The organism is Clostridium sp. BSD9I1 (genome assembly GCF_900185645.1).
GTDB lineage: Bacteria > Bacillota > Clostridia > Clostridiales > Clostridiaceae > Clostridium_AK.
In genome coordinates this window covers 1-115,343 of the sequence record NZ_FYAM01000011.1, presented here as the reverse complement: position 1 = coordinate 115,343, position 115,343 = coordinate 1, and the positions used below count along the sequence as shown (strand labels likewise).

Genomic DNA, 115,343 nt, shown 5'->3' with positions numbered 1-115,343 from the left:
GTGCGCATAAAAACGAAACGGGGCAAATAATTATCGAGGGAAAAGAATCAAACATCAAGGGACCAAGAGATGCCATGAATTATGGAATAACAGCTATTTATCAAGAACTTAATATAGTTAAACAGCTTTCTGTAGCAGAAAATGTATTTCTAGGCAGGGAAATTAAGAAAAACGGAAATAAAGGACTTTTAGATATAGGTGTTATGAGACAAAAGGCGGAAGAGCTTTTAGAAGAACTGGGTCAGAAAATTGATACAAAAATTAATGTTGCAAAGCTTGGTATCGGGCAGCAGCAGATGGTGGAAATTGCTAAGGCACTAAGTGTTAAAACTAAGCTTTTAATTATGGATGAACCTACTTCAAGCCTCGCAGAAAGAGAAGTTAAGGAATTATTAAAAACAGTTAAAGAATTAAAAAATAAGGGAATAGCAGTTATTTATATATCTCACAGACTGGACGAGGTAATGGAAATATGCGATAGAGTTACAGTAATGAGAGATGGACGAAAGATAGATACTTTAGATATAGATAAGGTAGATATAAATGGACTTATAAGACTTATGGTTGGACGTAATTTAGAACAGCAGTATCCAAAAGTAGAATCTAATGCCAATGAAGAGGCATTAAGAGTTGAAAGCTTAAATAGAAGAGGTGTATTTAAAAACATATCTTTTAACGTTAAAAGAGGAGAAATTGTTGGCTTTTCAGGCCTTGTAGGTGCAGGAAGAACAGAGGTTATGAGAGCCATATTTGGAGCAGATGAGTATGACTCGGGAGAGATATATATAAATGGTAAGAAAGTTAAGATAACCTGCCCAAAGGATGCAATGAAAAATGGGATTGCATTTTTGACTGAGGATAGAAAAGGACAAGGGTTGGTACTTGATAACACGATAGATTTTAATACTAATATAGCTTCTTATGACAAAAGTTCATCTGGAATGCTTTTAAATATTAAAAAGCTTAAAGAATTAACTAAAGAAAATATAAAGAAGCTAAACATAAATCCTCCTTCAGAAGATTTTATTGTAAGACAGTTAAGTGGAGGAAATCAGCAGAAAGTTGTTATAGCTAAGTGGCTTAATACCAAAGCTAATATCTTTATATTTGATGAACCTACAAGAGGAATTGATGTTGGAGCAAAGGTTGAGGTTTATAATGTTTTAAATTCACTTATAAAGCAAAACTGTGCAGTAATCATTGTCTCTTCAGAGCTTCCTGAGATACTTGGAATGAGTGATAGAGTTTATGTTATGCATGAGGGGGAAATAACAGCTGAAATAAGTAGAAAAGATGCAAATCAGGAAAATATAATGCGTGCAGCATCGGGGGAGGTATAGGTGTATGAATAATACTGGATTAGAAAATGAAAAAAGAGAAAGATTTCAAAGTTCTGATAAAAAGTCAGTAAAAGATACAATTAGTAAGTTTGGGTCCCTTCTTGGATTAATTCTTTTATGTATTGGTCTTGCAATTGCATCAGAGCAATTCTTTACACTGACAAATGTTATGAATATTGCCAGGCAATCAGCTATTAATAGTTTGATATCAGTAGGTATGCTTTTAGTAATATTAACGGCTGGTATAGACAACTCAGTTGGATCAAATGTTGCACTGTCAACTTGCCTTATGGGAGTTGCAATAATTAAGTGGCATATGAACCCATATCTAGCTATGGTATTATGTCTTGCAGCTGGGACAGGACTTGGTTATTTAAATGGAATTTTACTTACTAAACTTAGACTTCCACATCCATTTATATCAACCCTTGGAACAAAAAACGTGGCAAGAGGACTTGCACTTATTTTAACAGGAGCATCACCGCTATCAGGATTTCCAAAGTCAGTTCAATTTTTGGGAAATGGTTTCATTGGACCAATACCAATAAGCTTTATTTTAGTAATAATTGTGTTTGTAGGATTTTCAATTTTCCTAAACAAAACTGCACAAGGAAGATATATATATGCAGTTGGAGGAAATCTTGATGCTGCAAAACTTTCAGGTATAAATGTAGATAAAACTTTGGTTCGTGCTTATGTGCTTTGTGGAGCTATGTCAGCTATAGCTGGAATAGTGCTTACAGGTAGAGTTAATGCAACGTTCCCACTAGCAGGTCTGGATTATGAGTTAGATGCAATAGCAGCATGTATCATAGGTGGAGCATCCTTTATGGGAGGTTCAGGTACAGTATGGGGAACTCTTATTGGAGCTATGATAATGGCAGTATTAAGAAATGGACTTAACCTTCTTGGAGTATCTGCCGATGTTCAGGCTATAGCAATTGGTGTAGTTATCATTGGAGCTGTTTATGTAGACGTATTAAGAAGACAAGCTGAAAAGAAAGCAAAAACTCAAGCAGCATAGTATTAGTTAAAATGGAGCTGTTAGAAAAACAGATATTACACCTGAATAGGTGGTTGTAAATAAATATAAATTTTAGGAGGTTATGTAATATGATTAAAGTTGGAGTTGCAGGATATGGAGTTATTGGACAAAGACTAGCAGATGGGGTTGCTATGCAAAAGGACATGGAGCTTGTAGGAGTTGCAGATGTTGCACCTACATTATCTGTAAGAGCATTAAAGGAAAAAGGAATGCCATATGATTTATATAATTCGCTTCCAGATAATCAAAAATTATTTGATGAGGCTGGAATAAAGATAAGTGGAACACTTGAGGATTTAGTTCAAAAAGTAGATATAATGCTTGATGCAACCAGTGCAGGAATTGGAGCAAAGAATAAAGAGATTTATACAAAATACAACAAAAAGGCAATATTTCAGGGGGGAGAAAAAAACAGCGTTGCTGATGTATTCTTCCATGGTTATGCAAACTATGAAAAGGGTGTTGGGAAACAATTTTTAAAATTAACATCCTGTAATACAACTGGACTTATAAGAGCAGTTGATTGCTTAGACAAACTAGTTGGTGTTGAAAAAGTTGCAATTACAATTATAAGACGTGTGGCTGACCCAGGTGATTATCACAGAGGACTTACAAATGCGCTTCAAGTAGACAAAGCACCAAGTCATCAAGCACTAGATCTTATGACAATAATGCCCCATGTTGAAGCTACTGGAATATTAGTTCATACACCAGTAACACATGGACACATAATTACTGTAGTTGCTACCCCTAAGAAGGATATATCAAAGGAAGAGCTATTAGAAGCTTTTAGCAAACATCCAAGAATAAGAGTGGTAAGACTTGCCGATGGATTCCAAGGAAATGCTTCCCTATTTAGATATGCAAGAGATTTAGGCAATCCAAGAGGAGATATGTATGAAATAGCACTATTTGAAGAATCAGTAGTTAAATCAGGTAAAGATATAATGTTTGCAATAAACATTCCACAGGAAGCTGTAGTTATACCAGAAAATATGGATGCTATAAGAGCGGCTATGGAAATGCAAACTGACGGAGCAGAAGGGGTTTATGAGACAAATAAATATTTGGAGTTGGGAAAATGGATGGAAAAGTAGGAACTAAAATAAGATCAATGAGAGAATTTAATTATAAAGATAAAACTGTGCTTTTAAGACTTGATATAAATTCCCCAATTGACCCTGATACCAAGAAGATAGTAAGTGAAAACAGGATAAAGAAAAGTATTCCTACATTAAATTATCTTATAGAGCAGGAAGCTAAAATAGCCATAATAGCTCATCAAGGAGACACCTTAGACTATCACAATTTAATGTCTATGAAAGAACATGCACAAAAGCTGGCAGAAAGACTGGGAAGAGAAGTTAGATATATCGATGACGTTTGTGGCCCAGCAGCACAGGAGGCAGTAAAAAGTTTAAAACCTGGAGAGCTCATTTTACTAGGAAATCTAAGATACTTGTCAGAAGAAATATCAACCTTTGAAGATGCTGTAAAGCTGGAGCCAAAGGAAATGCTAAATACTTATTTAGTTAGAAGTCTAGCACCTATTGTAGATTGTTATATTAATGATGCCTTTGCAGCAGCTCATAGAAATGCTCCTTCCATGGTAGCTTTTCAGGAAATACTTCCTAGTGCAGCAGGGGACTTGATGTTCAATGAGATAAGTGCACTTACAAAGGTTATGGAGACTCCAGAGAAGCCTTCAGTATTTGTTCTTGGAGGACTTAAAATATCTGATGCCTTTGGAATGATGAAACAGGTTTTAGAAAATGGCAGTGCTGATAAGATACTATGTTCTGGAATAACAGGACATATCATGCTTATGGCAAAAGGATATGATTTAGGAAAGACCAATGAAAAATTCATTAAGGATAGAAAGCTGGATGTATTTATAAAGCCAGCTAAAGAGTATTTAGAAAACTATGAAGAAAAGATAGTATATCCTGTGGATTTGGCTTATGAAGAAAATGGTTCAAGAAAAGAAATAAGTATACAAGGTTTACCAAGGGATAAATCCTTTATGGATATAGGCCACAGAACTATAGAAATATTTGAAGAAGAATTATCTAAAGCAGGTACAATTTTCGTCAATGGACCTGCAGGAGTGTATGAAAATAAGATGTTTGAAGATGGAACTAAGGCTATATGGAATGCTATAGCAGAAGCAAAAGGTTACTCCGTTATAGGAGGAGGAGACACTGTAAGCGCAGCACAACGCTTCATTGATACCAGCAAAATAAATTATGTATGTACTGCTGGAGGCGCCATGGTTAGATTCCTTTCAGGAGTAAAGCTTCCTTTAATAGAGGCAATGAAAAATGCTAAATAAGTAGCAGGAGGTGCAGCATGATAAGTGAAGAAAAGATAAAAGAATTAAAGGCCTTTGCCTTAAATATAAGAATAGAAACATTAAAAGCCATTGGCACATTAGGATTTGGACATCTTGGAGGTGCCATGTCCGTAGCAGATGCCATAGCAGTACTTTACGGTGGAACTATGAACATAGACCCTAAAAAGCCAAGATGGGAAGATAGAGACTGGCTGGTATGCTCAAAGGGGCATGCTGGTCCAGCTATATATTCAGCACTAGCACTAAGGGGATATTTTAATAAAGAAGAATTATTAACACTGAATAAACCAGGAACTCATTTTCCAAGCCATTGTGATAGAAATTTAACCATAGGTATTGATATGACCACAGGTTCTCTAGCACAAGGGGCCTCTACAGCACTAGGAGTAGCCCTTGGAAATCGCTTAAAAGGAAAAGATAATTATACCTACTTAATACTTGGAGATGGAGAAATACAGGAAGGTCAGGTGTGGGAAGCTGTAATGTGTGCTGCACATCAAAAGATAGATAACCTTATAACCTTTGTTGATTGTAATAAGCAGCAGCTTGATGGCTACACAAAAAATATAAATGACTTGGGTGATATAGGCAGTAAATTTGAAAGCTTTGGGTGGCATGAGCAAACTATTGATGGTCATAGTGTGGAGGAAATTTACAGTGCTATTAAAGAAGCTAAAGAAAATAAGGGAAAGCCATCAGTAATAGTATTAGACACAATAAAGGGAAAAGGCTGCGGCTTTGCTGAGGGAGTACTAAATAACCACCATATGAACGTAAGCAAAGAGCAGATGGAAGAATCTTTAAAGGTACTGGAAAAAGAAATTGAAGAGGTGATGAAATAATGGGCGTAAAGTTAGCTGAAAAAAGAATAATTGAAGAAGTAGCAATGAGAGATATGTATTGTAAAACTCTTATGGAGCTTGCTTCTAAAAATGAAAATATAGTTGCACTTGACGCTGATTTAATGAATTCCATGGGAATGATGCCTTTTCAAAAGGCTTATCCAGAAAGAACTTTTGATGTAGGGATTCAAGAAGCAAATATGGTTGGAGTGGCAGCGGGAATGTCTGCTGTGGGGATAATACCTTTTGCACACAGCTTTGCGCCCTTTGCAACAAGAAGATGTTTTGATCAAATTTTTATATCCTGTGCTTATGCAAAGCTTAATGTAAAAATAACTGGCAGCGACCCTGGGGTCACTGCAGCCTATAATGGAGGAACCCATATGCCCTTTGAAGATATGGGGATACTTAGAAACATTCCTAATATAACAATAATAGAACCTGTAGACAATGCTATGCTTAAGGATGTTTTAGAACAAATTGCAGATAAGTATGGAGTTTTTTATACAAGGCTCTTAAGAAAAAATCCTGTAAAGATATACGAAAAAGGCTCAACCTTTGAAATAGGAAAGGCAGTACCTTTAAGAGACGGAAAAGATGTAACAATATTTGCTACAGGAATAATGGTAGAAGAAGCATTAAAGGCAGCTGAAGAATTAGAGAAAGAAGGAATTTCCGTAAGAGTTTTAAATATGTTCACAATAAAACCAATAGATAAGGAAGCTGTAGTTAGGTGTGCAGAAGAAACAGGAGCAATAGTAACTTGTGAAAACCACAGTATTATAAATGGTCTTGGCTCTGCAGTTGCAGAAGTTATAACAGAAAATATGCCAGTACCTTTAGAAAGGGTTGGAGTCCAGGACAGATTTGGTCAAGTGGGACCTGTGGATTATTTAAAAGAGGAATATAACCTTACCTATAGTGATATTATGGCAAAGGTTAAAAAGGCAGTAGAGAGAAAAAGCAAGTGAATAAATATAAATAAGAGGTGAAAAGTCATGCTTAGAATTAGACAGAATGAGGGTTTTAAATTTGGATACAATCCAATAACTACTATGGATGAAACAGAACATAATACCATGATGGACTTTGGAATATTAAGGCTTGGGAAAGAACAGGTCTATATAGATAAAGATGAAAAGGAAAGAGTGTTTCTTTTAATTACAGGAGAAGTAATTTTTGAGTTCGAGGATAAAAAAGAAACAGCACTTAGAAATTCATGTTTTGATGAAGATCCTTGGGTGCTTCATGTACCTAAAGGTGTAGAAGTGAAAATCACTGGAGTTTCAGAGGATACAGAAATATGTGTTACTAAAACCACCAATGATACTATATTTGAATCAAAATTTTACACAAACAAAGAATGCAGAAGTGAAAATCGCGGCGCTGGCACAATGAAGGAAGCTTGTACAAGAATAGTGAGAACAGTTTTTGATCATTCAAATGCTCCTTATTCAAACTTAGTTATAGGAGAGGATATAGATTATCCAGGTAAGTGGTCAAGTTACCCACCACATCACCATCCGCAGCCAGAAATATACTTCTATAAATTTAATCCCGAAAATGGATATGGATTTTCAGAGCTTGGTGAAGACGTGGTTAAATTAAAACACAATGATGCAGTAAAGATATTAGATGATGTAACTCATCCACAGGTAAGTGCACCAGGATATGCAATGTACTATATATGGGTAATAAGACACATAGATGGAAATCCATATATAACTCCAGTATTTGTTCCAGAGCATTTATGGCTTACAGATAAGGATGCCAAAATTTGGCCAGATAAATAAAAATGAGGTGAAAATATGAAGACTATAAGGCTTACAATGGCACAAGCTCTTATTAAGTTTTTAGACAATCAGTATGTAGAGTTTGATGGAATAGAGAGCAAATTTGTAAAAGGTATATTTACGGTATTTGGACATGGAAATGTATTAGGACTTGGGCAGGCATTAGAACAGGATCCGGAGGACCTGATAGTTCATCAAGGAAGAAATGAGCAGGGAATGGCTCATGCAGCTATGGGGTTTGCAAAACAAAAGCATAGAAAACAAATTTACGCTTGTACTTCATCTGTTGGTCCAGGTGCAGCAAATATGGTAACTGCAGCGGCAACTGCAACTGCAAATAGAATTCCTGTATTATTTTTGCCAGGAGACGTGTATGCAACAAGACAGCCTGATCCAGTTCTTCAACAGGTAGAACAATTTTACAACTTAAACATCAGTACAAATGATGCCTTTAAGGCAGTAAGTAAGTACTGGGATAGAATATCAAGACCGGAGCAGCTTATGTCAGCATGTATAAACGCTATGAGAGTACTTACAAGTCCTGCAGATACTGGTGCTGTTACATTAGCCCTTCCTCAAGATGTGCAGGGTGAAGCTTATGATTATCCTGAATACTTCTTTCAAAAGAGAGTTCATAGAATAGAAAGAACACCTGCCACAAATGAAATGATCGCGGATGCAGTAAGTCTTATCACAAAGAAAAGGAAACCAATGCTTATATGCGGCGGCGGAGTTAGATACTCGGAAGCGGCAGAAGCACTTAAAACCTTTGCTGAAAAATTCAACATACCCTTTGGGGAAACTCAAGCAGGAAAAAGCGCAATAGTATGGGATCACGAATTAAACATGGGCGGTATAGGAGAAACAGGAAGCCTAGCTGCCAACACTATTGCTAAGGAAGCAGACCTTATCATTGGTGTGGGTACTAGATATACGGATTTTACTACATCATCAAAATGGATATTCCAAAACCCTCATGTAAGCTTCTTAAACATCAATATAGCAGCCTTTGATGCTTATAAATTAGACGGTGTAAGGGTTACAGCTGATGCTAAAGCTGCTTTAGAAGACTTGAGAGTAGAACTTGAGAAAGCAGAATATAAATCAGCCTATACAACTGAGATAAGAACTGCTAAAGATGCATTAAATGCAGAAGTGGATAGAGTGTACAGCGTAGAATACAGTGGTGAAGACTTTGTCCCTGAAGTAAATGATGACCTTGACCAAAAGGCTGTATTTGAAGAGTTTAAAAAGATAACTGGTTCCAGCCTCACTCAGTCAAGAGTATTAGGTGTATTAAATGAAATGCTTACTGATAAGGATATAGTTGTTGGAGCATCAGGAAGCCTTCCAGGAGATTTGCAGAGGGTTTGGAGGGCAAAGGGAGCTAACACATATCATATGGAATATGGCTATTCCTGCATGGGATATGAAGTAAATGCAAGTTTAGGCGTAAAAATAGCTGAACCTGATAAGGAAGTATATACACTTCTTGGAGATGGGTCCTACATGATGCTTCATTCAGAGCTAATAACTTCTATTCAAGAAAGAAAAAAGATAAATGTAATTGTATTTGATAATATGACATTTGGCTGTATAAATAATCTTCAAATAGGAAATGGAATGGGAAGCTTTGGAACAGAATTTAGATTTAGAAATGAAGAAACAGGAAAGCTTGATGGAGGATTTGTTCCGATAGATTTTGCTATGAATGCAGCGGCTTATGGATGCAAGACCTATACTGTTAAAACTATAGAAGAATTAAAGGAAGCTATAATTGATTCTAAGAAGCAGAAAGTTTCTACATTAATAGATATAAAAGTACTTCCTAAGACCATGGTTCATGGATATGGATCTTGGTGGAGAGTAGGAGTGGCAGAGGTATCCCATAAGGAAAAGATACAAGAGACATATAAAAAATTAAGAGAAAACATTGATAAGGCTAGACAATATTAATAGGCAAGGTGGCATAACTTAGGCTGTGCCACTAAGTCTTATATAAGATGGAGGGGAAACATTATGTTTGACAATAAAAAAGTAAAGCTTGGTATTGCACCAATAGCTTGGACCAATGATGATATGCCAGAATTAGGTGGAGAAAATACCTTTGAGCAGTGTGTAAGTGAAATGGCTCTAGCAGGATTTACTGGCAGCGAAGTTGGAAATAAATATCCTAGAGATACAAATGTACTTAAAAAGGCTCTTGAGCTTAGAGGAATAAACATAGCAAGTGCTTGGTTCAGCTCCTTTCTAACAACTAAGCCCTTAGAAGAAACCGTTGAAGCTTTCATAAAACATAGAGATTTTCTTCATGAAATGGGAGCTAAGGTCATAGTTGTAGCTGAGCAGGGACACAGTGTTCAGGGGGAAATGGAAACATCAGTATTTGACGGAAAGCCTAAGTTCACTGAAGAAGAGTGGGAAAAGCTTGCTAGAGGTCTTGAAGAACTTGGAGAACTAGCAAAAGAAAAGGATATGAAAATAGTATATCACCATCATATGGGTACTGGAGTTCAAACCACTGAAGAAGTTGATAAGCTTATGAGTATGACTGACGAAAACTTGGTTTACTTATTATTTGATACAGGACATTTCACATTTTCAGGAGAAGATCCAGAAAAAATTCTTAAGAAATATGTAAATAGAATTAAACATGTTCATCTTAAGGATATAAGAAAAGAAGTTCTAGATAGGGTTAAAGAAGAAAAGCTAAGCTTCTTAAAGGGTGTTAAGTCTGGAGTGTTTACAGTTCCAGGAGATGGAATGATTAATTTTGATCCATTATTTAAAGTACTTGAGGAAAATAATTATGAAGGTTGGTTTATTGTAGAAGCAGAACAAGATCCTGCACTTGCAAACCCACTGGAGTATGCAATAAAAGCTAGAAAATTTATAAACGAAAAAACTGGATTATAGGATAGGGGGACGTAATAATGAGTGAAAAAATAAGAGTAGGTGTCATTGGAGCAGGAAGAATAGGAAAAATTCATGCTGAAAATATAGCAAAGAGATTTGGAACCCAGGCAGAGCTTGTAGCCATAGCTGATGTGTTTTTAAATGACAGCGTGATACAGTGGGCTAATGGCTTAGGAGTAGAAAATGTGTATGATGATTATAAGAAAATAATAGATGATCCATCTATAGATGCAGTAATAATTTGCTCATCCACCAATACTCACTCAAAAATAACCGTTGAAGCAGCAAATGCAGGGAAGCATATATTTTGCGAAAAGCCAATTGATTATGATTTAGAAAAGATTGCTGGAGCACTAGAGGCAGTTAAAAAAGCAGGAGTTAAATTTCAAGTTGGGTTTAACAGACGTTTTGACCATAACTTTAAGAAGATTAGAGAACTAGTTTCTGAGGGTAAGATTGGAGACGTTCATATAGTAAAGGTTACTGCAAGAGACCCAGAACCTCCTTCAGCAGAGTATGCAAAGGTATCTGGAGGAATGTTCCTTGATATGACTATCCATGATTTTGATATGGCTAGATATTTAAGCGGAAGTGAAGTAGAAGAAGTTTACACAAATGCAGCTGTTCTTGTGGACCCAGCCATAGGAGAAGCAGGAGATGTGGACACGGCATTAATATCATTAAAGTTTAAAAATGGAGCAATAGGAATTATAGATAACAGCAGAAAAGCAGTTTATGGCTATGATCAAAGAGTTGAAGTTTTTGGTTCAAAGGGATCTGCGGAAGCATCCAACGATACTCCTTCAACTGTTGTGTTAAGTACAAAGGATGGAGTTCAATCCGAAAAACCATTATACTTCTTCCTTGAAAGATATATGGAATCCTTTGCTGAAGAAATGAAGGAATTCTTTAGTGCAATAATAAATGATACAGATACTGTAGTATCAGGCATAGATGGCTTAAAGCCAGTGTTATTAGGCATGGCTGCAAAGAAGTCCTACTTAGAAGGAAGACCAGTTAAGATGGATGAATTTGAAATATAAAGATTTCAGTTTAAAAAATACATTTTAGATAGATAAGGTTAAAATATAAAAATGTAGTTTTAGAAAATCCATTGTAGGGAGATAGAAAAATGGAAAAACTGTTACAAGGAAAGGTGTGTATTGTTACAGGAGCAGCAAGAGGCATGGGAAAAGCTTTAGCTCTTAAATATGCTGAACACGGGGCAGATGTAGTTTTAATGGATATAAATAAAGATGGACTTGAAAAAGCAGCCATTGAAGTAGAACACCTAGGCGCTCATGCACTGCCCCTTGTAGTTAATATCGCTTCATCAAAAGAAATTAATGAAGCTATGGATAAGGTTGAAGCTGAATTTGAAAAGATAGATATTTTAGCAAACTGTGCTGGAATTTCAACATCAAGATTAATTCTTGATGTAGAAGAAGAAGAGTGGGATAGAGTATTTAATATTAACTTAAAGTCCATTTATTTGATGTGCAGACGTACAGCTAAAAATATGATAAAGAACAAAGTTAAAAATGGAAAAATAGTCTCAATATCTTCTCAAGCGTCAAAGATTGGGGAGCTGGGAAATGGAGCTTATTGTGCTTCTAAAGCAGGAGTAAACTTGCTTACCCAGGTCCTTGGCCTAGAACTAGCTGAGTATGGTATTACAGTTAATGCAGTTTGTCCTGGCTATGTTAATACTGAGATGATGCAGTCAGTTTTTGAGAAGAGAGGGCCAATTGAAGGAATGACTCCAAAGGAATATGAAGAGCTTTTAACAAGCTATGTGCCAATGAAGAGAATGGCCGAGCCTGAAGAAATAGCAGAGTTTATGCTTTTCTTAAGCAGTGAAAAGGCAAATTATATTACTGGAATATCTCATACTATTGCTGGCGGAAAAACGCTTATTTAGAGAGGGGATTTACTATGAGGCTTTGCATTATGACAGATGCTTTAGGATATATGCCCTTTGAGGAGATGCTTGACGCTGCATCAAAATTAGGCTTTGAGTCCCTTGAGTTTGCCACTGGCAATTGGTCAAAAGCACCTCATTTAAATTTAGATGAATTACTTGGGGACGCTCAAAAACGTGAAGCTTTTATAAATGCTATAGAGAGCAGAGGACTTAAAATAGAAGCCTTAAATTGTTCCGGTAATCAGCTGGCTCCAAATGAGGAAGGGAAAGCACATGAGCTGGTAGTTCAAAAAACCTTCAAGCTAGCAGAATTGTTAGGCGTTAAAACCATAATAATGATGTCAGGACTTCCAGGGGGAGCACCACAAGATACAACGCCAAACTGGATAACTACAAGCTGGCCGCCAAGAAATAATGAAATTCTTGACTGGCAGTGGAATGAGGTGGCACTGCCTTATTGGCAAAGCACTGTAAAGCTTGCTAAGAACCATGGGATTGAAAAAATTGCTTTAGAGAACCATGGATGCCAGCTGGTTTACAATACTGAAACCTTGTTTAAGTTGAGAAACCATGTTGGAGATATGATAGGAATGAATCTTGATCCAAGTCATTTGTTTTGGATGGGAGGAGATCCTATTTTAGCAGCAAGAGCATTAGGAGATTCCATTTATCATGTCCATGCAAAGGATGTGAGAATTGAGAGAGGAATGGCAGGCGTCAGTGGGGTGCTTGATACAAAACCTATAAGTTCATTTTATACTCGTTCATGGAATTATGTAGCAGTAGGACATGGCCACAGCATAGGATGGTGGAAGGAATTCTTTTCTGTTGTAAGCATGACTGGTTATGACGGTGCAGTTAGTCTTGAGATGGAGGATATGACTATGGATCAGCTAGCTGGAGTCAAGAAATCTGTGAAGGTACTGAAGGAAGCACTTCCTAGAGAATTTTAATAAAAATAATTTTTCAAAGTAGGGCTTAACTCCAGTTATGCCCTGCTTTGTTATATAGGGGGATATAAATGAAGTATAGTGTAGAAATTGCTAAAACAACTATGGAAGTTGAAATCCATGATAAGAATCTTTTAGGAATACTGCATGCAAATGAGGTAGAAGTAGGCTTAACTGGAGGGGAAGAAGTAAAAAGAGCCCTTGATAATCCAATAAGTTCAAGAGTACTACACGAAATAGTTAAACCAGGGGAAAAGGTTGCAATAGTAACAAGTGATATAACAAGACCTATGCCCAGTAAGCTTGTATTGCCATACATTATTGAAGAGCTAAAAAAGGCAGGCTCAAAGGATGAGGATATAACAATTGTTTTTGCATTAGGCAGTCATAGAAAACATACTGAAGAAGAAAAGAAGTATTTAGTAGGTGAAGAAATTTACAATAGGATAAAATGTATTGACAGCGATTCAAAGGACTTTGTTCACTTTGGATACACTAAAAATAATACTCCTATAGATATTTTTAGACCTGTGGCAGAAGCTGATAGGAGAATATGTCTAGGAAATATTGAGTTTCATTATTTTGCAGGCTACAGCGGAGGGGCTAAAGCTATTATGCCAGGGGTTTCTACTAGAGCAGCTATACAAGCAAATCACAGTAGAATGGTAGATGAAAAGGCACATGCAGGTAATTTAAAAACAAACCCTGTAAGAATAGATATAGAAGATACAATAAAGTTTGTTCCTATAGATTTTATATTAAATGTAGTGCTAAATGAGAACAAAGAAATAATCAAGGCTGTGGCAGGAGATTATATAGATGCTCATAGAGAAGGATGTAAATTCCTTGATAATTTATATAAAACACCTTTAAGAGAAAAAGCTGATGTGGTAATATCGTCTATAGGTGGATTTCCTAAGGATATAAATTTGTATCAGGCACAAAAGGCTCTTGATAATGCTAAGCATGCTGTAAAAGATGGTGGAATAATAATACTTGTTGCGTCCTGCAGGGAAGGCCTTGGAGAAAAGGTCTTTGAGGATTGGATTATGGAAGCTGAAAAGCCGCAAGATCTTATAGATAGAGTTAAGACAAAGTTCGAGCTTGGGGGGCATAAGGCAGCAGCTATAGCTATGGTACTTCAAAAGGCAAGGGTTTTCTTGGTATCAGAACTTGAAGGTGATTTTGTGAAAAATATATTCCTAGAACCCTATCAGGATGTACAAAGTGCTTATGACAATGCCCTAAAAATCATGGGTGAAGATGCAAAGGTTATTTTAATTCCTCATGGAGGTTCCATATTACCATATATAAAGTAGGTGAAATAGATGAAGATAGGAATTTTAACAAGTGGAGGAGATGCTCCAGGAATGAATGCTGCAATAAGAGCAGTAGTAAAGTCGGCAATCCATAATGGTATAGAAGTTATGGGAATAAAACATGGGTATAAAGGGTTAATTAATGAGGAATTAGTATCATTAGTCAGCTCTGATGTGGATGGAATTTCAGAAAAGGGTGGAACTATATTAAAAACAGCTAGATGTCCAGAGTTTATGGAGGAACAAGGAAGAAAAAAGGCCATAGAAACATTGAAAAAGTTTGAAATAGATGGACTAGTTGTAATTGGAGGAGATGGGTCATTTCAAGGAGCAGAAAAGCTTGGAAAGCTTGGAGTAAAGGTTATAGGGCTACCGGGAACTATAGATAATGATTTAGCCTACACTGATTACTGCATAGGATTTGATACAACTTTAAACACAGTGCTAGAGTGTATTGCTAAAATAAAAGATACGGATTCCTCCCATGAAAAAACAACTATTGTAGAGGTAATGGGAAGATACTGCGGTGATTTAGCTCTATATTCTGCCTTGGCTGGTGGAGGGGAAATAATATCTACCCCTGAAATGAAACTAGATTTTGATACCATATGTACAAAACTAAGTGAAAACATAGGTAAAGGGAAAAATGATAATATAATTATAATAACTGAAAGAATGTATGATATAGAAGAGCTTCAAAAATACTTAGAGGAAAAGCTGAATATTAGCATAAGAAGCACAGTGCTGGGATTTGTTCAAAGAGGAGGAAACCCGTCTGCTTTTGATAGAGTTTTAGCAGGTAAAATGGGCATTAAAGCTGTAGAATTATTAATGAAGGACTCTACTGGAAGATTTGTAGGAATTAGAGATAATAAAATCATAGATGTAGACTTCAGCAGCATAAACAATATAAATATCAATAAACAAAAGGAATATGATTTGCTAAAGGAGCTTTTGTAAAAGTGCCACCCACGTGGCAAGTGGCAAGTTTGATGTAAAATAGAATATATATAAATGCAAAAACATAGGGAAGTCGGAATTTATTTCCGACTTCCCTATGTTATATAATTAATTATTTTTTATTTAGTGATAGCAATTTCTCTTCCTTCTTTACGCCACTCAGCAAATTCAGCTGCTGCAGTGAAAAGTACGTCTGTAGATGAGTTAAGTGCTGTCTCGCAAGAATCCTGTATAACTCCTACGATAAAGCCTACACCAACTACCTGCATAGCAACGTCATTTGGAATTCCAAAAAGACTACATGCTAGAGGAATAAGTAATAATGAACCACCAGCTACTCCTGAAGCACCGCAGGCACTTACAGCTGATAATATGCTGAGAATTAATGCAGTAGCTATATCTACTTCAATGCCTAGAGTGTGGACTGCTGCAAGGGCTAAAACAGCAATAGTAACAGCTGCACCAGCCATATTAATAGTAGCACCTAATGGTATAGATACTGAATAAGTATCCTTATCTAAACCAAGTTTTTTACATAAGCTCATATTTACAGGGATGTTTGCAGCAGAGCTACGTGTAAAGAATGCTGTAAGACCACTTTCTCTTAAACATTTAAGTACAAGTGGAAATGGATTTTGACGAATACAAAAGTACACTATGATTGGATTTACAACAATAGCTACAAATATCATACAACCAACTAAAAGTATAATTAATTTTCCATAGCTAAGTAATGATTCGAATCCACTTGTAACAATACTATCAAATACAAGTCCCATGATTCCTAGTGGAGCAAAGTTTATAACCCATATAACCATTTGGGATAGTGCATCTGAAAAATTAGAAATCATTGTCTTTGTAGTATCAGGTGCATTTTTTAAAGCTAAGCCAAGAAGTACCGCCCATGCTAATATGCCAATATAGTTAGCATTGAAAAGTGCTTTTACTGGATTATCAACAAGGTTCATAAGTAATGCTTTAAGAACCTCTGTTACACCCCCAGGAGGAGTTACGTTCTCAGCGCCACCTGCAAGTATTAAATTTACTGGGAAAAGGAAGCTTGCCACAACTGCCACAAGTCCAGCTAAAAATGTTCCTGCAAGATAAAGTACTATAATAGATTTCATGTTTGTTTGATGACCAGCCTTGTGCTGAGAGATGGCTGACATTACCAAGAAGAGCACTAATATAGGTGCAATGGCTTTTAAAGCACCTACAAATAAAGAACCAAAAATAACGATCGGTTTTGCTGTTTCTGGAATAAATCTAGCTAAAATAATACCAATAACTAAACCTATAATTATTCGTTTTACAAGGCTTAAATTATTCCACTTTTTTATTAGGTCTTTCATAATTTTTCCCCCTTAATATTTAATGTATAAAGAATATTTTTTCATATGCAATTTTGTTAGTGTTTTTATCAAATACACACTTGTACACTCTCTGAATACGATAAATATTAACATTTTCCGACTAGCTTGTCAATAATAAGGTTTGTGGATATTTCAACCAATTTTTCTAAAATAATTTTAATGATTTTTTTAAGGCTTTATAGCAGATGAATCAACCAATTTATAGTGCTCAAAAGGGAGCTTCATTAAACTCTTACATAAATTCAGATAAAAACAAAATAATATATACATATACTATAAAAAGGAGAGATACATATGGAAATAATGGATAATTGGAATGATTGGAAGAAAACTCTTGGCAAGGCTGTTGACCTTGGTGAAACAGTAGGAATGTCTAATAAAACCATAACTAATATAGCTGAGAAAGTTGGAACCTACCTTTCAAATAATGTAGATCCACATAATGATCAGGAGAGGCTTCTTAAGGAGATGTGGGATGCAGCAAGTGAAAACGAGAGACAGGTTTTAGCTAAACTTGTTGTAAAAATTAGTGATAAATAAATATCTATATGGAATTCTTCTACTAATATATAAATTAATCCAGTGGTTTCATTTTGAACTGCTGGATCTTTTTATATAAAAGAGCTAAAAACATTTGTCTAAACTAGTTGGATAAATCACTTTTAGGGAATATTAAAACTGAAATTGGTCTAGAATTTAGATAATCTTTCAGATAATCTTTCAGATAATCTTTCAGATAATCGAATAAACATCATTACAATTGAGGATTATTATAATCTGAGATTACTGTAGACAAATATCGTCAAAACAACTTATAATATAACATAGTAATAGGAGTTTCATAAGAAAAGAGGATGAATAATGAAGGATATTGAAAATACGTTATTTAATGGAGAATTAGGAATAATTGCATTGCAAAGCTGTAAAGAACTTGGAGAGAAAATAAATTATCATATTAAAGAAAAAAGAAATGAAGAAAGATCCTATCTAATAGAAACTGAGGATATAAGGTTTTCTAATGGAGAAGGAAAAGTAAAACTAGGAGATTCTATAAGAGGAAAAGATGTTTACATACTTTGTGATGTTGGTAATTACAGCATCCAATATAAAATGTTTGGTTTTATGAATCATATGGGACCAGATGAGCATTTTCAAGATATTAAGAGAACGATTTCTGCAATCAGGGGAAAAGCATCTAGAATTACTGTAATAATGCCCTTATTATATGCATCAAGACAACATAGAAGAAAAGGAAGAGAATCCCTTGACTGTGCAATGGCATTGCAGGAATTGGAAAGATTAGGAGTGCATGAGATAATAACTTTTGATGCCCATGACCCTAATGTTCAAAATGCTATTACATTAACTTCTTTTGAAAATTTATATCCTACTTTTGATATAGTGAAATCATTTATTACAAATGAGGAAGAATTAGAAATAAATAAAGATAAGTTAATAGTTATAAGTCCAGATACAGGTGCTATGGATAGGGCAATTTACTATTCTAGTGTATTAGGCGTTGATGTGGGATTATTTTATAAGAGAAGAGATCACTCAAGAATTGTAAATGGTAAAAATCCTATTGTAGAGCATGAATACATGGGAAGAGATGTATCAGGTTGTGATGTTTTAATTGTTGATGATATGATAGCTTCAGGAGAATCTGTATTTGATATTGCAATAGAGCTTAAAAAACGTAATGTAAAAAATGTTTATGTAGCAGCTACCTTTGCATTTTTTACTGAAGGAATAGAAAAATTTCAGAAATTCTATGATGAAGGTATTATAAAGAGAGTTTATTCAACAAACCTAACTTATATTCCGCAGCATGTAAGAGAAGCAGAATGGTTTAGGGAAGTGGATATGTCATTCTTTATTTCAACGATTTTAAATAAATTAAATTATGATCAATCCATAGCTTCATATTTAGATGCAACTAATGTTATTAAGGAATTATTAAATAAAGAGTAACAGCAACCTCATAATATTCAATAAGATTATTAATTACATGTATAAATCTTAAAAGTCAATGTTTAATGTTATAAGCATTGGCTTTTAATTTTTTTGTATTAGGCTCAGAAACGAAGTATATTTCTAGTTGTACACCTCTTTATCCAGAACCTAATTATTATTAACATCATATGTATTAATAACAGGAAAAAAGTATAAAATTTAAATAGTAAGCAGAAGGAAATTTTTTTCAAAATAATCTTTAAGGGAGGTTATAAATGTGAAGTTTTTTAGGAGAGTTGCCTCATTTATAATAATGTTGGCACTGTCAGTGCTTATTGGCTGTGAATCACAGAAGCAGCCAGTTATGGAAGCTAAGATATCTGCTCCTCCAGCTTTGGAGACTATGAATATGGCTGTATACTACTTGAAGGACAATAATAATGAAATGTATCTTGTACGAGAGATACACAAGGTTCCTAAAAGCAGCGGCGTTGCTAGGGCATCTCTGAATGAATTGATTCTAGGCAAGCCAATTACCCCAGGAGCTTTCAAGGTACTACCGAAGGATACGAAGATTTTAGGAATTAAAATTGAAAATGGACTGGCAACAGTGGATTTTTCTAAAGAAGTGCTTAAGGCTAATGTTGGCTCTAGTGGCGAAATGCTGGGTATTGCTAGCATAGTAAATACGCTTACAGAGTTTCCAACTATCCAAAAAGTAAAGTTTACAGTTGAGGGAAAAGATAGTAACGCTATGGATTGGTGGGGGCATATGGGCCTTTATCAGCAGCCTTTTAAGCGAAATCTCAGTTTTGTTCATGAGCCTGCTATCTGGGTTACTTCACCTATAGCAAATCAAACAGTAAAAAATACTTTTAAAATCAAAGGAAATGCCAGGGTATTTGAAGCTTTTGTAAGTTTTTCCCTAAAAGATGCTCATGGCAATATTTTAGCAAAAGGCTCAACTAGGGCTGCGGCAGGTGCTCCAGAACGTGGAGATTTTGAAATAGAACTTAACTTCATACCATCTTCTGCGGGAAAGGGACAATTGGAGGTCTTCGAGGAAAGTATGAAGGATGGCAGCCCAATAAATATGGTGGTTATTCCAGTTAAGTGGTAGTAAAATTAATAAATAGCTATCTTAAAACTAGGAAATAGAATAAATATAGAAATTACAGAGATTTTTCATCAGCACAAATTTCTGTAGTTTTTTTATTTGGGAAGCTATTTAGACATAGAGAAAAATACAATTAATAAAAGAAATTAGTTACAATCCAAATGAGGTTCTTAATATATTTGTTGTAGAATTATGTCATATAATTTGTTTTGACATATAATTTGCAGGATATTAAACTAAATGTAATAAATAGAAAAAATAAACAAATTAATGTCTGATATATTAACAAACTGCAAGATGTTATACAATAATTTCGATAGTACAGAAGGTGTTAGAAAGTTATGGCGGATATGAATAATGCTACTGCAGATTCTTTTTATGAACAGCTATTTGAAAATAGTAATGACATACAAGTCATAGTAGATGGTGAGAATGGACAAATTGTAAATGCTAATAAAAGAGCGTGTGAATTTTATGGATATCCTAAGGAAAAAATAAAAAAATTTAAAATATACAATATAAGTAAGGCTAAGAATTTAGAAGAAATAGGACATGTATTTAACCAGCCTTTAAATAGTAAAAGTGCTGAAATATATTTAACACATAAATTAGAAAATGGCTCGGAAGAAGATGCTAAGGTAATATTTTCGAAAATGTGCATAAATGAAAAGATATATTTTAACATGACAATATTAGATGTCTTAGAAGATAAAAATATTGAAGTTCAAAAAAACAACACAGAAAAAGAACTAGATGACTATGAAAAAGAACTTACAAGAGCTGAAGTGGATTATCGCAAAATGCTGGAACACTTACCGGTGGCAGTAATAGTTTCTTTAGGAATAGGGCAAAGCATGCTGTATCAAAATCAATTATTCATAGAGTTCTTTGGTCATGCTTTTCAGGAATCTTGTGATATAACAGAGTGGTGGAGTATGGCGTATCCAGATCCAGGGTATCGTGAATCGGTATTTAAAGAATGGAATGCTAGATTATCTGAAGCAATCAAAAATCAGTCTAAAATTGAACCTATGGAAGTTAATATAACTATCAAAGATGGTTCTATAAAACAAGTTTGTGTACATGCTACTGTAGTTGGTGATATGAATTTTATTACCTTTATAGATATGACCGAGAGAAAACAGGCTGAAGATGCAATACGATTGATAAATTCCTATAACAGAAGTTTGATAGAAACTAGCCTGGATGTTCTTATGACAGTTGATTCACAGGGCAGTATTAGAGATGTAAATTCAACAACAGAAAAAGCCACTGGATATTCACGTGAAGAACTTATTGGGACACATATTTTCAGCTATTTTACTAATCATGAAAAGTTGAGGAATGCACACAATCAAGTTTTTAGGGATGGTATTATTGAGGACTGTGAGCTTGAACTTAAACATAAGGATGGATACACTACTACAGTCATATGTAATGCTTCAGTTTACAAAGATGAATGTGGACAAGTAGAAGGAGTCTTTGTGTCTGCTAGAGATATCAATGAACGTAAGATAAGAGAAGCAGAATTAGAAAGACAAAAGTCAGCAGCAGAAGAAGCAAATGTTTTGAAAAGTGAATTCTTAGCTAATATGTCTCATGAATTAAGAACTCCAGTAAATGTTATTTTTAGTGCAATTCAACTTTTTGAGTTATATTTTAAGAAAAGTTCAGATATTAATTCACTAAATTGCGATAAACATTTGAAAGCAATGAAACAAAATTGCCATAGATTATTAAGACTTATAAACAATCTTATTGATATAACAAAGATAGGTGCAGGCTTTATGGAGTTGCAGCTTAAAAATGTAAACGTAGTAAGCATAGTAGAAGATATAACCCTTTCGGTTGGGGAATATGCAAAAATGAAGGATATATATGTGCAGTTTGATACTGAAATCGAAGAAAAAATAATAGCTTTAGATCCGGATAAAATGGAAAGGATATTTCTAAATTTACTTTCTAATGCTATTAAGTTTACAAGTAGAAATGGAATGATTTTTGTAAATATCTACGATAGAGGAACAAGTGTGGTGATTTCAGTAAAAGATACCGGTATTGGTATACCACAAGATAAAATAAATGAGATATTTGAGAGGTTTATTCAAGTAGAGAATACAATGGTAAGAAATAATGAAGGAAGTGGCATTGGGCTTTCTATTGTTAAGTCTTTTGTTGAAATACAAGGTGGTACAATTAATGTATTAAGTGAGGTAGGTCTGGGGAGCGAATTTATAATAAAATTTCCAGTAAATATTCTATCGGAAGAATATAGCGAAGATTATAATATTATAGACAATGAACAAAATTATGCGGAAGTACTAGATATTGAATTTTCTGACATATACAAATAATCTATATAAAATTGAATTTCAGTTAATAATATAAGGGGCATCTGTAGTCTATAAGTTACAGATGCCTTTTATATTGTTACTAATTTACATGGATAAGTTATGTTGAGTTTCCCATGTTAGCACGAATTGCCTTTATTTTCTCGAAATTATTCGTTATAATTATCTCATAATCTTTTGTAAAAAATATGCTTTTAAAGGGAATTATAATCAGTGATTAGAAAATCACTTTATAGAAACAATATAGAAATGGAGTATATTCAAAATGATGGTTTTATTACAAGTCCAAATAAATATTGTTTTATCTATTTTGTTAGTTATTTTATTTGGACACGCTTATTTTAATATAAATAGAAAAAAAGTAACTAATAGGTTATTTATGTGGATAATGGGATTGACAGGAGTTACTTTAATATTAGAGATATTTAGTATTGCATTAAACAATCCGGATTTAAAGCAATTTATGATATTGCATAAGCTAGTTAATATAATTGGATTTATAGTGACTCCAATTATTCCACTCCTTGGATATGTATTTATTAAAGAATGGGTTAATAGATATCAGAAAGAAAAAATAAGACTAAATACTATTCTACTATTGCCATTGTTTATTAATGTTATAGCAACTTTGATAAGTTATAATGGAAATGGGTGTTTTTACATTACTAGTGAGAATATATATGAAAGAGGATCCTTGTTTTTTATTTTACCCTGCGTAAGTTATATATACTTTTTATATAATTTATATTTTATTTATAAGCATCGTAAAAAGTTTACTCGGTCAGAACTTATTATATTTAGTTTATTTTATATTGTACCTGCCATATTTACAGCTATTCAACTAAAACATTCTATTTATTTAACCACTTGGAATAGTGCAGCAATAATTATAGTTATTACTTATATTTTTTTACTTAATGATCAGGCATATCGGGATAGTTTGACAGGGCTAGAAAATCGTTTAGCCTATGAACATTATGCTCAAAATATAGATCATAAAAAGCATAATAAACTTTATATAGTGTATATAGATATAGATGATTTTAAGAGCATTAACGACCAATATGGACATTGTGAGGGAGATGAAGCAATTAAGGCATTTGCTAATTTACTTATTGAAAGTTTTCTAAAAGGACAAAATAAACTAATACGTTTAGGAGGAGATGAGTTTTTAGTTTTACTGAAAGTGAAACAGGAAGAGAAGGTTTTAGCTTATATTCGGAACTTAATTGAAAATGTTGAGGCGTATAATAGAGGGGGAAAACCATATAAGCTTAGATTTAGTTATGGCATGGCGTGCTATACAAATGATTATGAGAATATTTGTGAACTTCTAGAATATACAGATAAATTGATGTATGAGCAAAAGCAAACTAGAAAGAATAAGTTATAAGTTAAAGTATGTAGTACATTTAGAAAGGAGAACTTATGAAAAAGTTCATTATATTAACAGAAAGTGGAGCAGATGTACCTTTAGACCTAGTAAACTTACACCAAATTTGCGTGCTTCCAATGCATGTAATCATGGATAATATAGATTATTTGGATGGTTCTATACCTGTAACAAAAGTATACGATTATTATAAGAGGACTAAAAAGATACCAACTACATCAGCCATAAATCCTAATGAATATCAACATATGTTTGAAAAAATAACTGAAGAAAATCCTGGGTGCAGTATTATTCACATTAGCTATTCATCTAAGGCCTCCTGCACCTATCAAAATGCATTGATCGCTTCTGATGGCATAAAAAATGTTTATCATGTTGATTCTTTAAGTGTTTCAGGGGGAGAAGCGACAATTGTGCTTAAAGCAGCTGAGCTTGCCCAAAAGTATCCAGAGATTTCGCCAGAAGACTTAGTTAAGAAAATTAAATCTTTTGTGGATAGGGCAAGGGTATCATTTATTCCTGGAAACCTTGAATATCTTAAGGCTGGAGGGCGTTTGTCCAATGCCGCATATTTAGGTGCGTCTATACTTCAGCTAAAGCCGTTAATTGAAATTGTAGACGGAAAATTGGTTGCAACAAAAAAGTATCGCGGTATAATGAGCCGTGTTGCTCAGAAATATTTAAATGAATGTTTTGACAGATACAATTTTGACAAAGAGCAAATCTGCTTTTTATATTCATTAGGACTTGAGGAACACATAAAACATAATATGGAACAAATCGCAAAAGAAAGAGGCTTTAAAAAAATCATATGGACTCAAACAGGGTGCGTAATTTCAACCCATAGCGGGCCTGGAGCTATTGGGATAGCAGGGTTTGAAGTTTAATGCTAAATTAGTTTGAAAAAAATATAAAAATGCAAAATAAGAGGTGAGCTTGTGCTTACCTCTTATAATTTATAAAGATAGGTAAAATTATAGAAAATTGTTATCTACATATTGGATAAAACCTGTATAACCTCGTTTATATCAGGTAGTTCTTGAGAGTAATATACCTTCGCCCATTTAACTTTACCGCTTTCATCTATTATAATGTTTGCTCGTTCGGATACTCCATGTTCCTCATTAAATATTCCATAGTCTTTTGCAACTTTTCCATGAGGCCAAAAGTCTGAAGGAAGACTTACATTATTAATTAAGATTGCTGCTGCCCATGCCTTTTTACAAGGTGTAGGGTCAACACTGAATCCAAGAGGAACTGTATTGAGTTTTTGAAAGGTTTGCCAGTTATTTTCTAGTGCTCTCATTTGATCAGTACATACTGGTGTCCAAGCAATGGGATGCCAAGAGAGCAGTACCTTTTTTCCTCGATAGTCTGATAAATTTATGGTTTGGTCTTTATTATCTTTTACGCTGAAGTCTGGTGCAACATTACCCACCTCAATAAGTTTCATTATAATAGTCTCCTTTCAATGATACATGTATTAATATTAGGATGCTCTGAGCAAGTGAAATTTATGCAGGGTATGGAACTTTATGGATGGCTTGGAGTGAGATTTGTCAATATGAGAAAAATATGATACTATATGATGGCATATAAGGAACCACTTATATATTTTTTGTAAATTTCAGGTTTATACTTAATATTTATATTAAGTAGTAATGGGAAAATAATTCTTATATATTAAAACTAACAACAAGCGGAGGAAACGAAATTATGCTTAATTTACCAAATTGTCCAAAATGTAATTCAGAATATACTTATGAAAATGGAAATATTTTAGTTTGTCCAGAATGTGCTCATGAATGGACTTCAGAATCAGGAAATGAAAATAGTGAAGATAAAAAGATTGTTAAAGATTCAAATGGAAATATCTTAAATGATGGTGATTCCGTAACAGTAATCAAAGACCTAAAGGTAAAAGGAAGCTCATCATCCATAAAGATGGGTACAAAAGTAAAAAACATAAGATTAGTTGATGGAGATCATGATATAGATTGTAAAATTGATGGATTTGGAGCTATGAAATTAAAATCTGAATTTGTTAAAAAGATATAAAAAGTTATATACTAAGTAATGATAATCCATTTTTATAAATTTTAACTAATCTAGCGATAAGAAGAGTAAAAGCTTGAAAATCAAATGTAAATATAATGAAGAACATGCAAACATTGTTGACAACCATATGTTTTTGTTTTACAATGTAAACGATGTATAAAGTGAATAATTTACTAGTTGAAGGATATAAGAGACGACTTTAAAGGTGGCCGAAGGGACAAACTTTATTTTATCCCAATGAAATAAAGTGAAATTCTCAGGCAAAAGGATTATATCTGGATAGACTCTGGACTTAAACAGAGAGAGCAAACTTGGGGTTTGTTCTCTCTTTATTTTTTTATTTTTTTACGAGAATAGCTATTCCAATATATAAAAGTAAATATACACTATACTAGGTGAAGGGTATAAGAGAGAGCTTAAAGTTTAAGCCGCCGAAGGGACAAACTTTATTTTATCCCAATGAAAGAAAGTGAAATTCTCAGGCAAAGGGATTATATCTGGATAGACTCTGGACTAAACAGAGAGAGCAAACTTGGGGTTTGTTCTCTCTTTATTTTTTTCTAAAATTGCGTGAAAGACTTACAGAGAGGAGATATCTTATGGGTGATTCTAATAATATTAAAAAAGGTTATTTTTATGCATTACTTGCAGGAGCTTCTTGGGGGACTATGGGGATTTTTGTAAAGAATTTAGCTGATCTTGGGTTTGATTCTATGACTATATCGTCTTTTAGACCCACTGTTGCGGTAATTGCTTATATTATTATCAACTTAATAAAAGATCCAAAGTGTTTTAAAACAGATTTAAAAGGACTATTGCTATTTGCTATTTACGGTGTATTTGCCTTAGATGGAATGTTTATAGCTTCTACTTATGCAGTTAAGTATACAGGGGTTGCTACTGCCTCAGTTTTATTGTTTATTAACCCTATTATTGTAGTAGTTTTATCCTACTTTATATTCAAGGAAAAATTCACAGTTAAAAAATTTATAGCTTTAATATTAGCTATAGTAGGGTGCTGCTTAGTAGTAAAAGCATATGATAGTAGTGCTTTTAAAGTAAATTTAATAGGTATTATATGGGGAGTAACTTCTGGCTTTGCAGTTGCACTTCAAAATATTTTAGGTAAAATAGGTATAAAAAAATATTCATATAAAACGCATTTAATATATTCATTTCTATTTGGAGCAATATTTTTATGGTTCTTTGCACCACCATGGACATTAGTAACATCGGTTAAGGATACATCTTCATTAGTTAACATTATTGGACTTGGAGTTGTGGCTACTCTTGTACCAAATTGTTCAATTGTAAAATCACTTCAATATATTGAATCAGGTAAAGCAAGTATTGTAGCAAGTGTAGAACCTGTAATAGCCTCAATATTAGCATTTATAATATTTGGTGAATTGTTTGAAATTCCTCAGTTAATAGGTATAGTCTTGATTATGTCTTCAATAATTCTAATTCAGCTAAAGGAGAAAGTACAAAATATTGAAGAAGAAAAGATGCCTTCTGATATAAGTAATACTATAGGTGATGGGCTGATTGAGGATATGAATAATGAAATAAAAGATAATTCTAATAATAAGGTAAAATTAAAAAGACCAAGTGAAAAATTTAAAGGTCAAATAGTATTTACTAGAGAATGAGAGAGTTAGCACTCCCTCATTCTTTTTTCTTTTTATATGGATTTGGTGTATGTTTTTAATTGACAAAATAGTTAAAATGTGTTATATTATAGTGTGGTGAATAAAGAGATGTATAACAATAGTAGATGACTATCAGTAAATATTAAAAAGTCAAATATTAGGATGCTACCGGTATATTTGTTTTGAGAATAAGATGCTAATCCCATAACTCCCAATGTATATATAGGAAGGATGCGTTGAGAAAATGAAGGAAATGATAGATGTATTTAGAAAGGAAAAGAAATATATTATATCACAAATAACATCTAGTAAATTGTATCACTTACTTTCGCAGGTTTTACATGAAGACGTACATAATTCTTCCAATGGAGGGTATATGGTAAGGTCATTATATTTTGATACAATAGATGATACTGATTATATAGAAAAAGAGGAAGGATACGAATATCGAAAAAAGGTTCGGCTGCGTATCTATTCCCCAAGTCAAAATAGTGCTAAGCTAGAATTAAAGGAGAAAATAGGAGATAGCCAGCGGAAACGGTCGCTTATAATTTCAAAAGAACATGCATTGAATTTAATAGCAGGAAGGTATGAATGCTTATTATCTTACAAAAATCCTTTTTCAGAAGAAATGTATTTTCTTATGGCCCAGCAGCTATATATGCCAAAATGCATTGTGCAATATAATAGAACTGCATTTCACGTGCCGGAAAATGATATCCGTATTACCCTTGACGCTCGTATTGAAGCAACTGAAAATAATTTTAACCTATTTAATACAAATATAAATTTGTATCCAGTTAGTCATTTCGATGATGTAACATTAGAAGTAAAATATAATGGATTTTTATTAAGTTATGTGAGAGATCTATTGTCAACATGTAATAAAATATCCACTTCAAACAGCAAATATTGCCTAGCTAGAAGTGTTAGCCAATGTAACGGTGGATTATTTACGTAAAAATGGTTCTTAAGTTAATAATATAATAATTTATGAATTTAAGTATGGAGGAAACTATGAAAGAACAATTATTTGATTACTTAGTTACAAATACCGGGGCATTAACATTAGAAGGCGTTTTGTTTAATTTTTTAATGGCAGTTGTGCTAAGTGCTGTTATATACATATCTTACCGTTTTTCACATTCCGGTGCATTATATAGTGCGCGTTTTAATGTGTCTTTAGTTATGCTTGCGCTAATCACAACTTTGGTTATGAACGTAATTGGAAATAATATAGCCCTATCATTAGGCATGGTTGGTGCTCTATCTATTGTACGTTTTCGTACAGCTATCAAGGATCCAAGAGATACAGCCTATATATTTTGGTGCATTGCTGTTGGAATATGCTGTGGTGTTTCAGAATTTATGATTGCTGGAGTTGGATCAGCAGTAATATTTTTATTTCTGTTAGCGTTTGGAATGGTTAAAACTAATGACCGCTATTTACTTGTTATTCGTGGACAACGTAAGTGCGAAGAATATATCGAAAAAATTGTGAATGCTCAATATAAAGGCAAAGCACGTTTAAGAGTAAAGAACACTTCACCTGAAACGGTAGAATATATATATGAGCTGTCTCAAGTAATAATTAATGCTGCAAATAAAAATGAAGAATCTATTACGGACAAGTTATATAAAGATGAAGGTATTGCTAATGTGAATGTTGTATGCCAAAATGATGAGATAAATCGATAAAGGATGGTTCAAAATGACAAATAAACGCATTATCAGTTTAATAATAATTATTGCAAGTCTTATTATCGTTTTTAGTGTGACTATTTATAATAATAAAAAAGCAGAGGTAAAAAGTACTAATTCCTATAATCAATCATTAATTAGTGCTGAACAGGAAGATAATGCACTTGCATCTTTGAATAAGGATTTTACATTGAAAAGAGATTTCTCTTCTCATTTACCAATAGTTATTGTTGATACTAACGGCATAGAACCACCAATAAATACAAGATTTAATCCCAAAACACTCCTTTTCGAACCAATTAAAGGCATTGAGCCCTATGTAAATGGTACTATACAAGTGATAGATAATGGGAAAAGGAACCATTTAACCGATAAGGCATCAGTTAGAAGTAAAATAAAAATAAAACGACGTGGCAATACATCAATGCAATATGCTAAGCCTCAATATTTAGTAAAGTTAATAACAGAAACAGGACAAGATAATGAACTATCATTGCTAGATATGGGTAAAGATAATGAGTGGATTATCAACGGGACTATGACTGATAAAAGCATGATGCGTAATTATTTGTCTTATCGTATTGCATCGCAGTTTATGCCGTACACACAAGATAGCAAGTATTGCGAAGTGGTGACAAAAGAAAAGGATACCTATACCTATCAAGGAGTTTATCTTTTGGAAGAAAGCGTTAAACAAGGTCCAGACAGAGTAAATATTTCTAAATATAAGCCTACAGAACATTATAATAGTTATATGGTTCGCAGAGACAGATATGATGAGGAATCTATTATGCTTAACACATATGCTACTGAAAAGAAGCTCAGTAAAGGTTATCTCGGATTACGTTATCCTAGTAAACACAGTGTAACTCCAGAAATGATAGATTACATTGAAAAGGATATAAGCAAAATAGAGAGAATACTATATTCAAATAGTTTTTCCGAATTTTCTACTTATCCTAAATATATTAACGTTGATTCTTTTATTGATTATTTTCTGGTCAATGAGTTTTTTGGAAACTATGATGCAGGTAATAATTCTACTTATATGTACAAGGAATTAGGAGGAAAGCTTTGTATTGGGCCTGTATGGGACTATGATGGTGCTGTAGACAATTATACCGAACAACCTATGCATATCGAAGTGATGGCTTTTCAAACATCACCATGGTTTGATAGACTTATAACAGACAAAGCATTTGTATTAAAACTTGAAAAACGCTATTCAGAACTTAGAAGAAAATATCTTTCTGAAGAAAATATTATGAGCGCTATTGAACAAATTCAAGCATATATTGGCCCAGCTAAGGAACGTGAGTGGTTTCGTTGGAATGATATTAGGGAAAAGCAAAATAGTTATGAATTAAAATCCTATCTAGATTCAGACAATGACGAGATTTATCGTAAAACTTCTAATTATGATCAAGAGATATATAAGCTAAAAACAATTTTGAGAAAACATGGGAATGCAATTCTCGAAAGGTTAGAAATTTTAGAAGGGAGTACAATATGGGAAACAAATTGGAGCAGTCGAAAGAATGTAATGTTGTTATTGGTTATTGCATTGTTCTGTGTTCCAATAATTTATGTATCTAGGAGCTAATATCGTAGTATGAACCTATTAATAAATAGGACAAGGAGGAGGTTTATAACTATGAATAAATTTATAATTATCAATATAGTATTCTTTTTTTCATTAATTATTTCCTTTCATACCCACAGTGTTTTTGCAGCAGATATACCCAAAAAGCTTGAGAAAGTTAAATACTTCTTGCAAGTGGTAGATACACCTTTTTGGATATGGTTCTTTAGAATATCCTTTTGTGTTTGTTTATTAAGTATAATAATAAGTTTTTTTTATTATGAAAATAAAAAAAACTGAAAAGTATTTGTTGTGTAGGAGAAGGTAAATGTTATTTTCAAGTATAATATTTTTATTTTATTTTTTACCAGTTGTAATACTGGTTTACTATTCGTTAAGCATTTCAAGATTAGCACAGAATATTTGGCTTTTTATTTCTAGTATTTTCTTTTATGCATGGGGTGAGCCCATTTATGTGCTGATTATGTTATTTTCAATTTTATTAAACTCATTATTTGGAATTTTTATTGAAAAAAGTTGTGAAAATGAGAAAAGAGCCAAAATATTAGTTGTTGCGGCTTGTTGTATAAATATCGGTATATTATTTGTATTCAAGTACTTGAATTTTATGATAGAAAATATTAATGACATATCTGGGCGTCAGTTGCTGCCGACTACAACAATAGCGTTGCCTATAGGGATTTCATTTTTTACTTTCCAAGCATTATCATATGTTATTGATGTTTATACAGGAAAAACAAAAGTAGAAAAAAATCCATTTTATGTTGGGTTATATATAGCATTCTTCCCACAGTTAATTGCAGGGCCTATTATTCAATATAATGATATTGCCGATCAAATTAGAAATCGTACTTCTACTTGGAGAAAGTTTTCAGTGGGATCATGCCGGTTTGTGACCGGATTAGGAAAAAAAATGTTGCTAGCCAATAATTTTGCTGCAATGGCAGATAACATTTTTAACTGGTCAACAATTGGTCAACAATCATATGAAGTTCCGGTGATGCTTGCTTGGCTGGGGGCAATTGCCTATACATTGCAAATATTTTTTGACTTCTCTGCATATTCTGATATGGCAATTGGATTAGGCTTAATGTTTGGATTTAAGTTTGAGGAAAACTTTAATTATCCTTATATTTCAAGGTCTATCACAGAATTTTGGCGAAGATGGCATATTTCATTGTCAACTTGGTTCAGAGAATATGTATATTTCCCACTGGGTGGTTCAAGAGTTAAAAGTAAAGATAAAATGATACGTAATCTATTTGTTGTATGGCTATTAACAGGTATTTGGCATGGAGCAAATTGGACATTTGTATTTTGGGGAATGTGGAATTTTATCTTCATATTAGCAGAACGTTTTTTACAATATCATGAGAATAATCAACATCCAATTTTAATGAGCGTATATACAATGATTATAGTAACATTTGGTTGGGTTGCTTTTAAAGCAAATGATTTATACCAGGCTGGGAGATACTATCTTAACATGTTTGGGCTTAATAATAATGGATTTCATAGTGATTTAGCACTTGTATTTATCAAGGAAAATGCTTTATGGCTGACTTTAGGAGTTTTGTTATCTACACCAATTGCAAGAAAGATGAATTTGCTACTAGCAGAACGAAAGATGTCTGTGATTGGGACTGTATATACTATTGCTTATCCAATTGTAATGATTGGTCTATTTATTATATGCGTTGTTTACTTAGCAAGAGGTACATATAATCCGTTTATCTACTTTAATTTTTAAGTTGCAAAGGAGGCATAGAAATGAAACAGTTTTTTATGAAAAAGTATATATTTGCAGGAATACTTATTTTTATATTATTTGCCTTCGGCATTGCTAATTTTATATATCAGTTTGATGAGATGAATGAAACTTTTAAAAAGTATGGCAAAGTAGCTAATCAAAGGGATGTAAAAAAGTTAATTAGTAAAGTAGAAGAAACGGCCAATGAGGAATTGTTATGTAAAATCAATTTTATTGAAACTTACGGTTATATTCAAAAGTTGTTGGGCAAAAGTGAAATGGATAATTTTACCTATGGAAAAGATAAGAAAGGTTATTTAAATTATGCAAGCTTTTATAGAGAAGATGATCCTAATTTAAAAGAATATGCAAAACGAATTCGAAGATTAAAACAAAGTGTTGAAAGCAAAGGTGCTAAAGTTTTATTTATTAATCCACCAGAAAAGTATGTACCAAATATCTCAGCATTTGATAAAGGGTTTCCAATTAATGATACAAATAAAATTCAAGATGAATTTTTGCTTTATCTTCATAATAATGGTGTGGAAACATTAGATTTACGCAAAACAATATTAGAATCAGGACTACCTTATGAAAAACTTTTCTATAAAACAGACCACCATTGGACGGTGGAAGCAGCTTTTCTTGCGTTTCGGGCCTTAGTAGCTGACATGGAAAGTAGATATGATGTAAAACTTGATCCAAAGGGATTTTATCGTAATTTAAATAATTATAATAAATACTTTTATAATCAAAGCATGCTTGGTTCTATGGGACGAAATTCAGGAATTAATTATAGTGGCTTAGATGATTTTACACTTATTACACCTAAATTTAAAACAAATTTACTTTGGGAAGCTGAAGATGTTGATGGGGATAAAAAGCATAAAGAAGGTAGTTTTGAAGAGTCTATATTACAATTAGATCTTTTATCTTCATCTGAAATTTATTCTGTTTCTAAGTACGATACATACATTGAAGCTATTAATCCATGGGATAAAATTACAAATAATAATAATCCACATGGTCTAAAAATATTGTGTATACGAGATTCTTATTTTTCACCAACTCTTTCTTTCTTGGCACCATTATGTAGCCAAATACATATGATTTGGCCATTGGCAACTTCAAATAGGGTAGATGTTGAAAAGTATATAGAGAAATATAAATTTGACTATGTATTTATAGAATTATACCCGCATAATATTAAAGAGGAAGCCTTTCCTTATTTTAAAAGTGAATAGAAAGAATAAAAATAATACTAAGAAGTGGAAGGTTTAGGGATGTACAAAAAAATAATAAATATTTTTGGCTGGATTATTCTTTTATCAATTATTTTTTATGGATATTGGAATGTTCATCTGAAAAATGTAGAGAAAATTGCACAAGGCACACCAGTTGAAGTTTCATTTTTAAAGCTTAAAGAAGATGCAGACTGTATCCTCATACAACAAGGGGAAGGCAATGTGTTGATTGATACAGGAGAAAAAGAAGATGCACAGAAGATTGTGAATTACTTACAAAAGAAAAATGTATCTTGTATTGAGTACTTAATTTTAACACATCCAGACTTAGATCATATTGGCGGTGCAATGGATGTTATAGATAACTTTAAAGTGAAAAATATTATTCAATCTTATTATCCAAAAGGCAATAAACAACTAGAAAAGCTTAATGAAAAAATTAAAATACAGGGCATCCCTATAATATATCCAACATTAACTCGCAGGTTTTCAATTGGAGGGATGAATGTACTTGTATATCCGCCGTTAGAAAAATATTATACAAAGGATAATAACTATTCACTAGTTACTTTGATTAAACATGGTAAAGTAAATATGCTGTTTGCAGGAGATGCGGAGAAAAAAAGGCTTGAAGAAATGATGCTTATTAATTGGCAAAATATTGGACTTTATAAAATACCGCATCACGGTCGAGCCAATATTAATTCAGAACGATTTATTAGAATTCTGAAACCAGCTTATGCGGTAGTTACTTCAGAAAATGCCGATGAAATAATAAAGGAAACTTGTAAAGATATTGACACTCAAGTATTTTATACAGGATCAGGGGACAAGGTATTCTATAGTAATGGAGATGTTTTAACTTTTGGCCATATCTCAAACAAGTGAATAAGATATAAAGAAGAACTTGGTATAACTTAGCATGGTCTATAAAACTGAATAATCACTATATCCTCAGTGTTTTTTCATGTCTATAATATAAGTATCAAGGAGTGGAGAAGTTGAGTTTAGGAAAATATAAGAACAGAGTATGGATGGTGCTTAACAGTGTGCTTACGTGTGTTTATCTTTTTTGGAGAATTTTCTACACTATACCCACTGAATATGGATTAGTATCATTAATTGCTGGCATAGCTTTAATTACTGTAGAAGTGCTGGGTGCATTAGAAGCAGCTGTACATTATTTTAATATGCATAAGGTTGAAAACATCCCATTACCAAGTGTCTTGTTGGATATGTATCCTGATGTAGATATATTTATAGCAACGTACAGTGAACCAAATGATATATTGATGAAAACTGTAAATGGATGCTTGTATATGGACTATCCTGATAAGAGTAAAGTTCATATATATCTATGTGACGATAGCAGAAGACCTGAAGTACGTAAACTTGCAGAGGAGATGGGCGTCAATTATATAGATAGGGAAAATAATAAAGGTGCTAAGGCTGGAAATTTAAATCATGCTATGTTGGTTACATCATCACCGTTGATTGTAACTTTAGATGCTGATATGATTCCAAAACATGATTTTTTAATGAAGACAGTACCTTATTTTGTTGATGCAGAAGTTAATAATAACAATCGTAAAGAAGAAGATAAAATTAAAATTGGATTTGTACAAACACCTCAAAGCTTTTACAATCCAGATTTGTTTCAATTTAACTTGTTCTCAGAAAATAGAATTCCAAATGAGCAAGATTACTTTTATAAGGACATACAGGTTTCAAGAAATAAAAGCAATAGTGTTATATATGGAGGATCTAATACAGTATTATCAAGGGCTGCATTGAATGATATTGGTGGATTCTATACTGAATCTATTACAGAAGATTTTGCAACAGGTATTTTATTGCAGAAAAAAGGATATATTTGCTATGCAGTTAATGAAGTTTTGGCTTCAGGACTATCAGCAACAGATCTTAACAGTTTAATTCAGCAACGTGTACGTTGGGCAAGGGGTGTAATAGCAACAGGTAAAAAAATGCACATTATATTTACTCCTAATTTGACCTTAGGTCAAAAAATTAATTATATGGCTTCAATTTGGTATTGGTATGCACCAATAAAACGATTAATATATATCATGTCACCAATTCTTTTTGCCACATTTGGTTATGTTGTATTAAAGTGTACTTTATTAGAAGTTTTAATATTTTGGCTGCCGATGTATATAACTAGTAATATCTCACTAAAAATGCTTAGTGGAAACATTAGAAGCACAAAGTGGACTAGTATATATGAAACACTTATGTTTCCTTATATGTTATTTCCAGTTCTCCTCGAGAGTTTTGGTATAACTTTAAAGAAATTTCAAGTTACTAAAAAAGGTCAAGTCCAAAGTGAGAAAGGGAAGAACATAGGATATATGATTCCTTTCCTAGTTCTAATTGTATTGTCAGTCATAGGTATTATCAATTGCATTTGTACAATTTTTGACAGTGGATCATTAAATCCAATCGTTGTTTTGTTCTGGTTAGCTACAAATTTATTCTGTTTAGTTATGTCTCTTTTCTTTGTACAAGGAAGAGAGTATATGCGTAAGAGTGAAAGAGTTAATGCAAGAATAGATTGTGAAATACAGGATAGATTTATAAGACGTACATGTAAAACAAAAGATTTTTCTGAAACAGGTATTTCAATTATATTAAATGACCCTGTAAATATTGACGATGAACATGATGTTAGCATTCAATTAAAAACAGATAGATACAATGCAAAGATGAAAGCAAGAATAGTTCATGTTGAAGAAATCAAAGATGGCTGGAAATACGCATTTTATATAACTGATATGTGTAATTCCTATAGGGAATATCTTCAAATAATATACGATAGGGTTCCAACATTGCCTTTAAATTTATCTGAGTCTCTTAGCAGCTTTGATGATTTGAGATTAAATGTTTCTAAAAGAACAAAGGAAACTTTTTACGAGAATAGACGACTTCCTAGAATCAATATGAATGTAGATGTTAAAACCGAAAAAGGTGACTTTGTGCATGTTATAAATTATAACTATAAATATATTGCATTAAATATAAAAGATAAACCTGAAAATCTGTTACTGATACCAGTAGATGGTTTAGAATTAAATTGTGAATATGAACGAACAGTAAGAGAAAATATCGAACTATATGCAATAAAAAATTACAACGAAATTCACACAAATAATGAAAAACAAAAATTATTAGAGAAATGGATTGAAGAGACTAGGGCTACTAAATTAGAGAAAATGGAGGCAAGAAATGATACAAAAGTATCGAAGACAAATGAACTCAAAGAAATGGATTTTCTCTAAAACACATTGCATAATTTCCACTAGTGTAATTCTTATATTATCTACAATTTGTTTTAGTATATATACTTACAATAATCCAGCAGGCATTCGATTTATTAGAAATATGAAAGTTGGTTGGAATCTTGGAAATTCTTTAGATACCTATGGTGTGGGTATCATAAATGGTGATCCGGAAATCTATGAAACTTTTTGGGGGAATCCAGTTACTACTAAAGCTATCATTGATGAAATTAAAATTGGTGGGTTTAATACAATTAGAATTCCTGTTACATGGTATGAACATATGGATGAGAAAGGTGCAATTGATGAAAAGTGGATGAATAGAGTGCAGGAAGTTGTTGATTACGTTATTGAAAATGATATGTATGCAATCATAGATATTCATCATGACAAATGGTTTGTGCCAACTTATGAAAATCAAGATAATGCAAAAAAAAATTTATGTTCAACGTGGGCTCAAATTGCACAAAGATTTGCAAATTATGATGAACATTTAATATTTGAAGCGATGAATGAACCAAGGATAATTGGTACTGAATTTGAGTGGAGTGCCGGGAATAAAGAATCGAGGGAAGTGTTAAACAATTTAAATGCTGCCTTCGTAAAAACCATACGCAAAGCTGGAAATGAAAATAAAAAACGTTACCTAATGATAGCCCCATACTGCAATTCAGCTGATGACGAAGCTTTAGGAGACTTTATATTACCAAAGGATGACCGCATAATTGTTTCAATTCATCAATATGTTCCCTATGAATTTGCAATGCAGGAAGACGGCACCAATAGATGGAATAAAAAAAATAGAAAAGATACAAAAGACATAGATGAAGTTATGAATAATCTTTATTATAATTTTATTCGCAAAGGGATACCAGTAATTATTAGCGAGTTTGGTGCAGCAAATAAAAACAATCTTGAAGATCGCATCGAGTGGGCCAATTATTATTTGCATGCTGCAGCAGAAAAAAATATTATGTGTATTTGGTGGGATAATGGAAGTAGTGAAGATAAAACAGGCAAGTATGAGTTGTTTGATAGATATAATTTAAGATGGAAATACCCGGAGATTATTGATGTGCTTAAACAAGTTAAGTGAATAGACTGCAGTATTTATTTTCTGTTATATTAAATGGACCGAGTTTTGGAAATATAAATCCTAAAGCTCGGTCCATTGAATTATATGGTGAGTATACTATTCAATTTAACATCTAGATATAAATAAAGGTTCACTTAATGCTATTTATTTAAAAAATCTTGAGCAAACTGTACATAAAGGGATGTACCAATTTCAAGGGCATCCTCATCTACAGTATAATGGGGATGGTGTTGGGGATAGTATGCCCCTTTACGTTCATTTCTTACACCAACCAATGCAAGTACACCAGGTACTTTACTTTGATATTCTGAAAAATCCTCTCCGCCCATAATCTTTTCAATAACTACGGATTTTGCACTGATTTTTTCTAAAGAAGTTTCTGCTAGCTTTGAGTACTCTTCGTCATTAATCACTATAGAAGTTCCGGGAGAATATTCTAGCTCTGCTTGTGCTCTAAATGTAGAAGCAGTATCTTCAGCTACTCTTTTTATAATTTCAGGGAAATTATCTCTTATTTCGGGATTAAAGCATCTTGTAGTTCCAATTAAAGTGCCTTCGCTAGCAATAACGTTAAATCTTGAGCCAGCGCTAACAGAACCAACACTTACGACGGCAGGCTCCAATGGATCTAATTCTCTGCTAACAATAGTTTGTAAATTCATAACTATAGCTGAGGAAGCTACAACTGTATCTACTCCTTGATGAGGGGCAGAACCATGTCCTCCTTTACCCTTTACATTAATAGTAAACAAATCTGCAGAAGCCATTAGTGGACCAGGCTGAACACAGACAGAACCGCATTCTATATCGCTCCACACATGCATACCAAATACTCCAGATGCTCCATCTAGTGCTCCAGATTCAATCATCATCTTAGCACCTTTAGCAACTTCTTCGGCAGGTTGGAATAGTAGTCTTACTGTGCCATTAAGCTCTTCTTTTATATCATTTAACACCATAGCAGCACCTAAAAGCATAGATACATGACAATCATGACCACAGGCATGCATAAGACCTTCATTTTTGGATCTAAACTCACAATTATTTAATTCGCTGACAGATAAGCCATCTATATCAGCCCTTAGAGCTACAATTTTATTAGAGCTTTTGCCTTTAATTTCAGCAATAACTCCTGTACCAGCCGCACTTTTATATTCAATGCCTAGTTTATCTAATTCTTCCTTAATCATTTTACTTGTATTAAATTCATTTAAGCTAGCTTCAGGATATTCATGAAACTTTCTTCTTAAATAAATAATGTTTTCAGCATACTTCTTAGTCAATTCTCTTATAGTCATATTATTTTGTCCCCCTATACAGATAAATTAAGTTAAATTCACATTTAATTTCAAAAGTTGAAAAATATCATTAAATAAAGATTATAATAATTTTACAAAGAAACCAGCCAAAACTACTGATGCTATTGTAACTGTGGTAAAACCAGCGACAAGCATTTTTGGAAGCATTTCTTCAATTACATATTCTCTTTCTTCTTTTGTTTCACATACAGATTTTATGGCCTCATGAGTTAAAATATAATCTGCAGGGAAGCCATATAGTGCAGTAAGTGTACAAGCAAAAGCCATTTGCTTTGAGAAACCTAGTGCTTTTCCTAGTATTAAGGATATAACATACATACCAAGTACCCCTAAAATGATTATTCCAAATAGTGGGCCAGATATTTGTTTAAGCATAGCTGGCGTAGCTTGGGAAAGGTTGGCAAATATAAATGCCATAAGTACTGTCATAAGGAATCCAAAGGAATTAGCTTTATTTAGTGCTTGCTCTTCTAAAAAGCCTATCTCACAAGCAATAACACCTAATATCAAACAAAGAACAAAGTTATTAACGTGTACAATAGGACCAAGTTTAGAAGCAATCCATCCAACAAATCCAAGTTTTAATAAAAGCATATAAGGAGTTTGAAATTCTTCTGGTAGAGCAGGAATAAGTTTTTTCCTAGGTTGAGATATTTCTTCACATGCAGTTTCTACTTTAGCAAGCCTTGATTCCTTTCCACCATTTTTATAAATTTCGGATACTCGTCTAGCTTCTTTTTTAAGACAGAAAGCTGAAATTGGATAGCCAATAAAACCTTGCATTATATACATGCAAGTTGCAAGAACAGCTACAGATTGAAGCCCCTTATCAGCTGCAGCCTTAGACATTAATATTGAAGCCACGACACCACCAGTAAGGGGAGGAGTAGCAGCTACAACTGTTTGCCATCCAAATAGCACTTTACCAATAGTCAATGTCATTAAACATATTCCTATAATGCCTCCAAGAGATATCACAACTGTTCTCCATTGAGATAATAATTCTTTAAAGTTCATTAACGTCCCCATATGCACCAATAATAAATACATAGATACATTTACTATTGGTGCTGCAAATGAGCCTTTATCAATAATGTCTTTTGGGAAAATAGTCCAAAAGCCAATTAAAAATAATACCGCAGATACAAAAACTGAAGGAACGAAGGCCTTTGTTTTTGTTGAAACAATTTCACCAGCGGTTAAAACAACTAAGATGATAGTAAATGCAGCAATTACGCTGAAATTCATAATAAATGCCCCCTTTAATTTAAAAGTGTTTGTTAATTGTGCTAAATTATACCAATACCAAATTAGTGTGTCAACGTGGCGAAATATACATTATATTGATGGTATTCAATATAATTCCACAATAGCTAAGTGTGTAAAAATAAATTATTCATAAAACTAATATTTTGAATATAATAATTCTTATATATAAATAATTAAAAAAGAGATAACATTTACATGAGGAAAAAAATTAAGAGGTGCCGCATATTATAGATAAGCTTTACTCAAATTTGAATTTTGAGAGCAGATTCAGTATTTAGTATTATAAGGGAAATTGCCATTTTAAAGAACAAATGAATAAAAAGTTGCAAAAAAAGTTATGAACAAATTGTTAATTTTTATTAAAAACTCATTTTAAATAAAAAATATAAGCAATATTAGTAGAAGTTTTTATATAGTTAAAGCCCTGGATGTAGATACTTACATCTGAGGGCTTTTAAATGTACAAACATATTTAGCATATAGGTTACTCAATATTATACTCTGAAAAAGTACCCCAGTTTTCTACTTTACTAAACTGAGGATTAGATGACATAAAGTGGACTATTATTGGAGAATTGTCTAATTCAGAATGCTTATTAAAGAATGCCCTATCACCATATCTGATAGCTTCTAAGGCAAGGGGTAACTCACGTCTGAACACGGAATCTCTTACAGCAGTAACCATTGGGCAAAATTCTCCATCTACATATAAATACACATGAAAAAAGTAGCGTTCTGCTTTTTTAATCCATTCACCAAGTACTTCATCCCTCATAGCATTAATTTTGTCATAAGCATATCTTAATCCAATAGTTAAAAAAAGTTCTGCGGTTATATCGGAGTGAGTAAGGGTATAGCGCCTAGGTATAATGGGTGTTGTAGCAGTAATTCCATCTCTAAATTCCACTGAAAGCTTTTCAGGGTTTAATCTACTCATATAATACCTTCCTGTATATATTTATCATAAGAGTATTATATGATGATTACAGTTATTATGTTAGTAATTTACGGATTCTAAAGGGTTGGCTATGGTTATGGTAAGGGGAATAAAACAAGCTTAGGTATAGTATAAATTATATAATGAGTATTAAAATTTAGACGTAATAGGAGTAATAACAATGGAGATTTTTGTATTTTTTGTATTGATGTATATTTCTGTATTTTTACATGAGCTTGGGCACTTCATATCAAGTAAAATCTTTAATATTAAAGTATATGAGTTTAGCGTTGGACTAGGATCTATCTTTTGCAAGTTTAATCTCAAGGAAACCAATTTTTATCTTAAGAATTTGCCACTAGGTGGATATATAAGCTATTCTGACGATGATGTATTCAAGCTAAGCATCGTTAAGGAATGGATTATTATATTATCAGGAGTTTTAATAAATTTTTTAACGTTTATTATCGCTTTAACACTTGCTTATAATAAGAATATTTTTCACATGATGAAAATGTTTTTTGTGAAAATTCTCCTTCCGTTTTCTTCTGCAATGTTTAATTTTTCAGATTATGCTGTATTAGATAATAATTTAAATAACGCTTTAAGTTCAATAGCTAAGCTATCGTCATTTAATGACTTATACTTTATATTAGCTTGCATTAATTTATCTTTAGTCATTTCGAATTTATTACCAATTCCTATTTTAGACGGTGGTCAGATAATAATGAGTATAATTAGAAGACTAAGCTATAAATTAGGAACATCAAAGCAATATATAGATCTATTAGCGAATATTATCTACTTGATATGTTGGATACTTCTTTTACTACCTTTGCTCATTAATAAATTTTTATCGTCTGAAAATAAAGTTATATTTATTCTTTATATAATAATGGGGATTTTATTTTTAGGGGTTATATTAGTATTTAAGCAAACAGATATTTATAGGAAAGTTTTGAGAAGAACGTATTAGTAGTAACCTAAATAAAACCTCTGAATAACATTAATTCAGAGGTTTTCACAAAATAATATATGACTTTCTATTTATTTAATTTTTACCAGCCATTTCCCCATAATAGGTAATCTGGAACTTCTGAACCTGGTCCATAGGGCTCGCTGTATATCATAGTAAGTATGGAGTCCTTTGCACCCTCTACCATTTTACTCTGTTCTGGGGGAGCAACTCCCACCATTTGAGCTTTTGAAGTATTCCTAAACCATACATCCTTAACTCCATTCCATTCACCCTTGTATATCCATTGATCTGCTGGTAATTCATTTTCCCATGTGCATTGTTCATCAATTGTACCATTTGGATTTGATTTTCCGCCAGCATAGACTTCGATGGTGTAGGAGTGGATGCCAAGCCTTCCATATGTCCAATCTATCATTTCTGCAGAAGTAGGGTAATCATCATAGGATTGTTTTGCATAAAATTTTCTGCCAGTAGTTTTTTCAAGTGCGTTTTTCATATCAAGGGACACTTTTTCCATAAACTTAGCATCCTTTGGTTTTTCCGAAGTATTACACCATGGTGTCAATACACATTGTATACCTGTGTGAAGAGTTGCTAAAGCATGAATTTTCTTTGTCATTAAGAAATTTTGAACAGCCTTCACTTCAGGTTCTGTAGCAGGGTTAGATCCTGCTCTTGTATATGCATTCCCACCTAGTACTGGGTTTGCATCCACATCTAAGTAATTCCATAAATAATCAAATGTCCTATTTAGGTCGATATTACTTTGTTTTGGATCGTCGCCAAATACCCCATTTTTGTCCCAGTCAGGGCTCTCCATGCCAATTTTTTTTCTGTCTTTTATAGCTGAATTTTTAGCGCCTACGTATATGTCAGCTATTATGCCGTCTCCATCTGTATCTTTGTAAGGATCGCTAAATACTATATTATTTCCATTACGATCTGTAGGTCTTAAGTTTTCTCTGATTGGATATATAAGTGATTGGGCATATCCATCAGGATTCATAACAGGCACAATATATATTATATAATTATCTAAGATATTTTTTACTTTTTTATCAGCATCATAATTAGTAGCTAGCCACCAAGCTGTGTAAGATGCACTTTCAGCAGATTCCTGCTCATTTCCATGAATATTTCCAATTACAGCAATACCGGTTTTATCTTTCTCATTTTTTGCATTGCTGGTTAGCTCAATAGCATTTATCTTTCGTTCTCTCCAGGTATGGCCTATAGGATAAGTTTTTGCTATTTTAGGATATTGATCAGATAAGTTTTTTAATAGACTTTCGTGAAACTCCATAGTATGTCTTTGATTCCAATTAATGCTTTTTAAATTAGTCTCTGCATCTTTATTAGTTTGGGCAGATACATGGCCGCAAGGCGCAATTAATAATAGAGCAGTTAAAAATAATGAAGTCAATTTTTTCATAATTATCCCCCTTAAAATTGTAAGTTATATATTATTTTGTGATAGTATGAGCCATTTCTAATGCATAGGACTTTATTAATTGAATTAACTTTTATTTAGATTATATTCAACATAACTGTAAAATATTTACATAAAGATATAATATAAATTAAAAATATATTATAGTTTATAGACTTGTTTTAAGTTTCGAGGTCCGTATGGTATTTTCATTACTAGTAGAGAAATTTTAATCTTCTAAGTTAGAAAAAATTTATATTATATACATAAAATTAAAAATATATTTATATATATTAATGTAATTAATAATTAAGCACCTTAATAATTAACCTCAAAGTTACTGATTAAAGGGGGAAATGGATATCATGGACATTATAAAGTTAATTTTGATTTTTACCTGTATTATTGGAGTCATCAAATTTAATAAACCCTTGTATGCATCAATATTAGCAGGTATTGCAGCTACTATTATTCTTTATAAAATAAATCCATTACAATCTATTAAACTTATGGCAGTGGGGGCTTTTAGTAAACAAACAATTTATCTTGTGTTAGCCTTTTATTCAATTACGTTTGTGCAAAGAATGTTGGAAAAAAGGGGACATTTAATGTTAGCTGAAAGATCTTTAAGTAATTTATTTAATAATAGAAGAGTAAATGCAATGGTTGCACCTTTTGTAATTGGATTATTGCCATCTGCAGGTGCGGTACTAATTGCTGCTCCTATTGTTGATAATGCTTGTGAAAATTATGTGACTAAAGAAGAAAGGACATTTATAAGCAGCTATTTTAGGCACATTTCAGAATCATTCCTACCAACCTATTCATCTATATTACTAGCATTAAACCTCACTGGTGTTGACATGACTGCATTTGTTTTAGGAATGCTTCCTATGGTAACAGTATTGTTTTTATTAGGGTATTTTTTCTATGTTAGAAAAATTCCTAAAGATACTGGACTTATGAAATCAAATGATAAGCTTCAAGATATTAAGAATTTAGTAATTAGTCTTTGGACTATAGCACTAACTATAGCAATTATTTTAATACTAAAGATATCTGTTCATATAGCTGTGATTCCAGTTATTATATTGTCCATTATCTTAAATAAATTTAGCTTTAAAGAAATAAAGCCAATGTTTATATCAGCAATAGAAACTAAGTTAATCTTTAACACTATGGTAGTTATGATATTTAAAGAGGTTTTAACTTTTACGGGAGTAATTGAAAGACTACCAGATTATTTCTCTGTATTACCAATACCATCAGTAGTTATTTTCGCATTAATAGTTTTCTTTGGAACATTGGTAGCAGGATCTCAAGCTATGATAGCTTTAGCACTGCCTCTAGCATATGCAACTATACCAAATGGGGGAGTAGCATTAATGTTATGTCTTATGTGTATGAATTATATAGCTATGCAAATTTCTCCATCTCATGTATGTTTGGCAATAGTTACAGAGCATTATGGTACTTCATTTATAGATTTAGTAAAAAAAACTATGCCTATAGTACTTTCTTTTGTTGTAATTAGTTCTTTATATAGCTACTTAGTATATCGTATATTTTAAACATTGAGAGAGTAAGTGTTTCTTCCTATAAAAGTTAATATTATATCTTTATTTATAGATATTAATATATAAATTAATTTGATCAGGAGGGTAAAGGGGAAATGAGTGAAAAATTATCAATTGGTATGAAAGCACCGGATTTTAACTTTATGACGGCATGGAATTTAGAAAATAATTTTTATGATAGTACAAGTGGAAAGAGAAATATATTGTTTTTTTTAAGATATTATGGCTGCACGGTATGTCAACTGCAAATTTTAAAGTTTATTAAAAACTATGAAAGGTTCAAAGAGAAGGATACACAATTATTTGTGGTATTACAAAGTGAGCCTGAAACTATAAGAGAGCAAGATAGTAAAGGAGACATACCATTTGCAATTATTTGTGATCCTTCACAAGAATTATATAAGTTGTATAATACTTCAGCAGCAAAGAATATGTTAGGACTAGGCTCTTTTAATTTATTTAAAAAAGTAGAAGAAGCTAAAAAACTAGGACTAACTCATGGTAAATATGAAGGGAATGAACTTCAGCTTCCAGCTACTTTTGTAATAGATGAAGAAGGTATAATCAAATTTGTGCATTATGGGCAGGATGCTGGAGATGTACCAGATATAGATGAGTTACTTAAATTGATATAATACTAAAAATAATAGATTTTTCTATAATAAAACGCAGCCTCTATATTTGTATAATATATAATCTTAGAAGTTGCGTTTTAATTCTATTTATGTTTATTTTCTTTTAATAATTTCGTGTATTCGTCCATAATATCATGAAAAATACACAAATCCTGGACGGTGAATTTTTTTAATAAATGTTTGTTAGTTTCAACTATGTTTATATTATCATACTTCTTATGTGCAATACTAAAAGCTTTTGCTTTTTCAGATGGATAAAGAAGAAAAATTTTAGCGTCTTCTTTGGAATTTACTCTATAAATCAAATCCTTTTTTATTAATTTTCGAACTGTTTGCGATATAGCACTAGTTGTTCTATCCCAAGTTCTTGATAACTCTGTTACTGTAATTCCAGGATTATCGGCAATGTCAGTGAGCACATGGGCCTCCATCATTGAAAGTTTTTCGTTAGTACCATAATCTCGTTTGGTATTAATATAATCCGTGTAAGCTAAAACAAAATTGTATAATACATTAGCATTTTTGCTAAGATTTTCAAAAAGTTCATTAACTTCTGTAACATCTTCAGTACTTATTGGATTATCTTTTATACTTAAAGTTTCTTTAGATATAGTAGCTTCTTTCATTACAGTACCTCCAAATATATGTAAACTCATTATACCATAATATGTAAGTATTCACAAATTACAACCAAAACTATAAAAAACATTTTAAATATATTGCAAAATAATTTTCTGATTATTCATAAAATTGCCACATGTACTATATATATATAATATAAAGTACTTAATAATTAAGTAGCTTAATAACTAAAATATTTTAAAAGTAAAATAGCACTAGCATATAATATCTTAAATTTAAGATATTAATGTATAAATTTTAATCCTTAAGGGAGGAAAAAGAATGAAGTATGATTTTAAAACATTAGTATCAAGAAAGGGTACTGGAGCTGCAAAGTGGGAACAAATGTATGGCTGGAATCCTAATGCTAAAGATGGGGTAGTACCATTATCAGTAGCAGATATGGAACTTAAAAATCCACCAGAAGTAATTGAGGGCTTGAGAGAATTTTTAAATCATGCTGTTTTAGGTTATGCAATGGCATATGACGAATTTTACGATGCAGTCATAGCTTGGCAAAAGACAAGGCATAACTGGGATATTAAAAAAGAATGGATTGTAAATACACCTGGAGTTGTAAGCGCGTTTTTCGCAGCAGTTAGAGCCTTTACAAACCCTGGAGACGGTGTAATCATCTTCAAACCAGTATATTATCCATTTGCTATGGCAATTGAGAAAAATGAAAGAGAATTAATTAACTGTCCATTAATTAATACAGATGGATATTACACAATTGACTACGATAAATTTGATGAATTGGCAAGGGAGTCAAAAAATAAGTTGCTTATTTTCTGCAGTCCACATAACCCAGTAGGAAGGGTATGGAAAAGAGAAGAATTAGAAAAGGTAGCTGAAATAGCAATTAAAAATGACTTGATTGTTGTATCAGATGAAATTTGGAATGACCTTATTATGCCAGGATATGAGCACACTGTAATGGCTGCAGTAAATGAAGAATTAAATGACAGGCTTATAACTTGTACAGCTCCATCCAAGAGTTTTAACCTTGCAGGAATGGGAACTTCAAATATTATCATTTCAAATGAAAAATTAAGAGAAACATTTAAAAAAGCAGTTGATGTTGTACATGGAGGAACAATTAATATACTAGGATATAAATGCTGTGAGTTAGCTTATACAAAATGTGGTGAATGGTTAGAAGAAGTAATAGAGTTGATTGATACAAACCAAAAGATTGTTAAAAAGTTCTTTGAAGACAATTTTCCTAAAATAAAGGCCCCATTGGTAGAAGGAACTTATCTACAATGGATGGACTTTAGAGCATTAGGTATGACAAATAAAGAATTAGAAGAATTTATGCATATGGAAGCTGAATTTTTCCTAGATGAAGGATATATATTTGGGGAAGAGGGAAATGGATATGAAAGAATAAACTTAGCAGCACCAACTGACGTAATTGAAAGAGCCCTAGGGAGACTTGGACAAGCGTTGAAAAAGGTCTATAAATAACAAACCAACTTAAATCCTATTGTATAAAAGTTACCAATTTATATTAATAAAATAAATATTGGGGGGAAATAAAGATGTCGAAACAAACATCGACTAAAGATCTTAACCGTACTTTAGGCTTTTGGGATTTAATGGGTGCATCTATAGGACAAATCATTGGGGCAGGTATTATGTCATTAACAGGAGTAGCCATAGGCATGACAGGAAGAGCTGTTCCTATAGCATTTGTACTTTCAGCAATAATGGTGCTAATTTCGTATTATCCATTAACATTGATAAATACTGTTGCTAGATTTAGAGGTGGAGCATATTCAGTGATAGGATCCTTATTAGGGGAAAAATGGACCGGAGCTTATACAATAATATATATACTTACCAATGTATCCCTATCTATGTATTGTTTATCCTTTGCAGATTATGCAATGCCTTTCTTGCCAATGTTACCTAGAAAATTATTAGCAGTGGGAATACTTGTATTACTGTATGTGCTAAATATGAAGGGAATAGATAAGTTTTCTAAATTTCAAAATGTTATAGTTGTTACATTAGTTTTGGCATTAACTACTTTCTCTGTATTTGGAATAACTAAGTTAGAACCTAATTATTTAAATGAAGCAACTTTTATGACAGGTGGAATGCTTGGACTACTCAGAGCATCTGCACTTCTAACCTTTGCAACAGGCGGCGCATCAATTATTGCTAATTTGTCTGGAGAGGCTAAAAATCCAACAAAAGATATTCCAAGAGTTATGATTGCCTCCACAATAGGAGTTGCAGTTCTGTATGCATTCATGGCTACAATTGCAGCAGGAGTACTACCAGTAGAGCAAGTAGCTAACAAGCCTTTAACAATGGTTGCAGGTAAAACTTTGCCTAAGTCATTTTATGTATTTTTTATAATAGGTGGAGCCTGGTTTGCTCTAATATCAACTCTTAACTCACAATTAGCATCAGCAACAAAACCAATTATGCAGGCGTGTAATGATGGTTGGTTCCCAAATAAGTTAGCAACATTACATCCAAAATATAAAACCCCAATAATTTTATTAACATTCTTTTTTATGATAGGATTTTTACCGATTGTGTTTAACTTAGATATAAGTATTTTATCTAAAATTACAACTACCGTAGGAAGTGTACTTAACTCAATGGTAGCATTATGTTTATTAAACGTTAGTAAAGTAATGCCACAAGCATGGGAAAAGTCACCTCTAAAAGTATCTAGAGCTGTGACTAAAGCGTTAGTTACAGTTGCAGTTTTAATTTATGCACTTCAAGCTGTTTTACTAGGTTCAAGTCTTTCTTTACCATTACTTCTTGGAAATATTGCAGTTGTAGTTTTTGCATTTATATTTGCTCAAGTTAGATATGCTAGTGGTAAAGTTAAGTGCGAAAAAAGTTATGAAATAGAATAAGCTTTTCAGTAAGTACTAAAAAAGAAGCATCAGATTATTCTGTTACTTCTTTTTTACTTACAAATAATATATTTACATGTTATAATTATCATTATTTTATTATGATGAAAAAGTTTAATGCAGACTACGAATTTTATTAAAGTTTTTATTTGAAATTACATTAAAAAATCTTTTAATTAAACTTTCATAGACATGATTTTACAACAACAATAGTTTTTGAGGTGATAATATGGCATATAATATTATTGATTTGCTTAATAAAGCTATAAGCATTTCAATTAGAAAAAGAGAAATTTATGAAAATATAAAGCAAGGAAAACATAATATCCCATCAATGGAGATAATACCAAAGATTTTAATAAAGAAAATCAACAGCACCATTGAGTATTATGAAGCCTTAAAAAAGGAAATAGGTGATGAGAGTTTTGAGGAAATTGATATAAGAATTTATGATAGAATTTCCTTTTTAATAAATGAATTTAGTAAAAAAATATATGAACCAGAAATTAATAATATTAGAGATTTTTTAGAGTTTTCACTTGTTTTAGAAAAAAATACATATTCTTTGATTATTGATATACAAGGGAGATTTACAGAAAATACTAGTGATGTACATACAAAAACATATAAAATTTTATCGGATATGATTAGCAATAAAGCTGACTTTGTAATAACACTTGAAAAGATTCTAAAATAAAATTTGATAATTCTTTGAAATAGTACTTTCATTAGTGGATGAAAATTTATTAATGAATACTAAATTAAGAATTATCTAGCTCTACATGTAATTATTTTGAATTTATGGATAATATATATAAACGTAAGTTAATATATGGTAAAATGATTTTGTGATTATTTTCAAAGCTTACATACATTGGTAAAGTGCTTAACAACTAAAATGTTTTTAAAACAAATATCATTAGTATAAAATATCTTATTTAAGATGCTAATATATAAATTAAAATCTTTAAGGGGGAAAGAGATGAAGTATGATTTTAAAACATTGGTACCAAGAAAAGGCACTGGTTCTGAAAAGTGGGAACAAATGTATGCTTGGAATCCGCATATTACAGATGATATAGTTCCGTTTTCAGTGGCAGATATGGAGCTTAAAAGCCCACCAGAGATAATTAATGGGCTAAAGAAATTTTTAGACAATGCTATTCTTGGGTATACAATGCCGTATGATGGATTTTATAATGCGGTTATAGCTTGGCAAAAGACTAAACATAATTGGGATATAAAGAAAGAATGGATTATAAATACTCCTGGAGTTGTAGATGCATTTTATGCGGCAGTGAGAGCTTTTACTAACCCTGGTGATGGTGTTATTATATTCAAGCCGGTATATTACCCATTTTCAATGGCTATTGCTGACAATGAAAGGGAACTTGTTAATTGTCCGCTTATTAACACCAATGGCTATTACACAATTGATTATAATAAACTTGATGAGCTAGCTAAAGATCCCAAAAATAGGCTGCTTATTTTTTGTAGTCCTCACAACCCAGTTGGAAGAGTATGGGGTAAAGAAGAATTAGAAAAAGTAGCTGAAATAGCTATTAAGAATGATTTGATTGTAGTATCTGATGAAATCTGGGATGATTTAATCATGCCTGGATATGATCATACTGTATTTGCAACAATAAGCGAAGAACTAAATGATAGACTTATCACTTGCACATCACCATCTAAGACATTTAATTTAGCAGGTCTTGCAATTTCAAATATTATTATATCAAATGAAAAGTTAAGAAAAGAGTTTAAAAAAGCAATTACTGTTGTTCGTGGAGGGACCGTGAACATATTAGGCTATAAAGCTTGTGAAATAGGTTATACAAAATGTGAAGGCTGGCTTGAAGAACTAATTGAGTTAATCGATACAAATCAAAAGGTTGTTACAAAGTTTTTTGAGGATAATTTCCCCAAAATAAAAGCCCCATTGATAGAAGGAACTTACTTGCAATGGATTGACTTTAAGACACTTAAAATGACAAATAAGCTATTAGAAGAGTTTATGCATATGGAAGCTGAATTCTTCCTAGATGAAGGCTATATCTTTGGAGAAGAGGGAAGTGGATATGAAAGAATAAATTTAGCAGCCCCAACCCATGTAATTGAAAAGGCACTTGAAAGGCTTGAAAAAGCATTAAAAAAGGTTTATAGATAAAAAAGAAACGTAAAGGAAGTGTTTTTTAGCTTAAGTATGTTAGTGATAAAATCAAATTAAAATAAACTGCTAAATAAATTGCCATGGAGTTAAACTTCATGGCGAAAATTGTTTTAAAGCATTCAGATCATTTCGTTTGACGAGCTGAAATTATAAACATTAGATAATTACGGTAAATAAATTTTATTTATTTTCAACTTCCCATATAATATCTTGAATAAAGTCACTAGCCCCTATTAACTCAACTTGATTATCGGATATGTTTATTATAATCTTTTTGCATAAAAGAGCACTTAATAAATTTGGCTTTATTTCAAAAGTGCCATTTTTTTCTTTGACTATTCTCCAATTAAGCTTAGCTAATATTTCTTTTAAGTTTTCTGTAAAATCGATTTTGCTGTTTATCGATTTTACTATTGTTTTAGGCCTGTATCGAAATATATCTGATATTATACGCAATATGGCAAAAGGAAGTAAAAAAATGCAGTTTTGTCGTGTGATTTTTAAATAAGGAAATACTGTACTAGCTAATATAGCTAAAATTAATATAAGACTTATAGACAACAAATTAAATATAAATGATCTAAAAAACAATTCTTTATATGAAAACATTTCTACCTCCTTAGAATATTCTATATTTATTAAAATAAAAATAATTACAGATTCATATGTTTTTTCAGTATTTCATCAATAAAGCTGTTTTCGTGTTCTTTCACCCTAAGGTACCTGTCAATAACTTTCTCGCCTGTAATTTGAATTTTAAATTGAACTTCATTTGAGGACACCCATTCATAGCTTAAAATTTCATTCCATTTATAAAAGCTAGTAAGATTTCTTCCAATTTCTAAAGATACCCGGTTTGTCCTATTCCTATAGATTGTTTTTGAACACAAATCCTGTATATACCTGTCACTATAAAAAATATACCTGTATATACATTTAAAACATCTATTTGATTTCCTTTTAAATAATCTATAATTTGTTCAATCAATATAATACATACAATTGTTATACATATTGTTATTATAATAGTTGATGCAGTATGCTTTTTTCTTTGCATTTTTATAATAAGTTTATCAGCATGGCCTATTTCATATAACTGTTTTATTATATAGCTAAACGATATTAAACTAGAAATTATAATTATCCATTTCATATCTATCTCCTGTTAATCTAAAAAGATGATTTATACTTTATTTTTATTATTTTCTATATTATACCATAATATTTTATTTGCAAGTATTTGTTTTCATAAATAACCCTATTATCCAACTTAACTATTAAATAATACTGAATTAATATAAAGTTTGTATTGCTTAATTGAGGATGAAATTATTATATGGTAAAGAAGAAGTGTATGGATAAGATAAATATATGTATTGATACTGATGATGTTATTACTAAGCTTTACCAATGAAATAAGCTTGTATAGTAAAACAAGCATAATAAACATTAAATATAACATGCAAAGTGCATACCGAGCATCTCACTATAGTTCTGCTTAATGGTTACAAATGGTATTTAGAAATTTCTGAAAATAAAGGATAAAAAGCTTTTATGTAGAAGTTATATGGTGAGGGGATGTGAAATTTATGGACAAGTACAAAATACCATTAGGAACTTTAGTTGAGGTAGAACATATTGACTTAGAAGCGGATAAAAAGAATCATGGAGTAAGGCTTTATGTTGTAGCACATCATAAAGATGCAAGAGGAATACCAGTATATTCTCTAGGGTTAAAAGGAGAAACCAATGCTTTAAAAATGTATAATGGATATTACGAGGAAAATTTAAGAGTTATTGATAAAATATCTGTTGAGTTAACTAAGGATGAAATAACTGACATAGTTCAGTGGGGAGATACCTGTGAAGAAGAAGGATGGCTCATTGAAAAGGAAGTAAATTTAAAAAATAGATTAAGTAAGATTATTTAATAGATATAGAACTTCAAATCTAGCAGATTACAATACTGCTAGATTTTTTTATTTACTACTTGACGCGTACTACGCATAGCGATATAATGAGTTTATACTACGTAAGACGTAATAGGAAGAGAATTAGTATGAAGAAGCAATAAATCTATGTATGATAGGGTTATTTTTATAAGAAATTCCTTAAATATCAAGTCACTTTAGGAGGTGTAAGAATTGAAAGATAAAATACAAGACTCTCCATTGACGGAGACAGCGTTACTGGTTTTATTATCTATGTACCAACCCAATCATGGCTATGGTGTGATGCAATTTGTAGAGGAAAAGACGAAGGGACGGGTTGTTTTTGGACCAGGGACATTATATGGTGCTATTAATAACCTAGTAAAGAAAAAATGGATTACTCCTTGCCCTGAGATAAAAGGAGAACGAAAGAAAGAGTATATTATTACTGATTTAGGCAAAGCACAAGTAAACATGGAATTAGAGAGGTTGAAGGAAATTTACAATATAGGAATGGAAATTACAAGTGTGGGGGGGTTGAATAGTGATAAACAAGTTTAAGATTTTTATAAATCCAATTGAAGGACAAGAAAAATGGCTAAATGAAAAAGCGAAAGAAGGATTTAGATTATCAAAGGCAGGTAGGTTTATTTATAAATTCGAAAAAAGCGAGCCAATGGAATACCAGTACGCAGTGGATTACGTTGGAAATAAAACCATTTCAGAGTGTAAAGAATATGAGAACTTTTTAGGCGAAGTGGAAATTAAATATTTTGAAAAAACGCTGAACCTTGGACAATTTTCGGTGGGGAGAGTTAAGTATCGGCCATACGCAAATCCGGGTGGAAAGATGGCAACATCTCAAGGAATGATTAATAGAGAACTTCTCATTTTAGAAAAAAGAAATAACGGGAAGCCTTTTGGCATATATAGCAATGTACGCGATAAAATTATGTCTTTAAGGGAAAGAAGGAAGCCGTATATTTATCTATTTATTTTTATGCTTCTTATGGAGTTGTATATCAGTTATATTGGTAGACCACTGATTAATATCTCTTACTGGAGTAATAGAAATATCACTGTTTTAGATAATGCAGCTTTATCAATTTTAGCAGGGGTAATAGGGATCATCTCTGTCATAAGGATAATACAATTATCTCTATCCATGAAGTCACTAAAGGTAAGAGAGAATATTCATGAATAAAAAAGACTTTGATTAGTGCCACCCACATGGCAAGTGGCAAGTGAAAACTCCAGAAATTTATAAAAAGTAGGTTTCTGGAGTTTTTGTTCCATAGTTAATACTATTTTATTCCAAGGGTCTGGTCACATAATTCACAAACCAATCTATAAGCCTTCTAGCAATACTGCCTCCTAAAGGAAGATTAGGAAATTCGTCTACACTATAAAAAGAAGCATCATCAATTTCAATACCATCAACTTTTACCTCACCGCTATCATATTCACAAGTGAAGGCTACCATTAAGGAGTCAGGGAAAGGCCAAGGCTGGCTGCCAAAATACTTTATATTTTTAACGTTTATGCCTATTTCCTCAAAAACTTCCCGCTGAACACAATCCTCAAAGGTTTCACCAGGTTCTATAAAACCTGCTATTACGCTGTACATGTCTTTAGGAAAATTAGTATTATGTGCAAGAAGTAGCTTACTATCTTTAGTGACAGCTGTTATTATAGCAGGAGATATTCTAGGATAATTAATAAAGCCGCATTTAGGACAAATTTTTGCTATTTCATCTTCTTTATCCTTTACTAAGGTTCCGCATTTGCTGCAGTACTTATATGTACTACTCCATTTTAAAAGATGAAAGGCTTTTGCTGCTAAATTAAAAAAGGCGTTATCCATTAGGCTTATAAGTATACGTAATTTATAAAATTTAAATTCACAAGTATTACTCAAGGATGTATGCACTTCTCCAAAAAGAAAATCTTTATTATCCTTTGATGTTAGAAAACATAAATTATCTAAAGTTATATCTAAGGTTTTCAAATCATTACCAGTAGGCATTAATACATGTCCATCTTCTATCTTAGCTAGTAATTGATCATTATTAAAAACAAAATATAATTTATTATTCATAAGTAAATACCTTTTCTTATCCTAAATTTATTCGATATTATAATACTAGTATAAATATTACAACAAATATTATCAATTCCTTATGAAAAAATAATGATATAAAAGATATAATAAATTAAGTTTAATAACAAAACTACAGAAGTTTACTTAGGATAAATTTCTGTAGTTTTTATAGTAAGATATAAAGTAGAAGTTGTATCCTATTATTGCTGAGGAAGTAGTTTCTACAGCAATATTAAATCTCTAAAAACTCTGTTTTTATATCATCCTTGATTTGAGATATTGGAATTTTAAATTCAGGAATTCCCTCATCATAAGTACCGATTTCACATAATGGGAAATATACTACAATATTGCCAGGAGTAATATAAAATGACTGTGTATCTGAAATACTTTTAAAGTTTTTATGATTAGCATATTCCTCTTTGTATATACCTCCATTTTGTTCTATATCTTTTTTCATTTGCTGCTCAGCATCTTGGATTTGTTTTTTTATTTCTTTATTTATCACATCTTTGTATTTTGATTCATCTTTAAATAAATCCTTTAAAGTTATTTCTTCTCCAGTATTAATATTTATATTCTTAGTTATCTTTTCATAATTTTCGTGAGCGCCACCTGTATACTCATGATAATTAATTGAAATACTTAGTAAATCATTATCGTTATAATTTGCATTGAAATGTGTATAGGCATATATTCCATTATCATTTTTCTTTGATTCCTTTTCGCGTTCCCTAGCGATTTTCTCTATCTTGTCACTAAATTTCATTATATCTTTTTCAAAGCTGCTATTTAATTTATTTTGCAAGTTTGTATCCCTGAGGCCGTGTACTATTGGAATCCTTAAATCAGATGTAGTATTTCTTATTATTTTTTCTTTAACTTTTACTTGAGGATATTTCACATCAATATCTTTTTTTACACCTTTTTCGAAAGAAGAGAAAGGAATTTTGAACTCTTGAATGCCTGCTGCATAGGGCGCAATTTCATAATGTCCATAGCAGATAACAATATTGTTATCTTTAACGTAGAAGGATTGAGTATTTGAAATTGAACTTACTACGCTAAGAGCATCTTCAAAATAGCCAGCTTCTTTTGATTCCATCTGCTTTTTTATTTCACTACTTATTATTTTCTTATAATTTTCTCCTTCATAGAAAAAATCCTTTAATGTAGCTTCATTTCCAGTATCTAAATCTATATTAAAATTATTTTGTAATGTAGAGCCATGTGCACCGCCTGTATATTGATAATAAATAACTGAAATACTTAATAAGTTATTTTCAGTAGTATGAACTTTATAATCTACAAAGGCAGCATAGGGGAGCATTGCCCATTCATATTCTTTAGAATCTTTTAACGCAAGTTTTGATGTTTCTTCTAAATCCAGTTTAAATGCTATTATTTCCTCTTCTAACATATCATTTATTTTCTTTTGTATAGATTTGTCCTGAATTCCATCCACTACTGGAATTTTTATATTTACATCTATTGCGTCATTTTTATATTTAATTTCTTTAGTTTTAACAGTTATATTAGTTTCAACATCTGTAGGTGTATTCTTATCATTAAATTGAATTGCTGTAGGATTTTCCTCAGCTAATGCATAGGATCCATTCCCAAGTTCTAAAATACAAATAAGCCCTAAACACAGTATTTTTTTCATTTTATTATATTCCTTTCTTTTAATGTTTTAATATATTTTATACTTATAAGTATATACTTATTTATCCAGTAATTGGTTACAATAAAAATACAAAAATACTATAAGTTAGAACATAGTTGGCAGAAGTGTGGAAAAAATAATTAGGAAGAATGAATAATTAATGATTATAATAGAAATAAGATAAAACAAAATGAAGGACTCAAATTGTTATTAAGTAAACTATTGAAAAATTTAAAGAAAGTTGGTGAGATTAATTGCTTAATAATAGAATTGGATATGCATGCACTCCAATTTCTCTGCCCTATAAAACTTCAAGAAGCTTTATGTTAAAAAATTATAATGAGGATATCTTTAATGAATGCGTTAGAGAAAATATAAAGGATTTACTAAATATATTAAGATGGAATAAAGAAAATGAAATTTATATGTTTAGAATAAGTTCTGATATTATACCCTTTGGTAGTCATTCTATTAACGAAATAAAATGGTGGAATACTCATAGGGAAGCACTCAGAGAATGTGGGCAGTTTATAAAGGAAAATAATATTAGAGTTTCAATGCATCCAGGACAATATACGGTTTTAAATTCTCCAAATGAAGAGGTGGTGAAAAAAAGTATTGCAGATTTGGAGTATCATTGCAGATTTTTAGATAGTATGGAAGCTGATTATTCCAATAAGATTGTACTTCATGTTGGAGGAGTATATGGAGATAAGCATTCTGCAATAGAAAGGTTTAAGTATAATTTCTATAGATTGTCAGATTCCATGAAAAAAAGACTCATAGTTGAAAATGATGATAAAAGTTATAACATAGAGGATGTATTAGATATTTGTAATGAACTCAGTATTCCAGCGGTTTTTGATAATCTTCATCATAAACTTAACTGCTGCTCATTAGAAATAGAAGATATTTTAAATGCTGTGAAAAGCACATGGAAAGCTGAGGATGGACGGGTAAAACTTCATTATTCAGATCAGGATATGGATAAGAAAGGTGGAGCTCACTCTAAATTTGTTATTACTAAAAACTTTTTAAGCTACATAGAAAGTATTAAAAATTTGGATGCAGATGTGATGCTTGAAGTTAAGGATAAGGAAGTATCAGCTATAAAATGTACATATGCCCTTAAGGAGGATTTGGCCATATCAGAGAGAACAAAGCAGTGGGCAAAATATAAATATTCCTTAATGGAAAAGAATTATTCTTACTATAAAAAGTGCAGCAGCTTAGTAAATTCTAAGGTGCATATGAAAGAGGTTTACATGTATATTGACCAGTGTTTACAAGAGTCTTTTGATGAAGGAAATTTTGTAAATACAGCAGAGCATGTATATGGATATATAAAGGACAAAGTAACAATAAAAGAAAGAGAGAATTACAATGACCTTTTAAAAAGTCCTGCTGAAAATAAGGATAAGATAAAGAGTTTATTGAAAAAACTGTGTAAAAAATATAAAGCAGAGTATATAAATAATTCCTATTACTTTATTTATTAGCTTAAGTAAATATATTATAAAGAATTGTATATCAGAAGCAGGTTAATAAAATGAGGGAATAAAATTTAACAAAAGTACAAAAGTATGTTAAGATACAAATGAAAAAGAGTTAGTTAATGGAAGGAAATATTATGTATAAGATATTAGAAATTATAATGAAAATGACATTGGGATTTGTATTATGCGCATGTGGAACCGTAATGGCAATTAATTCCAATTTAGGATTAAGTCCATGGGATGTATTTCATCAAGGATTAACAAACTTAACTAGTTTAACTATGGGGCAGGCCAGTATTATAGTCGGAGTAGCCATAGTGATAATCACAAGTATACTAGGACTTAAGGTAGGACTTGGAACTATAGCTAATATATTAGTGATTGGATATTTTATAGATTTTATAATATATAGAAATATTATTCCTGTTTGCAATAATATATATTCAGGTATATTTATGATGATAGTAGGAATGTTTTTAATAGCAATAGGTAGTTACTTATATGTAGCATGTGGAATGGGATGCGGTCCTAGAGATGGACTTATGATTGTACTAGCAAAGATTACAGGTAAGCCAGTAGGAATTATAAGAGCAGCTATAGAAATTGCAGCATTAACTGTTGGATGGTTTTTAGGTGGATTTGTTGGAATTGGAACATTAATAAATGCACTTGGAATAGGCTATTTTGTTCAAATAGTTTTTAAGATATTTAGGTTTGATGCAAAGTCATTAAAACATAAAAATATGAAGCAAGGTTTTATATTTATGAAAGAGTGCATAACTCACTAAGATCATAAGCGAAAGTAAAGATTAGCTATAGTCATTCTTTGTATTTGAATTCAGTTTATTGTATAGTAGAATTATAATAGAAAGATGATTTGAAATAGTACTAGTGACTAGGGGTGAAGGTTTATGATTAGAGAATTAGAAGCAAATGATATAAATAAAGTTATGGAAATATGGAAACATGCTACTATAGAGGCACATAGTTTTATAGATAAGGAATACTGGTTAGATAAGTATAACGAGGTCAAAGGTGTATATATACCAATGTCTAAAACATTTATTTATGAAGAAAGTAATGATATAAAAGGATTTATAAGCATTTTAAATAATGACTTTATTGGAGCATTATTTGTGGACGTATCTAGCCAAGGAAAGGGAATTGGCAGCCAACTAGTGGATTTTGTAAAGGAAAGATACCATACACTAAGTTTAGCTGTATATGAAAATAATAAAAAGGCAGTAGAATTTTATAAAAGTATAGGCTTCATTTTATATGAAGAAAAAATAGATGAAGATACTAATGAAAAAGAATTAATTATGAGATGTGAATATTAGGGAAACTACAGGAGTTTATGAAGAATAAATTTCTGTAGTTTTTATTTTATAATAAAACTAACAAGAGTGTATGTTTTTAGGGATTTTTGTCGCGCAATTTTGTTAATAAAATAGAGGTTTTTCTATAAAAATAGAGAATTATATAAAAAATAAGTATATGGTAGGATATAGTAATAAAAGCAGAAATAAGGTAAAAATAAGCTATCTTTGATAATCTTAAGAGCGTTGATAAAGCAATTAAGGGGGTATTAAAAATTAATACTAATAGGCTAAGAATAAGCAAATATTTATTGAGATGGGTTATCCCGATGTTTTTATTAGTTGTAATATTAGGCTGCTTTTTTGTAAAGAGGAAGACTAACAAACCAATAATTATTGGATTTGCTTCTCAATTGACGGGAAGACAAGCTGAGCTTGGAGTTCAAGAACGTAATGGGGTACAACTGGCGATAGAAAAAATTAATTCTTCTGGTGGAATTGACGGGCGGAAAATTCAATTGATGACTCGTGATGATTTTGGCATACCCGAAAAGGCTAAGATAGTTGATAGTGAATTAATTAAGGAAGGGGCCGTTGCCATCATAGGGCATACAACAAGTGAACAAACCTTAGCAGGATTAAAGGTAACAAACCCTGCTAAGGTGGTAATGATAGGCCCAACTGTTTCTACTGCCGAACTAAGCAACTTAGATGATTATTTTTTTCGGGTGTATCCATCTTTTGAAGATGGTTTCCAAATTTTTTCAAGATATATTTATGAGAAAATGAATATAACTCAGCTGGCAATTATTTATGATATAGATAACTATGCATACTCCAACAGATATTGTAAAAACTTTGGTGATAGATTTGAAACATTAGGTGGAGATATAACTGGTGAAGCTAAGTTTTCTTCGATAGCTAAACCAGATTTTTTTCCATTATTGTCAAAGTTACGTGAAGCTAAGGCAGAAGGGTTACTTATTATAGCTTCAGATATCGACACAGCCTTTATTGCTCAAAGAGCTCGACTTATGGGATGGAATGTTCCACTATTTACATCATCTTGGGCCGCAACAGATAAACTAATTAAAATTGGTGGTAAGGCAGTTGAAGGGTTAATAATTGAGCAAGCCTATGCATTAGGCAGCCAAATACCAACTTTTAATAATTTTAAGCTTTGTTATGAAGATAGGTTTGGGAATGTACCATCATATGGAGCAACTCTTGCCTATGATGCTGCTATGATATTAGGAGCAGCTCTTAAAAGGACTGAAGGAAAAGCTAAGGGATTAAAGCAGGCATTAATGAACACTACTGATTTTCAAGGTGTGATGGGCACATTCTCTTTTAATCAATTTGGTGATGTTAAGCGGCCTCTTTATTTAAGTACAATTCGTAACGGTGAATTTATTAATATAGATATGTTGACTTACAGCGGCCGTGGGGGTGAGTAGATAATGGGGTGTATGAAAGAATCACCATGCCTTCGGCAATTAGTTTTACATTTATTACTTTTTCGTTTGTTTATTCCATTAGTCTTGGTAGGGGTTATTGCTAATGCAGGTATGGCTTATTTAGCTGAACAAAATCTTGTAAAACAACAGAAACAAGTAATACATTCAGTAGCTGATACAGTAGGTTATCATCTTGATCAAGGCGGAAGAATATTAGATGCTGTTGCTAGGGTAGCTGAAACATCAGGGGAGTCAAACTTATCAATTTTTATGGAAAGCACTTGGAAAGCCTACGGTTATTTTGAAACCATATATCATCTCGATAAAGATAATAAAATTATGTTAATGATGCCTTCTGATTATCGTTATATAGGGTTAGATATGTCTAATATACCAGGTTTCAAAAAAAGTGGAGGTAATAAAGATATTACTATTTCTCTACCATTTATTTCCCCTCGTACAGGTGAACCAACGGTTTACTTAAATAGAGCTCTTTCAAATGGAGGGTATGTGATTGGTGAACTGAACCTAGGGTTATTTCAACAGGAAATTTTAAGTATATCAGATACATCAAATAAAGATTTTGTATTTATTATGGATGGAACAGGTAAGCTATTAGCGCATCCATCTTCTGATATGGTTAAGCAGCAAATTAATTTAAGTAACCTAGAGATTTATCAGAGCATACTAACTGGGAAAGCTAATGATTTTTATATGTATAATGGAAGAAGAGTTATTGGTAGTGCTGCGAGGCTTGAAGGAACTGGATGGATTATTGTAGACCAAGTGCCATTGTCTATTTTTTTTAGTACATATGCGTTAACTTTGGGATTGACATTATTGGCATCAATAATTATTTGGCTGGTTTTGGTACGAAATTTAGGTAAGGAGCTTCAGCGATATGTGGTCACTCCTTTAGAGCATCTTAGTAGAGGAACAAATGCGTTAACAGCTGGAGATTTTAGTCAATATGATTCAATAGAATCTATTCCTACCGCATTTAATGAGTTAAATAAACTTGCAGCAGATTTTCAGTTCATGAATTATAATCTACAAGTGCGAGAAAATTCACTTCAAGAAAGCGAAAAGCGTTACCGAGGGCTCTTTAATAGAGTTCCAATCGGACTTTTTCGGGTTACCATAAGCGGTGAAATATTGAATGTTAACCCAATGGTTGTATTTATATTGGGATATCCAAGTAAAGAAGAATTATTTAAAATAAATATTAAAAACTTACTATATAAACCTTCAATGGATAATACAAAAGAGGAAGCTGTGATTGAAGACATATGGAATGAAAAAAGCTTTGAAACACAGCTTAAACATTATGATGGAACAATTATCTGGGTGCAGATAAATATAAACATTGTTTGTGATTCTAAAGATGAAAAGATGTACTTAGAAGGAAGTATTCAAGACATAACCCAACGTAAACACACAGAAAATATGATTAAGAAGCAGCAAGAACTCTTGCTTAAGGCAGAAATAGAACAGCGAGAAATACTAGAAAAAGCACTTGTTATGAAAGATCAGTTTATATCTTTAATCAGTCATGAATTTAAAACTCCTTTAAATGTCATTTATTCAGCTATTCAATTGATTGAGTGCATATATTTTAATCAAATATCAGATCGTGTTAAAGAACTTATTGGAAGTATAAAGATAAATACATTTAGGCAGCTCAGACTTGCAAATAATTTATTAGATATTACAAAGTTAAATTCAGGGCATTTTAAATTAAATATGAAAAACATTGATATAGTATTCTTGATTGAAGCTATTACTGAGTCAGTAGAGTTATATGCAAACCAAAAGAATATTGAAATATCTTTTGACTCAAATGTAATAAGCAAGATTATTAGTATCGATGAGGAAAAGATTGAAAGGATTATATTAAATATTCTTTCAAATGCTATAAAATTTACGGACAATGGTGGAAGGGTTGATGTTATACTTAATGAAAACAGTGAGTTGAACTTAGTAGAGATTAAAATAATAGACACAGGTATAGGAATTCCAAAAGATAAGCAGGAGTTAATATTTGAGCGATTTGGACAAGTTGATAGCAACTTATCTAGACAGGCAGAAGGTACGGGAATTGGATTATCCCTTGTAAAATCATTAGTGGATATTTTAGAAGGAACAATAGAAGTTGAAAGTGAATTAGGCGTTGGCAGCACTTTTATTATAAAATTACCTGTGAAGGAAGGAATAGTGGATGATGAAGTTGAAGCTTGTTTAGATTTTGATAATAGGCTAATAAATGAAATTAAAGTTGAGTTTTCTGATATTTATTTATGAGGCTTTAATTAATTGAGAATAGTTTTATGATAAAGGGAGATAGTTATGCAATTTATTGGAGATAAAGAGTACTGGGAGGAAAAGTTTGCATGTAGAGGAGATGAACCCTTAAGCGCAGAAAAATCACTGGTTGAAAACATTAAATACTTTAAAAAGGGTTCTGTTTTGGATGTTGCTTGTGGAGATGGTAGAAATGGATTATTCCTTATGGAAAATGGCTTTAAAGTAATAGGAGTTGATTTCAGCAGTAAAGCACTTGAGCGATTTAAAATGTTTGCTGAAAGAAGAAAGTATATTCTTAGTATAAAGCAAATCGATTTAAGCCAAGGTAGTTCACTTAAGGATATTGGTATATTTGATAATATTTTAATTAATCATTATAAATTAAGTAGTGAGCAACTTGCAGATATAGCAAATCATATAACAGATGGAGGCATTTTATTTATATGCGGTTTTGGGCATAAGCACAAGGTTGATCATAAGATAAAAAAAGAAGATTTAATTCAGGAAACGGATTTTATAGATATTAAAAAGTTGTTTCACTTAATTAAATACATTGAAAATGAGGATGACAGGGGATTTTTTGTTACCTATATTTTTCGTAAGATGGGATAAATGAAAAGTAATTGAAGCTAGCTATTACTTCGTGATATAATTTAAATTAAGGTAAGTAAATGGAGGGCAAATATGAACATATTAGTTAGTTCATACATTCGAGATTATTTGAGTGTAGTATGCAATATAACATTCACTTTTGGATACCAAGGGAAAGGCGCGTCCAAAATTGAATATATTGTGAATTGACTGAAGATATAATCCTTCAAACTTAGAATAAAATCTAATGAAATATTAATATATGCCTAAGTGGAAGTGTATCTTTCTACTTAGGTTTTTTTGCGCGCATTTTGGTGGGAGGGTATAAGAGAAAGGTTAATATATAAAAGGTTAACGGAGGGAATTTTTATGAAAATAAATAAGCGCAAGTTAGAATTGAACATAGTTAAAAATTATATATTTATTTTTTTAAGCCGATTAGATTTAACGCAAGGTATATGGATGATATATCTTTCTACAAAAGGAATGAGTTTAACTAAGCTAGGGGTTTTAGAAGGAATTTTTCATTTAGTATCTTTTTCTATGGAAGTACCTACAGGGGTAGTTGCTGATTTATGGGGAAGAAAAGCTAGTAGGGTAGTTGGAAGATTATTGTCAATGGTAAGCATGATAATACTAATATTTTCTGATGATTTCTATATGTTTACTTTGTCCTTTGCAACCTTAGCAATATCCTATAACCTAGAATCAGGGGCAGGAGAGGCCTTAATTTATGATTCTTTAAAAGCAATAGATAAGGAAAAAGATTATATAAAGATTAATGGCAAAAATGAAATGTTTATGCAGATAGGTAGTGTTGCAGCTTTAATTTTGGGAGGCTATTTAGGCTCTAAAGACTATCTACTGGCATTTGGAGTAAGTGCCATAATAGCTGCAATAACTTTTATGCAATCTTTTGCTTTTGTAGAGCCTGTAGAAATTATAGAAACTAAGGCAGCTACAGTATCTGAAGGAAAGACAAGAAATTTATTATTAAAACAAATCATAGATAGTGTTAAAATAATTAGGGATAATAAAAAAGTTGGGTTTTTAATTATCTTTATTAATATAATATCTCTTTTTGTTACTAGTTTATTTTATTATCTTCAAAATTACTGGAAGACTCAGGGTAGTTCTGAATTCAAAATAGGAATATACTTATCCATATCATCCTTGTTAGCTGGAATTGTAGCTACGAGGGTTTATAAATTAGAAAGGATTTTGAAAGAAAAAGGAATAATTATTTTTATGCCTATAATAATTGCTTTATCTATTTGGGGAATTGCATTAACTAGTCTATCCCAGGTCTTTTATATTATAATTGGGATTGCAGATTCTATTGTTTATGTAACTATAAGTGATTATATAAATAAATTAATTCCTAGTCAAAATAGGGCTACTATTTTATCTTTTCAAAGCATGCTTTTTAGTTTGTTTATGATATTGATATTCCCTTTAATAGGGAAGTTAGGAGATTCTTTTTCTCTGAAATTTGCTTTTGTATTTATGGCGTTTATAGCAAGTGTACTAGCTATAATAAATGTTTATATTTTAAGGAATGCAGATAAAAAACAATAGTTAAGATTGATAAAAAAGTAAAGATATATAGAATTATAATCACACGAAAGATGATCAATTAAAAAAGGAAAATTTTTGAAAAGAAAAGCTATTTCTTACTATACATTTTAATAAATAAAAGAGGCTGCCGCACTAAAAATTAGTGCGATATTCTTTAATTGTCGAGCTTATTGGAGAATAAAATATCATTAAATTTTCTGTGAAAAACACAACAAAACGCTGCCGCGTTAGCAAACTTTTTTATGCTAATGCGACAGCCTTTTATATTTATTAAAAAATGCTTGAATTAATTATGAAAATATTAGAGCATATGTAACACCTGCAACACCAATAGCGGCTAGGGTGTATACTATTTTAGCAGGCATTACTCCATCATTTTCAACAGACTTACCAAACATACCAAAAACAAATGGATGAACTAAAAATGGCATAGCAAAGATAAATGGAATCATAGCTGCTGCTTGTGCCCCGAACATACCTCCTTGAACTGCTGCAAACAATCCAAAGTGAGATAAAGCTGATGAAGCTGCCATAGATGCATCGCTTATAGGCATACCGCTAAGGCTTAACATTAAAAAGCTTGAGAATACTGCAACTACCTGTAGCCCAAAGGAAAATTGCATTAAGCCTTTAACTTCGATAGCTTCTTCACCCTTTGCATTTCTAAGTGTTTTTAAGGATATTACTGTTAGCCCAAGTCCAATAATAACTAGTGGAACAACCCAGCTAACTAATAGAGAACCACGTTCTGCGCTTGCTGCTAGTATAGAAAATACAAATACATGTCCGAAGAAAGGAATATTTATCATTATTGGTGCTCTAGATGCTGCATCTGGACCTAAGTCACCAGCAGTGCAAGCTCCAGTTAATCCTGAGTGAGAAAGTGCTCCTGCCATACCAGGTGCAAGGTTACGTACGTGATTAGCTTTTCCAAATAATATAAGTATTGATAAACCACCAAACATCCAAAATAACTGTCCAGAAAGACCATAGGTTAAAACTGCTCTCATCTCAGTAAGCTTTAATGCTTCGAGAATTTGTGAACCACCGACTATAAAGTTAGCGGCAAGCACTACTGGAATTCCAGCAAAAAGTAATGATCTAAGTGTTGGACCGAACTTCCAATTAGAAAGTATTGCACCCAATCCAGCAGACATAATCATAGCAAAAAAGATTTGGGGTAATGCAATAATTGGTTTAATCCACCGAGCAATGTTTGCTGAAATAATTAATATTATAAGAATAGCAAGAATTTCATATATACCTTTTCTTATATACTCTGATTTATCATTTACTGTTGCTTTATAATCAATTAAAATTATTGATCCAGCTATACCAATATAAGCTAAGATTGGATAAAAAGCTTTAAGTGGATCACCTACCGATGCCCCTATAATTAATCTATAAACTCCCTCTATGCCAAGAAGTATAAAAAAGGATCTCAGGATAAATACAAGTTGTGTACGTCTAGTTCCAAGAATAATCTCCTCATCGGATGGTATAAACATATCTTCGCTTTCTAATTTTTCGTGGGAGAGTATTTTTTTAAGTTCCTGTCCTCCAACAAAAAAGGAAGCAATTAGTGCAGTTATAGTTACCTTACTCATTAAAATTACTATAGGAAACTCATCTAAACCAGGTGTAGCAATATTACCTTTAACTAATGCTAATCCCATTCCCAATCCAAAGATTACTATAATTAGAATTGGAGAGTATTTTGTTCCAGCTACAACAGTACGAGCAATCAAAACAATAGGAATTAATAATAATAGTGTCAACCAAAGCTGGTTGAGCATTTGTACATGTACAACTTCTTCAACTAATTGTTCCATAGTGCCTCCTTAACATATAAACATCTTAATTATTTTTATATAATAGTAATATTAGCATAAAGAACGAAAATTATGTAAATTATTAGTGTGGATAGATGATAGATGATATTACCGAGAAAAAGCCACAGAAATTTATACAAACTTTTGTGGATTAAATAGTTGCTGAAATAACTAATCTTAAATTAGTGATGATAACCATACTATGTATACAAAAGGCCTATATTATAATTAGTATATATCCTAATAAGAAAAAACCCTTCAATTAATGAAGGGTTTTAAGTAATAATAAAACAATGTTCGATTTATTATGAAAATATTAATGCATACGCAAGACCTAAAGTTCCTAGAGAAGCTAATGTGTATACTATCTTAGCAGGCATTACTCCATCATTTTCAACTGACTTACCAAATATACCGAAAACAAATGGATGAACTAAGAATGGCATAGCAAATATAAATGGAATCATAGCTGCTGCCTGTTCTCCAAACATACCTCCCTGAACTGCTGCAAACAATCCAAAGTGAGATAGAGCGGAAGATGCCGCCATAGATGCATCGCTTATTGGCATACCGCTAAGGCTTAACATTAAAAAGCTTGAGAATACTGCAACAACTTGTGCTCCAAAGGAGAACTGCATTAAACCTTTAACTTCAGCAGCTTCTTCACCGTTTGCGTTTCTAAGTGTTTTTAAGGATACAACTGTTAACCCAAGACCAATAATAACTAATGGTACAACCCAACCAACTAACAAGGAACCACGTTCTGCGCTTGCTGCTAGTATGGAGAATACAAATACATGTCCAAAGAAAGGAATGTTTATCATTATTGGTGCTCTAGATGCTGCATCTGGTCCTAAATCACCAGCAGTACAAGCTCCAGTTAACCCTGAGTGAGAAAGTGCTCCTGCCATACCAGGTGCAAGGTTACGTACGTGATTAGCTTTACCAAATAATATAAGTATTGATAAACCACCAAACATCCAAAATAACTGTCCAGAAAGACCATAAGTTAAAACTGCTCTCATTTCAGTAAGCTTTAGTGCTTCAAGAATTTGTGAACCACCTACTATAAAGTTAGCGGCAAGCACTACTGGTATTCCAGCAAAAATTAATGATCTAAGTGTTGGACCAAATCTCCAGTTAGATAATATTGCACCTAAACCTGCAGATAGAATCATAGCAAAGAAAATCTGTGGTAATGCAATGATTGGTTTAATCCACTGTGCCACATTAGCTGATATAACTAATATCAAAATAATAGCAATAATTTCAAATACACCTTTTCTTATATAGTGTGATCTATCTGATATTGTTGCTTTGTAATCGATTAAAATAATTGAACCGCATATACCAATATAAGCTATAATTGGATAAAATTTTGCAAGTTGATCATTTGCTGGTACTCCCAAAATTAATTTGTTAACACCTTCGATACCCAGAAGTATGAAGAAAGATCTTATAATAAATACAAGTTGTGTACGCTTAGTTCCAAGAATAATTTCCTCATCGGATGGTACAACCATGTCTTCACTTTCTAATTTTTCATGGGATAGTATTTTCTTAAGTTCTTGTCCTCCAACAAAGAAGGATGCAATTAATGCAATTATAGTTACCTTACTCATTAAATTTACTATCGGAAATTCAGATAAGCCAGGTGTGGCAACGTTACCCTTAACTAGTGCTAATCCCATACCCAATCCGAAAATTACTATGATTAGGATTGGGGAATATCTCGTTCCGGCTACAACAGTACGAGCAATTAACACAATAGGAATTAATAATAATAGCGTTAGCCAAAGCTGATTAAGCATTTGTACGTTTACAATTTGTTCAACTAATTGTTCCATATAGTGCCTCCTTATTCTACAAATAATATTGTGAAATTCATACTAAGTAATAGTAGCATGGGAAGCGAAAAATGTCTACATTTGTCACGCTAAAAAATTATGAACAAATTGAAAATTAAATAAAATGAATAAAATTATTTAATTGTAATAAAATGAAAATATTTACTTTTATGCAGATGCTTGTTTGTAACTTAGTAGTTATATAATGCAACTTAGTATTATACATATTTACTTAATATGTTGAGTTGTTTATAGTTAAATTATAAATAATGCTTTTACAGGTGGTGTTAGATTGAAGATTACAATAGATGAATCCTCTAACAATTCAGAAGTAGAAATAATAATTAAATGTAAGGCAGTTGACGATGAAATTCATAGGATACTAACTATGATTAAAAACTCTGAAGAAAAAATTCTTGGAATAGTGGATGGTGCAACTCATCTTATAGAGGCCGAGAATATCTTTTATTTTGAAAGTGTAGATAAAAAAACATTTATGTATACAAAGTCACAGGTACTTGAAACACATTTAAAATTATATGAGGTTGAGAAAAAGTTAACAAAATATGATTTTTTTAGAGCCAGTAAGTCAACTGTAATTAATATTTCAAAGATTAAAAGACTATCACCAAAATTTAATGGAAAGCTGGAGGCGCTTTTAGAAAATGATGAAAGGCTTATTATTTCAAGACAATATGTGAGTGTTATAAAAGAAATTTTAGGATTATAAAGGAGGGGCTACATTGAAAAAGTTTGTAGAATTTACTGTCCAATTTAAATTTGTGTGGGGATTGTTTTTTACAGCAGCAATGTTATTATATACCACGATAAGTATGATTTTAGGTGCTAAATCTATGGAGTTTGTTGTTGTGTGGCAATTTGTTTTAATAACTCTTATTATTACTTCCTTTCATTATCTTATTTTTGGTGAGTTAATATTAAGTACTACTAAAACCAAATATAAAGTAATGATACATTCTATATTGTGCTATGTTACATTATTCACAGGGGGTACATTCCTTAATTGGGTAAGCATTTCAAATGTTATCTCTGTAATGATATTTACTTTAGGGTATATTACTTTATACTCACTATGTATGCTTTCATTTTATATTTATTATAAGTCAACTGGAGAGGAATTGAATAATAGGTTAACAGCATATAAACAAAATTTAAATAAGGAGAAAAGCCAATGATGAATATAATTGAAATCCAAAGTTTAACAAAGTCATATGGTAAAATTCGTGGCATAGAAAATGTAAGCTTACAGGTTAAACAAGGAGAAATATTTGGATTTATAGGACCCAATGGTGCCGGTAAATCTACTACCATAAAGGTGTTATTAAATCTCATTTTTCCAACCTCAGGAGAGGCGAAAATTTTTGGCTTAAATTGTGTTACTGAAGGGACTAAAATTAAAGAAAGCATAGGATATGTTCCAAGTGAAGTTAGATATTATGACAATATGAAGGTTTCTGAGCTTATCCATTATGCTGAATCCTTTCACAAAAATGTAGATAGTGATTATGTAGCGGAGTTATGCAAAATTTTTGATGTGGAACTTGATAAAAACATTTCTGAACTTTCTCTTGGAAATAGGAAAAAGGTTGCCATTGTTCAAGCCATGATCCATAAGCCAGGGCTTTTAATTCTAGATGAACCTACTAATGGCTTAGATCCTTTAATTCAGCAAAAGCTTTTTAATACGTTGTTATCTTTAAAGGGAAAAGGTACAACTATATTTTTATCAAGTCATAACCTTACAGAGGTGGAAGAGTTTTGTGATAAAGTTGCTATCATAAAGGAAGGCCAAATAGTAGATGTTAAAGATATATATAGTTTTACTAACAGAAAGGTAAAAAGAGTTACTCTAAAGCTTTCAGAAAATATTGAAGATGAAATTAGAAGCATTGGTGGAGAAATCTTAGATAAAGGTAAGGAAAGTTTGGTTTTTGACTACAATGGAAATATAAATAAGCTTATTTCCGTAATAATAAAATACAATTTAAAGGATATTACAATAGAAGAAAAGAAGCTATCGGAAGTATTCATGAGTTACTATAAGTAAGGGGGGAAATAAATGAATGTATTTAAGATGGAAGTAAAAAAGGGTATGAGACCCTTGAGTATATGGAGTATTGTTTGTGTGCTTTTGACTATTTTATTTATGTCTATGTTTCCTTCTATGAAGGATAGTGGTATGAAGGAAATAGTAAATACAAAAATGGATGCTATGCCTCAGGCAATATTAGAGGCTTTTAATTTAAAGAGCATGCCTGATTTTACAAAGTTAAATGAATATTTTGCATACGTTTTTCAATATATAGTGATAGCAGGAAGCATTTATGCAGGTATGTTGGGAGCAAAATCCCTCATCAAAGAAGAAAGTGAAGGAACTATAGAATTTCTTTATGCACAGCCAATAAGCAGGAATAAAATCGTTACAATGAAAATTTTATCTTCTCTGGCTTTATTTTATATATTTGTTGTAATAATGGCTGTTGCTTCAACTATAATATCGCTAATTGTAAAACCATCTGATTTAAAAATAATAAGCTTGATTACAGATATGAAAATGCTTTTTTCAGCATTCATGTTAGTAGGTTTAGTATTTATGGCTGTAGGGTTTTTGCTGTCTTCCTTAATTTCACATCTAAGACTTGCAATGCCTATATTCATGGGGTTTTTCTTTACAACATATCTTTTAGGTATGTTCTCTAATATGATAGATCAGCTTAAATTCCTAAAGTATTTTTCACCTTTTCACTATGCAGTACCATTAGAAATTATAAAAGATGGATTTGATGGAATAAGTATAGCTTTGGCACTGGTGATAATTTTTTTATCTATTTCAGTTACGTACATTACTTACAGAAAGAAAGATTTTAGAATATAAGTGGTCTGTGCTGATATCAATAAAATATATCTAAAGCCTGTGTCAGAATATATAAATATTTAGTATGACATAGGTTTTTAATTTTATAAATTGAGGAAATGTTTTTAATAAACTAATAATTGAAAAGCATCACTACTACTATGTATAATATAATCTAGATAAAACAACAAGGAGGAGATTTTTTGAAAGAAACAATTAAGAGGATACTAAACTTAGATTTTAGATTTAGGGCAGGCTCTAAGTATATTAAGGTATCCATGGCAGCATGTATATCAGCATTTGTAATTATGGGAATGGCTACGGGGTGCACATCTACATCAGGAGATGATAAGGCAACAATAGCTCCAGTTGAAACCAAGGACACAAAGAAGGAAGATAATACATCTAAAGATACTAAAGTGTCAGTAAATGGAGAACTTAAAGTTCATTTCATAGATGTGGGACAGGCTGATTCTATATTAGTTCAACAAGGAAACTCTGCGATGCTTGTTGATGCAGGAAATAATGCAGATAACCAAACAGTTAAGAGTTATTTAGATAAGCAGGGAATTACTGAACTTAAGTACTTCATTGGCACACATAAGGATGAAGATCATATTGGAAGTGCAGATTACATAATAAATTCATTTAAAGTAGGAAAGGTATATTTTCCGAGACAGACAGCAACTACAAAGACCTTTGAAGATTTCGTAAGAGTTGTTAAGGGTAAAGGACTTAAGCTTACTGTTCCAACTGTAGGGGAAAGCTTTAAATTAGGAGATGCTATTGTTACTGTACTTGCTCCAAATAGCTCCAGTTATCAGGACGCTAACGATTATTCAATAGTAGTTAAAGTATCTTATGGCAGTACGTCGTTTTTATTAACTGGAGATGCTGAAAGTGTAAGTGAAAGCGAAATGGTAAGTAAGGGCTTAGATTTAAGAGCTACAGTACTTAAAGTAGGACACCATGGAAGTAAATCATCAACTAGTCAAAGCTTCTTAAATAAAGTAAATCCTAAGTATGCAGTTATTTCAGTAGGTAAAGATAATGACTATGGACATCCTAAGCAAGAAGTGATGAACAGATTAAAAGCAAAGAATATACCTGTTTATAGAACTGATGAAAAAGGAACTATAGTGGCTACAAGTAACGGAAGTGAAGTGAAATTTAGTACAAACCCTGGCAGCTATAACGGTGCAGCTTCAAGCTCAAGCTCATCAAACTCTAAAGGAAATAGCACAACTACAAAAGCTCAAGTTGTACCAGCAGTTGTTGCTCCAAAGTCTACTGCACCAACGGCACCTAAAACATCTACACCTAAAACAACTGCACCAGCAAATAATAATGCTAGGATAGTATATCATACGCCTTCAGGGAAATCCTATCATTATGACAAAAATTGCAAAACACTTTCAAGAAGTAAAACAATACTACAATTTACTTTAGGGGAAGCTATTAACTCAAGTCATTCAGATCCCTGTGATGTTTGTACTTACTAGGAGGTTTAAAAGGCTATGAAAGTAATAATTGATAGATTTGAAGGGGATTTTGCGGTATGTGAAAAAGAAAATAAAGCTATGATAGATATACCCAAGGAAATTTTGCCTGAAGAAGCTAAAGAGGGCGATGTGCTCAATATAAATATTAGCATTGATACTGAAGAAACCGAAAATAGAAAAAAAATTATTGAAGAATTGACTAAAGACATTTGGGCATAAGTGCCACCCACGTGGCAAGTGGCAAGTACTAATATGAAAACATACCTAGATTTATGTGAATTAAATCTAGATATGTTTTCTTTTTAATCTACAAACTCATTATTTTTAAAGTTTCCAACATTAACTTTACCATCAGCAAATATGTACATCCCTTGCCCTTCTCTTACATCATTTTTCCAAGCACCTACATATTTATCACCATCGGACCAGGTATGAATGCCGTAACCATGCCTTAAGTCATTTGACCATTCGCCGGCATAAACGTCTCCATCTGGCCAAGAGCAAACTCCTTCACCAGATCGGGCACCATTTTCCCAATTACCTACATATACTTCTCCATCTGGCCAGGTATAAATTCCATGCCCATGTTTATCGTCATTTTTCCATTGACCTATATATTTTTCTCCACATGACCAGGTAAAGGTGCCTTGACCATCCATTTGATCATTTTTCCATTGACCTGTATATATACTACCATCTTTATAAAAATAAGTTCCTTCCCCATGCATTCTACCGTCTTTACGGTCGCCAACATAAGAACCACCATGAACATGAGCTGTATGCTCTGGTGCAGCAATTTCTACATTTGTCATCTTTAACTTTTTAAGATTGGAATTATTTATTGTAATTTTTTTCATATGAAAATTTCTCCTTATATTCCTTAATTTCATTTTTATTATGCCACAAGTAGAATTAAATTTCATGTTTTTCTACAATATATTTTATTGAAGTATTTACTTTTGAATATTATCTTCTTTAGTTTTATTAAATTTTTATTATTTATACATAAATTATTGATAGGGATATTTATTCGAACTTGATTATTTGTAAATTATAGTATATAATAACATAAATTATAGCGTGATAGATAATATGATAAACATAAGTAAAATAAGGAGTATATAAGGATTCCTGAAGCTGCTTTAACTAATATATATGAATGCAGATATGAAAAAAGATGAATGAATATAAATTGCTTCAATTTATAAGGCAAAGGTTTTATATTTATCCAAGTTTTTTCATGGGCAATGGACCATAAGAACAAGTCCAATTATATTAATATAATGTGGAAGTTATTAGTGAATTTATTATTTGTATAGTGACACTAAATTAAATTTTGCTCTTTTGCAACGTTGAATAATTATTTTTGATATGAAAAAGTCAAATTAAAAAGTCAGGCTAAGGGTAGATGTAGGCTTTAATAAATTATTAATGAAATGCATGGAGAAAATTATTATAGAAAAGTTTATTACTTTAGTGAACTGTTAACCGGATTTTAGATGAAAATATTGAAATTTAAAAATAAGTATGAATAAAAGTAAGTATGTAAAATTTAAAAGAAATATTAACTAGTGTTCCTAATTATTATAAAGGCACTTGTTTTGTAATATTGTTAATGAAATAAACTTAAGAATTTAATGGTGAAGAGCCTGGAAGTAGGGCACGTTTCTTTGCCGGATAGGAGATTAAATGATAACGAAAAACAAACCCAAAGTAAAGGTGATTGCCTTAGGCGGTCTAGGAGAGATTGGAAAAAATATTACTGCTATAGAATATGATGATGAAATAATTGTTATTGATTGTGGTTTAGCTTTTCCTGATTCAGAAATGTATGGTATAGATTTAGTTATACCAGATATAACGTATTTACTCAATAATAGAGAGAAAGTAAAGGGTTTTGTATTAACCCATGGCCATGAAGATCATATAGGTGGTCTTCCATATGTTTTACAAGAGTTAAACGTACCTGTTTATGGTACAAGATTAACATTAGGCTTAGTAAAAAGTAAATTAGAAGAGCATAATATGGTTTCTGATTGTACTCTTATTGAAGTTAAACCAGGAGAAGAGGTTAAAACGGAACATTTTAAAGTTGAATTTATACGAACTTGCCATAGTATTGCAGATGCTTGTGCATTAGCCATACAAACTCCAGAAGGCACCATAGTTCATACTGGAGATTTTAAAATAGATTATACGCCTATTGATGGAGAAGTAATAAATCTTCATCGTTTTGCAAAGCTCGGAAGCCAAAAGGTGCTATTATTAATGGCAGATAGTACAAATGTTGAACGTCCAGGCTATACAGTTTCAGAAAAGATTATAGGGGAAAATTTAACAAGGATCTTTGGCACTGCAAAAGGTAGAGTAATTGTTGCTTCCTTTGCGTCCAATATTAATAGAATTCAACAAATTATTAATTCATCCTTGTTTTACGGAAGAAAAGTTGCATTTAGTGGAAGAAGTATGGAGAAGATTTCTAAAATAGCTATGGAATTAGGTTATATGCAATTACCTGAAGATCAACTTATAAGTGTAGATGATATTGGCAAATATCCTGATGATAAAATAACAATTGTAACAACAGGAAGTCAAGGAGAGCCAATGGCTGCCCTTTCAAGAATAGCATATGGAACCCACAGAAAGATAAGTGTTGATAGAGGTGACTTGGTAATTATTTCTGCTTCGCCAATTCCTGGAAACGAGAAGCCTATATCTAAACTCATAGACGAGCTTTTTAAGAAGGGGGCAGAAGTAATTTATAATGCCTTAGAAGAAGTTCATGTTTCAGGTCACGCTTGTCAGGAAGAGTTAAAATTAATTCATACGTTAATTAAACCTAAATTTTTCATGCCTGTCCATGGTGAATATAGGCATTTGAGACAGCATGGATTGCTAGCTGAAAGTTTAGGTATGGATTCTAAAAATATATTTCTTTTAGAAACTGGACAGACGCTAGAACTAAGTAGAAGTAGTGCTAAAAGATCAGGAAGAGTTACTTCAGGCGCGGTTATGATAGATGGTCTTGGTATCGGTGATGTAGGAAATATAGTACTAAGGGATAGAAAGCACTTATCACAGGATGGTATATTAACCGTAGTAGTAACAATAGATAAAGCTTCATCTACTGTACTTTCAGGGCCAGATATTATTACAAGAGGATTTGTTTATGTAAAAGAATCTGGAAATTTATTAAATGAAGCAACTGAAGTAGTAAAAGCTGAATTAGATAAATGTATGGAGAAAAAGGTTACTGAATGGTTAGTAATAAAATCTAGTATAAAATACTCATTAGGACAGTTCTTATACAATAAAACAAGAAGAAAACCTATTATTCTTCCAATAATTATGGAAATATAAATACTACTAGATATAGTTAATATAATAAGAATTAAAGCACCCCGTAAATATTTTTATATTTACGGGGTGCTTTTTTATTAAAAGGCTAAGGTAGAGCCCCAGGGGATACTATAAGATAGGTTTATCTCATGGAGCAAAATACATAAGTGGAAAACAAAACTAAATAAAGGAAATATATTGAATTGAATGAATATTTGTGTTATATTATTTTTGTAAAGATTTTCCGAAAAAGTTTTTATTTATTTTTTTAAATTTAATTGTTGAACAATTAAACAATTAAACAATTGTGCAATAAGTTGTTTTACTATTGGAGGTAATATTTTGTTTACACAACTAAAATCTAAGAAATTATCAGAAAGAGTATCTCAACAAATAATAGGTCTTATTGAATCTGGTGAATTAAAACCTGGGGACAAACTACCTGCTGAAAATATATTTGCTGAAAAGCTAGGAGTAAGCAGAGGAATACTTAGAGAAGCTCTGACATTACTGCAGTTCCAAGGTATCATTAGTAGAAAACCTAAGGATGGAACTTATATTAGAGAATTATCTAAATATAATTCTATTGGTGAATCAATTTTAAAATCTCTGAAAGAAGCTTCTTATCAAGATTTAATTGAAGTTAGAGAATCTTTAGAGCAAAGAGCAGTGGAACTAGCTGTAAAGAGAGCGAGTGATGAACAAATAAGGGAAATAGAAACCTATCTAAACAACATAAATGTCAATGATGCATATGACAACATAACAGATTATGATTTTCATTTAAAGCTTGCAGAGTTGTCTAAAAATGTATTGCTGATTAATTTTATAGAAAGTTATTATGGACTTATTAAAGAGCTAGGCAAAATGAGCAGTAAGAATCAAGAACGTAGACAAGTCATAATAGAAGAACATAAAGCAATCATCGATTTAATAATTAAAAGAGATGCAGATGGAGCAAAGGCAGCAGTTACATACCACCTAAGAAAAGTTAAAGAATCAATACAAACTGCTGATATAAAATAAACTATAGAATTGAGGGGAGTAAAGTGAAAGATCAAATTAAAATATTATCACCCTGTGCAATTTTAGGATATGGATTTTCCATTGAATCCTTTATAAATGGAATGAAGGAAAACCCAGATGCCGTAGTTGTAGATGCAGGCTCAACAGATGCAGGTCCCCATAAGCTGGGTGCTGGTGTTGCTATAGTTAGTAGACTCGCATGCAAAAAAGATTTATCAGTTTTAATTAAAAAAAGTAGAAAATATAAGATTCCACTTGTAATAGGTTCGGCAGGGGGATCAGGGGCTAAAGTCCACACTGAATGGACTATGGATATAATAAATGAAATATTAGAAGAAGAAAATATTAAGTGTAAGCTTGCTATAATTTGGGCCGATATTCCTAAAGATAGAATTAATGCAGCAATAAAGGAAAGCAAAGTTGAAGGTATGTCAAAAAATATACCAGTGCTTACTGAAGATATAGTAGATGAAACTAATAATATAGTAGCACAGATGGGAGTGGAGCCAATACTTGAAGCTTTAGAAAATAAGGCGGATATAATTATATGCGGCAGAGCCTATGACCCAGCACCTTTTGCGGCCATTGGAATATATAATGGATTTGATAAAGCTTTATCTTATCATCTTGGTAAGATACTAGAATGTGGTGCACTATGTGCTGAGCCTGGCTCTGCAAAGGATTGTATTATGGGGGTATTAAGCAAGGATAGCTTTGAAGTATATCCTATTAACAAAGCTAGAAGATGTACTCCAATAAGTGTAGCAGCGCACACATTTTATGAGAAGGACCATCCGTATATTTTAAAAGGCCCAGGAATAGTATTAAACTTAGAAGATTGCGAATTTGAAGCTGTAAGTGAAAATAGAGTAAGGGTAAAAGGCAGCAGAATAGAAAAAACTCCTGTTTATAAAATTAAACTAGAAGGTGCTAGACAGAAGGCGTTTAGAACTTTTGTAATGGCAGGTGTAAGGGATCCGATTTTAATCGGCAAAATTGAAGAGGTTCAAAATGACGTTGTAAAAAGCGTTAAAGAATATTTTTCAGAAATACCAGCAGAAGATTACACAATAAACTTTTATAACTATGGCAAGAATGGGGTAATGGGTGAATTAGAGCCTATTAAGGATAATCCACATGAAATAGGAGTGCTATTTGAGGTGCTGGCAAAGACTCAAAGCCAGGCATCAACTATATGCAGCTCAGTACGTTCAACCTTTATGCACTATGGATATGAGGGTAGGAAGTCAACATCTGGGAATTTGGCATTTCCATTTGCACCTAGCGATGTGGAATTTGGTATTGTATATGAGTTTTCAGTTTATCATCTAATGGAAGTAAAGGACGGTAAGGAAATGTTCCCTATCGAGTACAGGGAGGTACAGTAATGGATAGGTTAGTTGATATTGCAAAGGTTCTTAGAAGTAAAAATAGTGGACCATTTGAAATAACATTAGATATTCTATTTGATACTATAGAAAAATATGAAAGAGTAGTAAGATCAGGCAAAATAAATAAGGAGTTAATAGCCTCTTTATATAAAATTCCTACTGATGATATTACCAATTTAGTATTCTTCAAAAAGGGGCTGGGAATAAAAATAACATTCAATAGGAAAACGTCTTCAGGAACCTGCGGAGACAGAGATGTTTATGGTGCACAGCAGCATGCTCCTCTTTTTGATATTTTAATACCATGAAAGGAGGGGGACTATGGAGTTAAAACCATCAACAACAGAAAAATACGATAAGATAAAAGCTAAACAGCTAAAGCCTTCAGTAAAGTCAAAACTTAAGAAGATTAAAGAAGATAAAGCTCTTTATCTAATGCTTCTTCCAACACTCATTTACTTTATTATTTTTAGGCTATGGCCAATTTTGAATATGAAGCTTGCTTTTTACGATTATAGATCACTAGGACCATGGAGATGGGCAGGACTTAAGTACTTTAAGCTTATTTTTAAATCGCCATTATTTGAAGTGATTGTAAAAAATACATTAATTATAAGCTTTATGAAATATGTGATACTATTCCCATTTATAGTACTGTTTGCAATATTACTTACAGAGCTAAAAAGTAACATATTTAGAAAATATGTACAAGTAGTTTCATTTTTACCGCACTTTCTTTCTTGGGTAGTTATTGCGGGAATATGGATATCATTTTTATCTCCATCATCAGGAGCGATAAATCAAATACTAGGAATATTTAATATATCACCTATAGACTTCATGACAGATAAGGAAAAAATAAGATGGGTATTATTATTTTCTGAAGCATGGAGAAGTATAGGATGGGACTCAATAATATATTTCACAGCAATAATTTCAATAAGTCCAAATATATTTGAGGCTGCTGAAATAGATGGTGCAAACAGGCTTGATATAATAAGGTATATAGTACTTCCAGCACTAGTTGTGCCAATGGTTACAATGTTTATCTTAAATTTAGGATTCTTTTTAAATGCTGGATTTGATCAGGTATTTAACTTTACTAATGATTCTGTGAACAGTGTAATTGATATACTAGATACCTATATTTATAGGTTAGGTCTTGTAAATGGTCAATATTCATTAGCTACAGCAGTAGGTGTTCTTAAGGGTATTATAGGCGTATTGCTAGTGTTAATAACACATTTCATCAGTAAAAAATTAACAGGTGAGGGGGTATGGTAGTAAATGAAGTATAAAAGCAAACTTAAAAAGTTTAGTATATATCAGATTACTTTAATGATATTTCTATTTATTCTAACGCTTACTATGATAATCCCCTTGCTTAACATACTTGCAGTATCGCTTTCAGATCCATCAGTATCATCTACTATGTCTGGACTAGACATAATACCTAAAAAGCTTAATTTTATTAATTATAAAATAGTGCTAAGTCATCCTGTATTACTGCCAGCACTTTTTAATTCAGTGTTTATTACAGTGGTTGGGACTTTTATAAATATAGTATTAACTACTACAGCAGCTTATGTTTTAACAAGGCCAGGACTCATATTTAAAAAGGCTTTAATGGTGTTTTTAATATTTATGATGTTATTTGATCCAGGACTCGTGCCTGAATATCTGGTAATTAAGGATATAGGGTTAATAGGAAGTCAGTGGTCTGTAATACTAGTATCTGCTGTAAATGTTTATTATTTAATAATAATGATGCGATATTTTAATGAAGTACCAAAGGAGATGTTTGAAGCAGCTCAAATAGATGGATGTGGTCACATTAAAATGCTGTTTAAAATAGTGTTTCCTCTAGCAAAGGCTGGGGTAGCAACTATAACAATGTTTTATGCAGTAATCAGATGGAATGAGTATTTTAAGGCAAGCATTTATATAGGTGATGCTTCAAAAACTACTTTGCAGGTAATACTAAGGCAGTTTATTGTCTTAAATGATACCGTTTCAATTGTAGGAGCTCAAAATATATTAAATTACAACAGCTTAGCTCAGCTAGATTTCAATGCTTTAAAATATGCCACAATTATTGTGGCAATAATACCGATTCTAATTCTCTATCCAATGGTTCTTAAATACTATGCTAAGGACGTTATGGGTGGAGGAGTTAAGGAATAGATTATTTTAAGGGGGATTTATAATGAAAAAAACATTGACTTTAGTTCTGACAGCAGCTCTCATGGCTTCAGTATTTACAGGTTGTAGTAAAAGTAGTACAACTTCCAATGAAGTAAAAGATAATGGGAAAACTATTTCAGCTCCTAAGGAAATAGGAAGTGCGGATAAGCCAGTTAAAGTTAGTATAATCATAAAGGATGTAAGTCCAAAGGAAGAAGATGTAAAAAAACTTGAAGAAAAAATGGAAAAGGGAATGGCAGCAGAGAAAAAATATGTGGATGTACAATTTTTAGAAGCTCCAACGGGAACCTATAAAGATGCAGTGCCATTAGCTTTTAGAACAGGGCAAATTTCTCCAGATTTAATATATTTTCAGGGTGGGGATCAGCCTATAGCTAATGAAGGATTACTTGAAGACTTAACACCATATATTGAAAGTTCAACAAATGTAAAGAATCTTATGGAAGAGCATAATAAAGTGAAAATGAAAAACTATCCATATTTACTATGGCTTTCACCAGCGAAAGTAAACACTCCTGTAATGAGAAAAGATTTATTTGATAAACTAGATAGTTCTAAAGCATTAATTGAAAATCCTACACCAGAAAATTATCATAAAATGTTTAAAGAACTTGTTGCTAAGGGATTAGTGAAATATGCTATCACTGCGGATGGTGACCTTACAAGGCTAGATACTGTATTTAATCATGCTTTTGGAGTTACATCTACAGTGATGAAAGTGGATGGGAAATGGGTATTTTCAAAAGCAACTAAGTTTGAAAGAGATAAACTTGAATTTTATGCTACTTTGTACAAGGAAGGTTTAATAGACAAAGAATATATAACTAAAAAGTGGGATACCATGGAAAAGTCCTTCTATGAAGGAGATGCAGCATTCGTTGCAGCAACTGCAGGAACAGTTATAAATATATATAATAACAAAATGACTCAAACAAAGGGAGCAGGAGCAGAACTTGTTGTTCTTCCACCTGCAAAAGGAGTTTCCCAGGCTTATCAATCTATAGATGTAACTAAGGAATCAAGAGGCTTTGCTATGAGTGCAAAATCAGAAGCCAAGGATGCAGCATGGGCAGTACTTGAGTTTATGGCAGGACCCGAAGGAAGAAAGTTAGATAAGTTAGGAATAGAGGGCGTTAACTATAAAATTGATGGAGATAAAATAGTTTATACTGAAAAATTCTCTGAGTGGTGGCCACGTTTCTGGGAGACACTTAATAAGTTTGATCCTAAACCAGCAGTAGAAAAACCAGTTATGGCTAAGCCAGCTATGAAATCTCTTGAAATGGCACAGCAGTATTATAAAGAGGATACAAATATTTTAATACCTGAAGAGTATTTGCCACAATGGGATGGTATGAATGCTCTTTATAAGGAATATGCTTCAGATATAATAAGAGGGGTTAAGCCTATAAGTGCTTTTGATGAATTTGTTACTAAATGGAATGCAGCAGGCGGTAATGATTTGAATAAGTATCTTGAAGAAAAATTTGCAAATAAATAAATGAAGTAATCAAGATAAGCGGCGCTAAAGTGCTGCTTATCTTGTAAAGGAGGACAAAATGATACCAGAAAATTATCTCGAAAAAACTTATGCAGGTTTTCTTGGAATGAACATAGGAATAAGGCTTGGTGCACCAGTGGAACCAACTATATGGACATATGAAAGAATAGAGAAAACCTATGGAGATATAACTAATTACGTAAAAGATTTCATCAATTTTGCAGCAGATGATGATGTTAATGGTCCTGTGTTTTTCTTGAGAGCTCTAAATGATGAGAAAATTCATGATGAACTTTTGCCGATGCATGTAGGAAATGCTTGGCTTAATTATGCTAGAGAAGGAGTAGGCATGTTTTGGTGGGGTGGTTATGGCACAAGCACAGAACATACTGCATACTTAAATTTAAAAAATGGAATTGAAGCGCCTAAATCTGGATCTATCGAGCAAAATGGAGTAATACTAGCAGAACAAATAGGCGGACAAATATTTGTAGATACTTGGGGACTTGTACTTCCCAATAATATAGAAAAGGCAGCAGCCTTTGCAAGGGCAGCAGCTAGTGTATCCCATGATGGGGACGGAATAAATGGAGCAGCATTTATCGCTGCATGTATTTCTAAAGCATATGTAACCAGTGATGTAGAAGAAATTATATATGCTGGTCTTTCGGTTATACCAGAAGACTGCACTTATGCAAAAGTTACAAATGCAGTAATAGATTTTTATAAAAATCACCCTGATGATTTTAGACCATGCAGAAAATATCTAGAAGAGAATTGGGGATATGATAAGTATAGAGGAGTATGCCATATTATACCTAATGCTGGAGTTTGTATACTTTCTCTTCTTTATGGAAAAGGTGATTTTAATAGGACTGTTGAAATAGCTACAATGTGTGGCTGGGATACAGATTGCAATGCTGGTAATGTAGGAACTATTATGGGAGTTACATGCGGATTATCAGGACTTGCACCACATTATAGAAAACCTATAAATGACGGTATAGTCTTATCGGGCATTTCGGGATATTTAAACATTATGGATGTTCCTAGCTATGCAAAGGAACTATGTTTACTAGGATATAAACTTGCAGGAGAAGGGGCGCCAAAGGAACTTCAGGAAAGCTTTAAAGAAGGCGAAATTTATTTTGACTTTGAATTTAGTGGAGCTACTCACAATATGAGGGTTTCAGATCCATTTTATTGCAGCATTAGACATACCACAGATAAAGCTTATAAGGGAACAGGATCTCTTGAAGTGCTATTTGACAGGATGGAAAGAGGTAAAAAGTGCAAAATATTTTACAAGCCATTTTATAGAAGACAAGATTTTAGTGATGAAAGATATAGCCCTGTATTTTCTCCAACGGCTTATCCAGGACAAACTGTTTCTATGATGGTATATGCAGAAAGATGGAATGGAGAGAGTATATATATTTCGCCATATATAAGAAATACACATACAAAGGAAGATGTAACAATAAGTGGAATGGTTATTAAAGAAGAAGGATGGCAGGAAATTAAATTTACAATTCCAGATATGAATGGCGCAGTTATAGATGAGGTTGGGATAATTCTAGAAGGTAATTCACCTTCAAAAAATAAGGATCTTGGTAGACTATTTATTGATGAATTTAAAATATATGGCAAGTCTTCCTATAGTGTAGATATAAAGAAACAAAAACAAGAATTTGGATCTATCACTCCCTTTTCACACAATCATGGAGCTTGGAGCATAGAAGGAGACTATATGCAAGCAATCACTGTAGATCATGCAGAGGCCATGACTGGAAACTACTTTATGAAAGACATCTCTGTAAAGGGAGAAATAATACCTGAAAATGGGTACAGTCATTTAATATCTGCAAGGGTTCAAGGAGCTATTAGAGGATATTATGCTGGATTTGATGGAAAAGATAAAATCTCAATTTTATTAAATAATAAGTCTATGAAAACACTAGCATCAACAACATTTAAATGGGAATATGGGAAGAAATATGCTTTAGAACTTAAAGTACAAGGAAAGACTATTTTTCTTTCAATAGATAATAAAAAATTACTAACTGTGGAAGATGAAACTTTAAGTTATGGAATGGCAGGTTATGCAAAATACTCACTTGGAAGAACACTTTTTGGGAATTTAACAATTCAGGAACTTTAAAAGGGGAAAATATATGGCGATAATAAATTTTGAATTTGCATCTAAAACGTTGTGTCAAACTGCTAGGGTTAAAATTTTTATTCCCGACAATATACTACAAAGAGGAAATATGAAAGATACAGCGGTTATGTACCTTCTTCATGGGAAGGGTGATAACGAAAAGTCCTGGGGAATAGAAAGTAACGCATATAAATATGCGAAGCAATACGGAGTTATAATGATAATGCCTTTCGCAGCAAATAGTTTTTATACAAATATGGCTTATGGCGATATGTATTGGGGCTTTATAGCCGAAGAACTTCCAAAAGTTTTAGAGAATTCTCTTAAAATATCTAGTTCTAAAGAAAAAACTTTTGTATGTGGGTATTCCATGGGAGGTTATGGAGCTTTAAAGCTTGGATTAACTTATCCAGAAAGATATAGTGCAGTTGGAACTTTATCAGGAAGCTTAAGAAGCATGAAAGAAAATAAATCAAAAATAGTCAGTGGAGAACGCCCGGATTTATTTCTTGTCTTTGGTGATTGTGGAGAAAAGGTAAAAGAAGAAAATGATATATATTATTTGACAAGTAAAGCATTAAAAGAAGGAAAAAATATTCCTAAACTTTATATTTATTGTGGCAAAAATGATAGCTTATATGATGTAAATATTAGGTATAAAAATTTTGCTATAAATAATGATATGGATTTAATTTTTAAGGATGATGATGGCAATCACAGCTTTGAATATTGGGACGAACAGTTAAACATATTTCTAGAAGTTATTAGTAACTTAAAATAAAAAAGTGGAGGGATTGATTATATGTTGAGTAAAAAAGATTTAATAAATAATAGAGAACTTGCTTACGATAAGGCACTAGGAGCAATTGCAGGATTATCAATAGGAGATTCTTTTGGAGATGCATCAAGAAAGCCAGATAATCAATTAAGCTACGGAATAACTACAGATTTTAACCAAGGGGCTTCCTGGAGTACAGATGATACTGAATTTGCACTTTTAACTGCAAAGATATTAATAGACTGCGGTGGAAAGCTTACTACAGATGAAGTTGTAAAGGGTTGGATGGAAAATGTGGTAACTCAAGATGAATTTCCAAGAGGCGGTGCCAGTGAAATAGAAGCAGCTAGAAACTTAAGAAGAGGAGTTAAACCTCCATACTCAGGAAAATATAATTCATATCATAATAGTGATGGTGGAGCAATGAGAATTGCACCTATAGGTATTATTTGTGCTGGGGATCCTAAAAAAGCTGCAGAACTAGCAGAAATAGATGCCAGTGTAAGCCATTTTAGAGAAGGCGTATGGGGAGCTCAAGCTGTAGCAGCAGCTGTTTCTGTTGCAATGGTTGATGGAACAATAGATGAAATAATAGAGGCTGCATTATCTGTTATTCCTGAAGATTCATGGCTATATTATTCAATAAAAAAGGCGTTGAAAATCGTTGACGAAGCTCATGGTGAGATGATGGATGCATGGATGCCTTTACATGATGAGCTTTGGACAAGTTATAAAGCAAGTGTTCCGGAAGCAATTGCAGAAGCCTTTGGAGTTCTTAAATTAGTAAATAAGGATTTCAGAACTGGAGTAGTAGCCGCTGGAAATTTCGGTAGGGATGCAGACACAATTGGAGCTATTGTAGGTGCAGTACTTGGAGCAAAATATGGAGCTGCTCAAATGCCTGAGAGATGGATTGAAAAAACAAGATATCCTTCAGGTACATGCCTTGCTTTTACAAAAGGAATGGATACAAAAGAAATAGGGAAGAAACTTAGTGATTTAATTAAATAATTTAGCAAAGATGACCTAGAGGGAGAAATTCTTCTAGGTTTTTTAATAATACATTGGTTTTATGCATTTTTGAGAAGGAAATTTACAAATTATATCGAATAATATGAAATATAGATAATGCGTGATAAAAGTATAGATATTTGTAGAAATAATTATTTATTTTATATAAATAACTATTCTTTTTATATAAATGATTGGAAAGTTATATAAGGAAGTGATATAGAAAAATGTTTAAACTGGACTGGATTGAGGTTTTTTTAAGAGGCATTCCTGAAATACTATTAATTATTTGGGGAATATATGTAATAACTAAGACTTCAATTAATATGAAAAATTATATGTTTTCCAGTATGATAGTGGTAATAGCTACTTATTTTACAAGAATGCTTCCTATATATATGGGAGTGCATACGTTTATTATTATTTTCTTTACCATATGTATCATGGCTGCAACTGGTATACCAGTGGTAAAATCAATATATGGTGTTTTACTTATGTTTTTAATAGTTTCATTAAGTGAGTTTTTAAATGTAGTAATATTAAATTTACTAAACATTAATACAAATATTGAAGTGATAAATCCTATCACTAAATCTATACTGGGCGTTCCTTCATTGGTTATTACATACTTATTTATTATAGTGATTCGTTATTTTACAGCTACTAAGAAAGAGATAAATATTTTTGAAGATAAAAATTACTGATTTATTTAATTAGTGATTTTTATATTTTAATAAAGGTTTTGTTTTTATCTAAGGAGGTTAACTTATGAAATATGCCATTAATGAAAATGAAAACAGTATTTTTAAGATGCTATCTATTATAAAGATTGCAATAATAGTATTTATCAGCATAATTGTATATATTAACATACCCAATTATTGGTCGATTTTGAGGATAAAAAATAATGGCCAATTTAATTTATACACTACAGCATTTTTTTTATGTACTATGATACTAATCTATGTAAGCTGGACAATAACTAATTTAAAAGTAAAATTATCAATAAGTATATTTAACATTTCATGGTTAATTGAAAACATTTTCTTTTTATCAATTATATCTTTACCAATATACTTATTTTCAGCCTATGATAATGAATATAAGTACTTGTTTTTATTATTAATAGTGTTTTCAGTTATTCAATATGGGTTAAACTATGGAGTTATTACTGCGTTTTTTTCTTCTATATTTATTCTAGGAGTGGACTTGCTATATGCTCCGTCAGTTAGTGGTGTTAATATGCATTTTCAAAAAGATTTAGTAATGGTAGGTATTTTTATTTTTGTTGCGTGGGTGCTTGGATATTACGTGGAATTAGAAAATGAAAATAAAATTAAGAAAGACAATGAACTTCAACTATTAAGTACTGAATTAAAGGAAAAAAATACAGAGAGACGTATTATTGAGGAATCATTAATAAAAAATAAAATATGTTATGATATTTTATTTGAAAACTCACAAAATGCTATTATTGTCCATGCTGATGGGAAAATTTTGTATGCAAATGAGAGTGCGGCTAGGTTGTTAGGATATAATAATCCTTTGAAGTTAAATAATAAATCAATTTATGATTATTGCTTTGAAAAAGATATAATATCTGCAAAAAGAAATTATTCCAATATAATTAAAAACAAGCTTTCTAAGGTTATATATGAAGCAACCATACTAAATTGTACGGGGAAATCTATTGCTGTTCGTAACACATCCTCTTTTTTTGTATATGAGGGAAAGGCTTCAGTAATGACTTTTTTACTTGATATAACATCAGAAAAGCAAATAGAAACATTAAAACAGGATGTAGAAAAGAATATAAAATTATTAAATGAGTCTAGAGAATTTAATACTCTTGTAACGGAGTTTTTTACCAATATGTCTCATGAATTTAAGACACCAGTTAATGTTATTTCTGTTGCCATTCAAACAATGGATATGTACCTGGAGAATTTTAATACTGATAATATAGATAAATTTAAATCCTATTTAAAAATAGTTAAGCAAAATTGCTTTAGAATGACTAGACTTATAAATAATCTCATGGATATAACTAAAGTTGATTCTGGATTTATTAAAATTGATAAAAAGAATGGTAATATAGTAAGTGTTGTTGAAGATATTACCCAATCTGTAGCAGCTTATATAAAAAGCAAAGATATAGAACTAATATTTGATACAAATGTTGAAGAAAAAATTATGGCTTTTGACCATGACAAAATAGAACGTGTAATATTAAATCTGCTATCTAATGCCTTTAAATATACAAATTCCAATGGACATATATATGTAAATTTAGAGGATAAAGGAGAAAATGTTGTAATCAAAGTAAGAGATGATGGACATGGTATTCCAAGGAATATGCTTAATGTCATATTTGAACGCTTAGGACAAGCAAATCGTTCACTTTCAAGACAATGTGAAGGAACTGGAATAGGACTATATCTTGTAAAATCCTTTATTGAAATACATGGTGGGAAAATAAGTGTTACTAGTGAGGAAGGTAAAGGTAGTGAATTTACTATAGTACTACCTGCTAATCTGATAAGTGATGAAAAATATGAAAACAAGTCTTTTTATGAAACTAATGTAGAGATGATAAATATAGAATTCTCTGATGTATATTCAGTGTCAACATAAGGAGTAAAGTGCCCGCGATATTATGAATATTACGCATGACCTAGAAGAATAGTTTTCTAGGTTTATTTTTTTGGATGTTATATTGGTATTGTAGGATAGACTTTAAAAATAAAAAAGTTACAATTAATATAGATGGAATTAATATACCAGAGGGGGAATAAAAATGAAAAAGTTTATACTAACAATGCTACTAACTTCAGTATTAGGTATGAGTTTAATTGGCTGTGGTTCTAAAGAAGCTAACACTAATAGTGCCAAGTCTTCTGACAGCAAGGAGTTAACCGTTTACACTGCTCGCAGCGAGAGCTTAAATAACTTGGTAATTAGTAATTTTGAAAAAGATACGGGTATTAAAGTAAATCTTGTTGTAGCTGGAACAGGAGAGCTACAGAAACGTGTAAAGTCAGAAAAGGACAATCCTTTAGGTGACATACTATGGGCTGCTGATGAAACAATGTTATCATCTTCTAAAGAGCTATTCATGGAATATGTTTCTCCGGAAGATGTGAATATGGAAGAAAAGTTTAAAAATAAAAGCGGTTATTTTACACCTTGTTTTGCAGATCCAACGGTATTCATAGTAAATAAAAATTTAATAGGTGATATAAAAGTTGAAGGATTTAAAGATTTATTAAATCCAGCCTTAAAGGGAAAAATTGCCTTTGGAGATCCAACAAGTTCAAGTTCAGCATTTCAATCACTTATGGCTATGCTCTATGATATGGGCAAAGATGGTGATCCTATGTCTAATGAAGCTTGGGAATTTGTAGATAAGTTTTTAGCTAATCTTGATGGGAAAATGGCAAGTAGTTCAGGACAGCTTCATAAGAGTGTTGCGGATGGAGAATATCCAGTAGGATTAACTTGGGAAGATCCAGCAGCTAACTATATTAAAAATGGTGCTCCAGTAGAAGTAGTATTTCCTAAGGAAGGAGCAATTTTTCCAGGAGAATCTGTACAAATAATTAAGGGATGCAAAAATGCCGAAAATGCTAAGAAATTTGTTGACTATCTGCTTTCTGAAAAGATACAAAATGCAGTAGGAACTGAATTAACCGTACGTCCTCTTAGAAAAGGCGCTAAGCTTGCATCATATATGATTCCACTTGATAAAATTAAAATTACACCTAATTATGATGAAAAATGGGTAACAGAAAATAAGGACAAAGTAACAGCTAAGTTCAATGAGCATATTGAAAAAGTAAAATAATAATTATATTTAAGTAATTTTATAAAAGAGTATTTCATCAAAAGAAATGCTCTTTTATAAAATACAAACAAAGCGGGAGAGGCAGGGATAATAGTATGGGTGTTTCTATTAATATAGATAAAGCAGTAAAAAGATATGGAAATGATGTGATTATTAAAGACTTATCATTAAAGATTAATCCAGGAGAGCTTTTTACCTTACTTGGACCTTCTGGATGTGGTAAAACTACTTTACTACGTATGATTATAGGATTTAATTCTATTGATGGAGGAGAAATTAAAGTTGAGGATAAGGTTATAAACAATATTCCTCCTGCGAAAAGAAATATGGGAATGGTGTTTCAAAATTATGCTATTTTCCCCCACATGTCTGTAAAAGATAATGTAGCCTTTGGACTAAAGAATCGTAAAATTTCTAAGGAACAGATAGAAAAGCAAGTTGATGAAATATTAAAGATAGTAAAAATAGATCACTTAAAAGATAGGATGCCAGCAAATCTTTCTGGTGGGCAGCAGCAGCGTGTGGCTTTAGCGAGAGCAATTGTAATTCAACCAGAAGTACTTCTTATGGATGAACCATTGTCAAATCTTGATGCTAAACTGAGAGTGGAGATGAGAAATGCTGTAAAGAAAATACAAAATGAAATAGGTATAACTACAGTATATGTAACACATGACCAGGAAGAAGCGCTTGCTATATCAGATAGAATAGCTGTAATGAATGGTGGAATAATTCAGCAAATAGGTAAGCCAAAAGAAATATACCAAAGACCTGCTAATATCTTTGTATCTACATTCATTGGACTATCAAATGTTTTAGAAGCAGTCATCAAATTTGACGATAATGGCGATAAATGGATTGAATTTAATAAGGACTATCAAGTTAAAATGGACAATGTTTCGGATGATGTTATAAATGAAGAAAAGGTTTTAATTTCTGTTCGTCCTGAGGAGTTTATTATTAATAGAAATGGAAAAGGAATTAAAGCAACCATAAAAAGCAGTGTGTTTCTAGGATTAACTACTCATTATTTTATTGAGTTAGACAATGGACAAGAAGTAGAGGTTATACAAAATTCAGATGTAGAAGATATTATACCAAATGAAACTCCTATTTACTTAACCGTTGATAGTAAAAAAGTAAATGTTTTTAATTATGAAAGTAAATATACTTTAATAAAAGAGGTGATATAGATGAAATCCATAAACAAGAAGGGTCATAACATATGGAACATATTAACCTTAGCGATTTTAGCTATATTTGCTTTATTTATTGTATATCCTTTAGTCCTAGTTTTATATAAAAGTTTTATAGATCCAGAATCAGGAGGACTAACTTTAAATTATTTCACTAAGTTTTTTTCTAAAAAGTTTTATTGGAGTACGTTATTAAATAGTTTTCAGGTTACTATTTGTGCTACATTAATTTCTGTCTTAATAGGATTACCTATGGCCTATATAATGAAGAGAATTAAAATAAAAGGAAGTGGATTGTTAGGCATTTTAATTGTAATATCATATCTTTCTCCACCATTTATAGGTGCATATGCTTGGATTCAGCTATTAGGAAGAAATGGAGTTTTAACTAATATAATTAATTCTATATTTCATGTGAAAATGAATGGTATATATGGATTTCCGGGGATTGTGCTTGTATTTTCTCTGCAATCCTATCCATTAGTTTACATGTATATTACAGGAGCATTAAAGAATCTAGACAATTCATTAAATGAGGCAGCAGAAAGTTTAGGGTGTACAGGAGTAGATCGCGTTGTAAAAATTATTATGCCATTAATAATGCCGACTATGTTCGCTAGCTCTTTATTGGTATTTATGAGAGTATTTGCAGATTTCGGAACACCTATGCTTATAGGGGAGGGATTTAAAACAATTCCAGTGCTTATATATACTCAATTCATGAGTGAAGTAGGTGGCGATGATGGTTTTGCTGCAGCTCTTTGTGTTATTGTAATAATTGTAACTATACTATTATTCTTTCTTCAGAGATTCTTGGCAAACCGAAATACTTATTCAATGTCTGCGTTGAAACCTATGGAAGCTAAAGAAGAAAAAGGACTTAGAAATGTATTAGCTCATACTTTCGTGTATTTTGTAGCATTTCTTTCAATAATCCCACAAATCGTAGTAATATATACATCCTTCTTAAATAATAATGGAGGACAGGTATTTACAAAAGGATTTTCGCTAAAAAGTTATAAAGCTACTTTGCTTGCAAAGGATAATTCTGTTATAAGAAACACTTACTTATTTGGGTTAGTTGCAATAGCTATTATTGTTATAATAGGAGTTCTGATTTCATATTTAACTGTAAGGAAGAAAAATTTCTTTACTCATTTATTAGATACACTAACAATGTTTCCGTATATAATACCGGGATCGGTTCTAGGTATATCATTTTTATTTGGTTTTAATAAAAAACCTTTACTGTTAAGCGGTACCGCTGCCATTATGATTATAGCTTTTGCAATTAGGAGAATGCCTTATACTATACGTTCAAGTACAGCAATAATAGGACAAATTAGTCCTAGCGTAGAGGAAGCAGCTATAAGTCTTGGAGCATCGGAGATAAAGTCTTTTACGAAAATTACAGTACCTATGATGCTGCCAGGAGTGCTTGCAGGGGCGATAATGAGTTGGATAACTGTAATTAGTGAGTTAAGTTCATCTATCATACTATATACTACAAAAACTAAAACACTTACGGTTTCAATATACACAGAAGTTATTCGTGGAAATTATGGTAATGCTTCTGCTTACTCTACTGTATTAACACTTACAGCTGTAGTATCGCTTCTATTATTTTTTAAGATATCTGGTAAACGTGAAATAAGTATATAATACTTTTTATGAAGAGTAAATAATAGGACTTCGAAAACTGGGGCCCTATTATTTTCGCTTAATATGGTATAATTTATATAAAAGGGTTGTTTGTAGGTGGATAAATAATGAATAAATATTCTAGGTTCAAGGATTATATGAGACATTCATTTATACAATATGCAATAATACTAATTTCTTTTGTGTTCATATTGTTTATTACTTCTATGATTATAAATTTCAAATTATCTTCTATTCAAACTAATAAATCAGGGAATAGGAAAGTAAGTGATTTTTTTGAACAGCAATATGATATATATTATGAAAACACAAAAAAGCTATCGCAAAATAAAATTATAAAAGATTTTATAGGTAGTGGAAAAAACAGAAAGGAAGCCTTTACTTTATTATATAATTTTTCAAATGGACAAGATATTAAATCAAATTTTATAATTTTTGATGCAGATAAAAATATTAAGGCAACTAATTTATATGAATCTAATACTTTGATTTCTGCAAATAGTACTGAAATAAGGGATATTATTAATAGGATAAATGAGGAAAAGGATGAAGTGTTAGCTACTATTAATAAAACACAATATGATAATGGACAAAGGTCTGATTACGCATTTGCTAAATGTATTGTAGATAAGGATGGTATTATAGGATATTTAATGCTTCAATTAAGAGATAGCGATATAAATAATTTTGTAATTAACACAGATGCGGATATTATAAGTATTAATGACAGGTTTGATAATGTAATATATTCTAATAATAATAATTTAATAGATTCTGCAGGGAAGTTTAACCCCGATATAAATTCAAATAACATTACTAAGCTTAATGAGAAATCTTATTATACTAACATAAATAATAAACTACCAAATAATATAAGAATAATAACAATGTCTTCTATTGCTGTGCAGCAGCAAATGCTGATTTTTGGAGTAATAATTATTTGTATTATTGGTTTTTTTGTGATTATCTTAGTAAGCTTTTTAGCTAATAAAATGACTAATAAAAATATCAATGCAATTGATACTTTGTTAGAAGCTATAGATAAATGTGCTAGTGAGAATTTAGAATATAGGATAAGCTTAGATACCTTTGAAGAATTCAAAATACTTTATAATAAATTTAATAATATGATAACTAAAGTGCAATATTTAATTGATAAAAATAAAGAAATTTCTGAGAGAAAAAGAATCATGGAAATAAAACATTTAGAAGGGCAATTAAATCCTCACTTTGTATTTAACGTATTAGAAACTTTACGCTATGAAATACTTTTAAATCCTGAGGAAGCTTCAAAGATGTTAGTTTCCTTTGCTAAGTTGATGAGATACAGCATTAATTACGGCAGTTCTGAAGTCGAATTACAAACAGATATTGAGTATGTAAACAATTACTTGATGCTACAAAAGATTCGATATAATAATCGGTTGGAATACTATATTCACGTAGATAAAAAATTGATGCTTTGCAAAATACCTAAATTAATTATACAGCCAATAGTAGAAAACAGTTTAGTTCATGGTATGAAGGATTCTGCTCAACTTATAATAAATGTTAGGGGAGAAATAGTGGAGAATAGAATTGAAATTTCCATTGAAGATAATGGAAAGGGGATACAAAGAAATGATATGGAAAAGTTATTGAATATATTAAATGATGAGTATGCTATGCCGGAACACATAGGATTATATAATGTAAATAGAGCAATTAAATTAATGTATGGGGAGGATTATGGTTTAAATATTTATAGTAAATATGACTCCGGAACAAAGATAATATTAAAAATTCCAATAATAGCAGGTGATAGTGATGTATAAAATTCTGGTTGTTGAAGACGAGGATATAATACGCAAGGGGCTAATTTATATGGTGGATTGGTTGAAGGTAAATTGTGTTATAGTAGGAGAAGCTAGTAATGGGGAAGAGGGTATAGAAAAAATCAAAGAAATAGAGCCGGACATTGTAATTACAGATATAAAAATGCCTTATAAAGATGGAATTGAGATGTTAGAAGAAACTATATTTGAATATGAATACGAAACTATTATAATTTCAGGCTATAGTGAATTTGAATATGCTAAAAAGGCTATAAAATTGAATGTTACGGAATACTTGTTAAAACCTATAGATTTTGAATATCTTTATGAAACTATTGAGAAATTAACTAAAAAGATTTATTCGAAAAATAAGATTAAGGAAGTTATGAATAAGTTTAGTAATGGACAATCCCTAGAGGTATTGGATATGGGGTATTACGACAAACAGACCTTTAAAACAAAATATGTGAGAAAAATGATTAAATTTATTGAAACAAAATATAAATGTAAAATATCTTTAGAAGACTTAAGTAAGGAAATTAATGTTTCTTCTGCTTATCTTAATACTAAATTCAAAGAGGAAACTTCCTATACTTTTAATGATTTTTTAAATCGGTATCGGATACTGCAATCTATTACATTGCTGAAACAAGAGAATTTAAAGATTTATGAGATAGCAGAAGAAGTTGGGTTTAAGGACTATAAATATTTTATTGAAGTATTTAAAAAGTATATAGGTTATTCTCCAAGTAAATTTTTAGATATAAATAATTGCTGATAATACATTTAATATATATAATAATCTTAGATAAACATATAGTTAAGGATGTGATTTACCTATGGAAGTACATGTATTTATAAAAGGTGAAAAGGAACCTGTGGTTTACAGCGGTGAGAGAATAGATGTTTTAGATTTCGAAATGAATGGAATCAAATACAAACAAATACGATATTTTAGAAAAGGCTTTAGTAAAAGCGAACTTGTGGAAGAAAAAATTATAAATAAAATAGTTCAAAAATAAAAATATAATGACAATATAATCTTGGTGTAGTAATTTTTAATTATATACACCTATAATTTTTTAGTGACAAAGGGGACAGGACTTATGATTAAGTATAAGTGGTGCGTATGTGATATGGATGGAACACTTTTGGACTCAAAAGGTATTATATCACAAGAAAATGAGAAAGCCTTAAAGATCTAGAGAGAAAAGGACTAGAAATAATTATTGCTTCAGGAAGAGTTGATCTTTTAGTGAAATCTTATATAAAGCGGTTAAATTTAAGGGGACACATTATAGCTTGCAATGGAGGCTTAATTAAGAATATAGAAACAGGGGAAATACTTTATTCAAAAATAATTGATAAAGATACTTCAAGGAATATAATATTTTATTGTCTAGAAAACAACATAAATTTTCTTATTTATACAAATGATTTAGTGTATTCTAATAAAAACAATCCTAGAGCAGAGCATTATGAAAAGTTAAATAATGATCTTCAGAAGGACTTGTATGTCCCTATAAAGTATATAGATGATATAACAATTAAAAACATTGATAATATTGATGTTTTAAAAGTTTTATTAATTTGTGATGATCAAGAAAAATTTAAGATTTTAGAAAGTAAGTTCTCAAAGTTTGATAATCTTACAGTAGTAAGCTCATTTAATGGACTTTTAGATATTATGGCATCTGATATTTCAAAGGGTAATGCTTTAAAGATTTTGTCAGAAAAACTAGATGTGGATTTAAGCAAAGTGATTGCATTTGGAGATAATAATAATGATTTAGAGATGTTTCAATGTGCAGGGATGCCTATAGCTATGGAGAATGCTATAGATAGTGTTAAATTACATGCAAAATATATAACTAAATCAAATGATGAATCAGGTATTGCTTATGCTATTAATAATTTTATATTAAAAGATTGATAGTAAAAGAAAAAAAGGAATGTAAAAATAATAAAGCCAACGCTTGATATAATCAAGAATTGGCTTACAATCTTTAAAGATAATATCCAAAATACCGGTACTCTAATTTTGACACCTATCTCTCGATAGGTGGGTATCCTCACAGATGCATCAATCGCCTTCAATGCCGTAAAAAGGACTCATAAGAAGGTGCATTTCCTCATCTAAATATTGGATTCCCGAAGTTAAAATGTAGGTTCAAAATAAGAGCCTAACGAATATTTCAGAAAATGTAATCTATCTAAGTTGTGAGATTATAATAACATATTTAAAGTTTATATGCAAGTGTTATGTGTATGATAATTGAAACCTAATATAGCGTATAAAAAAAGCTAATAAGTATAGGAACTAAAGAACTTAATACCACCCCGTTTAAAAAAGATATTATTGTTACCTCAGGGGAAGTAACCTCCGAAATAAGTGGAAGAGTGGTATCCATAGATGTAGCTCCAGCTGGGGCTATGGCAGTATAATGATTTAATTTTGATGCAATAATAGGAATAGATATTACCGCAATTAATTCTCTAAAAATATTTGTAAGGAGGGCGATGGTTCCTACATGTGCACTATCAAGGTTTGTAAGCATTATTCCAGATAAGCTATACCATCCAAAGCCAGAAGCTATAGATAAACCTGATTTTATTGGTAAATCATAAATTATTGATGTGATAATACCTCCAAGGAGGCTCCCAAGAACTATGGAAAAGGGAACCAATAATATTTTAAAACCTGCCTTTTTTAAATCTTTTATAAGCCCTTTGTTTGAACCTACATCAATTCCAACGGATAAAATTGTAAGATTAAGTGCAAAACTGCTGATAGTGCTAATATTATTTGCTATATTTTCTGGAACGAAGTAGTAGCCGCATAAAATTCCGCCTATCACAGCTGCAAGTAAAACAATTGTCACGTCTAGTCACTTCCCTTCATGAATTTGCTAGTCACTATAAAAACCAATATTATACTAAATAAAGATGTTAAAATTGCAAAAGTAAGAGCAGTAGTCCCTATGTTTTTTAAGTTAGCTACAACTGATTTATTAGCACCAACTGAAATTCCCATAGAAAAGAGTAAAAAAACCACAGCAAACTGCTGGACTTTACTATTTATCTTTTTTTGTTTATGAGATAAATTAAAAAAATACCCTATGATAGCTCCTACTACCAAGGATAAAAGAATTTTCCCCATATAAAATTCCTCCCTTTATTAGAATAACAATTACTTTGTTGTATATTTTTTCATATTTTGAAGTTGTCCAATGTCATAATAATAGCATAGATGTGGTTGAAAATCCAATTTTAAGCAAATAAAAACCCTTAAAGTGTTTAAGTTTAAGGGTTTTACTGTTTAATAGTTGCAATAAAGTTTTATGTTTCAAGATCCTCTGGATGATCATAATAAGTATTTTCAGGTATATCTGTGTAGGCAATTCCATCTGGAAGTCCTACCACATAGTGAAAGGTATTTTCACCTGGATTGGATTGAGGGTCATAACTATTTGTGTATGTACCAATAAGTAGCCAGCCTTCTTTTAATCTTTTATTTGTATCACTCATAATGGTCAAATCTTCAACCTTCTTAATATTTGTAAAATCCATAATAAACACCTCTTTATATTTCTTTTCCGCTTAATTACAGCGTTTTTAATACACTTTAATTATTTTGTGAAGATATATAATCAATTATTCCTATAACAAATGAAAGTTATAGAATAATAAGAATTCTGACTACAGACAATATGGTGAGGTGAAAAAAATGATTACAAAATCAGGGAATGATATGAAGGAAATTAATAGGTTTTTAAAAGGAATACATATGGGTGGAAGTACGTTTAAAGATTATCTTACTAAGGCTGAAGACTTAGAACTTAAAAATGAACTAAAAACAATTCTAGAATCTTTCAAAAGACATGAAGAGGCTATAACTAATAGAATAGAAAAAATAGGCGGAGATGCCGCAGATACTCTTGGGTTAATGGGAACTATGGGAGAATTCTTTGAAAAGGTTAAATTAATACCTGTAAATACAGATTTAGAAGTTTGCCAGCATGCCATAAAGGCTATGGAAATGGGTATTTATCAAGGTGGGAAATTTATAGATGAAAATAAGGACTTAGATTTAAGTTTATTAGAAGAAGTAAAGGCTGTTGTAAGTGACTATGATAACCAGTTAAGAAGAGTAAAGAAAGTAATGGCAAAATATGAAAATAATAATACTACCAGACTGCACTAATAAGCTATATTATAACTTAAAATGCCCAATTAGTTTTAATTTGAACTAATGGGGCATTTTAAATTTTATTAAATAAGAATTGTACACCTCAAAAATAACAAGTTTATACGTATATATTAAAAGATAAGTTACAAGAGATTTAGTACAGAAGGTGGAATATAAGTGAGCAATACTGGAGCTTTTGAGGATGCGCAATTGGTAGAAGGAGAAATATTAGAGGAGTATATAAGAGATAAAGAAAGTTTTAACCTTTATGAAATATATAAAATTACATTAAATTTGTGTGATATCATAGAAAAATTTCATAAAGAAGATTTTTTTATTACCCTTAGAGAATTAAATCCGCGTAATATAATTATTATGGAAAATAATAAGATTAAAATAGTTGAAAAAAACAACTATTCACATATGCTGCGCAATAAGAATGACAATTTAAGAAACTATAAATTATGGAAGTTTAGTAAACAAAATGATTTATACAATGTAGGCAAAATTATGTATTTTATGGCCACTGGAAATATGCCGAGGACAGTGTTAGATATTTTTATAGAAGATAATTATCCAGAAGATATAGATAAAAATTTAAAAAACATAATATATAAATGCTTTGAAGGAAATGACAAAGATACATATTTTTCAGTTGAGGATCTTAGTAGAGAAATTTCCATGGAAATATTAAGAGGTACTAAACATAGAAAAATTATTGATTGTAGCAATTTAAATGCTGAAACAGAAATTGCTAGACAAAAAAGAACAATAAAAGTAAGATCTAATAAAACTATGGATTTTCGCAAAGGGTTGGTTTATTTAAAAGATCTTATTGGAAGAACAGGAGCAAAAGATATTTTGACTTTTGTAAGAAGTCATATTTTATAAAAAGATTTAATGGGGCTGTCGCATTAAGAAATTAAACCGCACTATATTGTTTTAGAATTTAAAAATCTAATACAATATAGTGTAATTTTTATTCTTTGTGCGACAGCCCCATTTATATAAAATAGTTTGTAATAAGATTCCTTTAAAGATAATATAATTTAATAGAAATATGGGGGGATTTTATTATGGATAATTTAATAACATTAGACTATCTTTCAACTTTTGGAGGTATGGTGGCTGTAGTTGTACTTATTACTGAATTTACAAAAGATTTAATTGACAAGGTATTTAAAGGGCTGCCTACAAAATATGTAGCTTTTATATACTCATTAATACTTATTATAGGATATCAAATTATGTCGGGTACATTTGATATATCTAAGCTGTTATTAACTTTTATTAATGCTATTTTAATTACCATGACAGCACAAGGTGGTTATGAATGGGTATTCAAACCTATAGAAGAAAAATCACATAAAAGTAAATAAATTAGAAAATGAGAGAAATCATTAAGGACGGAAAAATTAAATATCCGACTTTAATGATTATTTTTTTGTTAGTAATGTATGAGTTGATTAATGATTTAAGTATTATGTTAGTTAGTTTAGTAATAACGATAGAATTTTGAATTTAATATAAAAGTTTGGTAAAATTAAAAATTTTACAAGAAGTAAAAAAATCAAATATATGTCGAAAAGTTTTGTACCAAAAGGTATTGTGTAAAATATACTTAAATGGTATAATTTACACAAGTATGTTCAAATTGCATGAAAATACTTAATCATTAGAAATAAAAATATATACATTAATTTAAGAGGGCAAACTTATCGAAAGATAAGGACGCAAAGCCAAGGGCCTAAATTGAAAAAAATATGGCAGCCGGTTGCATAGTGTTGTTAGTAATCCCTTTTATTTGTGTTTTTCAAATAAAAGGGATTTTTATTTTTGAAAGGAGGCATTAAAGATATTAAAAAAAATATATTAATTTCGAACTAAAAAATAGGAATATATCAAAAGCAAAATAATTAGCATGAGGCGGGGCATCTAAATGAAAAGAATTAGAATTAAGAATATTAAAAATTCGAAAAGTATCAAAACAAAGATGATAGTATGTTTTTCCATATTGATTTTATTTTCCTCTATTTCGCTAGGGGTGATTTCTATAGTTAGAGCCAGCAATTCTCTTACTGTAGAAGCAGAAAAATCACTGCTTTCGCTATCCAAGGAAGGATCAAAAGTAATACAAAGTAGAATTGAAGTTCAAAAAAAGGCTTTGGAGATGATAGCACTAAGATCAGACATTCAAGGTATGGATTGGAAGATTCAGCAGCCTATACTAAAAAGGCAAGTACAAAGAGCAAATTTTCTTGACATTGCTATTGTTGGTCTTGATGGCACTGCTCATTATTCAAATGGAACAACTAGTAAATTAGGTGATAGAGATTACGTGAAAAAAGCTTTAAATGGTCAAGTAAATGTATCTGACTTGTTAGTTAGTCGTGTGACAAATGAGATTGTTCTTATGTATGCTGCTCCCATTGAAAGGGATGGGAAAGTAGTTGGAGCTTTAATAGGTCGTAGAAATGGGGATTCTGTAAGCAAAGTTATAGATGATACTGGATATGGTAAAGAAGGATACGGCTATGTCATTAATAGCAATGGAACAGTAGTTGGTCATCCAGACAGAGAGAAGGTCTTAAATCAATACAATCCAATTAATGAAGCAAAAAATGATGAAAATCAGAAATCAGTAGCAACAATGATTGAAAAGGTACTTAAGGAAAATACGGGAGTTAGTTCCTATTCTTTTAATGGGAATGATATGTACGCTGGGTATGCTCCTATTGAAGGTACTAACTGGATGCTTATTATCACTGCTAATCAAAAGGAAGTTTTGTCTGAGGTTCCAAAACTAATAAGTATTATCGTGTCAGTTATGTTTATTGTTTTGGTAATAAGCATAATTATTACATATTTAATCGGCAGTTCAATTGTAAAACCTATTATTAAAATAGTAAAACAATCAGAAAAGATAGCTAATTTGGATATTACTGAGGATATTTCTCAAAATTATATAAATAAAAAAGATGAAATTGGAACTTTAGCCACTGCATTACAAAATATAATTAATAGCCTTAGAGAAATAATTAAAGAAATAGGGGATTCTTCAGAACAAGTGGCTAGTGCTTCGGAAGAATTGACAGCTGCATCACAACAATCCGCCACTGCTGCAGAAGAGGTTTCCAAAACTGTTGAGGGAATAGCAATGGGTGCTTCAGATCAAGCACGAAATACAGAAACAGGTTCATTAAAGGCTGATTTGTTAGAAAAAACTATTGAAAAAGATCAAAGTAATATGCAAAATTTAAATGCTGCTTCAAATAAGGTAACAGAGGTTGTTGAAGAAGGATTAAGAGAAATAGATAAACTATCTAAAATAACTGAAGAAAGCAATAATGCAGCAAAAGGGATTTTTGAGATCATATTAAAGACAAATGATAGTTCTATTAAAATTGGACAAGCAAGTGATGTAATTGCCTCTATAGCAGAACAAACTAATTTGTTGGCTCTAAATGCAGCTATAGAAGCTGCAAGAGCAGGAGAAGCAGGTAAGGGGTTTGCGGTAGTTGCAGAGGAAATAAGAAAGTTAGCTGAGCAATCTTCAACTTCTACAAAGGATATTGATAAAATGGTTAATGAATTGCAAAGGAATGCTGAAGATGCTGTAAGTACAATGAAAAGGGTATCAGCCATAACTGATGAGCAGACAAATAGTGTAATCAATAGCAAAGATAAATATATGTTAATTGCTCAATCAATGAAAGAAGTAGAAAAAATAATAGAGCAGTTAAATATTTCAGGAGAAGAAATGGAAAAAATAAAAGATGAAATACTAAATACTTTAAAAAATCTTGCTGCTATTGCTGAGGAAAATGCAGCTTCTACAGAGCAAGTAACAGCTTCTATTGAAGAACAAGCTGCTTCGATAGAAGAAATTGCAAGTTCCAGCGAAGGAATGTCAGAGCTAGCACAAAATTTACAATCTATCATCATGAGATTTAAATTGTAAAATATAGTCGCCATAATAAAATTTGTTTTATAGTATTTAAATTAAACTAATGTTGATATATAATATATACTGATTAAAGTACTAAAGGAGAGAAAAATATGGCGCAGCATTCATTGTCAAGAACGGAGCTTTTAGTAGGGAAAGAAGGTCTTGAAAAACTTAAAAATAGTAAAGTTGTAGTATTTGGTGTTGGTGGAGTTGGCAGCTTTACAGTAGAGGCACTTGCAAGAGCTGGAGTTGGAAGTATAGTTATTGTAGATGACGATGCTGTTTGTTTAACTAATATAAATAGACAGATTATTGCCACTCTAAAAACTGTAGGTAAACCTAAGGTTGAGGTTGCTCGTGAAAGAATTTTAGATATAAATAGGGAATGCAATGTAATAGCACACAGAACTTTTGTTACTGAAGAAAATATTGGTGATATTATAACTGAGGATGTTGATTATGTGGTTGATGCTATAGATACAGTTTCCTCAAAAATTGCACTTGTACTTTGGTGCCAGGATCATAATAAGAAGATTATTTGCTCAATGGGAACAGGGAATAAGTTTGACCCAACTCAATTTAAAATTGCTGATATATATAATACAAAAGTTTGTCCTCTTGCTAAGGTTATGAGACATGAACTTAAGAAAAGAGGAGTAAAGAAGCTTAAAGTATTATACTCTGAAGAAATTCCAACAAAGCCAAAAGAAGATGAAGTTGTAACTTGTAAGGGAGGCTGTGTTTGCACAGCAGAAAGCAGTAAAAGATGCTCCATAAAGAGACAAATTCCAGGAAGTATTTCTTTTGTGCCTCCAGTAGCTGGAATGATTATTGGGGGGGAAGTTATTAAGAATTTACTAGGAATTAACAATAACTAGAAAAGATTAAGATATGAATAAAGAGCAGCCTATAGGAACTGCTCTTTATCTATATCTTAATTAATTTTATGATGATTTTTATCAAGATCTTTACTATCAAGATGCTCATCTTTTAAAGATTTCATAAAAGAAAAACACATCATAATTAAAATTACAGCAAAGGGTAAGGCTGTTATAATTGCCATAGTCTGTAGTCCGTCTAAACCACCGCTCATAAGTAGTGTTATAGCAATAGATGATTGTAAGATTCCCCATATAAGTTTTAATTTATTGCTAGGATTAAGATTTCCATTAGAAGATAGCATACCTAAAACAAAGGTAGCAGAATCTGCTGAGGTTATAAAAAAGGTTATAATAAGCAATGTAGCCAATATAGAAACAATAGTACCTAAAGGAAGTTGCTTTAATGTAATAAATAAAGCAGAAGTTACATCTTGTTCTACAATTTTTGCTATTCCTGAATTATTGAACATCTCAAGGTGCAGTGCGGTACCTCCAAAAACAGCAAACCAAATAAAGCTAAATATGCTTGGAACCAATAAAACGCCAAGTACAAATTCCTTTATTGTTCTTCCTTTGGACACTCTTGCAATGAACATTCCAACAAAAGGAGCCCAAGCAATCCACCATGCCCAATAAAATAAAGTCCACTTTCCAATCCATGTGCCTTGAGTAAAAGGAGTAAGTCTTAAACTCATCTGAAGTAAATTTTGAAGATAGCCTCCTAGTGTTGAAGTAAGGGTATCAAATATAAAAGAAGTTGGTCCAAGAAATAAAACAAATAGCATTAATCCTGCAGCCACCGCTATATTCAAGTTACTTAAAATTTTAATTCCCTTATCAAGGCCTGTTGTTGCAGAGATCATATATAAGACGGTAACAACACAAATAATAATAATTTGAACTTTAATACTGTTGGATATTCCGAAAACTTCCTGAAGTCCTCCATTAACTTGAAGAGCTCCAAGCCCTAAAGAAGTTGCAACTCCAAAGGCTGTAGCTATAATTGCTAAGATATCAATAAATTTACCAATTGGTCCGTTAATCTTATCCTTAAGTAAAGGATAAAATGTTGAGCTTATTAAACTATTAAAGCCTTTACGGTAATTAAAATAGGCTAGGCATAATCCAATAATTGTGTAAATTGCCCAAGGATGAAGTCCCCAATGAAAAAAGGAATATCTTAGAGCCATACGAGCAGCTTCTGCAGTTCCTCCTTGTAATTCCATTGGGGGATTAATATAGTGTTGAACAGGCTCTGCTACTCCCCAAAAGACAAGGCCTATTCCCATACCTGCGCTGAAAAGCATAGCGAACCATGAAACATTAGAGTATTCTGGTCGGTCTTCGTCACTTCCTAATCGTATGTTCCCATATTTGCTAAAAATCAAGAATACTGAAAAACATAAGATGGAAAAGGCAGTTAAAAGATAAAACCAACCAAACTTCTCAATAGTAATATTTAATAGATTTGCAGCGGTTGCTGATAAGTTAGTTGGAGACAAAATTCCCCATAATACAAATAATGCAATAATAATTAATGATATGTAAAAAACCATAGTGTTTCCTCCCTAGTGATATTTGAGTAATGTTTCCTGATTGACTATTATAATAATAAGACAAAAAACTTGTCTATATTTTCGAGATTGTTATTTGCAAAAATAATTATAATATCTTTAGATTTTATAATTATTCCCATACGAGCAATAAAAATTCTTAATCTTTATTATAAAATTTGATTTATAACTTAAGTTTACTTAATGTATAATTTTGATAAAATGATATTAAATTAAAGATAAATAGGATTAATTGAAAAATGAACTTGGTGGGAAGTAAAGGAGAATATAAAGTGGAAATTTTAATAATTAATGATATAGAAATTCAGTTGGAAAAAAAGAAAATAAAAAATATATACTTAAGAGTAACAGCTCCGCAAGGAAAAGTACAAGTTTCGGCACCTAAAAATATAGATAATGAAGCTATTAAAAAGTTTGTGATTTCTAAAATATCGTGGATAAAAAAGCATCAAGATAAATATAAATATAAAAATCAGCCTAAACAATGCATTCGGGAATACGTTTCAGGTGAAAGTGTATATCTTTGGGGAAGGAAATACGTTCTTGAGGTGGGTTATTTAAATAAGAATAACGATATAAAGATTAATGGAGATAAGCTTATATTGCAAGTGCGTGAAAATAGCACAGTGGAGCAGCGAGAAAAGGCACTAAATGAATGGTACCGTGAAAATATTAAAAGTGAAATACCTAAGCTTTTGGAGAAGTGGCAGAAAATCATAGGTGTTACAGCTGAAGAATGGGGAGTTAAAAATATGAAAACACGTTGGGGAACTTGCAATGTAAGAGATAAACGTATATGGCTTAATTTACAGCTAGCCAAAAAACCTCCAAAGTGCCTTGAATATGTTGTTGTGCATGAATTAGTTCATTTGCTTGAGAAAAGCCATAATAATATCTTTGTAGGTTATATGGATAAGTTTCTGCCAAGTTGGAGAGCAATTAAAAAAGAATTGAATACATTTATAGAAGATTAAAGTCAATACCTTATGATATTGGCTTTTTTTATATTTTAAAATCAAGAATATGGATAAAGTTTTAATATTGTTGAAGTTATCCTGTGGGAAGTTCTAATAAATTAGATTATCATTATCAATTGATACCGATGTTCAACTAATAGAATAGTAACAAATACTCATATGTAGACATATGATATGAAGTATAAGATGAAAATAATACTATCAATTGATAAATATATAAAGGAGTCTAATTATGGACAGTAATATAAAGAGAGTTAGAAATGTACTTCTTATTATATTATTTGCAAATATCTTTGTTGCTTTGATCAAAATTATGATTGGATCTGCTGCGAAAAGTACAGGTTTAACTGCTGATGGATTTCATTCCCTTTCCGATGGAGCCTCTAATATTGTTGGGCTAATAGGCATTTGGTTTGCTTCAAAACCTGTGGATGAAGACCATCCTTATGGGCATAAGAAATTTGAAACCCTTGCAGGTCTTTTTATTGGGGGTATGCTCACTATAGTTGGTGTAAAGATATTCATTAAAGCATTTGAGAAGTTTAACAATCCGGTTGCACCTAACGTTAGTTTGGAAAGCATAATTGCTTTATGTATAACCCTTTTGATTAATGTGCTTGTAAGTAAGATTGAATATAAAGAAGGCAAAAAACTTAGAAGTCAGATTCTTATATCTGATTCACTGCATACAAAATCGGATATCTATGTTTCTATAGGTGTGATAATAACCCTTATAAGTATTAAAATTGGATTATCTCCGATAATCGACCCTATAGCATCACTATTTGTAGGTGGTTTTATATTCCATGCTGCTTATGAAATATTTTCTGATACCAGTGGAGTGCTAGTGGATAAAGCGGTTATAGATGCAGAAAAGATAAAGAATATAGCCCTTGAATTTGAAGAGGTTAAGGATGCACATAATGTGAGAAGTAGGGGTACAGAGGATGAAATGTATATAGATTTTCACATAATGGTAGATGCCTATATGAGTGTTGAGGATTCACATACTCTTGCTATTAATATTGAAAATAGAGTAAAAGAAGAGCTGGGTGAAAAGTCTCAAGTTATACTTCATTTAGAGCCTTACTATGAAGGGAAACAACGTTTATAGATGTTAGTATAAACTAAAATGAAAATGAATAAATTGTTAAAAATTAGATGTTTTTGTAAAAATTATAGGTTAATGTCGGTTTTTTGTTGCATATTATATTAGTTAATTGTAAAATAATAATAAAATATTTTGAAAATTCAGGAGGATTGTATATGCAACAAGAAATGTTTTGTTATCAATGCGAGCAAACCGCTGGAGGTAAAGGATGTACTAAAATAGGGGTTTGTGGAAAGACACCAGAAATTGCTGCAATGCAGGATTTGTTAATTTATCAACTAAAAGGAATTAGCTCATATGTTGTTAAATTAATAGAAAAAGGGGAAAAGCTAGATAAGTCATTGATTTCATTTGTTGAAGATTCATTATTTATGACATTAACTAATGTAAATTTTGATCCTGAAGCTCATTTGGACATGCTTAAAAAATCTCAAAAGATTAAAGAAGAAATTAGGAGAAAAGTTGGACAAGAAGATATAAATAGTGATGAAGCATTGTACGATCTAAGTAATTCTAAAGAAGAAATTCTTGAGGATGCTAAAAAAGCAGGAGTTATGTATGATAAAAACTTAGATGAAGATATTCGTTCCGTTAGAGAAACTATAAAGTATGGTTTGAAAGGAATTGCAGCTTATGCTCATCAAGCAAGATTTATAAAATATAATAATGATGAAGTGGATGAATTTTACTTTAAAGCTCTAAAAGCTTTAATTGATGATAGTTTAACACTTCAGGATCTTATAGGATACTTGATAAAAACTGGAGAGATGAGTGTTAAGATTATGGAGGTATTAGATAAAGCTAATAACGAAAAATATAGCTCTCCTTCTCCTAGAAAAGTAAATGTAAATATAAAGAAGGGACCATTTATTGTGGTTTCTGGACATGATTTAAGGGACTTAGAAATGTTACTAGAGCAAGCGGATGGTAAGGGTATAAATATTTATACTCATGGTGAAATGCTGCCATCTCATGGATATCCTGAATTAAACAAGTATCCTCATTTAGTAGGTAATTTTGGAGGCGCTTGGCAAAATCAGCAAAAGGAATTTGATGATATACCAGGTTGTATCTTGATGACAACAAATTGCTTAATGAAACCAAGAGATTCTTATAAAGATAGAATTTTTTCAACAAGCGTTGTTGGATGGGATGGTATTAAGCACATACCTAAAGATGAAAATGGATATAAGGATTTTTCTGAGGTGATAAACAAGGCATTGGAATTAGGTGGATTTAAGGAAGATGAAGAAGTTAAAGAAATTTTAGTAGGTTTTGGACATAAGGCAACTTTGGGTCATGCTGAAACAATTATAAATGCAGTTAAGGATGGAAAAGTTAAACATTTCTTCTTGATAGGTGGATGCGATGGTGCAAAGCCTGGGAGAAACTATTATACAGAGTTTGCGGAAAAAGTACCTAAGGATTGTATTATACTTACTTTAGCTTGTGGTAAGTATCGTTTCAATAAATTAGAGTTTGGAGAAGTGGCAGGGCTTCCAAGATTACTTGATGTAGGTCAGTGTAATGATGCTTATTCAGCGGTTAGAATAGCTTTAGCGTTAGCGGATGCATTTAACTGTGGAGTTAATGATTTACCATTGTCAATAGTTTTATCTTGGTATGAGCAAAAGGCTGTAGCTGATTTATTAGCATTACTTTCATTAGGCGTAAAAGGAATGTATATTGGACCGAGCTTACCAGCTTTCTTAAGTCCTAATGTATTACAATTCCTAGTTGATAATTTTGATATTAAGCCAATTAGCGCACCAGAAGATGATTTGAAAGAGCTATTAGGATAAGACGAATAAGGAAAGGCATCTGTTTTTGAAGTGCACCCCGAATGTTAGAGAAAATCTAGCACTTGGAGGTGCATTTTTATATGAGTGGATAAAAATTATTAATGGGTTATTATAATAAAATATTATATTTAAACTTATAATTTAGCAAAATATAATATAAGGAAAATATTATGTTTTGGAAGTGATTATTATAAAAAATCATGTTAAGACATTAATCGTAAAGCTTGTACTTTTTATTGAGTTAATTATATATTGTGCATTTATCTATATTGATTACACTAATAATCTTAAAACAATGTACTCAGCGGTGTTGAAGTATTTTGGAATACTATTATGTTTGTTTTTATCTATTCTAATAGGAAACAACGGACATGATAAAATTGATACTATATTTTTAAGATTGGCAATTTTTCTTACTGCTTTAGCCGATTTGTGTATGATAATTTTAGGCTTAAATGAATTAGGTATAATGATTTTTTGCTTAGTACAAATTACTTACATAATACGTCATAGGAGGGCTATAGAGCGGAGATATAATTTAAACTTTTTAGTAGTTACTATTATAGTTATTATCTTAATAGTTATACCTTCTGGGAATAATTTACTTATAGAAGACCTAGGATATGAAGGTATAAAAAAGGTCACTCTGATTATAGGATTTATTTATGCAGTTATTTTACTTTATAGCGTTTATATAGGATGGAAAACCCTTAAGGGAGCTTTTTATCCAATGTATAGTAGGTACTTAGTTGCAATAGGTATGATTTTGTTTTTGCTTTGTGATATAAACGTGGCGTTATCAGTTATATTAAAAGACTTATCTATATTGATATGGATATTTTATCTCCCATCACAGATTTTACTGGTCCTAAGTGGATATAATAGAAAAACTTTAAAATAAGAAGCTTCCTAATTTGGAGGCTTTTTTCATATATATTAACGTAATAAAAGACAAATAAATTTCATATATTACTATAACCCACAAAGGAAGAGAGTTAAGCTGTTTAATACTCAACTTGAGATGTATAAGGTCTTTCATTAACAATATGAAAGAAGCTTTATAAATAATGTTTGGGGGTGCTAACTGTGTATGATTTTGTTCTAAAAGACGGCCTAGTAGTGGACGGTACAAGGAAGATTCCCTATAAGGCCACTGTGTGCATTAAAGGCGATAGAATTGTAGAAATCACTAAAAATGAAAATGTTACGGGTAGTAAAATAATTAACTGTGAGGGAAAAGTTATTTCACCGGGATTTATTGACCTTCACACCCACTCAGATGCATGTCCTCTCAATTCAAAAGAAGCAGAAAGCATGTTATATCAAGGAGTTACATTAGAAATTACAGGAAACTGCGGCATTTCTTTAGTTCCATCAAATGAATCCAAAAGAAAAGAAATTAGAGAGTTTTTTTCTAGAACAATTGAAATAATTCCTGAAGATACATCTTTAAAAATGGATAGTATGAAAGACTATGTTGAAATTGCAAGTAAGAAGCAATTGACAATTAATAGTGGTACCTTAATTGGCCATGGCACACTTAGAGCTTGCGTGGTAGGTTTTGATGATAGAGAAGCTACTGCTGAAGAACTCTATAAGATGAAGAATATCCTTGATATGGAATTAAAAAATGGAGCATATGGTATGTCTTTGGGGCTAATTTATCCACCAAGCAGTTATGGAAAATTAGATGAGTTCATAGAACTTGCTAAGGTAATAAAGGAAAATCAAGGTATACTTACTGTACATTTACGCAATGAAAGCAATTTAGTATTTGAAGCTGTTGATGAAATGATTAAAGTAGCTGAAAGTACAGGTGTTCATTTGCACATTTCACATTTAAAGCTCATTGGTAAACCGCAATGGGGAAATTCAGAAAAACTTCTCAATAATATTAAAGCAGCACGTCAAAGAGGATGTACTATTACTTGTGATCAATATCCCTATGAAGCAACGTCTACAGGACTTTCAGCACTTGTACCTGGTTGGGCTCAGGATGGTGGCAATTCAAGGATGTTAGAAAGACTTAAAGCAAAGGACTCTAGGCTGCTTTTAGATATTAAAGCCGAAATGGAACGACGTGGGGGAGCAAGTAAGGTAGGAATTTCTTCTACACATGGACATATTCCCGAATTTGACGGAAAAAACATTGAAGAAATTGCAAGAGTTCTTAACTTACCACCAGAGGAGGCAGTAATTGAAGTTTTAATTAAGTGCAGCGGTGAGACATCAGCTATATATTATTCACTAAGTTTAGAGGATGTGCTTAATATTATGAAGGAAATGGATATAGCTGTAGGAAGTGACGGGTATAACTTTAGTTATGATTTAAGCTATAATCCACATCCTAGATGTTTTGGAACATTTCCGAGATTTTTGCAGATGATCCGTGAAAATAATTTAATGTCATTAGAGGATGCTGTATATAAAATTACAGGGCTTCCCGCCAGTATTATTAAATTACAGGATCGAGGAACGCTAAAAGTTAATAATATTGCTGATATAACTGTATTTGATTTTAATGAAATAAAAGATATGTCTACATTCATACATTCTCCTGTAAAGCCTGTAGGAATTAACCATGTTTTTATAGCTGGTACTCCTGAACTTCTTAACGGCGTAAGAACTGAAAATAAAAAAGGCAGAATTTTATTAAAAGATAATTAAAATTTCGAAGGGGGAAGGAAAATGGAATTAGGAAAATATGCATTGATTTCAGCTCCGTCGCTAATAGCGCTATTACCGTTACTAGCCTATTTGATAATGGTTTTTAGAAATAAATCCAATTTATCGGGTTTGATTATTGGTGTAATTGTAGCTGCAATTTTAACTGGACAGGGAGTTAAAAGTCTAGCCGGAATATTTGTCACTTCATTAGGTTCATTTTTGGCAATAATAGGAATTATAATTATGTGTGGAAGTGGGCTTGGCTACTTGATGAATAAAACAAAGGTAAGTCAAACACTTGTATACTGGATTGTAAAGGGAATTGGAGTCAATACTGAAAAAAAGGGTATGGCAGCAGTTATAATTAGTTCCATTGTTATATGTGGATTACTTGGAACATTAGCTGGCGGCAATGCAATTATTGCTCCTGTTATTATTCCTGTTGTAGCTGCAGTTGGACTTACTCCAAGTACTGTATGTGCTTTGTTTAAAGTTGCTGGAGAAGTTGGATTAATTATGGGACCGCTAACTGGGGTTACTATTGCCACTATGGGTATTACAGGGCTTTCTTACGGTAAATTAATGCTTTGGGCTGTTATCCCATTTAGTATCGTATGGATTGGTGCTACAGTTTTTGCAGCAAATAAAATTCAAAAGAAGCTAAAAGGCGTTGAAGTATATGAGATAACTGAAGACATGATTGATATTAATAAAATGGTTGTAAGTATAGAGCAAAAACGAACAACAATATTATTTTTAATAGTATTTGCTATTTTAGTTGGGTATGGGGTCGTTACAAAACAGGGCACAAATTATGCCATTATTGTAATGTTAATTTTATCTGCAATTCTTACCATTAGCAGCAGAATTGAAATTGATTCAGCAATTGATACATTTGTTGAAGGTGCATCAAAGATGACAAACATGTTCTTTGTGTTTATTTTCTTTGAAGTAATGTTTAGCATGATAAATATTGGCGGTGGATTTGATGCTTTAGGTAAGCTTCTAACAGGATTAGTTGCTGGTGGAGGAAAGGCAGGCGTTTTAATTATTGCTTCTTTAGTTGGAGGATTTGGTATTGAAGCAGCTGCAGTTGCTGAAATTACAATAGTACACAAAATGTTTATAGATCTAGTTAATTCAGTTGGCTTGCCAATGCAAATATGGGCCACAGCAATACTAGCAGCTACAAGAATTACAGGTTCTTTATATCCAACTGCAAATCTTGCAGGGCAGTTAGGTATAGCACGCTGCAGCAATACCAAAACGGTTTTAAAGGCAACCTGGGTTGGAGCGGCTGCACTTTGGATTTGGGTTATGGTTTGGGCGTTCATTGGACCAATGCTTGCTTAAGAGCACTAGCTATATAGCAAGTGCAAGATGAAGGATATTAAATATAAAATAAAAAAGCCAGTTTAGTGAAACAGACAGATAAACTGGCTTTTAATACTTATAAATGAGTTTAATAGAGAAGAGTAACTTCAGGTGCTTTATAGGGTTTGATTAATAGTAACTTCAACTCGGCTAATTATAAACTTTATCTAGTGTATCAGTATATGAAAATTTAAGCATATGGCCGGATAATGCTAAATAATATGTTTATTTTTGTTTAATGGCACTTAGTAAAGGTAGACCAGGAATAATCTCATGGTAAGATAGTCTTCGTCGCTGAGATAGGCGGCAAACAAGAAACAGCAAAAACATTTAAACTTTCAATAGTATTTTGAAAACAAATTACTAGTTGACAAGCTTGAATGAAAATGATAAGATATGAAAGTCGCTTAGGGCGACAGGGTCTTTGAAAATTGAACAGAGAATAGAAACCAGTCAATTACTTAACAGTTAAATGTTAAGAAACGCGATGAGCGAAACAGATTAAACTTTTAAATTGAGAGTTTGATCCTGGCTCAGGA

101 protein-coding genes, 1 other RNA gene, 1 pseudogene and 3 riboswitches (1 of these 106 running past the window's edge) are annotated in these 115,343 nt (G+C 31.7%); of the genes and pseudogenes, 84 read left to right on the top strand and 19 right to left on the bottom strand.

Translation table 11 applies throughout. From position 1 onward, the window contains the following. From BSD9I1_RS05915 to pfkA, 14 genes are all read left to right on the top strand, one after another. A protein-coding gene (locus BSD9I1_RS05915; RefSeq protein ID WP_186429557.1) for a sugar ABC transporter ATP-binding protein crosses the window boundary here: on the top strand, positions 1-1,340 show its 3' portion. It extends 154 nt beyond the left edge of the window; 1,340 of the gene's 1,494 nt are visible here — the last part of the coding sequence; the start codon falls outside the window, past its left edge; its stop codon occupies positions 1,338-1,340. Positions 1,341-1,344: 4 nt separating this feature from the next. Next, positions 1,345-2,364 carry an ABC transporter permease gene (locus tag BSD9I1_RS05910; RefSeq protein ID WP_186429556.1) on the top strand — a complete coding sequence of 340 codons (1,020 nt, stop codon included), beginning with the start codon at positions 1,345-1,347 and terminating at the stop codon, positions 2,362-2,364. Positions 2,365-2,453: 89 nt separating this feature from the next. Continuing rightward, positions 2,454-3,482, top strand: a complete 1,029-nt coding sequence (locus tag BSD9I1_RS05905; RefSeq protein ID WP_186429555.1) for a type II glyceraldehyde-3-phosphate dehydrogenase — start codon at positions 2,454-2,456, stop codon at positions 3,480-3,482. Beyond that, on the top strand, positions 3,467-4,717 hold the full coding sequence (pgk, locus tag BSD9I1_RS05900; RefSeq protein WP_186429554.1) for a phosphoglycerate kinase: 1,251 nt from the start codon (positions 3,467-3,469) through the stop codon (positions 4,715-4,717). The genes BSD9I1_RS05905 and pgk overlap by 16 nt, the downstream gene beginning before the upstream one ends. A gap of 17 nt (positions 4,718-4,734) precedes the next feature. Next, positions 4,735-5,580 (top strand): transketolase, encoded by an 846-nt coding sequence (locus BSD9I1_RS05895; protein ID WP_186429553.1) that lies wholly within the window; start codon positions 4,735-4,737, stop codon positions 5,578-5,580. Continuing rightward, on the top strand, positions 5,580-6,551 hold the full coding sequence (locus BSD9I1_RS05890; protein ID WP_186429552.1) for a transketolase family protein: 972 nt from the start codon (positions 5,580-5,582) through the stop codon (positions 6,549-6,551). The genes BSD9I1_RS05895 and BSD9I1_RS05890 overlap by 1 nt, the downstream gene beginning before the upstream one ends. Before the next feature lie 27 nt (positions 6,552-6,578). After that, positions 6,579-7,373: a 5-deoxy-glucuronate isomerase gene (locus tag BSD9I1_RS05885; protein WP_186429551.1), complete on the top strand. Its 795-nt coding sequence runs from the start codon at positions 6,579-6,581 to the stop codon at positions 7,371-7,373. Positions 7,374-7,388: 15 nt separating this feature from the next. Further along, complete coding sequence (iolD, locus tag BSD9I1_RS05880) at positions 7,389-9,329, top strand: 3D-(3,5/4)-trihydroxycyclohexane-1,2-dione acylhydrolase (decyclizing) (protein ID WP_186429550.1); 1,941 nt, start codon at positions 7,389-7,391, stop codon at positions 9,327-9,329. Positions 9,330-9,392: 63 nt separating this feature from the next. Then, a complete protein-coding gene (gene iolE / locus BSD9I1_RS05875; protein ID WP_186429549.1) occupies positions 9,393-10,289 on the top strand; it encodes a myo-inosose-2 dehydratase in 897 nt (298 codons plus the stop codon). A gap of 17 nt (positions 10,290-10,306) precedes the next feature. Then, positions 10,307-11,332 (top strand): inositol 2-dehydrogenase, encoded by a 1,026-nt coding sequence (gene iolG, locus BSD9I1_RS05870; protein ID WP_186429548.1) that lies wholly within the window; start codon positions 10,307-10,309, stop codon positions 11,330-11,332. Between the two features lie 89 nt (positions 11,333-11,421). Further along, a complete protein-coding gene (locus BSD9I1_RS05865) occupies positions 11,422-12,210 on the top strand; it encodes an SDR family NAD(P)-dependent oxidoreductase (protein ID WP_186429547.1) in 789 nt (262 codons plus the stop codon). Positions 12,211-12,224: 14 nt separating this feature from the next. Continuing rightward, entirely contained in the window at positions 12,225-13,166 is a 942-nt protein-coding gene (locus BSD9I1_RS05860) for a sugar phosphate isomerase/epimerase (protein WP_186429546.1), read from the top strand. A gap of 68 nt (positions 13,167-13,234) precedes the next feature. Then, on the top strand, positions 13,235-14,482 hold the full coding sequence (larA, locus tag BSD9I1_RS05855) for a nickel-dependent lactate racemase (protein ID WP_186429545.1): 1,248 nt from the start codon (positions 13,235-13,237) through the stop codon (positions 14,480-14,482). A gap of 9 nt (positions 14,483-14,491) precedes the next feature. Then, positions 14,492-15,442 (top strand): 6-phosphofructokinase, encoded by a 951-nt coding sequence (gene pfkA, locus BSD9I1_RS05850; RefSeq protein WP_186429544.1) that lies wholly within the window; start codon positions 14,492-14,494, stop codon positions 15,440-15,442. A gap of 119 nt (positions 15,443-15,561) precedes the next feature. Here the strand turns inward: pfkA and sstT are convergent, their stop codons facing one another. Then, positions 15,562-16,794 (bottom strand): serine/threonine transporter SstT, encoded by a 1,233-nt coding sequence (gene sstT, locus BSD9I1_RS05845; protein ID WP_186429543.1) that lies wholly within the window; start codon positions 16,792-16,794, stop codon positions 15,562-15,564. A gap of 315 nt (positions 16,795-17,109) precedes the next feature. On the opposite strand from sstT, the gene BSD9I1_RS05840 reads away from it, so the two are divergent. The 6 genes from BSD9I1_RS05840 (at position 17,110) to BSD9I1_RS05815 (ending at position 24,516) form a co-directional block, all read left to right on the top strand. After that, the gene (locus tag BSD9I1_RS05840; protein ID WP_186429542.1) at positions 17,110-17,355 is read left to right on the top strand and encodes a DUF3243 domain-containing protein; all 246 of its coding nucleotides are present in this window, start codon (positions 17,110-17,112) and stop codon (positions 17,353-17,355) included. Positions 17,356-17,676: 321 nt separating this feature from the next. Continuing rightward, positions 17,677-18,786 (top strand): ribose-phosphate pyrophosphokinase, encoded by a 1,110-nt coding sequence (locus tag BSD9I1_RS05835; protein WP_186429541.1) that lies wholly within the window; start codon positions 17,677-17,679, stop codon positions 18,784-18,786. A gap of 259 nt (positions 18,787-19,045) precedes the next feature. Next, on the top strand, positions 19,046-19,888 hold the full coding sequence (locus tag BSD9I1_RS05830; protein ID WP_242966426.1) for a Gmad2 immunoglobulin-like domain-containing protein: 843 nt from the start codon (positions 19,046-19,048) through the stop codon (positions 19,886-19,888). Between the two features lie 338 nt (positions 19,889-20,226). Then, positions 20,227-22,239: a PAS domain-containing sensor histidine kinase gene (locus BSD9I1_RS05825; protein ID WP_186429540.1), complete on the top strand. Its 2,013-nt coding sequence runs from the start codon at positions 20,227-20,229 to the stop codon at positions 22,237-22,239. 262 nt (positions 22,240-22,501) lie between these two features. Next, positions 22,502-23,629 (top strand): GGDEF domain-containing protein, encoded by a 1,128-nt coding sequence (locus BSD9I1_RS05820; RefSeq protein WP_186429539.1) that lies wholly within the window; start codon positions 22,502-22,504, stop codon positions 23,627-23,629. A 35-nt stretch (positions 23,630-23,664) separates the two neighbouring features. Further along, positions 23,665-24,516 (top strand): DegV family protein, encoded by an 852-nt coding sequence (locus tag BSD9I1_RS05815; RefSeq protein ID WP_186429538.1) that lies wholly within the window; start codon positions 23,665-23,667, stop codon positions 24,514-24,516. Between the two features lie 104 nt (positions 24,517-24,620). Here BSD9I1_RS05815 and BSD9I1_RS05810 read toward each other — a convergent pair whose 3' ends face one another. Continuing rightward, positions 24,621-25,082 carry a peroxiredoxin gene (locus tag BSD9I1_RS05810; protein WP_186429537.1) on the bottom strand — a complete coding sequence of 154 codons (462 nt, stop codon included), beginning with the start codon at positions 25,080-25,082 and terminating at the stop codon, positions 24,621-24,623. Between the two features lie 263 nt (positions 25,083-25,345). On the opposite strand from BSD9I1_RS05810, the gene BSD9I1_RS05805 reads away from it, so the two are divergent. The 11 genes from BSD9I1_RS05805 to BSD9I1_RS05755 all read left to right on the top strand — a co-directional run bounded on the left by BSD9I1_RS05805 (position 25,346) and on the right by BSD9I1_RS05755 (position 38,029). Continuing rightward, complete coding sequence (locus BSD9I1_RS05805) at positions 25,346-25,687, top strand: zinc ribbon domain-containing protein YjdM (RefSeq protein WP_186429536.1); 342 nt, start codon at positions 25,346-25,348, stop codon at positions 25,685-25,687. Positions 25,688-25,864: 177 nt separating this feature from the next. Continuing rightward, positions 25,865-25,969: riboswitch (glycine riboswitch) on the top strand. 113 nt (positions 25,970-26,082) lie between these two features. After that, positions 26,083-26,191, top strand: a riboswitch (glycine riboswitch). 95 nt (positions 26,192-26,286) lie between these two features. Further along, on the top strand, positions 26,287-27,339 hold the full coding sequence (locus tag BSD9I1_RS05800) for a DMT family transporter (RefSeq protein ID WP_186429535.1): 1,053 nt from the start codon (positions 26,287-26,289) through the stop codon (positions 27,337-27,339). A 244-nt stretch (positions 27,340-27,583) separates the two neighbouring features. Next, the gene (locus BSD9I1_RS05795; RefSeq protein ID WP_186429534.1) at positions 27,584-28,300 is read left to right on the top strand and encodes a polyphosphate polymerase domain-containing protein; all 717 of its coding nucleotides are present in this window, start codon (positions 27,584-27,586) and stop codon (positions 28,298-28,300) included. A gap of 56 nt (positions 28,301-28,356) precedes the next feature. Beyond that, complete coding sequence (locus tag BSD9I1_RS05790; RefSeq protein ID WP_186429533.1) at positions 28,357-29,037, top strand: DUF4956 domain-containing protein; 681 nt, start codon at positions 28,357-28,359, stop codon at positions 29,035-29,037. Between the two features lie 13 nt (positions 29,038-29,050). Next, positions 29,051-30,643, top strand: a complete 1,593-nt coding sequence (locus BSD9I1_RS05785; RefSeq protein ID WP_186429532.1) for a CotH kinase family protein — start codon at positions 29,051-29,053, stop codon at positions 30,641-30,643. A gap of 51 nt (positions 30,644-30,694) precedes the next feature. Further along, entirely contained in the window at positions 30,695-30,922 is a 228-nt protein-coding gene (locus BSD9I1_RS05780) for a hypothetical protein (protein WP_186429531.1), read from the top strand. A gap of 28 nt (positions 30,923-30,950) precedes the next feature. Continuing rightward, positions 30,951-32,393 (top strand): MBOAT family protein, encoded by a 1,443-nt coding sequence (locus BSD9I1_RS05775; RefSeq protein WP_186429530.1) that lies wholly within the window; start codon positions 30,951-30,953, stop codon positions 32,391-32,393. A 20-nt stretch (positions 32,394-32,413) separates the two neighbouring features. Further along, the gene (locus BSD9I1_RS05770; RefSeq protein ID WP_186429529.1) at positions 32,414-33,637 is read left to right on the top strand and encodes a hypothetical protein; all 1,224 of its coding nucleotides are present in this window, start codon (positions 32,414-32,416) and stop codon (positions 33,635-33,637) included. A gap of 39 nt (positions 33,638-33,676) precedes the next feature. After that, the gene (locus BSD9I1_RS05765) at positions 33,677-34,525 is read left to right on the top strand and encodes an MBL fold metallo-hydrolase (RefSeq protein ID WP_186429528.1); all 849 of its coding nucleotides are present in this window, start codon (positions 33,677-33,679) and stop codon (positions 34,523-34,525) included. Positions 34,526-34,629: 104 nt separating this feature from the next. Further along, positions 34,630-36,933 carry a glycosyltransferase family 2 protein gene (locus BSD9I1_RS05760; RefSeq protein ID WP_373419342.1) on the top strand — a complete coding sequence of 768 codons (2,304 nt, stop codon included), beginning with the start codon at positions 34,630-34,632 and terminating at the stop codon, positions 36,931-36,933. Beyond that, complete coding sequence (locus BSD9I1_RS05755; RefSeq protein ID WP_186429527.1) at positions 36,881-38,029, top strand: glycoside hydrolase family 5 protein; 1,149 nt, start codon at positions 36,881-36,883, stop codon at positions 38,027-38,029. The genes BSD9I1_RS05760 and BSD9I1_RS05755 overlap by 53 nt, the downstream gene beginning before the upstream one ends. Positions 38,030-38,169: 140 nt before the next feature. Here the strand turns inward: BSD9I1_RS05755 and BSD9I1_RS05750 are convergent, their stop codons facing one another. The 3 genes from BSD9I1_RS05750 to BSD9I1_RS05740 all read right to left on the bottom strand — a co-directional run bounded on the left by BSD9I1_RS05750 (position 38,170) and on the right by BSD9I1_RS05740 (position 41,554). After that, on the bottom strand, positions 38,170-39,327 hold the full coding sequence (locus BSD9I1_RS05750) for a M20 family metallopeptidase (protein ID WP_186429526.1): 1,158 nt from the start codon (positions 39,325-39,327) through the stop codon (positions 38,170-38,172). A gap of 81 nt (positions 39,328-39,408) precedes the next feature. Beyond that, the gene (locus tag BSD9I1_RS05745) at positions 39,409-40,596 is read right to left on the bottom strand and encodes a hypothetical protein (protein ID WP_186429525.1); all 1,188 of its coding nucleotides are present in this window, start codon (positions 40,594-40,596) and stop codon (positions 39,409-39,411) included. A 505-nt stretch (positions 40,597-41,101) separates the two neighbouring features. Beyond that, the gene (locus BSD9I1_RS05740) at positions 41,102-41,554 is read right to left on the bottom strand and encodes a staygreen family protein (RefSeq protein ID WP_186429524.1); all 453 of its coding nucleotides are present in this window, start codon (positions 41,552-41,554) and stop codon (positions 41,102-41,104) included. A 181-nt stretch (positions 41,555-41,735) separates the two neighbouring features. On the opposite strand from BSD9I1_RS05740, the gene BSD9I1_RS05735 reads away from it, so the two are divergent. Next, the gene (locus BSD9I1_RS05735; protein WP_186429523.1) at positions 41,736-42,530 is read left to right on the top strand and encodes a site-2 protease family protein; all 795 of its coding nucleotides are present in this window, start codon (positions 41,736-41,738) and stop codon (positions 42,528-42,530) included. An 82-nt stretch (positions 42,531-42,612) separates the two neighbouring features. Here the strand turns inward: BSD9I1_RS05735 and BSD9I1_RS05730 are convergent, their stop codons facing one another. Continuing rightward, on the bottom strand, positions 42,613-43,965 hold the full coding sequence (locus tag BSD9I1_RS05730; protein WP_186429522.1) for a M14 family metallopeptidase: 1,353 nt from the start codon (positions 43,963-43,965) through the stop codon (positions 42,613-42,615). Positions 43,966-44,327: 362 nt separating this feature from the next. Between BSD9I1_RS05730 and BSD9I1_RS05725 the strand changes: the two genes are divergently transcribed. Together BSD9I1_RS05725 and BSD9I1_RS05720 are read left to right on the top strand one after the other, a co-directional pair. After that, positions 44,328-45,533 carry a DUF401 family protein gene (locus BSD9I1_RS05725; RefSeq protein WP_186429521.1) on the top strand — a complete coding sequence of 402 codons (1,206 nt, stop codon included), beginning with the start codon at positions 44,328-44,330 and terminating at the stop codon, positions 45,531-45,533. Positions 45,534-45,634: 101 nt separating this feature from the next. Continuing rightward, a complete protein-coding gene (locus tag BSD9I1_RS05720) occupies positions 45,635-46,174 on the top strand; it encodes a peroxiredoxin-like family protein (protein ID WP_186429520.1) in 540 nt (179 codons plus the stop codon). Positions 46,175-46,257: 83 nt separating this feature from the next. Here the strand turns inward: BSD9I1_RS05720 and BSD9I1_RS05715 are convergent, their stop codons facing one another. Further along, the gene (locus tag BSD9I1_RS05715; RefSeq protein ID WP_186429519.1) at positions 46,258-46,800 is read right to left on the bottom strand and encodes a MarR family winged helix-turn-helix transcriptional regulator; all 543 of its coding nucleotides are present in this window, start codon (positions 46,798-46,800) and stop codon (positions 46,258-46,260) included. 277 nt (positions 46,801-47,077) lie between these two features. Between BSD9I1_RS05715 and BSD9I1_RS05710 the strand changes: the two genes are divergently transcribed. From BSD9I1_RS05710 to BSD9I1_RS05695, 4 genes are all read left to right on the top strand, one after another. Further along, positions 47,078-48,265: a MalY/PatB family protein gene (locus BSD9I1_RS05710; RefSeq protein WP_186429518.1), complete on the top strand. Its 1,188-nt coding sequence runs from the start codon at positions 47,078-47,080 to the stop codon at positions 48,263-48,265. 74 nt (positions 48,266-48,339) lie between these two features. Continuing rightward, positions 48,340-49,680, top strand: coding sequence for an APC family permease (locus tag BSD9I1_RS05705; RefSeq protein ID WP_186429517.1), 1,341 nt, complete (start codon positions 48,340-48,342; stop codon positions 49,678-49,680). A 229-nt stretch (positions 49,681-49,909) separates the two neighbouring features. After that, positions 49,910-50,377, top strand: a complete 468-nt coding sequence (locus BSD9I1_RS05700) for a hypothetical protein (protein ID WP_035305785.1) — start codon at positions 49,910-49,912, stop codon at positions 50,375-50,377. A gap of 285 nt (positions 50,378-50,662) precedes the next feature. After that, the gene (locus BSD9I1_RS05695; RefSeq protein ID WP_186429516.1) at positions 50,663-51,850 is read left to right on the top strand and encodes a MalY/PatB family protein; all 1,188 of its coding nucleotides are present in this window, start codon (positions 50,663-50,665) and stop codon (positions 51,848-51,850) included. A gap of 183 nt (positions 51,851-52,033) precedes the next feature. Here BSD9I1_RS05695 and BSD9I1_RS05690 read toward each other — a convergent pair whose 3' ends face one another. Both BSD9I1_RS05690 and BSD9I1_RS05685 read right to left on the bottom strand, forming a co-directional pair. Then, complete coding sequence (locus tag BSD9I1_RS05690) at positions 52,034-52,462, bottom strand: hypothetical protein (RefSeq protein ID WP_186429515.1); 429 nt, start codon at positions 52,460-52,462, stop codon at positions 52,034-52,036. 232 nt (positions 52,463-52,694) lie between these two features. After that, positions 52,695-53,006, bottom strand: a complete 312-nt coding sequence (locus tag BSD9I1_RS05685; RefSeq protein ID WP_186429514.1) for a hypothetical protein — start codon at positions 53,004-53,006, stop codon at positions 52,695-52,697. A 436-nt stretch (positions 53,007-53,442) separates the two neighbouring features. Between BSD9I1_RS05685 and BSD9I1_RS05680 the strand changes: the two genes are divergently transcribed. The 3 genes from BSD9I1_RS05680 (at position 53,443) to BSD9I1_RS05670 (ending at position 54,988) form a co-directional block, all read left to right on the top strand. Further along, the gene (locus BSD9I1_RS05680; protein WP_186429513.1) at positions 53,443-53,784 is read left to right on the top strand and encodes a hypothetical protein; all 342 of its coding nucleotides are present in this window, start codon (positions 53,443-53,445) and stop codon (positions 53,782-53,784) included. A 213-nt stretch (positions 53,785-53,997) separates the two neighbouring features. Further along, positions 53,998-54,345, top strand: a complete 348-nt coding sequence (locus BSD9I1_RS05675) for a PadR family transcriptional regulator (RefSeq protein WP_186429512.1) — start codon at positions 53,998-54,000, stop codon at positions 54,343-54,345. Next, positions 54,329-54,988 carry a DUF2812 domain-containing protein gene (locus BSD9I1_RS05670; protein ID WP_207653884.1) on the top strand — a complete coding sequence of 220 codons (660 nt, stop codon included), beginning with the start codon at positions 54,329-54,331 and terminating at the stop codon, positions 54,986-54,988. The genes BSD9I1_RS05675 and BSD9I1_RS05670 overlap by 17 nt, the downstream gene beginning before the upstream one ends. A 105-nt stretch (positions 54,989-55,093) precedes the next feature. On the opposite strand, the gene nudC is transcribed toward BSD9I1_RS05670, so the two are convergent. Continuing rightward, positions 55,094-55,882, bottom strand: a complete 789-nt coding sequence (gene nudC, locus BSD9I1_RS05665) for an NAD(+) diphosphatase (RefSeq protein ID WP_186429511.1) — start codon at positions 55,880-55,882, stop codon at positions 55,094-55,096. 235 nt (positions 55,883-56,117) lie between these two features. Continuing rightward, the gene (locus tag BSD9I1_RS05660) at positions 56,118-57,551 is read right to left on the bottom strand and encodes a PdaC/SigV domain-containing protein (protein WP_186429510.1); all 1,434 of its coding nucleotides are present in this window, start codon (positions 57,549-57,551) and stop codon (positions 56,118-56,120) included. Positions 57,552-57,805: 254 nt separating this feature from the next. Here BSD9I1_RS05660 and uvsE point away from each other — a divergent pair, with 254 nt between their 5' ends. The 7 genes from uvsE to BSD9I1_RS05625 all read left to right on the top strand — a co-directional run bounded on the left by uvsE (position 57,806) and on the right by BSD9I1_RS05625 (position 66,296). Further along, entirely contained in the window at positions 57,806-59,050 is a 1,245-nt protein-coding gene (gene uvsE, locus BSD9I1_RS05655; protein ID WP_186429509.1) for a UV DNA damage repair endonuclease UvsE, read from the top strand. A gap of 131 nt (positions 59,051-59,181) precedes the next feature. Continuing rightward, complete coding sequence (locus tag BSD9I1_RS05650; protein ID WP_186429508.1) at positions 59,182-59,835, top strand: YitT family protein; 654 nt, start codon at positions 59,182-59,184, stop codon at positions 59,833-59,835. A gap of 123 nt (positions 59,836-59,958) precedes the next feature. Beyond that, positions 59,959-60,387 (top strand): N-acetyltransferase, encoded by a 429-nt coding sequence (locus tag BSD9I1_RS05645; RefSeq protein WP_186429507.1) that lies wholly within the window; start codon positions 59,959-59,961, stop codon positions 60,385-60,387. 308 nt (positions 60,388-60,695) lie between these two features. Next, positions 60,696-61,823: an ABC transporter substrate-binding protein gene (locus BSD9I1_RS05640; RefSeq protein WP_186429506.1), complete on the top strand. Its 1,128-nt coding sequence runs from the start codon at positions 60,696-60,698 to the stop codon at positions 61,821-61,823. Positions 61,824-61,826: 3 nt separating this feature from the next. Continuing rightward, the gene (locus BSD9I1_RS05635) at positions 61,827-64,124 is read left to right on the top strand and encodes an ATP-binding protein (RefSeq protein WP_242966424.1); all 2,298 of its coding nucleotides are present in this window, start codon (positions 61,827-61,829) and stop codon (positions 64,122-64,124) included. Between the two features lie 45 nt (positions 64,125-64,169). Beyond that, positions 64,170-64,739: a class I SAM-dependent methyltransferase gene (locus BSD9I1_RS05630; protein ID WP_186429505.1), complete on the top strand. Its 570-nt coding sequence runs from the start codon at positions 64,170-64,172 to the stop codon at positions 64,737-64,739. Between the two features lie 348 nt (positions 64,740-65,087). Next, positions 65,088-66,296 carry an MFS transporter gene (locus BSD9I1_RS05625; protein WP_186429504.1) on the top strand — a complete coding sequence of 403 codons (1,209 nt, stop codon included), beginning with the start codon at positions 65,088-65,090 and terminating at the stop codon, positions 66,294-66,296. A gap of 290 nt (positions 66,297-66,586) precedes the next feature. On the opposite strand, the gene BSD9I1_RS05620 is transcribed toward BSD9I1_RS05625, so the two are convergent. Further along, positions 66,587-68,128: a hypothetical protein gene (locus BSD9I1_RS05620; protein ID WP_186429503.1), complete on the bottom strand. Its 1,542-nt coding sequence runs from the start codon at positions 68,126-68,128 to the stop codon at positions 66,587-66,589. A 305-nt stretch (positions 68,129-68,433) separates the two neighbouring features. After that, entirely contained in the window at positions 68,434-69,975 is a 1,542-nt protein-coding gene (locus BSD9I1_RS05615) for a hypothetical protein (RefSeq protein ID WP_186429502.1), read from the bottom strand. A gap of 292 nt (positions 69,976-70,267) precedes the next feature. Between BSD9I1_RS05615 and BSD9I1_RS05610 the strand changes: the two genes are divergently transcribed. The 6 genes from BSD9I1_RS05610 to BSD9I1_RS05585 all read left to right on the top strand — a co-directional run bounded on the left by BSD9I1_RS05610 (position 70,268) and on the right by BSD9I1_RS05585 (position 74,571). Further along, positions 70,268-70,705, top strand: a complete 438-nt coding sequence (locus BSD9I1_RS05610; RefSeq protein ID WP_186429501.1) for a LytTR family DNA-binding domain-containing protein — start codon at positions 70,268-70,270, stop codon at positions 70,703-70,705. A 13-nt stretch (positions 70,706-70,718) separates the two neighbouring features. Beyond that, complete coding sequence (locus tag BSD9I1_RS05605; RefSeq protein ID WP_186429500.1) at positions 70,719-71,171, top strand: DUF3021 family protein; 453 nt, start codon at positions 70,719-70,721, stop codon at positions 71,169-71,171. Then, positions 71,168-72,043: an ABC transporter ATP-binding protein gene (locus BSD9I1_RS05600; RefSeq protein ID WP_306345880.1), complete on the top strand. Its 876-nt coding sequence runs from the start codon at positions 71,168-71,170 to the stop codon at positions 72,041-72,043. Before BSD9I1_RS05605 ends, BSD9I1_RS05600 begins: the two co-directional genes overlap by 4 nt. Before the next feature lie 12 nt (positions 72,044-72,055). Further along, a complete protein-coding gene (locus tag BSD9I1_RS05595; RefSeq protein ID WP_186429499.1) occupies positions 72,056-72,871 on the top strand; it encodes an ABC transporter permease subunit in 816 nt (271 codons plus the stop codon). 182 nt (positions 72,872-73,053) lie between these two features. Further along, positions 73,054-74,352: a ComEC/Rec2 family competence protein gene (locus tag BSD9I1_RS05590; RefSeq protein ID WP_278281156.1), complete on the top strand. Its 1,299-nt coding sequence runs from the start codon at positions 73,054-73,056 to the stop codon at positions 74,350-74,352. Positions 74,353-74,367: 15 nt separating this feature from the next. Continuing rightward, positions 74,368-74,571, top strand: coding sequence for a DUF3006 domain-containing protein (locus BSD9I1_RS05585; RefSeq protein ID WP_186429498.1), 204 nt, complete (start codon positions 74,368-74,370; stop codon positions 74,569-74,571). Positions 74,572-74,654: 83 nt separating this feature from the next. Here BSD9I1_RS05585 and BSD9I1_RS05580 read toward each other — a convergent pair whose 3' ends face one another. Then, on the bottom strand, positions 74,655-75,209 hold the full coding sequence (locus BSD9I1_RS05580; RefSeq protein WP_035305833.1) for an MORN repeat-containing protein: 555 nt from the start codon (positions 75,207-75,209) through the stop codon (positions 74,655-74,657). Positions 75,210-76,041: 832 nt separating this feature from the next. On the opposite strand from BSD9I1_RS05580, the gene BSD9I1_RS05575 reads away from it, so the two are divergent. From BSD9I1_RS05575 to BSD9I1_RS05485, 19 genes and pseudogenes are all read left to right on the top strand, one after another. Beyond that, entirely contained in the window at positions 76,042-77,712 is a 1,671-nt protein-coding gene (locus tag BSD9I1_RS05575) for a ribonuclease J (RefSeq protein ID WP_186429497.1), read from the top strand. Positions 77,713-78,033: 321 nt separating this feature from the next. Continuing rightward, the gene (locus tag BSD9I1_RS05570) at positions 78,034-78,717 is read left to right on the top strand and encodes a FadR/GntR family transcriptional regulator (protein WP_186429496.1); all 684 of its coding nucleotides are present in this window, start codon (positions 78,034-78,036) and stop codon (positions 78,715-78,717) included. Positions 78,718-78,740: 23 nt separating this feature from the next. After that, positions 78,741-80,105 carry an acyclic terpene utilization AtuA family protein gene (locus tag BSD9I1_RS05565; RefSeq protein WP_242966423.1) on the top strand — a complete coding sequence of 455 codons (1,365 nt, stop codon included), beginning with the start codon at positions 78,741-78,743 and terminating at the stop codon, positions 80,103-80,105. After that, complete coding sequence (locus tag BSD9I1_RS05560) at positions 80,105-80,416, top strand: DUF4387 domain-containing protein (RefSeq protein WP_186429495.1); 312 nt, start codon at positions 80,105-80,107, stop codon at positions 80,414-80,416. Before BSD9I1_RS05565 ends, BSD9I1_RS05560 begins: the two co-directional genes overlap by 1 nt. A gap of 13 nt (positions 80,417-80,429) precedes the next feature. After that, positions 80,430-81,392 (top strand): sugar ABC transporter permease, encoded by a 963-nt coding sequence (locus BSD9I1_RS05555; protein WP_186429494.1) that lies wholly within the window; start codon positions 80,430-80,432, stop codon positions 81,390-81,392. Positions 81,393-81,395: 3 nt separating this feature from the next. Next, a complete protein-coding gene (locus BSD9I1_RS05550; RefSeq protein ID WP_186429493.1) occupies positions 81,396-82,292 on the top strand; it encodes a carbohydrate ABC transporter permease in 897 nt (298 codons plus the stop codon). A 22-nt stretch (positions 82,293-82,314) separates the two neighbouring features. Continuing rightward, a complete protein-coding gene (locus tag BSD9I1_RS05545; RefSeq protein ID WP_186429492.1) occupies positions 82,315-83,814 on the top strand; it encodes an extracellular solute-binding protein in 1,500 nt (499 codons plus the stop codon). A 58-nt stretch (positions 83,815-83,872) separates the two neighbouring features. Next, on the top strand, positions 83,873-85,975 hold the full coding sequence (locus BSD9I1_RS05540) for an ADP-ribosylglycohydrolase family protein (RefSeq protein WP_242966422.1): 2,103 nt from the start codon (positions 83,873-83,875) through the stop codon (positions 85,973-85,975). Positions 85,976-85,988: 13 nt separating this feature from the next. Next, positions 85,989-86,756, top strand: coding sequence for an alpha/beta hydrolase family protein (locus tag BSD9I1_RS05535; protein WP_186429491.1), 768 nt, complete (start codon positions 85,989-85,991; stop codon positions 86,754-86,756). Between the two features lie 21 nt (positions 86,757-86,777). After that, the gene (locus BSD9I1_RS05530) at positions 86,778-87,764 is read left to right on the top strand and encodes an ADP-ribosylglycohydrolase family protein (protein WP_186429490.1); all 987 of its coding nucleotides are present in this window, start codon (positions 86,778-86,780) and stop codon (positions 87,762-87,764) included. A gap of 227 nt (positions 87,765-87,991) precedes the next feature. Next, positions 87,992-88,468 carry a hypothetical protein gene (locus BSD9I1_RS05525; protein WP_186429489.1) on the top strand — a complete coding sequence of 159 codons (477 nt, stop codon included), beginning with the start codon at positions 87,992-87,994 and terminating at the stop codon, positions 88,466-88,468. 64 nt (positions 88,469-88,532) lie between these two features. After that, positions 88,533-90,398: an ATP-binding protein gene (locus tag BSD9I1_RS05520; RefSeq protein WP_186429488.1), complete on the top strand. Its 1,866-nt coding sequence runs from the start codon at positions 88,533-88,535 to the stop codon at positions 90,396-90,398. Between the two features lie 163 nt (positions 90,399-90,561). Continuing rightward, positions 90,562-91,608 carry an extracellular solute-binding protein gene (locus tag BSD9I1_RS05515; protein ID WP_186429487.1) on the top strand — a complete coding sequence of 349 codons (1,047 nt, stop codon included), beginning with the start codon at positions 90,562-90,564 and terminating at the stop codon, positions 91,606-91,608. 95 nt (positions 91,609-91,703) lie between these two features. Further along, the gene (locus BSD9I1_RS05510) at positions 91,704-92,801 is read left to right on the top strand and encodes an ABC transporter ATP-binding protein (RefSeq protein WP_186429486.1); all 1,098 of its coding nucleotides are present in this window, start codon (positions 91,704-91,706) and stop codon (positions 92,799-92,801) included. Beyond that, complete coding sequence (locus tag BSD9I1_RS05505) at positions 92,802-94,466, top strand: iron ABC transporter permease (protein WP_035305864.1); 1,665 nt, start codon at positions 92,802-92,804, stop codon at positions 94,464-94,466. It abuts the gene before it with no gap. Positions 94,467-94,573: 107 nt separating this feature from the next. Next, the gene (locus tag BSD9I1_RS05500) at positions 94,574-96,280 is read left to right on the top strand and encodes a sensor histidine kinase (RefSeq protein WP_186429485.1); all 1,707 of its coding nucleotides are present in this window, start codon (positions 94,574-94,576) and stop codon (positions 96,278-96,280) included. Then, the gene (locus tag BSD9I1_RS05495; RefSeq protein WP_186429484.1) at positions 96,273-97,058 is read left to right on the top strand and encodes a response regulator; all 786 of its coding nucleotides are present in this window, start codon (positions 96,273-96,275) and stop codon (positions 97,056-97,058) included. Before BSD9I1_RS05500 ends, BSD9I1_RS05495 begins: the two co-directional genes overlap by 8 nt. 61 nt (positions 97,059-97,119) lie before the next feature. Then, positions 97,120-97,302 (top strand): hypothetical protein, encoded by a 183-nt coding sequence (locus BSD9I1_RS05490; protein ID WP_186429483.1) that lies wholly within the window; start codon positions 97,120-97,122, stop codon positions 97,300-97,302. An 84-nt stretch (positions 97,303-97,386) separates the two neighbouring features. Continuing rightward, positions 97,387-98,213, top strand: a pseudogene (locus BSD9I1_RS05485) (Cof-type HAD-IIB family hydrolase). A gap of 79 nt (positions 98,214-98,292) precedes the next feature. Here the strand turns inward: BSD9I1_RS05485 and ssrS are convergent. From ssrS to BSD9I1_RS05465, 4 genes are all read right to left on the bottom strand, one after another. Next, positions 98,293-98,485: non-coding RNA, 6S RNA (gene ssrS, locus BSD9I1_RS05480), on the bottom strand. A 77-nt stretch (positions 98,486-98,562) separates the two neighbouring features. Further along, entirely contained in the window at positions 98,563-99,162 is a 600-nt protein-coding gene (locus tag BSD9I1_RS05475) for a lysine exporter LysO family protein (RefSeq protein ID WP_186429482.1), read from the bottom strand. Between the two features lie 2 nt (positions 99,163-99,164). Next, positions 99,165-99,440: a LysO family transporter gene (locus BSD9I1_RS05470; protein ID WP_186429481.1), complete on the bottom strand. Its 276-nt coding sequence runs from the start codon at positions 99,438-99,440 to the stop codon at positions 99,165-99,167. Positions 99,441-99,619: 179 nt separating this feature from the next. After that, positions 99,620-99,850, bottom strand: coding sequence for a hypothetical protein (locus BSD9I1_RS05465; RefSeq protein WP_186429480.1), 231 nt, complete (start codon positions 99,848-99,850; stop codon positions 99,620-99,622). Between the two features lie 157 nt (positions 99,851-100,007). Here BSD9I1_RS05465 and BSD9I1_RS05460 point away from each other — a divergent pair, with 157 nt between their 5' ends. From BSD9I1_RS05460 to BSD9I1_RS05440, 5 genes are all read left to right on the top strand, one after another. Next, a complete protein-coding gene (locus BSD9I1_RS05460; RefSeq protein ID WP_186429479.1) occupies positions 100,008-100,484 on the top strand; it encodes a DUF2383 domain-containing protein in 477 nt (158 codons plus the stop codon). A 162-nt stretch (positions 100,485-100,646) separates the two neighbouring features. Continuing rightward, complete coding sequence (locus tag BSD9I1_RS05455) at positions 100,647-101,360, top strand: hypothetical protein (RefSeq protein ID WP_186429478.1); 714 nt, start codon at positions 100,647-100,649, stop codon at positions 101,358-101,360. 185 nt (positions 101,361-101,545) lie between these two features. Further along, on the top strand, positions 101,546-101,848 hold the full coding sequence (locus BSD9I1_RS05450; protein ID WP_035305891.1) for a hypothetical protein: 303 nt from the start codon (positions 101,546-101,548) through the stop codon (positions 101,846-101,848). A 319-nt stretch (positions 101,849-102,167) separates the two neighbouring features. Beyond that, a riboswitch (cyclic di-GMP riboswitch) is annotated at positions 102,168-102,251 on the top strand. A gap of 157 nt (positions 102,252-102,408) precedes the next feature. Continuing rightward, complete coding sequence (locus BSD9I1_RS05445) at positions 102,409-104,430, top strand: methyl-accepting chemotaxis protein (RefSeq protein ID WP_186429477.1); 2,022 nt, start codon at positions 102,409-102,411, stop codon at positions 104,428-104,430. Between the two features lie 98 nt (positions 104,431-104,528). Next, positions 104,529-105,296: a ThiF family adenylyltransferase gene (locus BSD9I1_RS05440; RefSeq protein WP_186429476.1), complete on the top strand. Its 768-nt coding sequence runs from the start codon at positions 104,529-104,531 to the stop codon at positions 105,294-105,296. A gap of 56 nt (positions 105,297-105,352) precedes the next feature. Here the strand turns inward: BSD9I1_RS05440 and BSD9I1_RS05435 are convergent, their stop codons facing one another. Next, positions 105,353-106,855 carry a BCCT family transporter gene (locus BSD9I1_RS05435; protein ID WP_186429475.1) on the bottom strand — a complete coding sequence of 501 codons (1,503 nt, stop codon included), beginning with the start codon at positions 106,853-106,855 and terminating at the stop codon, positions 105,353-105,355. Between the two features lie 290 nt (positions 106,856-107,145). Here BSD9I1_RS05435 and BSD9I1_RS05430 point away from each other — a divergent pair, with 290 nt between their 5' ends. From BSD9I1_RS05430 to BSD9I1_RS05405, 6 genes are all read left to right on the top strand, one after another. Continuing rightward, on the top strand, positions 107,146-107,847 hold the full coding sequence (locus BSD9I1_RS05430) for a M48 family metallopeptidase (RefSeq protein WP_186429474.1): 702 nt from the start codon (positions 107,146-107,148) through the stop codon (positions 107,845-107,847). A 235-nt stretch (positions 107,848-108,082) separates the two neighbouring features. Then, entirely contained in the window at positions 108,083-108,964 is an 882-nt protein-coding gene (locus BSD9I1_RS05425) for a cation diffusion facilitator family transporter (RefSeq protein WP_186429473.1), read from the top strand. A 152-nt stretch (positions 108,965-109,116) separates the two neighbouring features. Beyond that, a complete protein-coding gene (hcp, locus tag BSD9I1_RS05420) occupies positions 109,117-110,763 on the top strand; it encodes a hydroxylamine reductase (protein WP_186429472.1) in 1,647 nt (548 codons plus the stop codon). A gap of 175 nt (positions 110,764-110,938) precedes the next feature. Then, on the top strand, positions 110,939-111,664 hold the full coding sequence (locus tag BSD9I1_RS05415) for a lysoplasmalogenase family protein (RefSeq protein ID WP_186429471.1): 726 nt from the start codon (positions 110,939-110,941) through the stop codon (positions 111,662-111,664). Between the two features lie 185 nt (positions 111,665-111,849). Further along, positions 111,850-113,430: an amidohydrolase family protein gene (locus BSD9I1_RS05410; protein WP_186429470.1), complete on the top strand. Its 1,581-nt coding sequence runs from the start codon at positions 111,850-111,852 to the stop codon at positions 113,428-113,430. Between the two features lie 21 nt (positions 113,431-113,451). Further along, entirely contained in the window at positions 113,452-114,783 is a 1,332-nt protein-coding gene (locus BSD9I1_RS05405; RefSeq protein WP_186429469.1) for a TRAP transporter large permease subunit, read from the top strand. Positions 114,784-115,343: the final 560 nt, after the last annotated feature.

What these genes read in the sequence shown, in the direction of transcription:
- BSD9I1_RS05535 (WP_186429491.1), top strand. Translation starts at nt 85,989, where the DNA reads ATGGCGATAATAAATTTTGAATTTGCATCTAAAACGTTGTGTCAAACT.
- iolG (WP_186429548.1), top strand. Translation starts at nt 10,307, where the DNA reads ATGAGTGAAAAAATAAGAGTAGGTGTCATTGGAGCAGGAAGAATAGGA.
- BSD9I1_RS05715 (WP_186429519.1), bottom strand. Translation starts at nt 46,800, where the DNA reads ATGAAAGAAGCTACTATATCTAAAGAAACTTTAAGTATAAAAGATAAT.
- BSD9I1_RS05740 (WP_186429524.1), bottom strand. Translation starts at nt 41,554, where the DNA reads ATGAGTAGATTAAACCCTGAAAAGCTTTCAGTGGAATTTAGAGATGGA.
- BSD9I1_RS05905 (WP_186429555.1), top strand. Translation starts at nt 2,454, where the DNA reads ATGATTAAAGTTGGAGTTGCAGGATATGGAGTTATTGGACAAAGACTA.
- BSD9I1_RS05770 (WP_186429529.1), top strand. Translation starts at nt 32,414, where the DNA reads ATGAAACAGTTTTTTATGAAAAAGTATATATTTGCAGGAATACTTATT.
- BSD9I1_RS05835 (WP_186429541.1), top strand. Translation starts at nt 17,677, where the DNA reads ATGAAGGATATTGAAAATACGTTATTTAATGGAGAATTAGGAATAATT.
- BSD9I1_RS05495 (WP_186429484.1), top strand. Translation starts at nt 96,273, where the DNA reads ATGTATAAAATTCTGGTTGTTGAAGACGAGGATATAATACGCAAGGGG.
- BSD9I1_RS05580 (WP_035305833.1), bottom strand. Translation starts at nt 75,209, where the DNA reads ATGAAAAAAATTACAATAAATAATTCCAATCTTAAAAAGTTAAAGATG.
- BSD9I1_RS05735 (WP_186429523.1), top strand. Translation starts at nt 41,736, where the DNA reads ATGGAGATTTTTGTATTTTTTGTATTGATGTATATTTCTGTATTTTTA.
- BSD9I1_RS05725 (WP_186429521.1), top strand. Translation starts at nt 44,328, where the DNA reads ATGGACATTATAAAGTTAATTTTGATTTTTACCTGTATTATTGGAGTC.
- BSD9I1_RS05685 (WP_186429514.1), bottom strand. Translation starts at nt 53,006, where the DNA reads ATGAAATGGATAATTATAATTTCTAGTTTAATATCGTTTAGCTATATA.
- BSD9I1_RS05555 (WP_186429494.1), top strand. Translation starts at nt 80,430, where the DNA reads ATGGAGTTAAAACCATCAACAACAGAAAAATACGATAAGATAAAAGCT.
- BSD9I1_RS05625 (WP_186429504.1), top strand. Translation starts at nt 65,088, where the DNA reads ATGAAAATAAATAAGCGCAAGTTAGAATTGAACATAGTTAAAAATTAT.
- BSD9I1_RS05810 (WP_186429537.1), bottom strand. Translation starts at nt 25,082, where the DNA reads ATGAAACTTATTGAGGTGGGTAATGTTGCACCAGACTTCAGCGTAAAA.
- BSD9I1_RS05695 (WP_186429516.1), top strand. Translation starts at nt 50,663, where the DNA reads ATGAAGTATGATTTTAAAACATTGGTACCAAGAAAAGGCACTGGTTCT.
- BSD9I1_RS05405 (WP_186429469.1), top strand. Translation starts at nt 113,452, where the DNA reads ATGGAATTAGGAAAATATGCATTGATTTCAGCTCCGTCGCTAATAGCG.
- BSD9I1_RS05765 (WP_186429528.1), top strand. Translation starts at nt 33,677, where the DNA reads ATGTACAAAAAAATAATAAATATTTTTGGCTGGATTATTCTTTTATCA.
- BSD9I1_RS05595 (WP_186429499.1), top strand. Translation starts at nt 72,056, where the DNA reads ATGAATGTATTTAAGATGGAAGTAAAAAAGGGTATGAGACCCTTGAGT.
- BSD9I1_RS05560 (WP_186429495.1), top strand. Translation starts at nt 80,105, where the DNA reads ATGGATAGGTTAGTTGATATTGCAAAGGTTCTTAGAAGTAAAAATAGT.
- BSD9I1_RS05490 (WP_186429483.1), top strand. Translation starts at nt 97,120, where the DNA reads ATGGAAGTACATGTATTTATAAAAGGTGAAAAGGAACCTGTGGTTTAC.
- BSD9I1_RS05630 (WP_186429505.1), top strand. Translation starts at nt 64,170, where the DNA reads ATGCAATTTATTGGAGATAAAGAGTACTGGGAGGAAAAGTTTGCATGT.
- BSD9I1_RS05720 (WP_186429520.1), top strand. Translation starts at nt 45,635, where the DNA reads ATGAGTGAAAAATTATCAATTGGTATGAAAGCACCGGATTTTAACTTT.
- BSD9I1_RS05505 (WP_035305864.1), top strand. Translation starts at nt 92,802, where the DNA reads ATGAAATCCATAAACAAGAAGGGTCATAACATATGGAACATATTAACC.
- BSD9I1_RS05465 (WP_186429480.1), bottom strand. Translation starts at nt 99,850, where the DNA reads ATGGATTTTACAAATATTAAGAAGGTTGAAGATTTGACCATTATGAGT.
- BSD9I1_RS05525 (WP_186429489.1), top strand. Translation starts at nt 87,992, where the DNA reads ATGTTTAAACTGGACTGGATTGAGGTTTTTTTAAGAGGCATTCCTGAA.
- BSD9I1_RS05545 (WP_186429492.1), top strand. Translation starts at nt 82,315, where the DNA reads ATGAAAAAAACATTGACTTTAGTTCTGACAGCAGCTCTCATGGCTTCA.
- BSD9I1_RS05755 (WP_186429527.1), top strand. Translation starts at nt 36,881, where the DNA reads ATGATACAAAAGTATCGAAGACAAATGAACTCAAAGAAATGGATTTTC.
- BSD9I1_RS05450 (WP_035305891.1), top strand. Translation starts at nt 101,546, where the DNA reads ATGGATAATTTAATAACATTAGACTATCTTTCAACTTTTGGAGGTATG.
- BSD9I1_RS05615 (WP_186429502.1), bottom strand. Translation starts at nt 69,975, where the DNA reads ATGGAACAATTAGTTGAACAAATTGTAAACGTACAAATGCTTAATCAG.
- BSD9I1_RS05865 (WP_186429547.1), top strand. Translation starts at nt 11,422, where the DNA reads ATGGAAAAACTGTTACAAGGAAAGGTGTGTATTGTTACAGGAGCAGCA.
- BSD9I1_RS05440 (WP_186429476.1), top strand. Translation starts at nt 104,529, where the DNA reads ATGGCGCAGCATTCATTGTCAAGAACGGAGCTTTTAGTAGGGAAAGAA.
- BSD9I1_RS05840 (WP_186429542.1), top strand. Translation starts at nt 17,110, where the DNA reads ATGGAAATAATGGATAATTGGAATGATTGGAAGAAAACTCTTGGCAAG.
- BSD9I1_RS05795 (WP_186429534.1), top strand. Translation starts at nt 27,584, where the DNA reads ATGAAGGAAATGATAGATGTATTTAGAAAGGAAAAGAAATATATTATA.
- BSD9I1_RS05585 (WP_186429498.1), top strand. Translation starts at nt 74,368, where the DNA reads ATGAAAGTAATAATTGATAGATTTGAAGGGGATTTTGCGGTATGTGAA.
- BSD9I1_RS05690 (WP_186429515.1), bottom strand. Translation starts at nt 52,462, where the DNA reads ATGTTTTCATATAAAGAATTGTTTTTTAGATCATTTATATTTAATTTG.
- BSD9I1_RS05530 (WP_186429490.1), top strand. Translation starts at nt 86,778, where the DNA reads ATGTTGAGTAAAAAAGATTTAATAAATAATAGAGAACTTGCTTACGAT.
- BSD9I1_RS05550 (WP_186429493.1), top strand. Translation starts at nt 81,396, where the DNA reads ATGAAGTATAAAAGCAAACTTAAAAAGTTTAGTATATATCAGATTACT.
- BSD9I1_RS05575 (WP_186429497.1), top strand. Translation starts at nt 76,042, where the DNA reads ATGATAACGAAAAACAAACCCAAAGTAAAGGTGATTGCCTTAGGCGGT.
- BSD9I1_RS05780 (WP_186429531.1), top strand. Translation starts at nt 30,695, where the DNA reads ATGAATAAATTTATAATTATCAATATAGTATTCTTTTTTTCATTAATT.
- BSD9I1_RS05730 (WP_186429522.1), bottom strand. Translation starts at nt 43,965, where the DNA reads ATGAAAAAATTGACTTCATTATTTTTAACTGCTCTATTATTAATTGCG.
- BSD9I1_RS05815 (WP_186429538.1), top strand. Translation starts at nt 23,665, where the DNA reads ATGAAAAAGTTCATTATATTAACAGAAAGTGGAGCAGATGTACCTTTA.
- BSD9I1_RS05470 (WP_186429481.1), bottom strand. Translation starts at nt 99,440, where the DNA reads ATGGGGAAAATTCTTTTATCCTTGGTAGTAGGAGCTATCATAGGGTAT.
- BSD9I1_RS05890 (WP_186429552.1), top strand. Translation starts at nt 5,580, where the DNA reads ATGGGCGTAAAGTTAGCTGAAAAAAGAATAATTGAAGAAGTAGCAATG.
- BSD9I1_RS05895 (WP_186429553.1), top strand. Translation starts at nt 4,735, where the DNA reads ATGATAAGTGAAGAAAAGATAAAAGAATTAAAGGCCTTTGCCTTAAAT.
- BSD9I1_RS05680 (WP_186429513.1), top strand. Translation starts at nt 53,443, where the DNA reads ATGGACAAGTACAAAATACCATTAGGAACTTTAGTTGAGGTAGAACAT.
- BSD9I1_RS05460 (WP_186429479.1), top strand. Translation starts at nt 100,008, where the DNA reads ATGATTACAAAATCAGGGAATGATATGAAGGAAATTAATAGGTTTTTA.
- BSD9I1_RS05600 (WP_306345880.1), top strand. Translation starts at nt 71,168, where the DNA reads ATGATGAATATAATTGAAATCCAAAGTTTAACAAAGTCATATGGTAAA.
- BSD9I1_RS05520 (WP_186429488.1), top strand. Translation starts at nt 88,533, where the DNA reads ATGAAATATGCCATTAATGAAAATGAAAACAGTATTTTTAAGATGCTA.
- BSD9I1_RS05860 (WP_186429546.1), top strand. Translation starts at nt 12,225, where the DNA reads ATGAGGCTTTGCATTATGACAGATGCTTTAGGATATATGCCCTTTGAG.
- BSD9I1_RS05805 (WP_186429536.1), top strand. Translation starts at nt 25,346, where the DNA reads ATGCTTAATTTACCAAATTGTCCAAAATGTAATTCAGAATATACTTAT.
- BSD9I1_RS05445 (WP_186429477.1), top strand. Translation starts at nt 102,409, where the DNA reads ATGAAAAGAATTAGAATTAAGAATATTAAAAATTCGAAAAGTATCAAA.
- BSD9I1_RS05650 (WP_186429508.1), top strand. Translation starts at nt 59,182, where the DNA reads ATGTATAAGATATTAGAAATTATAATGAAAATGACATTGGGATTTGTA.
- BSD9I1_RS05640 (WP_186429506.1), top strand. Translation starts at nt 60,696, where the DNA reads ATGTTTTTATTAGTTGTAATATTAGGCTGCTTTTTTGTAAAGAGGAAG.
- BSD9I1_RS05750 (WP_186429526.1), bottom strand. Translation starts at nt 39,327, where the DNA reads ATGACTATAAGAGAATTGACTAAGAAGTATGCTGAAAACATTATTTAT.
- sstT (WP_186429543.1), bottom strand. Translation starts at nt 16,794, where the DNA reads ATGAAAGACCTAATAAAAAAGTGGAATAATTTAAGCCTTGTAAAACGA.
- BSD9I1_RS05710 (WP_186429518.1), top strand. Translation starts at nt 47,078, where the DNA reads ATGAAGTATGATTTTAAAACATTAGTATCAAGAAAGGGTACTGGAGCT.
- BSD9I1_RS05635 (WP_242966424.1), top strand. Translation starts at nt 61,827, where the DNA reads ATGGGGTGTATGAAAGAATCACCATGCCTTCGGCAATTAGTTTTACAT.
- larA (WP_186429545.1), top strand. Translation starts at nt 13,235, where the DNA reads ATGAAGTATAGTGTAGAAATTGCTAAAACAACTATGGAAGTTGAAATC.
- pgk (WP_186429554.1), top strand. Translation starts at nt 3,467, where the DNA reads ATGGATGGAAAAGTAGGAACTAAAATAAGATCAATGAGAGAATTTAAT.
- BSD9I1_RS05425 (WP_186429473.1), top strand. Translation starts at nt 108,083, where the DNA reads ATGGACAGTAATATAAAGAGAGTTAGAAATGTACTTCTTATTATATTA.
- hcp (WP_186429472.1), top strand. Translation starts at nt 109,117, where the DNA reads ATGCAACAAGAAATGTTTTGTTATCAATGCGAGCAAACCGCTGGAGGT.
- BSD9I1_RS05775 (WP_186429530.1), top strand. Translation starts at nt 30,951, where the DNA reads ATGTTATTTTCAAGTATAATATTTTTATTTTATTTTTTACCAGTTGTA.
- iolD (WP_186429550.1), top strand. Translation starts at nt 7,389, where the DNA reads ATGAAGACTATAAGGCTTACAATGGCACAAGCTCTTATTAAGTTTTTA.
- BSD9I1_RS05705 (WP_186429517.1), top strand. Translation starts at nt 48,340, where the DNA reads ATGTCGAAACAAACATCGACTAAAGATCTTAACCGTACTTTAGGCTTT.
- BSD9I1_RS05540 (WP_242966422.1), top strand. Translation starts at nt 83,873, where the DNA reads ATGATACCAGAAAATTATCTCGAAAAAACTTATGCAGGTTTTCTTGGA.
- BSD9I1_RS05910 (WP_186429556.1), top strand. Translation starts at nt 1,345, where the DNA reads ATGAATAATACTGGATTAGAAAATGAAAAAAGAGAAAGATTTCAAAGT.
- BSD9I1_RS05800 (WP_186429535.1), top strand. Translation starts at nt 26,287, where the DNA reads ATGGGTGATTCTAATAATATTAAAAAAGGTTATTTTTATGCATTACTT.
- BSD9I1_RS05500 (WP_186429485.1), top strand. Translation starts at nt 94,574, where the DNA reads ATGAATAAATATTCTAGGTTCAAGGATTATATGAGACATTCATTTATA.
- BSD9I1_RS05820 (WP_186429539.1), top strand. Translation starts at nt 22,502, where the DNA reads ATGATGGTTTTATTACAAGTCCAAATAAATATTGTTTTATCTATTTTG.
- nudC (WP_186429511.1), bottom strand. Translation starts at nt 55,882, where the DNA reads ATGAATAATAAATTATATTTTGTTTTTAATAATGATCAATTACTAGCT.
- BSD9I1_RS05825 (WP_186429540.1), top strand. Translation starts at nt 20,227, where the DNA reads ATGGCGGATATGAATAATGCTACTGCAGATTCTTTTTATGAACAGCTA.
- BSD9I1_RS05745 (WP_186429525.1), bottom strand. Translation starts at nt 40,596, where the DNA reads ATGAATTTCAGCGTAATTGCTGCATTTACTATCATCTTAGTTGTTTTA.
- BSD9I1_RS05885 (WP_186429551.1), top strand. Translation starts at nt 6,579, where the DNA reads ATGCTTAGAATTAGACAGAATGAGGGTTTTAAATTTGGATACAATCCA.
- BSD9I1_RS05435 (WP_186429475.1), bottom strand. Translation starts at nt 106,855, where the DNA reads ATGGTTTTTTACATATCATTAATTATTATTGCATTATTTGTATTATGG.
- BSD9I1_RS05660 (WP_186429510.1), bottom strand. Translation starts at nt 57,551, where the DNA reads ATGAAAAAAATACTGTGTTTAGGGCTTATTTGTATTTTAGAACTTGGG.
- BSD9I1_RS05645 (WP_186429507.1), top strand. Translation starts at nt 59,959, where the DNA reads ATGATTAGAGAATTAGAAGCAAATGATATAAATAAAGTTATGGAAATA.
- BSD9I1_RS05785 (WP_186429532.1), top strand. Translation starts at nt 29,051, where the DNA reads ATGACAAATAAACGCATTATCAGTTTAATAATAATTATTGCAAGTCTT.
- BSD9I1_RS05510 (WP_186429486.1), top strand. Translation starts at nt 91,704, where the DNA reads ATGGGTGTTTCTATTAATATAGATAAAGCAGTAAAAAGATATGGAAAT.
- BSD9I1_RS05700 (WP_035305785.1), top strand. Translation starts at nt 49,910, where the DNA reads ATGGCATATAATATTATTGATTTGCTTAATAAAGCTATAAGCATTTCA.
- BSD9I1_RS05790 (WP_186429533.1), top strand. Translation starts at nt 28,357, where the DNA reads ATGAAAGAACAATTATTTGATTACTTAGTTACAAATACCGGGGCATTA.
- BSD9I1_RS05620 (WP_186429503.1), bottom strand. Translation starts at nt 68,128, where the DNA reads ATGGAACAATTAGTTGAAGAAGTTGTACATGTACAAATGCTCAACCAG.
- iolE (WP_186429549.1), top strand. Translation starts at nt 9,393, where the DNA reads ATGTTTGACAATAAAAAAGTAAAGCTTGGTATTGCACCAATAGCTTGG.
- BSD9I1_RS05515 (WP_186429487.1), top strand. Translation starts at nt 90,562, where the DNA reads ATGAAAAAGTTTATACTAACAATGCTACTAACTTCAGTATTAGGTATG.
- pfkA (WP_186429544.1), top strand. Translation starts at nt 14,492, where the DNA reads ATGAAGATAGGAATTTTAACAAGTGGAGGAGATGCTCCAGGAATGAAT.